This window comes from Collinsella aerofaciens (genome assembly GCF_028209625.1).
In the GTDB taxonomy this organism is placed as follows: Bacteria; Actinomycetota; Coriobacteriia; order Coriobacteriales; family Coriobacteriaceae; genus Collinsella; species Collinsella aerofaciens_AM.
This window is the reverse complement of the sequence record NZ_JAQLDU010000005.1, coordinates 1-115,343: the sequence shown is the minus strand read 5'-3', so window position 1 is coordinate 115,343 and position 115,343 is coordinate 1. Positions and strand designations below refer to the sequence as shown.

General features: G+C 60.0%; 97 protein-coding genes, 2 tRNA genes and 1 riboswitch (1 of these 100 running past the window's edge). Of the genes, 77 read left to right on the top strand and 22 right to left on the bottom strand.

What is annotated here, in order from left to right; all coding sequences use genetic code 11:
* Together PMW70_RS03895 and PMW70_RS03890 are read right to left on the bottom strand one after the other, a co-directional pair.
* A protein-coding gene (locus tag PMW70_RS03895) for an ABC transporter ATP-binding protein (protein ID WP_271743937.1) crosses the window boundary here: on the bottom strand, positions 1–1,520 show its 5' portion. The gene continues 847 nt to the left of window position 1, outside the view; 1,520 of the gene's 2,367 nt are visible here — the first part of the coding sequence; the start codon lies at positions 1,518–1,520; its stop codon lies off the left edge, out of view.
* A complete protein-coding gene (locus PMW70_RS03890) occupies positions 1,517–1,966 on the bottom strand; it encodes a MarR family winged helix-turn-helix transcriptional regulator (protein ID WP_271743936.1) in 450 nt (149 codons plus the stop codon). Before PMW70_RS03890 ends, PMW70_RS03895 begins: the two co-directional genes overlap by 4 nt.
* A 550-nt stretch (positions 1,967–2,516) precedes the next feature.
* Between PMW70_RS03890 and pflB the strand changes: the two genes are divergently transcribed.
* Positions 2,517–4,568, top strand: coding sequence for a formate C-acetyltransferase (pflB, locus tag PMW70_RS03885; RefSeq protein WP_055310750.1), 2,052 nt, complete (start codon positions 2,517–2,519; stop codon positions 4,566–4,568).
* Positions 4,569–4,653: 85 nt separating this feature from the next.
* Positions 4,654–4,905, top strand: a complete 252-nt coding sequence (grcA3, locus tag PMW70_RS03880) for an autonomous glycyl radical cofactor GrcA3 (protein WP_006234861.1) — start codon at positions 4,654–4,656, stop codon at positions 4,903–4,905.
* A gap of 121 nt (positions 4,906–5,026) precedes the next feature.
* On the opposite strand, the gene PMW70_RS03875 is transcribed toward grcA3, so the two are convergent.
* Positions 5,027–6,316 carry an IS110 family RNA-guided transposase gene (locus PMW70_RS03875; protein ID WP_271743935.1) on the bottom strand — a complete coding sequence of 430 codons (1,290 nt, stop codon included), beginning with the start codon at positions 6,314–6,316 and terminating at the stop codon, positions 5,027–5,029.
* Positions 6,317–6,783: 467 nt separating this feature from the next.
* Here PMW70_RS03875 and PMW70_RS03870 point away from each other — a divergent pair, with 467 nt between their 5' ends.
* The 11 genes from PMW70_RS03870 to PMW70_RS03820 all read left to right on the top strand — a co-directional run bounded on the left by PMW70_RS03870 (position 6,784) and on the right by PMW70_RS03820 (position 17,695).
* Complete coding sequence (locus tag PMW70_RS03870) at positions 6,784–7,794, top strand: LacI family DNA-binding transcriptional regulator (protein ID WP_225093894.1); 1,011 nt, start codon at positions 6,784–6,786, stop codon at positions 7,792–7,794.
* Positions 7,795–7,978: 184 nt separating this feature from the next.
* Positions 7,979–9,361: a family 43 glycosylhydrolase gene (locus PMW70_RS03865; RefSeq protein WP_195625337.1), complete on the top strand. Its 1,383-nt coding sequence runs from the start codon at positions 7,979–7,981 to the stop codon at positions 9,359–9,361.
* A gap of 45 nt (positions 9,362–9,406) precedes the next feature.
* Positions 9,407–10,858 (top strand): PTS transporter subunit EIIC, encoded by a 1,452-nt coding sequence (locus tag PMW70_RS03860; RefSeq protein ID WP_040358954.1) that lies wholly within the window; start codon positions 9,407–9,409, stop codon positions 10,856–10,858.
* 101 nt (positions 10,859–10,959) lie between these two features.
* Positions 10,960–12,402, top strand: coding sequence for a glycoside hydrolase family 32 protein (locus PMW70_RS03855; protein WP_117775933.1), 1,443 nt, complete (start codon positions 10,960–10,962; stop codon positions 12,400–12,402).
* 276 nt (positions 12,403–12,678) lie between these two features.
* Positions 12,679–13,533: a DegV family protein gene (locus tag PMW70_RS03850; RefSeq protein WP_271743934.1), complete on the top strand. Its 855-nt coding sequence runs from the start codon at positions 12,679–12,681 to the stop codon at positions 13,531–13,533.
* Positions 13,534–13,719: 186 nt separating this feature from the next.
* Entirely contained in the window at positions 13,720–14,538 is an 819-nt protein-coding gene (pflA, locus tag PMW70_RS03845) for a pyruvate formate-lyase-activating protein (RefSeq protein ID WP_271743933.1), read from the top strand.
* A 49-nt stretch (positions 14,539–14,587) separates the two neighbouring features.
* A complete protein-coding gene (locus tag PMW70_RS03840; RefSeq protein ID WP_271743932.1) occupies positions 14,588–14,809 on the top strand; it encodes a hypothetical protein in 222 nt (73 codons plus the stop codon).
* A gap of 78 nt (positions 14,810–14,887) precedes the next feature.
* Positions 14,888–15,628: a 5'-methylthioadenosine/S-adenosylhomocysteine nucleosidase gene (mtnN, locus tag PMW70_RS03835; protein ID WP_117648280.1), complete on the top strand. Its 741-nt coding sequence runs from the start codon at positions 14,888–14,890 to the stop codon at positions 15,626–15,628.
* Positions 15,629–15,666: 38 nt separating this feature from the next.
* Positions 15,667–16,257, top strand: a complete 591-nt coding sequence (gene yihA / locus PMW70_RS03830; protein WP_089572350.1) for a ribosome biogenesis GTP-binding protein YihA/YsxC — start codon at positions 15,667–15,669, stop codon at positions 16,255–16,257.
* A 90-nt stretch (positions 16,258–16,347) separates the two neighbouring features.
* Complete coding sequence (locus PMW70_RS03825) at positions 16,348–17,031, top strand: DUF3990 domain-containing protein (protein ID WP_271743931.1); 684 nt, start codon at positions 16,348–16,350, stop codon at positions 17,029–17,031.
* Positions 17,032–17,062: 31 nt separating this feature from the next.
* Entirely contained in the window at positions 17,063–17,695 is a 633-nt protein-coding gene (locus PMW70_RS03820; RefSeq protein WP_117806736.1) for a helix-turn-helix transcriptional regulator, read from the top strand.
* Positions 17,696–17,977: 282 nt separating this feature from the next.
* On the opposite strand, the gene thrB is transcribed toward PMW70_RS03820, so the two are convergent.
* Both thrB and thrC read right to left on the bottom strand, forming a co-directional pair.
* Positions 17,978–18,859 (bottom strand): homoserine kinase, encoded by an 882-nt coding sequence (thrB, locus tag PMW70_RS03815; protein ID WP_006234874.1) that lies wholly within the window; start codon positions 18,857–18,859, stop codon positions 17,978–17,980.
* A gap of 203 nt (positions 18,860–19,062) precedes the next feature.
* The gene (thrC, locus tag PMW70_RS03810; protein ID WP_271743930.1) at positions 19,063–20,580 is read right to left on the bottom strand and encodes a threonine synthase; all 1,518 of its coding nucleotides are present in this window, start codon (positions 20,578–20,580) and stop codon (positions 19,063–19,065) included.
* A gap of 104 nt (positions 20,581–20,684) precedes the next feature.
* On the opposite strand from thrC, the gene PMW70_RS03805 reads away from it, so the two are divergent.
* The 3 genes from PMW70_RS03805 to PMW70_RS03795 all read left to right on the top strand — a co-directional run bounded on the left by PMW70_RS03805 (position 20,685) and on the right by PMW70_RS03795 (position 24,498).
* Positions 20,685–22,073 (top strand): aspartate kinase, encoded by a 1,389-nt coding sequence (locus PMW70_RS03805; RefSeq protein WP_271743929.1) that lies wholly within the window; start codon positions 20,685–20,687, stop codon positions 22,071–22,073.
* 174 nt (positions 22,074–22,247) lie between these two features.
* Positions 22,248–23,273, top strand: a complete 1,026-nt coding sequence (locus PMW70_RS03800; protein WP_271743928.1) for an aspartate-semialdehyde dehydrogenase — start codon at positions 22,248–22,250, stop codon at positions 23,271–23,273.
* A 646-nt stretch (positions 23,274–23,919) separates the two neighbouring features.
* The gene (locus PMW70_RS03795; RefSeq protein WP_271743927.1) at positions 23,920–24,498 is read left to right on the top strand and encodes a methylated-DNA--[protein]-cysteine S-methyltransferase; all 579 of its coding nucleotides are present in this window, start codon (positions 23,920–23,922) and stop codon (positions 24,496–24,498) included.
* 206 nt (positions 24,499–24,704) lie between these two features.
* Here the strand turns inward: PMW70_RS03795 and PMW70_RS03790 are convergent, their stop codons facing one another.
* Positions 24,705–25,940, bottom strand: coding sequence for a chloride channel protein (locus PMW70_RS03790; RefSeq protein ID WP_271743926.1), 1,236 nt, complete (start codon positions 25,938–25,940; stop codon positions 24,705–24,707).
* A gap of 316 nt (positions 25,941–26,256) precedes the next feature.
* On the opposite strand from PMW70_RS03790, the gene PMW70_RS03785 reads away from it, so the two are divergent.
* Positions 26,257–26,958, top strand: coding sequence for an ABC transporter ATP-binding protein (locus PMW70_RS03785; protein ID WP_138339534.1), 702 nt, complete (start codon positions 26,257–26,259; stop codon positions 26,956–26,958).
* A 5-nt stretch (positions 26,959–26,963) separates the two neighbouring features.
* The gene (locus PMW70_RS03780) at positions 26,964–29,729 is read left to right on the top strand and encodes an ABC transporter permease (RefSeq protein WP_271743925.1); all 2,766 of its coding nucleotides are present in this window, start codon (positions 26,964–26,966) and stop codon (positions 29,727–29,729) included.
* A 483-nt stretch (positions 29,730–30,212) separates the two neighbouring features.
* On the opposite strand, the gene PMW70_RS03775 is transcribed toward PMW70_RS03780, so the two are convergent.
* From PMW70_RS03775 to PMW70_RS03765, 3 genes are all read right to left on the bottom strand, one after another.
* Positions 30,213–31,133, bottom strand: a complete 921-nt coding sequence (locus PMW70_RS03775; protein WP_271743924.1) for a helix-turn-helix domain-containing protein — start codon at positions 31,131–31,133, stop codon at positions 30,213–30,215.
* A 393-nt stretch (positions 31,134–31,526) separates the two neighbouring features.
* Entirely contained in the window at positions 31,527–32,606 is a 1,080-nt protein-coding gene (locus PMW70_RS03770; protein WP_118081128.1) for a 6-phosphofructokinase, read from the bottom strand.
* Between the two features lie 140 nt (positions 32,607–32,746).
* Complete coding sequence (locus tag PMW70_RS03765) at positions 32,747–33,832, bottom strand: carcinine hydrolase/isopenicillin-N N-acyltransferase family protein (protein WP_271743923.1); 1,086 nt, start codon at positions 33,830–33,832, stop codon at positions 32,747–32,749.
* 161 nt (positions 33,833–33,993) lie between these two features.
* Here PMW70_RS03765 and PMW70_RS03760 point away from each other — a divergent pair, with 161 nt between their 5' ends.
* From PMW70_RS03760 to PMW70_RS03750, 3 genes are all read left to right on the top strand, one after another.
* Positions 33,994–35,379 carry a M18 family aminopeptidase gene (locus tag PMW70_RS03760; protein WP_233506762.1) on the top strand — a complete coding sequence of 462 codons (1,386 nt, stop codon included), beginning with the start codon at positions 33,994–33,996 and terminating at the stop codon, positions 35,377–35,379.
* Positions 35,380–35,593: 214 nt separating this feature from the next.
* Positions 35,594–35,974 (top strand): translation repressor RelB, encoded by a 381-nt coding sequence (locus tag PMW70_RS03755; protein WP_158549108.1) that lies wholly within the window; start codon positions 35,594–35,596, stop codon positions 35,972–35,974.
* On the top strand, positions 35,967–36,458 hold the full coding sequence (locus tag PMW70_RS03750) for a type II toxin-antitoxin system VapC family toxin (protein ID WP_271743922.1): 492 nt from the start codon (positions 35,967–35,969) through the stop codon (positions 36,456–36,458). The genes PMW70_RS03755 and PMW70_RS03750 overlap by 8 nt, the downstream gene beginning before the upstream one ends.
* A gap of 179 nt (positions 36,459–36,637) precedes the next feature.
* Here PMW70_RS03750 and PMW70_RS03745 read toward each other — a convergent pair whose 3' ends face one another.
* From PMW70_RS03745 to PMW70_RS03735, 3 genes are all read right to left on the bottom strand, one after another.
* Positions 36,638–37,573 carry a D-2-hydroxyacid dehydrogenase gene (locus tag PMW70_RS03745; protein ID WP_271743921.1) on the bottom strand — a complete coding sequence of 312 codons (936 nt, stop codon included), beginning with the start codon at positions 37,571–37,573 and terminating at the stop codon, positions 36,638–36,640.
* Between the two features lie 126 nt (positions 37,574–37,699).
* Complete coding sequence (gene map / locus PMW70_RS03740; protein WP_055286839.1) at positions 37,700–38,587, bottom strand: type I methionyl aminopeptidase; 888 nt, start codon at positions 38,585–38,587, stop codon at positions 37,700–37,702.
* 160 nt (positions 38,588–38,747) lie between these two features.
* Positions 38,748–39,524 (bottom strand): radical SAM protein, encoded by a 777-nt coding sequence (locus tag PMW70_RS03735; protein WP_271743920.1) that lies wholly within the window; start codon positions 39,522–39,524, stop codon positions 38,748–38,750.
* Between the two features lie 225 nt (positions 39,525–39,749).
* Between PMW70_RS03735 and PMW70_RS03730 the strand changes: the two genes are divergently transcribed.
* From PMW70_RS03730 to PMW70_RS03695, 8 genes are all read left to right on the top strand, one after another.
* Positions 39,750–40,547, top strand: a complete 798-nt coding sequence (locus tag PMW70_RS03730; protein WP_118334158.1) for an alpha/beta fold hydrolase — start codon at positions 39,750–39,752, stop codon at positions 40,545–40,547.
* Between the two features lie 211 nt (positions 40,548–40,758).
* Positions 40,759–42,639: a diguanylate cyclase gene (locus PMW70_RS03725; protein WP_271743919.1), complete on the top strand. Its 1,881-nt coding sequence runs from the start codon at positions 40,759–40,761 to the stop codon at positions 42,637–42,639.
* A 24-nt stretch (positions 42,640–42,663) separates the two neighbouring features.
* Complete coding sequence (locus PMW70_RS03720; protein WP_271743918.1) at positions 42,664–43,020, top strand: Hpt domain-containing protein; 357 nt, start codon at positions 42,664–42,666, stop codon at positions 43,018–43,020.
* Positions 43,021–43,271: 251 nt separating this feature from the next.
* The gene (locus PMW70_RS03715; protein ID WP_271743917.1) at positions 43,272–43,811 is read left to right on the top strand and encodes a hypothetical protein; all 540 of its coding nucleotides are present in this window, start codon (positions 43,272–43,274) and stop codon (positions 43,809–43,811) included.
* A gap of 8 nt (positions 43,812–43,819) precedes the next feature.
* Positions 43,820–44,149 carry a helix-turn-helix domain-containing protein gene (locus PMW70_RS03710; RefSeq protein WP_271743916.1) on the top strand — a complete coding sequence of 110 codons (330 nt, stop codon included), beginning with the start codon at positions 43,820–43,822 and terminating at the stop codon, positions 44,147–44,149.
* Positions 44,150–44,293: 144 nt separating this feature from the next.
* Positions 44,294–45,019 carry an ABC transporter ATP-binding protein gene (locus PMW70_RS03705; protein WP_271743915.1) on the top strand — a complete coding sequence of 242 codons (726 nt, stop codon included), beginning with the start codon at positions 44,294–44,296 and terminating at the stop codon, positions 45,017–45,019.
* Positions 45,016–45,840, top strand: a complete 825-nt coding sequence (locus PMW70_RS03700; RefSeq protein WP_271743914.1) for a hypothetical protein — start codon at positions 45,016–45,018, stop codon at positions 45,838–45,840. Before PMW70_RS03705 ends, PMW70_RS03700 begins: the two co-directional genes overlap by 4 nt.
* Positions 45,824–46,642, top strand: coding sequence for a hypothetical protein (locus PMW70_RS03695; RefSeq protein ID WP_271743913.1), 819 nt, complete (start codon positions 45,824–45,826; stop codon positions 46,640–46,642). Before PMW70_RS03700 ends, PMW70_RS03695 begins: the two co-directional genes overlap by 17 nt.
* A 109-nt stretch (positions 46,643–46,751) precedes the next feature.
* On the opposite strand, the gene PMW70_RS03690 is transcribed toward PMW70_RS03695, so the two are convergent.
* From PMW70_RS03690 to PMW70_RS03665, 6 genes are all read right to left on the bottom strand, one after another.
* Complete coding sequence (locus PMW70_RS03690) at positions 46,752–47,561, bottom strand: gamma-glutamyl-gamma-aminobutyrate hydrolase family protein (protein ID WP_271743912.1); 810 nt, start codon at positions 47,559–47,561, stop codon at positions 46,752–46,754.
* An 87-nt stretch (positions 47,562–47,648) separates the two neighbouring features.
* Positions 47,649–48,413 carry an amino acid ABC transporter ATP-binding protein gene (locus PMW70_RS03685; protein WP_035137613.1) on the bottom strand — a complete coding sequence of 255 codons (765 nt, stop codon included), beginning with the start codon at positions 48,411–48,413 and terminating at the stop codon, positions 47,649–47,651.
* Positions 48,414–48,449: 36 nt separating this feature from the next.
* Entirely contained in the window at positions 48,450–49,283 is an 834-nt protein-coding gene (locus PMW70_RS03680; RefSeq protein ID WP_117640234.1) for an amino acid ABC transporter permease, read from the bottom strand.
* Positions 49,280–49,939, bottom strand: a complete 660-nt coding sequence (locus PMW70_RS03675) for an amino acid ABC transporter permease (RefSeq protein ID WP_022094657.1) — start codon at positions 49,937–49,939, stop codon at positions 49,280–49,282. The genes PMW70_RS03680 and PMW70_RS03675 overlap by 4 nt, the downstream gene beginning before the upstream one ends.
* A 138-nt stretch (positions 49,940–50,077) precedes the next feature.
* Entirely contained in the window at positions 50,078–51,073 is a 996-nt protein-coding gene (locus tag PMW70_RS03670; RefSeq protein ID WP_271743911.1) for a glutamate ABC transporter substrate-binding protein, read from the bottom strand.
* 457 nt (positions 51,074–51,530) lie between these two features.
* Positions 51,531–53,312, bottom strand: a complete 1,782-nt coding sequence (locus PMW70_RS03665; RefSeq protein ID WP_271743910.1) for a 1-deoxy-D-xylulose-5-phosphate synthase — start codon at positions 53,310–53,312, stop codon at positions 51,531–51,533.
* 228 nt (positions 53,313–53,540) lie between these two features.
* Here PMW70_RS03665 and PMW70_RS03660 point away from each other — a divergent pair, with 228 nt between their 5' ends.
* The 7 genes from PMW70_RS03660 to PMW70_RS03625 all read left to right on the top strand — a co-directional run bounded on the left by PMW70_RS03660 (position 53,541) and on the right by PMW70_RS03625 (position 63,966).
* On the top strand, positions 53,541–54,098 hold the full coding sequence (locus PMW70_RS03660) for an HD domain-containing protein (RefSeq protein WP_271743909.1): 558 nt from the start codon (positions 53,541–53,543) through the stop codon (positions 54,096–54,098).
* Between the two features lie 3 nt (positions 54,099–54,101).
* Positions 54,102–55,121, top strand: a complete 1,020-nt coding sequence (locus PMW70_RS03655; RefSeq protein ID WP_233502699.1) for a putative ABC transporter permease — start codon at positions 54,102–54,104, stop codon at positions 55,119–55,121.
* Positions 55,122–55,381: 260 nt separating this feature from the next.
* Positions 55,382–56,239, top strand: coding sequence for an HAD-IIB family hydrolase (locus PMW70_RS03645; protein ID WP_271743907.1), 858 nt, complete (start codon positions 55,382–55,384; stop codon positions 56,237–56,239).
* Positions 56,240–56,360: 121 nt separating this feature from the next.
* Entirely contained in the window at positions 56,361–57,071 is a 711-nt protein-coding gene (locus PMW70_RS03640) for a TetR/AcrR family transcriptional regulator (RefSeq protein WP_117716946.1), read from the top strand.
* An 11-nt stretch (positions 57,072–57,082) separates the two neighbouring features.
* Positions 57,083–61,870 (top strand): 2-hydroxyacyl-CoA dehydratase, encoded by a 4,788-nt coding sequence (locus PMW70_RS03635; RefSeq protein ID WP_271743905.1) that lies wholly within the window; start codon positions 57,083–57,085, stop codon positions 61,868–61,870.
* Positions 61,871–62,286: 416 nt separating this feature from the next.
* Positions 62,287–63,246: a 3-hydroxyacyl-CoA dehydrogenase gene (locus PMW70_RS03630; protein WP_271743904.1), complete on the top strand. Its 960-nt coding sequence runs from the start codon at positions 62,287–62,289 to the stop codon at positions 63,244–63,246.
* Between the two features lie 270 nt (positions 63,247–63,516).
* Positions 63,517–63,966, top strand: coding sequence for a hypothetical protein (locus PMW70_RS03625; protein WP_117637650.1), 450 nt, complete (start codon positions 63,517–63,519; stop codon positions 63,964–63,966).
* 125 nt (positions 63,967–64,091) lie between these two features.
* On the opposite strand, the gene PMW70_RS03620 is transcribed toward PMW70_RS03625, so the two are convergent.
* On the bottom strand, positions 64,092–65,231 hold the full coding sequence (locus PMW70_RS03620) for a DUF389 domain-containing protein (protein WP_271743903.1): 1,140 nt from the start codon (positions 65,229–65,231) through the stop codon (positions 64,092–64,094).
* A gap of 215 nt (positions 65,232–65,446) precedes the next feature.
* On the bottom strand, positions 65,447–67,150 hold the full coding sequence (locus PMW70_RS03615) for an OPT/YSL family transporter (RefSeq protein WP_271743902.1): 1,704 nt from the start codon (positions 67,148–67,150) through the stop codon (positions 65,447–65,449).
* A gap of 192 nt (positions 67,151–67,342) precedes the next feature.
* Here PMW70_RS03615 and PMW70_RS03610 point away from each other — a divergent pair, with 192 nt between their 5' ends.
* The 13 genes from PMW70_RS03610 to PMW70_RS03550 all read left to right on the top strand — a co-directional run bounded on the left by PMW70_RS03610 (position 67,343) and on the right by PMW70_RS03550 (position 79,153).
* A complete protein-coding gene (locus PMW70_RS03610; protein ID WP_117790159.1) occupies positions 67,343–68,194 on the top strand; it encodes a type III pantothenate kinase in 852 nt (283 codons plus the stop codon).
* An 82-nt stretch (positions 68,195–68,276) separates the two neighbouring features.
* Entirely contained in the window at positions 68,277–68,801 is a 525-nt protein-coding gene (locus PMW70_RS03605; RefSeq protein ID WP_117790158.1) for a deoxycytidylate deaminase, read from the top strand.
* Between the two features lie 170 nt (positions 68,802–68,971).
* The gene (locus PMW70_RS03600) at positions 68,972–69,250 is read left to right on the top strand and encodes a NifU family protein (protein WP_271743901.1); all 279 of its coding nucleotides are present in this window, start codon (positions 68,972–68,974) and stop codon (positions 69,248–69,250) included.
* 108 nt (positions 69,251–69,358) lie between these two features.
* Positions 69,359–70,180, top strand: a complete 822-nt coding sequence (gene lgt / locus PMW70_RS03595) for a prolipoprotein diacylglyceryl transferase (protein ID WP_271743900.1) — start codon at positions 69,359–69,361, stop codon at positions 70,178–70,180.
* Between the two features lie 74 nt (positions 70,181–70,254).
* Positions 70,255–72,438, top strand: a complete 2,184-nt coding sequence (locus PMW70_RS03590) for a DUF6020 family protein (RefSeq protein WP_271743899.1) — start codon at positions 70,255–70,257, stop codon at positions 72,436–72,438.
* Positions 72,439–72,605: 167 nt separating this feature from the next.
* The gene (locus tag PMW70_RS03585) at positions 72,606–73,412 is read left to right on the top strand and encodes a YebC/PmpR family DNA-binding transcriptional regulator (protein ID WP_271743898.1); all 807 of its coding nucleotides are present in this window, start codon (positions 72,606–72,608) and stop codon (positions 73,410–73,412) included.
* A gap of 166 nt (positions 73,413–73,578) precedes the next feature.
* Positions 73,579–74,124 (top strand): Asp23/Gls24 family envelope stress response protein, encoded by a 546-nt coding sequence (locus tag PMW70_RS03580; protein WP_271743897.1) that lies wholly within the window; start codon positions 73,579–73,581, stop codon positions 74,122–74,124.
* The gene (locus tag PMW70_RS03575; RefSeq protein WP_233502694.1) at positions 74,117–74,494 is read left to right on the top strand and encodes a DUF2273 domain-containing protein; all 378 of its coding nucleotides are present in this window, start codon (positions 74,117–74,119) and stop codon (positions 74,492–74,494) included. Before PMW70_RS03580 ends, PMW70_RS03575 begins: the two co-directional genes overlap by 8 nt.
* A gap of 44 nt (positions 74,495–74,538) precedes the next feature.
* Positions 74,539–75,063, top strand: coding sequence for an Asp23/Gls24 family envelope stress response protein (locus PMW70_RS03570; protein ID WP_271743896.1), 525 nt, complete (start codon positions 74,539–74,541; stop codon positions 75,061–75,063).
* A gap of 207 nt (positions 75,064–75,270) precedes the next feature.
* Positions 75,271–76,293 (top strand): YitT family protein, encoded by a 1,023-nt coding sequence (locus PMW70_RS03565; protein WP_271743895.1) that lies wholly within the window; start codon positions 75,271–75,273, stop codon positions 76,291–76,293.
* Positions 76,294–76,443: 150 nt separating this feature from the next.
* Positions 76,444–77,808, top strand: coding sequence for a DUF4013 domain-containing protein (locus PMW70_RS03560; protein WP_271743894.1), 1,365 nt, complete (start codon positions 76,444–76,446; stop codon positions 77,806–77,808).
* A gap of 195 nt (positions 77,809–78,003) precedes the next feature.
* The gene (locus PMW70_RS03555; protein WP_271743893.1) at positions 78,004–78,663 is read left to right on the top strand and encodes a DUF4234 domain-containing protein; all 660 of its coding nucleotides are present in this window, start codon (positions 78,004–78,006) and stop codon (positions 78,661–78,663) included.
* A gap of 13 nt (positions 78,664–78,676) precedes the next feature.
* On the top strand, positions 78,677–79,153 hold the full coding sequence (locus PMW70_RS03550) for a DUF2752 domain-containing protein (protein WP_271743892.1): 477 nt from the start codon (positions 78,677–78,679) through the stop codon (positions 79,151–79,153).
* A 106-nt stretch (positions 79,154–79,259) separates the two neighbouring features.
* Here the strand turns inward: PMW70_RS03550 and PMW70_RS03545 are convergent, their stop codons facing one another.
* Positions 79,260–80,723: a M20 family metallopeptidase gene (locus PMW70_RS03545; protein WP_271743891.1), complete on the bottom strand. Its 1,464-nt coding sequence runs from the start codon at positions 80,721–80,723 to the stop codon at positions 79,260–79,262.
* A 162-nt stretch (positions 80,724–80,885) separates the two neighbouring features.
* On the opposite strand from PMW70_RS03545, the gene PMW70_RS03540 reads away from it, so the two are divergent.
* The 12 genes from PMW70_RS03540 (at position 80,886) to PMW70_RS03485 (ending at position 95,525) form a co-directional block, all read left to right on the top strand.
* The gene (locus tag PMW70_RS03540) at positions 80,886–82,529 is read left to right on the top strand and encodes an amidohydrolase (RefSeq protein ID WP_271743890.1); all 1,644 of its coding nucleotides are present in this window, start codon (positions 80,886–80,888) and stop codon (positions 82,527–82,529) included.
* A 918-nt stretch (positions 82,530–83,447) separates the two neighbouring features.
* Positions 83,448–83,741 carry a co-chaperone GroES gene (gene groES / locus PMW70_RS03535; protein ID WP_040358989.1) on the top strand — a complete coding sequence of 98 codons (294 nt, stop codon included), beginning with the start codon at positions 83,448–83,450 and terminating at the stop codon, positions 83,739–83,741.
* A gap of 96 nt (positions 83,742–83,837) precedes the next feature.
* A complete protein-coding gene (groL, locus tag PMW70_RS03530; RefSeq protein WP_006234938.1) occupies positions 83,838–85,475 on the top strand; it encodes a chaperonin GroEL in 1,638 nt (545 codons plus the stop codon).
* A gap of 476 nt (positions 85,476–85,951) precedes the next feature.
* Positions 85,952–86,144: riboswitch (FMN riboswitch) on the top strand.
* 5 nt (positions 86,145–86,149) lie between these two features.
* A complete protein-coding gene (locus PMW70_RS03525; RefSeq protein ID WP_117563816.1) occupies positions 86,150–86,740 on the top strand; it encodes an ECF transporter S component in 591 nt (196 codons plus the stop codon).
* On the top strand, positions 86,737–88,641 hold the full coding sequence (locus PMW70_RS03520) for an energy-coupling factor transporter ATPase (RefSeq protein WP_271743889.1): 1,905 nt from the start codon (positions 86,737–86,739) through the stop codon (positions 88,639–88,641). The genes PMW70_RS03525 and PMW70_RS03520 overlap by 4 nt, the downstream gene beginning before the upstream one ends.
* Complete coding sequence (locus PMW70_RS03515; protein WP_271743888.1) at positions 88,641–89,441, top strand: energy-coupling factor transporter transmembrane component T family protein; 801 nt, start codon at positions 88,641–88,643, stop codon at positions 89,439–89,441. Before PMW70_RS03520 ends, PMW70_RS03515 begins: the two co-directional genes overlap by 1 nt.
* A 30-nt stretch (positions 89,442–89,471) precedes the next feature.
* The gene (locus PMW70_RS03510) at positions 89,472–89,918 is read left to right on the top strand and encodes a pyridoxamine 5'-phosphate oxidase family protein (RefSeq protein ID WP_271743887.1); all 447 of its coding nucleotides are present in this window, start codon (positions 89,472–89,474) and stop codon (positions 89,916–89,918) included.
* Between the two features lie 51 nt (positions 89,919–89,969).
* Positions 89,970–90,380: a pyridoxamine 5'-phosphate oxidase family protein gene (locus PMW70_RS03505; protein WP_271743886.1), complete on the top strand. Its 411-nt coding sequence runs from the start codon at positions 89,970–89,972 to the stop codon at positions 90,378–90,380.
* A gap of 256 nt (positions 90,381–90,636) precedes the next feature.
* Positions 90,637–91,707, top strand: a complete 1,071-nt coding sequence (argC, locus tag PMW70_RS03500) for an N-acetyl-gamma-glutamyl-phosphate reductase (RefSeq protein ID WP_271743885.1) — start codon at positions 90,637–90,639, stop codon at positions 91,705–91,707.
* A 134-nt stretch (positions 91,708–91,841) separates the two neighbouring features.
* Positions 91,842–93,110 carry a bifunctional glutamate N-acetyltransferase/amino-acid acetyltransferase ArgJ gene (gene argJ / locus PMW70_RS03495; protein ID WP_117840014.1) on the top strand — a complete coding sequence of 423 codons (1,269 nt, stop codon included), beginning with the start codon at positions 91,842–91,844 and terminating at the stop codon, positions 93,108–93,110.
* Positions 93,111–93,191: 81 nt separating this feature from the next.
* The gene (gene argB / locus PMW70_RS03490; protein WP_271743884.1) at positions 93,192–94,172 is read left to right on the top strand and encodes an acetylglutamate kinase; all 981 of its coding nucleotides are present in this window, start codon (positions 93,192–93,194) and stop codon (positions 94,170–94,172) included.
* A gap of 69 nt (positions 94,173–94,241) precedes the next feature.
* On the top strand, positions 94,242–95,525 hold the full coding sequence (locus PMW70_RS03485; protein ID WP_271743883.1) for an aspartate aminotransferase family protein: 1,284 nt from the start codon (positions 94,242–94,244) through the stop codon (positions 95,523–95,525).
* A gap of 794 nt (positions 95,526–96,319) precedes the next feature.
* On the opposite strand, the gene PMW70_RS03480 is transcribed toward PMW70_RS03485, so the two are convergent.
* Positions 96,320–96,395 (bottom strand) — tRNA-Val (locus tag PMW70_RS03480).
* Positions 96,396–96,582: 187 nt separating this feature from the next.
* Between PMW70_RS03480 and asnB the strand changes: the two genes are divergently transcribed.
* The 16 genes from asnB to PMW70_RS03400 all read left to right on the top strand — a co-directional run bounded on the left by asnB (position 96,583) and on the right by PMW70_RS03400 (position 115,209).
* A complete protein-coding gene (gene asnB, locus PMW70_RS03475) occupies positions 96,583–98,463 on the top strand; it encodes an asparagine synthase (glutamine-hydrolyzing) (RefSeq protein ID WP_117563808.1) in 1,881 nt (626 codons plus the stop codon).
* A gap of 112 nt (positions 98,464–98,575) precedes the next feature.
* The gene (locus PMW70_RS03470; RefSeq protein WP_271729167.1) at positions 98,576–100,138 is read left to right on the top strand and encodes a Mur ligase family protein; all 1,563 of its coding nucleotides are present in this window, start codon (positions 98,576–98,578) and stop codon (positions 100,136–100,138) included.
* 107 nt (positions 100,139–100,245) lie between these two features.
* Positions 100,246–101,157: an HAD family hydrolase gene (locus PMW70_RS03465; protein WP_117635958.1), complete on the top strand. Its 912-nt coding sequence runs from the start codon at positions 100,246–100,248 to the stop codon at positions 101,155–101,157.
* Positions 101,158–101,208: 51 nt separating this feature from the next.
* Positions 101,209–102,093: a glutamate racemase gene (gene murI / locus PMW70_RS03460; RefSeq protein WP_117716881.1), complete on the top strand. Its 885-nt coding sequence runs from the start codon at positions 101,209–101,211 to the stop codon at positions 102,091–102,093.
* A gap of 54 nt (positions 102,094–102,147) precedes the next feature.
* Positions 102,148–102,873 (top strand): ribonuclease PH, encoded by a 726-nt coding sequence (gene rph / locus PMW70_RS03455; RefSeq protein ID WP_118377383.1) that lies wholly within the window; start codon positions 102,148–102,150, stop codon positions 102,871–102,873.
* A gap of 143 nt (positions 102,874–103,016) precedes the next feature.
* Positions 103,017–103,658 (top strand): RdgB/HAM1 family non-canonical purine NTP pyrophosphatase, encoded by a 642-nt coding sequence (gene rdgB / locus PMW70_RS03450; protein WP_118377384.1) that lies wholly within the window; start codon positions 103,017–103,019, stop codon positions 103,656–103,658.
* Between the two features lie 3 nt (positions 103,659–103,661).
* Positions 103,662–104,108 carry a D-aminoacyl-tRNA deacylase gene (gene dtd / locus PMW70_RS03445; RefSeq protein ID WP_118377385.1) on the top strand — a complete coding sequence of 149 codons (447 nt, stop codon included), beginning with the start codon at positions 103,662–103,664 and terminating at the stop codon, positions 104,106–104,108.
* Positions 104,109–104,238: 130 nt separating this feature from the next.
* On the top strand, positions 104,239–104,535 hold the full coding sequence (locus tag PMW70_RS03440; RefSeq protein WP_006234957.1) for a Veg family protein: 297 nt from the start codon (positions 104,239–104,241) through the stop codon (positions 104,533–104,535).
* A 2-nt stretch (positions 104,536–104,537) separates the two neighbouring features.
* Positions 104,538–105,434 carry a 4-(cytidine 5'-diphospho)-2-C-methyl-D-erythritol kinase gene (gene ispE, locus PMW70_RS03435; RefSeq protein ID WP_271743882.1) on the top strand — a complete coding sequence of 299 codons (897 nt, stop codon included), beginning with the start codon at positions 104,538–104,540 and terminating at the stop codon, positions 105,432–105,434.
* Positions 105,435–105,483: 49 nt separating this feature from the next.
* A tRNA-Pro gene (locus PMW70_RS03430) sits at positions 105,484–105,560 on the top strand.
* Between the two features lie 112 nt (positions 105,561–105,672).
* A complete protein-coding gene (tatA, locus tag PMW70_RS03425; protein WP_152073393.1) occupies positions 105,673–105,948 on the top strand; it encodes a twin-arginine translocase TatA/TatE family subunit in 276 nt (91 codons plus the stop codon).
* A gap of 106 nt (positions 105,949–106,054) precedes the next feature.
* The gene (greA, locus tag PMW70_RS03420; RefSeq protein WP_006234960.1) at positions 106,055–106,525 is read left to right on the top strand and encodes a transcription elongation factor GreA; all 471 of its coding nucleotides are present in this window, start codon (positions 106,055–106,057) and stop codon (positions 106,523–106,525) included.
* A gap of 79 nt (positions 106,526–106,604) precedes the next feature.
* Positions 106,605–108,569, top strand: a complete 1,965-nt coding sequence (lysS, locus tag PMW70_RS03415; protein WP_271743881.1) for a lysine--tRNA ligase — start codon at positions 106,605–106,607, stop codon at positions 108,567–108,569.
* 348 nt (positions 108,570–108,917) lie between these two features.
* The gene (locus PMW70_RS03410; RefSeq protein ID WP_271743880.1) at positions 108,918–110,486 is read left to right on the top strand and encodes a threonine/serine exporter family protein; all 1,569 of its coding nucleotides are present in this window, start codon (positions 108,918–108,920) and stop codon (positions 110,484–110,486) included.
* 297 nt (positions 110,487–110,783) lie between these two features.
* Positions 110,784–113,426, top strand: a complete 2,643-nt coding sequence (locus PMW70_RS03405) for an ATP-dependent Clp protease ATP-binding subunit (protein ID WP_271743879.1) — start codon at positions 110,784–110,786, stop codon at positions 113,424–113,426.
* 325 nt (positions 113,427–113,751) lie between these two features.
* Positions 113,752–115,209 carry an aminoacyl-histidine dipeptidase gene (locus tag PMW70_RS03400; protein ID WP_117775886.1) on the top strand — a complete coding sequence of 486 codons (1,458 nt, stop codon included), beginning with the start codon at positions 113,752–113,754 and terminating at the stop codon, positions 115,207–115,209.
* The last annotated feature ends 134 nt before the right edge of the window (positions 115,210–115,343 follow it).

Sequence of the window (115,343 nt, the reverse complement as noted above, 5' to 3'; positions counted from 1 at the left end):
GTGATGACCTCTTCCACGCGCTCGGCTGCGACCTCGGCGCGGGGCAGGATGACCGAAACCATGGTGAGGATCATAAACGCCATGACGATCTGCATGGTATAGGAGATAAACGCCATCATGTTGCCGACCTGCATCACGCCGTCGGACACGCCCTGCGCGCCAAACCAGACGATAAGCACGGTGATGCAGTTCATGACGAGCATCATGAGCGGCATCATAAAGCTCATGGCTCGGTTGGTGTAGAGCTGCGTGGTCATCAGGTCGAGCGAAGCCTTGTCAAAACGCTCGAGCTCATGCTCCTCGCGGTTGAACGAGCGGATAGGCATAAGGCCGTCGAGCAGCTCGCGGGCGGTAAGGTTCACGCGGTCCACAAAGCTCTGCATCTTTTTGAACTTGGGCATGGTGAGGCCCATAAGCACGCCGACGACGGCCGAAACCGCGATGATGGCCACGGCGATGGTCCACTCCAGGCCGGTATGGTTGGCCAGGACGCGCATGACGGCGACGATGCCCATGACGGGGGCCATCAGACACATGCGGATAAACAGGGTTGCGGCCATCTGGATCTGCTGAATGTCGTTGGTGCAGCGGGTAATGAGCGAGGCCTGGCTAAATTTGCCCACCTCGGCCGGCGAGAAGTGCATAACCTTGTTGAAGGTCTCGCGGCGCAGGTCACGTGCGATGGAGCAGGCGGTGCGCGATGCCACGGCACCGGTCAGGATGGTGGCGACGAGCGATACCAGGCACAGCCCAAACATCGTGGTCGCCATGCGGCTCAGGTAGGCGTTCTGCACGTCGGCGGGGTCGATGCCCTGCGCCTTGTACTCGTCCTGTACGTAGCTCACGGCGCGCTGGGTGACGATGGAGCCCGACATGGAGCCCATTTTGTCAGCCATCTCGTTGGCGCCCTCGACGAGCTTGCCCTGGTCGATGAGGCCGCCTTCAACGCCCAAACGCAGGCTCTTCATGTTGATCTTGCCGCCGTCGGCATCAATCTGCTTTTGCATATTCTGCTCCGCTGCGGCCTTCTGCTGCATCTCGGCGAGCTGCTCGGGCGTCATCGCCGCCATCTGCTCGGGGGAGGGCATGGCCTGGGCGGTGCTGTTGTCTTGTTCGCCGGACGTGCCCATCATGTCGCCCATGGAACTGGCGTCGATGCCCTGGTTGAGCGAAAGAACGACGGTCTCGGGCAGGCTCATGATGTCGGCAATCTTGCTGCCGTCGGCGCGCTCGTCCTCGGTGCCCTTGTACGTGCGGATGCCGTTCTTGTCCGCCTTGCCAAACGCAGCCTCTACCGTCTTGGCATCCTTGGCGCTCATAAAGAGTTCGAGGTCGTCGAGCGATTCGGCGCGAATGGTGTCGGGCACGGGCGAGGCGATGCCGCCTTGCTGCACGCCCACGTCGACGATGTCGCTCATATAGGTAGGCAGCGCCAGATCGGCGTTGCAGCTGATTACGATAAGTACGATAGCTGCGAACAGTGCCAGGATATGTTTTTTAAAGAGCTTGAGAATCCTCACTCGGCATCTCTCCTTTCTTGATTGCGGTCGATAATTTCGTTGAAACGCCTTAGAAGGCGCACCATCTCTTGGGTATCTGTTTCGCCGAGCTGCTCGAGGAAGGCCGCGGTGCGGTCCTCGAGTTCCCGACGTTTGATTTCGAGATCATGGAATCCCTTGTCGGTTACCGTGACGTGTACGCGACGACGGTCGGTCTTTGAGTGCTCACGCTCAACCCAGCCCTTGGTTTCGAGAGCGCGTAGGATATTGGCGATGCGGGCGTTCGAGACCCAAGCGCGATTAGCGAGTTCGCTCGGCGTGAGCGAACCGCCAGCGAGTATGAGGGCGCGCATGACAGCCATCTCGCCGCCGAGAGTTTTGTCCGCAAAGTGCGAAATGCGCTGATGCATGCTGCCAAACTCAGTTATGAGCTGACGCCCAAGCTCATGGAAATCGGTATCTTCCACCGAAAACCCCTAACACTAGAAACTATTTTCGGTGAAAGATGATACCCTTGCACGCGTACCCTATGCGGTAGATTTTGGGACATGCCTAGAAAACTACCTTTAGGCGACCTCCGTACACCGGCGGTGCCAGCAAAGTTAGGGGCAGATCGTTAGACATGTCCTAAAGCCTACTCAGAGGTACTTTACCCTGCTAAAGCTGGCATAACAGCTAGAGTGAACGTCGTACAAAGGCAAGGAAAAATAACATACAAATCGGTGAACGGTAGTTGTTCGCGCTCGCATTTCCTGCGGGTTTGTAAAAAACGTCCTTATGATATAAAAAAAGAAACATATAACAGCCCAGATGGAGAGGGTCGCTATGTTATCCTTCTCAAACGGGTGAAATCTTGGGTTTTGGGTTGTAGTTCCAAGGTGGACAAACGTTTTTCTCTGCACCAACGTGTGGTGAAGAACGGAAGAAGCCGGTAGTGCAAGCCGAACATTCAAGAATTCAATAAGCAGCGGTGTGAGAGAGCGCCGCATTACACGTAACTAGGAGCGTGGTTACACAATGCAGGAGGCATGGGAAGGCTTCAAGGAAGGCATCTGGACGGGAGAGGTTGACGTCCGAGACTTCATCCAGAAGAACTACACCCCCTACGAGGGCGACGAGTCGTTCCTCGCCGGCCCGACCGAGCGTACCAAGGAGCTGTGGGGCGAGGTTCTCGACCTGCTGCTTAAGGAGCGCGAGCAGGGCGGTGTCCTCGATATGGACACCAAGACCGTCACGGGTATCGTGAGCCACCCCGCTGGCTACATCGATAACGCCCACCGCGAGAAGGAGACCATCGTCGGCCTCCAGACCGACAAGCCGCTCAAGCGCGCGCTGCACGTCAACGGCGGTATCCGCATCGCTTGCCAGGCTGCCAGCCAGCACGGCTATAAGGTCGATGAGAACGTTGTCGAGCGCTACACCTTCGAGCGCAAGACCCACAACGCTGGCGTCTTCGATGTCTACACCCCCGAGATGCGCGCTTGCCGCTCGGCTCACATCATCACCGGTCTGCCCGATGGCTATGGCCGCGGCCGCATCATCGGCGACTACCGTCGTGTTGCCCTGTACGGCGTCGACTACCTGATCAAGGACAAGGAGGCCCAGAAGGCTTCTACCCCGACGGTCATGACCGCCGACAACATCCGCGATCGCGAGGAGCTGCAGGAGCAGATCCGCGCCCTCGGCGAGCTCAAGATGATGGCCGAGACCTATGGTTTCGACATTTCTAACCCTGCTACCAACACGCAGGAGGCCATCCAGTGGATGTACTTCGCCTACCTCGCTGCCGTTAAGGAGCAGAACGGCGCCGCTATGTCCATCGGCCGTACCTCTACGTTCATCGACATCTACGCTGAGCGCGACCTTGCCAACGGTACCTTCACCGAGGAGCAGATCCAGGAGTTCGTGGATCACTTCATCATGAAGCTCCGCATGGTCAAGTTTGCCCGTACCCCCGAGTACCAGGCCCTGTTCACCGGCGACCCGCAGTGGGTCACCGAGTCCATCGGCGGCATGGGTGTTGACGGCCGTACGCTCGTTACCAAGATGAGCTACCGCTACCTGCACACGCTCGAGAACATGGGCACCAGCCCCGAGCCCAACATGACCGTTCTGTGGTCGACCCGTCTGCCCGAGAACTTCAAGAAGTTCTGCGCCAAGACTTCCGTCGCCAGCTCCTCGATCCAGTACGAGAACGACGACCTCATGCGCGTCTATCACGGCGACGACTACGGTATTGCCTGCTGCGTGTCCTCCATGCGCATCGGCAAGGAGATGCAGTTCTTCGGCGCTCGCGCCAACCTGGCCAAGTGCCTGCTGTACGCACTCAACGGCGGTGTTGACGAGGTCTCCAAGAAGCAGGTCGGCCCCAAGTATCGCGCCGTCGAGGGCGATACGCTCGATTACGACGACGTTGTGGCCAAGTACAACGACATGATGAAGTGGCTCGCTGGCGTGTACGTCAACTCGCTGAACATCATTCACTACATGCACGACAAGTATTGCTACGAGCGTATCCAGATGGCTCTGCACGACAAGCACGTGCACCGCTGGTTCGCTACGGGCATCGCTGGCCTTTCCGTCGTGGCTGACTCCCTGTCCGCCATCAAGTACGCCAAGGTCCACCCCGTCCGTGACGAGAACGGCATCATCGTCGACTTCGAGACCGAGGGCGAGTTCCCCAAGTACGGTAACGACGACGACCGCGTCGACCAGATCGCTCACGACGTTGTGCACCAGTTCATGGAGTACATCCGCATGAACGACACCTACCGCAACTCCGTGCCCACGACCTCGGTTCTGACCATTACCTCCAACGTCGTGTACGGTAAGAAGACCGGCTCCACGCCCGACGGCCGCAAGGCTGGCCAGCCGTTCGCCCCGGGTGCTAACCCCATGCACAAGCGCGATAGCCATGGCGCCATCGCTTCGCTGTCTTCGGTTTCCAAGCTCCCGTTCCGCGATGCTCAGGACGGCATCTCCAACACCTTCTCCATCATCCCGAGTGCGCTCGGCAAGGAGGACCAGGTGTTCTTTGGCGATATCGACCTTGATCAGCTGGGCGAGTAACTATTGTTAGTGCTATACTAACAATAACGATTACTGATTAGCGCGCCGGTTTCGGCCGGCGCCTATTAATCGAAGGAGACACATTATGAAGGTTTCTGAAGTTTCCGAGACCCAGGCCGATAACCTGGTCCACATGCTCGACGCTTACGCCGAGAAGGGTGGCCACCACCTGAACATCAACGTCTTCAACCGTGAGACGCTGCTCGACGCTCAGGCTCACCCCGAGAAGTACCCGCAGCTGACCATCCGCGTTTCCGGCTATGCCGTGAACTTCCACACGCTCACCAAGGAGCAGCAGGACGAGGTCATTGCGCGTACCTTCCACGACAAGTTCTAAAGGGGTTTAACTCCCGCAGGATCGCCGGGCCGGTTTTGGGTTATTTTCCAAAACGTCCTCGGACATGCAAAGGGCTCCGCTGCGCGCTTCGCGCGGCGGAGCCCTTTGCGTCCTGACGCTCCTATTTGGCAAGGTGTTTTTTAGAATCCATTTTGCGCTCGGCCTCGAAGGCTTGCCTGTCCCAATCGAGCGGAAGTCCGGCCTCGACCCATGCCTCGTAGGCCCTCCTTATGGGCTTGAGCTCCCTTTGGCCCCTCTCCAGCATCGAGATGTACTTCTCGCTGGTGCCCAGTATGGACGCCGCCCTCACCTGGCTGACCTTCGCCGCGCGCCTGGCCGCCACGAGCCCCGAGGCGTCCTCGGGCCTCCTGATCTCGTGCGGGCGCATCAGCGCCCGGTACGCCTCCCTGGCCACGTAGCGCTTGAGGCACCTCATGACCTCCCTGTCGCTCTTCCCCCGCCCCCTGGCCCTCTCGGCGTACTCGGCGGTCTCGGGGTCGCGCATGACCCTCTGCCTCGCGATCTCGTGCAGCGCGCTGTTCGCCTGCCGGTCGCCGCCCCTGTTGAGCCTGTGCCTCACGGTCTTGCCGCTCGAGGCGGGGATGGGGCAGGCGCCGCATATCGCCGCGAACGACGCCTCGGAGCGCAGCCTGCCCGGGTTGTCCCCGGCCGCGACCGCGAGCTTGGCCGCGCTCACGGGCCCGCACCCGTACATCGCCAGCAGCGCTGGGCAGTTCTCCTCCAGGGACGCCTCGATCGCGCGCTCCATGTCGAGCGCCGCGTCGCGCGCCGCCTCCCACAGGTCCGCCAGCGCGCCGAGCGCGGCGCCCAGCGCGCCCTCGGCGCGCACGGAGGGGAGCTCCTCCATCAGCCTCGGCCCTCCCATGCCGCGGAACCTCGACCTGAGCCCCTCCGGCGCGGTGGTGAGCAGCGACCTCGCGGTGTTTATCGCCGAGGTCCGCGCCTTCACCGCCCCGGAGCGCGCCGCGAGCATGCAGCGCACCCCGTCGACCCACCCGTCCTGGCTCTTGGGGGTCCCGAGCTTCGAGCCGGACATCGCCGCGCGGGCGGCCCTCTCCGCGTCCGCCTCGTCGCACTTTCCCTGCCCCGGGCGCCTCCTCTGCATCCTCGCCGGGGAGAGCGCCTCGCGCACGGGCATCCCCAGCGACGCGAGGTGCCTGGTGAGGCCCGCCCCGTAGGACGACGTCCCCTCCATCGCGACGCAGGCCGGCTCCCCGGCCGCCGCGATCGCCCCGGCGAGCGCCTCGTAGCCCGCCGCGTCGGCGGGGAACTGGCGGGACAGGACCTTGCGGCCCCTCCAGTCGAGGACGCACAGCCAGTGCGAGTCGGCGTGGGTGTCGACCCCGCAGAAGACCGGCCCGCGGGCGCCGGGTGTCGATTCGGTTCTCATGTCTCGCTCCGTTCTTTCCGTGCTCGCCTGGACCGGGCAGACGGCACACTGACGGGGCGCGATAGAATGCGGTTGTTCGGGTCCGCGGTATCGCTCCATGCTCCTATTAGGTCATGCGGCGGTCTCGGCTCGCCGCGGCCCGCGCGGGACATGTCAGGAAACGAGGGCAGCCCTGTGGGCGCCAGCGGAATGTGGGGTCACCGCGCGGTCCGCATCTGATGGTGTCGACGTCAATGGTATACGGGCGCATCATCGACGTCTTCAATACAGACAATATCAGTGCGGAATATTTTGGGAGGTAGCCCAAACAGCCCCGGCTGGGTCCTGTGTAGTCACCCTTTAGGCGGAACTCTCCTAATTATTTGGATGAGTCGTTTACTTACTTGTACTGTTACCGTCATCCCGCTGTTGTTGGGGTATGCTTTGTTCGTATGTAAACGTATGACATGTTGATGGGGGAGGGTGCTATGGCTCGCGAGAGTGCTCGTTCTAAGGATACGGCTAAGCCTGGCATCAAGGAAGTTGCGGCGGTGGCGGGGGTTTCGCCTACTACGGTATCTCGTGTGCTTAATAATCGTGGCTATATTAGCCAAGAGACCCGCGATAAGGTCCATGCCGCGATGAAGCGCATCAACTATACGCCCAACGATATCGCTCGTGCCATGCTCAACGGTCGCCTGAATCTTATCGGTATGATCGTCCCCTATGTCAGCAGTCCGTTTCATGCCCAAGTGGTTCAAGTCATTGAGCATACCCTGGCCGAAAACGGTTTTAAGATGCTGCTGTGCAATAGCGCCAATCGACCCGAGCTTGAGCGCTCTTATATCGACATGCTTCGACGCAATATGGTTGATGGCGTCATCGTCAACTCGCTTAATATCGGTGCCGAGGCGTATGCCGAGATGGGCTTGAGTCTGGTTGGTATCGACTGCGACCTTGGCGAAGCCTCTGTTCAGATTGCGAGCGACAGCTATAGCATCGGCGAACTTGCCACGCGTCGCCTGATCGATGACGGATGTTCACGCATCCTGTGCCTGCGCAGCAATAGCCGCATGCGCATGCCTGCCAATAAGCGTACCGATGCCTACCTCGATGTTGTTGAGCAGGCCGGTTTGCCCGCGCTTGTCCGTGAGGTCGAGTTCGTTAAGCCCGACGACGAAAAGAGTGCGGTCGTTGCGAAGATCCTCGATGAGAACCCCGATATTGACGGCATCTTTGCGGGAGACGACACGATGGCGGCTATCTGTCTTAACGTGATGAAGCAGCGCGGCTTGAGCGCTCCGGGCGATATTAAGGTCGTGGGCGCGGATGGTGCCCGCCGCACTATGACGTTTATGCCTGACTTAACAACCGTTCGCCAAGATATCGATCGCATCGGAGAGCTCGCGGCGCAATCCATCATTGCTCTTATTAACGGCGAAAAGCCCGAATCGAATATCAAGCTCCCCGTTGAACTCATTGAGGGTAAAACCGCGTAGTTCATCCCGTGCCAAAAGAATTCCTCAAACACCTCTGATGACCGTTCGCCGGCATATGTCAACCGTTTGCCGACGACTGGAACTGCGAAAAGACGTATTGGTGTGAAAACGTTTGACATATGAAAACGATTGACATATCTTGCAGTTGTACCGAGTTAGTATCTCGTGAGAAAGGAAGTCTCGGATGCACAAGGTGTATTACCAGCCTGAGGGAATTTGGGTAGGCGACATCATGCCGTACGGCGAGGACGGCACGTTCTATCTCTATCATCAGCGTGACACGCGAAACCCCGGACCTTTCGGAGAGCCGTTTGGCTGGGCACTCGCGACAACCAAGGACTTCGTCAATTACAAAGACTTTGGCGAGAGCCTTGAGCGTGGCGGCGACGAGGAAGTCGACCAGTATGTTTATGCCGGCACGGTGTTTAAGGTGGGCGACAAGTACCATGCGCTCTACACTGGTTGCAATCGCGATAAGGTCAAGGCACGCTTGATGAAGCAGGTTCTTCTTCACGCAACGAGTGACGACGCCGTCAAGTGGGAGAAGAACATCGCCGAGACGCTGCTTCCGCCCCAGGAGGGTTACGATGACCGCAACTGGCGCGATCCCTTTGTGCTTTGGGATGAGGAGAACGAAGAGTACATGCTCATCCTCGGCACGCGTGTGGGCGAGGACAAGCGTCTGATGACCGGTCGTCTGGTCAAGTTCACCTCCAAGGACCTGGATACCTGGGAGTTCCAGGGCGACTGGTGGAATCCGGGCCTGTACACCATGTTCGAGATGCCTGATCTCTTTAAGATGGGCGACTGGTGGTATCTGGTGTTCTCCGAGTACAGTGATGGCAACAAGACCCGTTACCGCATGTCTCGCTCTATCAACGGTCCTTGGATCACTCCTGCGGACGATTCCTTCGATGGCCGCGCGTACTATGCCGCGCGTACCGCATTTGACGGCGAGCGCCGCGTTCTCTTTGGTTGGGTTCCTACGCGTGACGAGGGCGGTGACCCCAGCTCTTACCTGTGGGGTGGCACCTTTATGCCTCTCGAGATCGTTCAGCGTGTTGACGGAACGCTCGGCACCAAGCTTCCTGACAGCATGCTTGGCGCCTTTGGCGAGGCTAAGGCAGTCGAGGCCTTTGAGCTCTCCTGCGAGTCGGGCAAGGTCGAGCAGGTGCTCGCCGCGGATGCCGGTTCCACCTATATGCTCGATGCCGACATCGAGCTCGCCGGTGACGCTGCCGGCTTCTCGGTGAAGCTTGCCGAGGACGCCGAGTCCGGTCTTGCCTATGAGTTCCGCGCCAACCTGCGTGAGGGCAAGCTCGAGTTTACGGCGGCCCCCCAGTATCCGTGGTTCCAGGTCAACAACATGGGCCTCGAGCGTCCGTTGTTCTTTAAGGGCGAGGGCACTCATCATGTGCGCCTGGTCGTTGACGACGATATCGCGACCATCTTTGTCGATGATGTTGCGCTTAACGCTCGATTCTGCAATAAGCAGGGCCAGGGTGTGGCGCTGACGGTCACCGACGGTACGCTTAAGTGCGCAAATGCAACGATCGCGTCTCTGTAATGGCATCAAAACGTCTTATGATTTCGTGAAGGAATGGAGAGGAACATGGACTACAAAGTAGTGTCTCAGCAAGTCGTCGATAACGTCGGCGGTCTGGAGAACATCGAGGGCGCCACGCATTGCGTTACGCGTCTGCGTCTGGTGCTCAAGGATACGAGCAAGTACAACAAGGCCGAGCTCGAGAACATCGATGGCGTCAAGGGCGTGCTGTACAACAGCGGCCAGCTCATGATCATCTTCGGTACCGGTACCGTCAACAAGGTTTACGATGAGTTTATGGCTCTGACGGGCGTTAAGGAGATTAGCGCTTCCGAGGTCAAGGGCGCCGAGGCGGACAAGAAGGGCAAGTTCTTCTCGGTCCTCAAGGTATTCTCGGACATCTTTATCCCCATCATTCCCGCTTTCGTCGGCGCTGCTATCATCATCGGCCTTAAGTCGCTGATTGTTGCCAACGGCCTCTTTGGCATGGAGGGCAGCCTCGCCGATCACAGCGAGTTCCTCAAGAACCTCGCAAGCTTCTTTGCCATTATCGCCACCACCTTCGACTACCTACCTGTCCTGGTTATGTACAGCGCGGTCAAGCGTTTTGGCGGTAACCCGATCCTGGGCATCCTCGTCGGTATCGTCATGGTTCACCCGAGCCTTATGAACCGTAACACGTTCGTTATGGACCCGACGGGTGCTGAGTACTGGAACTTCGGTCCGCTCTCCATTCCCATGGTTGCTTTCCAGGGCGGCGTGTTCCCTGCAATCCTGACTGCCTGGTTTATGGCCAAGGTCGAGAAGATTGCCCAGAAGTACATCCCCGAGGTCGTTTCGTTCGTCTTTGTCCCGACCGTTACCCTGATTCTTGCTAACGTCGCCCTGTTCACCGTGTTCGGCCCGCTCGGCAACCTGATCGGCGACGTCCTCGCCGGCGTAATCGATATCCTGTACAACAGGATGGGCGTCTTCGGTGCCTTTGTCTTTGCCGCATTCCTGCAGCCGCTCGTCGTTACCGGTACGCATCAGTTCATCCAGGGTATCGAGGCAAACCTCGTTGCCACGACTGGCTTCAACTACATCCAGGCAATCTGGTCGGTTTCCATCATCGCCCAGGGCGGCGGCGCCATCGGCATGTACCTCATTCACAAGAAGCATTCCAAAGAGCGCAACATCTGCATGTCGTCCTTTATCCCGACGCTGGTCGGTATCTCCGAGCCCGCAATCTTTGCTGCAAACATGCGCTACTCGATCATCCCGTTCATCTGCGCTTGCATCGGTGCAGGCTGCGGCGGTGCCTTCGTGAAGCTCTTTGAGGTGCGCGCCATCGGTCAGGGTCTGACCGGCGTGCTTGGCCTGCTCATCGTTACGCCCGAGACGCTCGTGTGGTATGTGGCTGGCAATCTCATCGCCTTCATCGTGCCGATCGTCTTGATCTTTGCCTACAACAAGGCAAAGGGCGTGCCGACCACCGATGAAGAGGGCGCTGGCGCTGGCTTCGACGTTAGCTTCTAGTTGAGCCGTTCAGCGTAATGTGCGGATAAGTCCATTTGGGGAAGGGCGTTCGGCTCGTGTGAGTCGAGCGTCCTTTCCCATAGACGAGAAAGTCAACGGCGATGTTTAATCAAAAAAATAAGGTGACACGCGCGGACTATGAGCAGTGGCGTGCCGGACAGGATGAGACGGCGGGTCGCATCGCGTCCGACCCCGATAGGCTCCTGTTCCATGTGGAGCCTGAGCTTGGCTGGCTCAACGACCCCAACGGTTTGGTTCAGATTGGTGATACGTATCACATCTATCATCAATACGATCCGTTCGATGCTGCGCATGGCGGTCCAGTGCTTTGGAACCATCTGACGACAAAGGATTTTGTGACGTACGAGAATCGCGGCCCCGCGCTGTTCCCCGATTCCGATTTGGATTCGAACGGAGCGTATTCTGGTTCTGCCTTTGTACGTGATGGCAAGATTCACTACTTCTATACCGGCAACGTCAAGCATTTTGATCGCGATGATTACGACTACGTGTTGACGGGTCGTGAGCAAAACCAGATTCATATGGTTGCGGAGAACCCCGACGAATTGGGCGAGAAGCGCATAGCTGTTGGACCGGTCGATTACCCCGACGATATCGGTACGCATGTGCGCGACCCCAAGATCCTTGAGCACGATGGTATCTACTACATGGTTCTGGGCGCTCGTACGAAAGACGACCGTGGCTGCGTGCTTGTCTATACCTCGCGCAATCTTGAGGACTGGAGCTATGCGACGCGCATTGAGTTGGGCGAGAAGTTTGGCTTTATGTGGGAGTGCCCCGATCTGTTTGAGCTCGATGGCGAGCTTATTCTCGTTTGCTGTCCGCAGGGTGTGCCTGCCGATGGTTGGCGTTACCGCAATCCGCATCAGTGCGTGTGGTTTCCCATCGAGGCCGATTGGGAGGCGCCGAGCTTTAAAATCGTCGGGCAGGGCATGCCCCCGATGGTCGATGCCGGTTTTGATTTCTATGCTCCGCAGTCCTTTGAGGATGCTGCAGGCCGGCGATTGATGATCGGATGGTCGGGTTGCCCCGATGCGACGGCGGAAAACCCGACGGTGGCGCGCGGGTGGCAGTGCGCGTTGACGGTGCCGCGAGAGCTGAGCATGCGCGATGGTAAGCTCTGCCAGCAGCCGGCGCACGAGATTGAGAGGATGCGCGGCGGCTGCGTTCGTGCTGTAGGCGGAGAGACAGTCGAGGAGCCGGGCCGCCTGTTTGATCTTGTGGTTTCCTGTGAGGGCGCCAAGATGGTCGAGCTCGAAATCCGCAAGGGTGTCTTTGTGCGTTATGCGGAGGGGATGCTTACCCTCGATATGGGTAATGAAGGCTATGGGCGAGACCGGAGGTCGATTGAGCTCAGCGAGCTTCGCGACCTGCGCGTGCTTTCGGACACTACGATGGTCGAGATTTTTGCCAACGGCGGCGAGGCAGCACTTACGAGCCGTACCTATTCGCCGGCGGTTTCGGCGATGGGGTTGCATGCCGAGGGTGCGGCGTCGATGGATTTCTACCGCCTCGCGCATTAACCGTGCGTGGAGCACGATTGGACTTGCCGGGCGGAATGTGTCGCAGTTGCCGCAGCGAACTACCGTTTATCGTGTATAGCTACCGTTTGCGGAGTAAGTAACACATTGTTGCAAACCGTGTAGAATCCTAAATAAGCACGGAGTTTTCCAGGGAGACGCTGTCCTTTGTTGTGTGCAAGGGGCGGCGTCTCTTTGGCGCTCTGCCGCCGTTGTGCAACAGTGCGGCGGCGCGTGCCATGTATTGAAAAGCCAATGTCGAGATGGGTCGTGATAATAATGGGCAAGTACGTAATCGTGGTTGAGTCTGGGTCGGATGTGACGCCGGAGCTCTGCGAGCGCTACGGCATCGTGCGCGTGCCTATGCATGTCACGATTGGTGACGAGACCGTCGAGGACGGTTCGATCGATCCGCTTGAGATATACTCGCGCTGCAACGAGTTGGGTGTGATGCCCAAGACCAGTGGCTGTTCGCCAGCGGATTTTGCGCATGTGTACGACCGCATTCATGCCGAGCAGCCCGATGCGACCATTTTGCATCTTGCATATTCCGAGGCCACGACCTGTTCGCATCAGTCCTCTAAGATTGCGGCCCAGGGGCGCGACTACGTGTTCTCCATGGACACGCGCTTTGTCTCGGTGGGCCAGTCGCTCGTTGTCGTCGAGACTGCCAAATACATCGAGGCTCACCCCGATGCCACCGTCGACGAGATCTTTGCATTTACGAACTCCGTCATGGACCGCGTGCTGCTGGGCTTTGTTCCTACGGACCTTGCCTTCCTTAAGGCGGGCGGTCGCTTGTCCAACGTCGCGTTCCTGGGCGCCCATCTGCTCAAGATTAAGCCCTGCATTGAGGTAACGGGCGGCAAGTTCGTGGCAACCAAGAAGTTCCGCGGCTCTATGCTCAAATGCGCCCGCGCCTTTATTGACCACATGGTTGCCAAGGGCGAGATCGACTACTCGCACATTGGCTTGGCATATTCGGTAGGTCTTTCCGAGGAGCTGCGCGACGACATGGAAGTCTATGCGCACGACCTGGGCTTTAAGGACATTACCTGGACTCAGGTCGGCGGCGTCATCTCGAGCCATTGCGGCCCGACCGCCTTCGGCGCGGTGCTCACGCTCAAGGCGTAAGGCCTGGCGTCTATCGATATCTATTGTCTCGGCGGCGGGTGGGTTGTGACAACCTTCCCGCCGCTTTTGTGTGGGGCCAAATAGAACAACCCAATTGACCACTAAACCGTTTCACCATCATGCGTATGGGCTAGAATGGCTCTGGCATTTATGTAACTAAAACCAATGAGAGGTAAGGTAGCGGGAATGGCTGAGATGACGCTCGAGGGTGTGGACGCTCGTCCCGAGGACTCCGCGTTTGCCCTGGGCCGCGTACATTCGATTGAAACGATGGGTACGGTCGACGGACCCGGCATCCGCTTCGTAGTGTTTGTCCAGGGCTGTCCCATGCGCTGCGCGTATTGCCACAATCCCGATACCTGGTCGGTTAACGGCGGCACGATGGTGACCGTCGAGCACCTGATGGACGAGTTCCAGAGCAATCATGAGTTTTACCGCAGCGGCGGAATTACGGTTTCGGGCGGCGAGCCACTTCTGCAGCCCGAGTTTTTGGCCGACCTGTTCCGTGCAATGCACAACAACCCCGATGGTCGTGTACATACCTGCCTGGATAGCTGTGGCTACGCCTTCGACCCTCAGCATCCCGAGAAGTTCGATGCCGTGCTCAACGAGACCGACATGGTACTGCTCGATATTAAGCATGCCGACCCGGTCGAGCATAAAAAGCTAACCGGTTGTGATCCCGCACGCATCCTGGCGTTTGGCGATGAGCTTGCCCATCGCAAGATTAAGGTCGTTATTCGCCACGTGGTGGTGCCGGGCATTACTGACACGGCGGAGGAGTGTGAGGCGCTCGGCCGCCTGATTGCCCCGTGGCACAACGTGGCGGGCCTGGAAATGCTGCCGTATCATACGATGGGTGTCGTCAAATATGAGCAGTTGGGGATTCCCTATAAGCTTGAGGGCGTGCCTCAGATGGATACCGCTCGCATGCCCGAGCTGCGCAACGCCGTCATGATGGGCATGAAAAAGCGCCGCGCCGAACTCAAAAACGCCATCGGCTAGCGATCCATTTTCGCCCCCAAGGGCACTCATTGAGGACAGACTTAAATGAGTGCGTGATGGCATTGCGGACGAGCAGGTTTTGGTGCGCGACAAGGCAGGCTGGATTAGCGAGGATGGTTACTATTCGACATGCGATGCGGGCCTTATCGGCATCGATGGCTGTACCTATGTCATGAGCGTCATGACATCGATGCCGTGGAGCGACCGCTCGAGCGAGGTTACGGCCGTGATTGCAAAGGCTCTGTTTGATATGCGAGCTGCACTGGCTTAGCGTGTTCGTTTGGCGAGGTCAAACAAAATGCTGGTACCATACCGTGGTTGAGAATTTCGTATAGGTTTGGGGAATGGTATGGCTACCATCGCGATTATCGGTGCGCTCGAAAAAGAGATCATGCAGATTAAGGAAGAGTTGAGTAACGTTTGCATGGTACAGGAGGCGGGCTTGAACGTTGTGGCCGGCGGGCTCGACGGACTGACAGTTGTCGCCACAACGGCGGGCATGGGTACCGTGAACGCTGCCGCCGCAACACAGCACCTCATTAGCAAGTATGCTCCGCAGGCTGTTGTGTTTTCGGGCATTGCAGGCGGTTTGAACCCCAAGCTCCATATCGACGACGTAGTCATTGGCAAACGCCTGCGCTATCTGGATACCGATACCGCGCTTATCGCCGAGTCTGCACCGGGGCTCGAGGAGTTTGGCTCGACGCCTGCGCTGGTCGATATTGCTGCCGATGTGCTTGCTGAGCGTGGCTTTGTCAATGCTTCGACAAATGCAGCCGCTTCGAACGAGGGCACCAAGCAGTTCCTGGTCGGCACGATTGCCACGGGCAACCGTTTTGTGACGGGTGCCGCCATGCGCAACGACGCTATCGAGGCGACGCATGCCGATTGTGTTGGCATGGAGGGCGCGGCGATTGCCCATGTCGCAACTAAAAATGGTGTCGATTGCCTGGTGTTGCGCGCTATCAGCGATAATTGTGACGAGGCGTACGATGCGATTTGCGACCGTGAGTTCGACCTGTTCGAGTATGCCCGTACCGCGAGTGGCATTACGCTCGATATCGTCCGCCGTATCGCTGCTATCTATTAGCGCGCTCTTTTGTAAGAACCTACGACCAAGGAGTGTCCATGGCCGATTCCATTAACTACCAGCTTGCCAAGTTCGTTGCCAGCTATGGCAAGGTTTCGCAGATTCCCGAGTCCACCTGCCCCGAGGTGAGCTTTGTCGGCCGCTCCAACGTGGGCAAGTCGTCGATTATGAACAAGCTTTTTGGCCGCAAGAACCTGGTCAAGGTTTCCAGCACGCCGGGCAAGACGAGCAACATCAACTTCTTTGAGGCCGACGACGTGCATTTCGTGGACCTGCCGGGTTACGGTTTCGCCCGTCGTTCCAAGGCCGAGCGCGACCGCTGGGCAGAGCTTATCGGCGACTTCTTCGACTCGGAGCGCAGCTTTAACTTGGTCGTCTCGCTGGTGGACATTCGTCACGACCCCAGCAAGCTCGATCACGACATGATCGACTATCTGCAGGGCAACGAGTTCAACTTTATCGTCTGTCTCACCAAGGCCGACAAGCTCAGCCGCACCCAGCAGGCCCGCCAGGCAGCAGCCATCAAAAAGCAGCTCAATGTCCCGGCCGAGAACGTAATCATCACAAGCTCCCAGACCGGTGTGGGCATCGACGAGCTCAAGCGCCGCATCGCTGAGGCTTGCCTCTAATCAGGTTAACCCCCCAAAGCTCCTATCTATATCACCTCAGTGATAGTTATTGGTAAACTATCACTGAGGTGATATTTTTTGGAGGTCGCTATGGAGCTATGGCACGGGTCGGAGGTTGTTGTCGAACATCCATCGCTGGATAGATGTAGACAGTTCAACGACTATGGGCGTGGGTTTTATTGCACGCCACATGAGGAAATGGCGATGGAATGGGCATGTCGGACCGAGTCTGATGGCATTGCGAATCGATATGAGCTTGATTTAGATGGTCTTGCGATTTTGGATTTGGAATCAGGTGAGTTCTCGATTCTCAACTGGCTTGCAATTCTGGCGAATAACAGAGAGTTCAATGTCTCGACGCCATTGGCGCGCGAAGGGCTACGATTTCTACTTGATAACTGCCTGATTGATATTTCTTCATATGACGTTATTCGGGGCTATCGCGCTGACGACTCCTATTTTTCGTTTGCAAGACAGTTTGTCAGCGGCATGATATCGCTCAGACAGCTGCAACGTATCATGCGCTTGGGTGATTTGGGTATTCAATATGCTCTTATGAGCGAGCGCGCTTTTTCGGTGATTAGATTCTGCGATTGGAAGCAGGCTTCGGGGTCTGAGTTTTATCCCAAGCGTTTTGAGCGTGAGCAGAATGCTCGACGCAAATACTTGGATACGGTTAACGGGTTCGATTCCGAAGGTGTCGACATTAGGGATTTAATGGCAGGGAGGGTTGATTTAAATGATCCAAGAGTTAACGGATTGTGGGCCGAGTAGGACATACCCCGTCTACTACCTCGAGGATGCAATGAACAACCTCGGTGACTGCTTTGACTATGCCGTCAATGACTATGGAGCAGAAGGATCTGAAGTTGCTGAACTCTTTTGTCTGAGCGGGGTTGCCCGCGAGTTTGAGCGTGGCAACGCATGGGTCGTATCGGGAAAATCGGGCGTTGAGCTGTTCGCACTGATCGCCGAAAGGTCGGGCTATGAAGCCAGGTCTATGCCGGACCGCACCTATCGATTTGAGAAAACACCGGAATACTGGACGGGCTGGATATTGGCGTATCTGCAGTGGCGCCTGGGAGAGTCTTTTGAAGACCTGCTGCATGTCGCTCCGTTTGATGTGCTGCATAACCTGTATCATCCCTGGCACGAAGCCTCGGAGGAACGTGTGACGCGTCTTATTTGCGACATGGCGAAGAAAACACCTCGTCAAACCAAACTGGCGCTAGCAAGAAAGCGGCTCAAGAAAACCCAACAAGACCTGGCATACGAATCGGGCGTATCACTCCGCTCAATCCAAATGTACGAGCAGCGCCAGAGAAACATCAATGAAGCTTCGGTAACAGGCGTAAGAGCCATAGCAAAAGCCCTCCACTGCAACATCGAAGATCTCCTAGAACCAGTCTTCGAATACAAAGAAACCAGCGCCGCCTAAACCAAGCACACAGCCGATGCCCGCCTCTAGGAAGTGCTCCAGCCTAGCAAGAGCCCCTACCAATAAAAAGCAACTATCAGCCCGGCGACTTTCCAGAGCGTAGGTCCCTGTAGCCGCCGCCAGCGAAGTTAACATAGGGGAGGCCAGGGGCTTTGCCCCCAAATCTTTCCGCAGGACGACAGGACCCCCGCCGCACGAAGTGCGCAGCGGGGGTCCTGCCATGTCCGAGGACGATTTGGGGGCAAAGCCCCTGGCCTCCCCGGCGGGTATAAGGTACGGCGACTACAGGTATTCGATCTGGGCGCCTTCCGTGTCGCACGTCAGAATGTGCGTGTCACACTTGGGGAACTGTTCACGCAGTTTGACCTGTAGGAACTTTGCCACGATGGTGTCGTCAGTCACGGCCATGAGGGTCGAGCCCGAACCACTGATCCAGATGGTCTTAGCGCCGCCGTTAAGGCAGGTGTCGCGCACGGCGTTGTAGTCGGGGATGAGGCGACGGCGATACGGCTCTTGGATGCGGTCGTCGTTGGCGGCGGCAATCAGATCCAGGTCGCCGGTCTCCAGGCCGCGCGTCATGCCGGCGATGCGGCCCATTTGCCATACGGCGGTGGAGAGTGGAATCTCCTGCGGCACAACCTTGCGCGCCTCGCTCGTATGTACCTCGTAGGGCGGAATCACGGTAATAAAACGCAAGCGATCGCTCACCTCGTAGCGCAGGCACTGGGGGAGCGAATCGGTCGGCGTAAAGGAGCAGACGGCGCCGCCCAGGATGGCGGGGGCGACGTTATCGGGATGGCCCTCGACCTCGGTGGCAATGCGGACGAGCTCGGCGCGGTCGACGGTGTGGCCTGTCAGCGCGGCGGCGGCCATAATGCCGGCGACGACGCAGGTTGAGCTGGAGCCCAGGCCGCGGGCGACGGGAACGTCAGTCTGAATGTCGATGGCGACGGGGAAGGCCGGCTCGCCCCATGCGGCCAGTGCGTCGACAAAGCTCACGTAGACTAGGTTGTTCTCGTTTTGAAACTCCTCGGGGCAGCCCGTGATGGTGAGCTTGTCGGCGCGCTCGAAGGTGAAGTGCGAGTAGAGGCTGACGGCCATGCCGAGGGTGTCGTAGCCGATGCCTAGGTTGGCGCTCGTTGCTGGGACGGTGATTTTGATCATGTGAGTCCTCCTGGCGTGCCTGGCTGTTTAGTTCGCTGCTCGGGCAGTCCTGCGCAAGACGGAAAGCACATTAAGTGCTTTCCTTTGCGTGCGGAACTCGCGACGAACTAAACAGCCAGGCACGCTGTGCGCGTTCGTCATCATCCCGGGGATTATCTGATAAAAGAAGGTGCGCCGGCTTTCGCCGGCGCTTAATAAGGGGTTTAGTTGGTGCTCATTCGTTTTGCTGCAGACTCGACGTAGCTTGCCATCTCATCGACGTCGCAGACGTCTTCAAAGCGGACGGGCTTGGACTCGAGCTCGGCAAGTTGTGCCGGGGCGACCGTATCGGTGGCCTGCTCGAGCACACGCATAGCCTCAAAATCATCCTCGGGAACGTCGAGGCCCAGAGCGTCGCAGCAGGCGCGCGGGAACTTGTAGGGGCTGGCGGTCGAAAGCAGCACGCGGGCCTTGGCGCCCTCGGCGGGGGTGACTTTTTCAAAGACGTGATAGCCGCAGGCGGTGTGCGGGTCAATCACGTAGCCGTTTGCGTCCCAGCAGCTCTTGATGGCAGCGCGGACTTCGTCCTCGCTGGCCCAGCCGCAGCCAAAGACGCTCTGAATCTTTGCGAGCAGATTGGCGGGCACTTCGTAGCGACCGGTCTGTGCCAGCTGCTCCATAAGGCCGGCAACGAGCTCGCAGTCGCCGTCGGACAGGAAGTAGAGCATGCGCTCCAGGTTGGAGCTGATAAGGATGTCCATCGACGGCGAGATGGTCGTGAAGAACGGACGGTTGCGGTCGTAGACGCCGGTGGTCAAAAAGTCGGCCAGCACGTTGTTCTTGTCGCTTGCGACGACGAGCTTGGCGACGGGCAGGCCCATGCGCTTGGCGTAGTAGCCGGCCAGGATATCGCCAAAGTTGCCGGTCGGCACGCAGAACTCAACGGCGTCGCCGGCCTCGATAGCGCCGGCACGCAGCAGCTGCGCATAGGCGGCAAAGTAGTAGACGACCTGCGGCACTAAACGGCCGACGTTGATGGAGTTGGCGCTCGAAAGCACGGTGCCGGCGGCCTCCAGGCGCTCGGCAAGCTCCTTATCGGCAAAGATGCGCTTGACGGCGCTCTGGGCGTCATCGAAGTTGCCGCGGATGCCGCAGACAGCGACGTTATCGCCCTCCTGCGTGGACATCTGCAGATTCTGCACGCGGCTGACTTTGCCCTCGGGATAAAAGACGGTGATGCCCGTGCCCGGAGCATCGGCAAAGCCGGCGAGTGCAGCCTTGCCGGTGTCGCCCGACGTGGCGGTGACGATCATGATGCGCTCGGCGCCGCCGTCCTTGGCGGAGGTGCGGGCCATGAGGCGGGGGAGCATTTGCAGGGCGACGTCCTTGAAGGCGCTCGTGGGACCGCCAAAGAGCTCCATTACATAGGTTTGAGGGGCGTCGGCGCCCGGTGCGGCGTCGAGTTTGACGAGCGGCGTGACCTCTTCGCTTGCAAACGTGCCGCGGTATGCCTCATTCACACAGGCCGAAATTTCTTCGGGCGTGTAATCATTCAGTAACATTCCCAACACATCTTGAGCGATTTCAAAGTACGATTTATCGGCAAGTGTGCTGATATCGAGCTGCTGGGTGCCAAGCTCGTCCGAGACGAACAAACCCCCGTCGGGAGCGATGCCGGTGCGGATTGCCACCTTACTTGAGCACGATAAAGTGCGTCCTCGTGTACTATGATAAGTTCCCATATAACACTGCTCCTCGGATGCCTTGGTCCCAATCGGTGAACCCATGGTATCAGAGCGCGCAAAATAGGTTCGCAGAGGCTTTTTAGAAAGGTAACCTCCAGCCCATGATTAAGATTGCCAAGTTTGGCGGCTCGTCGGTCGCCGACGCCGAACACTTCAAGAAGATCAAGGCCATTGTCGATGCCGACCCGGCCCGCCGTTTTGTGGTGGTTTCCGCCTGCGGTCGCCGCTTTAAGGGTGACACCAAGGTGACTGACCTGCTCTATCTGGTTAACGCACACGTTAAGTATCACGTGTCGTGCGAGGAGCTGCTCGAGGACATCGGCCAGCGCTATTTTGATATCGCTGACGAGCTGGAGCTCACCTATCCCATCCGCGAGGAGTTTGCGGCCTTTGCCGAGCGCGCCCGCTCGGGCGGCTACTCCACCGAGGAGCTCGTGAGCCGCGGCGAGTACTTTACCGCCCGCCTGATGGCCGAGTACCTGGGCCTGCCGTTCCTGGACGCCGCGACGGTCGTGGCGTTCCATCACGACGGTACGCTCAGCATGAACCGCACTTCCGAGCTGGTGCAGGAGTATGGCCAGCAGGGCGGCTTTGTCATGCCCGGTTTCTACGGCGCGACGCGCGAGGGGCAGATCAAGCTGCTCGACCGCGGCGGTGGCGATATCTCGGGCTCGATCCTGGCCAAGTGCCTGGGTGCCGACCTGTACGAGAACTGGACTGACGTCTCGGGCTTCTATTCTGCCGATCCGCGTATTGTTCCCGAGGCTCAGCCCATCGCGCGCGTTACCTACGAGGAGCTGCGCGAGCTTTCGTACATGGGCGCGAGCGTTCTGCACGAGGAGGCCGTGTTCCCCGTGCGCGAGGCGGGCATTCCGCTGGTCATCAAGAACACCAACGCCCCGCGGGATCCCGGCACCATCATTAGCGAGACCGCAGACGAGGGCGAGGCGGAGCCCATCATTACCGGCGTGACCGGCAAGCGCGGCTTTGTCGCCATCAACGTGGCCCGCGACCGTACCAAGCCCCGCGTCGGCTTTATGCGCCGCGCGCTTTCGGTTTTCGAGCGCTATGACGTTTCCGTTGAGCATATGCCCACCGGCGTCGATCGCTTTGGCGCCGTGGTGCAGGAGCAGGATGTGCGCGATTCGCTGTACTCGCTCGTGGGCGACATTCAGCAGGAGGTCGAGCCGCTCGAGATCGAGGTTGTTGAGGGCCTGGCGCTCATCGCGACCGTCGGCCGCAACCTGCGCGGCCGCGCCGGTATTTCCGGCCACCTGTTTGGTATGCTCGGCCAGGCCGGCGTGAGCGTGCGCATGATTTCGCAGAGCTGCGACGAGATCAACATCATTATCGGCGTCGAGGAGAAGGACTTCGACCTGGCGATTCGGACCATTTACCGCGCCTTCTCCGACGAGAACGGCATTGTAAAGGTCTCCGACCTGGAGGCTTCCGCGCCGGTCGATCCCGCCCTGGCCGCCCTCCGCAAGTAACGACCATCCCGGTAGATTTTTGGGACATGCCTAAAAATCTACCGTAGGGCGTTTCGTTTCGGTTTCGTTTCGACGGGGCGGGTTTCATGCCCGTCCCGTTTTTGTATAAACTGGGCAAGAAAAACCAGCCTGCTCGGCGTGCGGGCAAAAGCCACAACCTTTAAAGGGGGAAGCATGAAACAGTACACGGTTGCTATTTTGGGCGCGACGGGAGCCGTGGGCACCCAGATGCTCGAGTGCCTCAACGAGCAGGAGTTTCCGGTTGGCAAGCTCAAGCTGCTAGCGAGCGCGCGCTCTGCGGGCAAGACCGTTGAGTTCCGCGGCGAGCAGATCGTGATTGAGGAAGCTTGCCCCGAGGCCTTTGAGGGCTGCGACATCGTGCTCGGCGCCGCCGGCGACGATATTGCGAAGGAGCTACTGCCCGAGGCCGTCAAGCGCGGCGCCGTCGTGGTCGACAACAGCCACGCCTTCCGCATGGATCCCGAGGTGCCGCTGGTTGTGCCTGAGATCAATGCCGACGACATCAAGTGGCATCACGGCCTTATCGCCAATCCCAACTGCGCGACCATCATCGGCCTGGTTCCTACGTGGCCGCTGCATCAGCTCGCCGGCGTGAAGCGCATGATCGTCTCGACGTATCAGGCGGCTTCGGGTGCCGGCGCTCCCGGTATGGCCGAGCTCGAGGCTCAGCTGGCCGCCCTGGGTCGCGGCGAGGAGATTCCCGAGCCGCGTGCATTTGCCGCCCAGCTGGCGAGCAACCTGATTCCGCAGATTGGCGGCGTCAAGGAAGAGGGCTTTACCTCCGAGGAGATGAAGCTGCAAAACGAGGGCCGCAAGATCATGCACCTGCCCGAGCTGCGCGTGAACTGCACCTGCGTGCGCGTGCCCGTGCTGCGCTCGCACTCCGAGAGCGTTACGCTCGAGTTTGAGCGCGACATCACGGTGGAAGAGGCCCGTGCTGCGCTGGCTGCCGCTCCGGGCGTCAAGCTGGTTGACGACATGAGTGCCGAGGATGCGCACGATCGCTTCCCCATGCCGATGGACACCTCCGACCAGGACCTGATTTGGGTCGGTCGCGTACGCCGCGACATCTCGAACCCCGAGGCTGCGCGTGGCATCACCTTCTGGTGCTGCGGCGACCAAATCCGTAAGGGCGCGGCAACCAACGCCGTCCAGATCGCTAAGCTGCTCTGCGAGTAGCGGTGGACCTGTCCGGCGGGGGCCGGGCTTAGTTTTCAGAACGTCCTCGACCATGTGTGGCGCCTTGTCCTGCTCCTTCGGAGCCGCGGACAAGGCGCCACACTGGTCTGCGGAGTGTTCTGAAAACTAAGCCCGGCCCCCGCCTGCGGTGACTCGGCTGCGAGCGGCCTGCGATGGGGCCGTTGCTGGTTGGGGCCGCTGGGCTGATGTGGGGGCACGTGGTTGTTGCGGGCCCTGGTCCCGGCGGCGGCCTCGGCGCTTCGCGCCTGCCGCCTGGGGTGACTTTGGGCTTGGTGCGAATTGAGGTCTAATACTTTTCCCGTGAAGTGAACGACCTTATTTGGACCCCCGAAGCATTGGCATATTTTGACCGCTATTTCCTGCGGTTTTGCAGCGCGAATCCTGCGGTTTTGCGGTCTAAAGGTGTGGATGCTCCGGGACTTCGTTTTTACTCGTTCACTTCTCGGGAAAAGTATTAGAGCTCAGCTGGCGGGGGTACCGCCCTGGCGTCGAAGCCCCGCGTCTTCTTCGCTTGATTGGGAAAAACAGCCTCGCTGAAGTAATTGCGAGCCCGCCCGGACGTATCTGCGGGGGTTGTCTGCACAGTTCGCGGTATTATGTTGCGGAGTTTTGAAAGGAGCCGCTGGTGGTCACGACGACATTTGCCTCGCCTTTGGGCGAAATCTTGCTTGCCGCTGATGGCCGCGGTTTGACGGGGCTTTGGTTTGAGGGGCAGGAGCACTTTGGCTCTACGCTGCTCAAAGAGGATGCGGAGTATGTCGTAGGTACCGATGCGGTTTCTGGTACCGGTGGGATGTCTTCGGTGAGTCCGGCAAATGGTGCGGCTTCTTCGGTGCTTGAGCGTTCTTGGGCTTGGCTGAATGCCTATTTTGCGGGGCAGGAGCCTCGGTTTACGCCGCCGTTGCATTTGATTGGCACGGCGTTTCAGCGTGAGGTTTGGTTTGAGCTGCTTTCAATTCCGCGTGGCGAGGTCGCTACGTATGGCGAGATCGCCCAGCGTGTTGCGGCTCGACATCGTGTGCCGGGAAATGAAGCACCCGTTGTATCTCCTCGCGCGGTGGGGGCTGCGGTCGCTCGCAACCCTATTTCGATCATCGTGCCGTGCCATCGCGTGGTGGCAGCCGACGGATCGCTCAACGGATATGCCGGCGGCCTTGACCGCAAGGAATGGCTGCTTCGGCTTGAGGGCGCGTACGAGGAATAACGCCAGGACACTTTGCATAGCCAAGACGCCGTGAAAGAACGGGACGCGCTTTTCGAATGGAAGCTCAGACGGAAACCACGTCCCGGAATTCCGTTTTAACGCGGGATGCGCTTTCCGAATGGCTTCCCAAGTGGAAACCGTGTCCCGGAATACGGCCTCAGAGTGGGACGCCGTTTCCGGTTGAGACCACCTGCTGGGACATCTATCTACGCCCGCTCCTGCAGGGCGTAGATAGACTTGTCCATGTTGAACAGATAAGCCACAACGCAGACGATGAAGAACGCTGGCAGATTACCGAAACCGAAGACCTCGCAGCCAATAAGGATGGGCGCGAGCAGCGTATTGGTGGCACTGCCAAAGACGGCGGCGTATCCCAGCGCGGCGCAGAGCTCGACGGACATGCCGAGAATCCCGGCGAGTACGACACCCAGGCTGGCTCCGATGGAGAACAGCGGCGTGACCTCGCCACCTTGATAACCCGCGGCAAGCGTGGCGATGGTGAGTGTGAATTTGAGCGCCCAGTCCCAAGGCATGATGGCGACCTTGCCGTCACCGTTGAGCGCCGCCGATATCAGGTTGGTGCCAAGGCCGCAGTATCGCCCCTGCCACAGCACGAACAGAATCGCCGACAGCGCAAGGCCCATAACGGCAACGCGTATGTAAGGGTTGGGGAGCAGCCGCGCTGCAAGGGTCTTGGCATGGGCAAGGCACCAGGCAAAAGCTCCACCGACCATGCCGAACGCGATGCCCAGCAGCGCCAGCCGTCCAAGACCGGGGAGGTCGAGCGCATACGAGGCGGTAACGGCGACCTCGAACTTCTCGAGCCCCAGGGCGCCCGAGGTCATGCTTGCGGCAAGTGAAGCCGTAAGCGCGGGAAACAGCGCGCGGTATTCCATGCGTCCGGCGACCAGCACCTCGACAGCAAAGACCGTAGCGGCGAGCGGCGTTCGAAAGAGTCCGGCAAAGCCAGCGGCCATACCAATGAGCAAAAACGTGTTGCCGGGGTCGCGGAAAGGTAGACGTCGGCCGATCCAATGTGAGACGGTGGCGCCGATCTGCACCGCTACGCCCTCGCGTCCCGCACTACCGCCAAAGAGATGCGTCCCCCACGTACTCAGCATAATGAGCGGCACCAAACGCGGGGAGATGGCGTCCTCGCGTCCGTGACCTACGTCGAATACTAAGCTCATGCCCCGATCGGTGCCTTTGCCCCAGGTGCGGTAGGCAAATACGATGGCCAAGCCCATGAGGGCGAGGAAGGGAAGGAGCAGGGTGATGTGCTCGTCGCGGAAGGCGCCGATTGCCAGGAGCACGCGACCAAAGAGGGCACAAATTGCACCGACGATGATGCCAATAGGGATTCCGACGGCACCCATAAGCATGAGGCCGCTATAGGTGTTGAGCAGGCGTTTGATTCTGCTCGATGCACTGTTTTCCGACACTTCTCCTCCAAAACAAAAAAGACTCCTGCCGCGGCGTGATGCCCAAAGGACATCACGTAACAGCAGAAGTCATCAGCAACAAGGCGGTTTAGGGCGACGCGATAGTTTGGCTGGCGCGCCCAACGGAGACATTCATTCCGCAGCGGCATCATAGCGGCGGGCGTGGTTTGGGTCAAATGGTTGTGCTGGACGTCCCCAGCGCCCGCCTTCGCTCCCCGTTTCCCCATATAAAACCTGCCAAAATGAACCTGTCCCTTTTTGGTAGGTGGGAAATGGGTAATACTAAAGAGTTATCCGACCAGATGGGAATTAATCGATGGCCTATATCGAATTCAAAGACGTCATCAAGGCATACGGCGAGGGCGACGCTCGCATTCACGCACTCGACGGCGCGAGCTTTACCGTCGAGCGCGGCGAGCTCGCTATCATCCTGGGCGCTTCGGGCGCCGGCAAGACTACGGCCCTCAACATTCTGGGCGGCATGGATACGGCGACTTCCGGCACCGTGACGGTGGACGGGCGCGACGTGAGCTCCGCCAACGAGGCGCAGCTCGTGGAATACCGCCGTGCCGACGTCGGCTTTGTCTTTCAGTTCTACAATCTGGTCCCCAACCTGACAGCGCTCGAAAACGTCGAGCTCGCGGCGCAAATCTGCCCCGATTCGCTCGATGCCGAGCAAACGCTTTGCCAGGTGGGCCTGGGCGAGCGCCTTGCCAACTTTCCCGCGCAGCTTTCGGGCGGCGAGCAGCAGCGCGTGTCCATTGCCCGTGCGCTGGCCAAGAACCCCAAGCTGCTCCTTTGCGACGAGCCCACGGGTGCACTCGACTACAAAACTGGCAAGCAGATTCTGCAGCTACTGCAGGACACCTGTCGCAAACAAGGCATCACGGTCATTATCATCACCCACAACTCCGCGCTTGCGCCCATGGCCGACCGTCTGATTCGCTTTAAGAACGGTCGCGTGGAGAGCGAGACGGTCCAGCAAAATCCCGTGCCTATTGAGACGATCGAGTGGTAGCGCCCATGGATCAGGATCGTCAAAACAGCCAAAATCGCGATACGGAGCACGTGGGTCGCGACCGGGAGTTTGCGACCTACCGTACCGCTCAAAGCTCAAACGATATGGTGCCGACGGTTTTTCGCCGTGGTATTTACCGTACCATTCGAGGTAGCCTTAAGCGCTTTTTATCCATCGTGGTGATCACGGCACTCGGCGTGAGCGTGATGTGCGGCCTTAAGGCGGGCTGCGAGGATCTGTGCGATTCGGTTGACGCCTACTTTGACCAGCAGAATGTCTATGACATTAACGTGCAGTCGACCTATGGCCTTACGCGCGACGATCTTGCGGCTATCCAAGAGGTCGATGGCGTCGAGACGGCCGAGGGCATCTACACCGAGACCGCCTACACCGCCGTGGGTACAACGCGCGAGCGCGTGGTCGTGCAGAGCCTTTCCAAAGAGAATATTGACCAACCGGTGCTAGTACGCGGCGAGCTGCCCGAGACTTCGGGCGAAGTGGCAGTGACCTCACGTTTTTTGAAGGCTTCGGGCAAGAAAATCGGCGATACGGTGAGCTTTGCCGCCAACGATGCGAGCTCGTCGAACCAAAGCGCCAAGGACCAGTTTGCCGATGGAGACTATACCATCACGGCCGAGGTCCTCGATCCCACCGACGTGAGCTCCGACTCGACGGTCAACGCCTTTCGCGCTGCTTCGACTGCGGACTACAAGTTCTACGTGAGCGAGGATGCCGCGACATCTTCTTCCTACTCCGCGGTCCACGTGATCGTCGAGGGAGCCAAGAGCCTCAACTCCTATTCGGATGCCTACTCGGTAAAGATCAATGAGGTCAAGGGCAATATCGAGAAGATCCGCGAGGAGTGTGAGAAGGCGCGCGCTCAGGAGCTGACGGTCGACACACCGGCGAGCTTGGACGCGGCTGAGCGTCAGGCGAATATGGTCTTTGGGATCGAGCAGGACAACATCAATCGCATGGCCGAGGGCAGCGACGAGCGTGCGCAGGCGCAAGCCGACCTGGACCAGCGCCGTGCCGCCGCCGACCAGCAGTTTGCCGATGCCCGCGCCGAGCTCTCTGACCTGGGCGAATGCACCTGGTACATCCAGGACCGCGATAACATCGCAAGCTACTCGAGCGTGGAGAGCGATAGCTCGTCAATTGAGGCCATTGCCACGGTGTTCCCGTTCATCTTCTTTATCGTCGCCGTGCTCATCAGCCTCACCACCGCCACGCGCATGGTCGAGGAGGAGCGCACGCTCATTGGCCTGTACAAGGCGCTCGGCTATTCGCGCGGGCGTATCCTGTCCAAATACGTGGACTACGCGCTGTGGGCGTGTCTGATTGGCGGCGTGCTCGGCAACATCATCGGATTTGTGGGCCTACCGCTGTTCCTGTTTACGGTGTTCGATGATATGTACTCACTGCCCCAGATGCTGCTTTCGTACGATATCGTGTCCTCGATTGTCTCGGTGGCGCTGTTTGCCGTGGGCGTGGTGGGCGCTACGATTATCGCCTGCCGCCACGAGATGGCCGAGACGCCGGCTTCGCTCATGCGTCCCAAGGCGCCGCGCGCCGGTTCGCGCATTCTGCTCGAGCGCATCGGCTTTATCTGGCACCGCATGGGCTTTTTGAACAAGGTGGCAGCGCGTAACCTGTTCCGCTACAAAAAGCGTGCCTTTATGACCATCTTTGGCATTGCGGGCTGCACGGCGCTTGTGATTTGCGGTATGGGCATCCGTGATACGTCGGTCGCGCTGTCGCCCAAGCAGTACGGCCACATCACACGCTATGACCTGCTGGCGGTCGCCAATCCCGACGATTTTTCGCAGACGTGCGCGGCGTTGGATGAGCGCAGTGCAGCCAAGGATTCCAACGTGACCGTGACTTCGACGCTGCCGATCATGACCGACAACGTCACCTTTACATTTGGCGGCAAGAGCGAGACCGTGCAGCTGATCGTGGTGCCCGATGACCGCACGGACGACCTGGACGACTACGTGTGTCTCGAGGACGAGTCCAAAGAACCGCTCGCCCTGCGTGACGGGGATGTGTATTTGAGCAAGAGCTCTCAGCTGGTGCTGGGGATCAAGCCGGGTGACACAGCACATGTCCAGGATTCGTCGCTCAATGTTGCCAAGGTCAAAGTCAGCGACATCTCGCTCAACTATCTAGGCAACACGCTTTACATGACGCAGGGCACCTATGAGCGCGCGTTCGGTCGAAGTGCACGCCTTAACGGCGTCTTTGTGCTGCTTAAGGGTTCGTCGGCCGACCAGATTGCGTTTAGCAAGAATCTTAAGAGTGACGGTTGGCTTACGATTTCGAGTACGGCCGAGCATTGGGAAAACTATGAGGCGAACTTTACGATTATCAATTCGGTCGTGGTGCTCGTAACCTTTATGGCGGCGTGCCTGTCGTTTGTGGTGGTGTTTACGCTGTCTAATACGAATATTTCGGAGCGCGAACGCGAGCTGGCGACCATCAAGGTGCTGGGCTTCCGCCGTGGCGAGGTTCACCATTACGTTAACAAGGAGACGTTGATCCTCACGGCGATTGGAGCCGCGCTGGGCGTACCGCTGGGCGGCTTGCTGGCCGAGAGTTTTACGTACATTTTGCAGATGCCGTCGCTGTACTTTGACGTCGAAGTCGAGCCGCTGAGCTACGTGCTTGCCGTGGTGCTTTCCTTCGGCTTTACGATCATCGTCAACCTCGCCACCAACCGAACGCTCAACAAGATCGACATGGTCGGCGCCCTCAAGAGCGCCGAGTAACCTGCCAAAAAGGGACAGGTTTATTTTGGCAGGTTTTATCTGGGCGAACGCCGGGCACCTACGAGCGACCCGGCGTTTGTTGCTTTGCTATCTTTTGCCCGCAGGCGTGGATGAGAGGCTCTCTTTAGCCTTCGAGATTGGGCTTGAATGGGTCGTATGCCACAAAACGGGCCTATCTACTACGTTTAATTGGATACCCTCAACCATGCCGGGAAAACGAAAAATAAAACCGCAGGTAGAAGGCCTGTCGATTTTCGAAAAAGGCGGTCATGGTTGGCCCCATCGAGTTAAACGTAGTAGATGGTCCCTTTTCGTGGCGCGCGGTCAGCTCAATGCTAATCTCCGTGCCGGAACTGACCCAGTTGTTTGTAAGTTGCGGTGATATACGGACTGTTTGGCGCTTTGGAGCTTCAAAACAGTCCCTATCTCACCGCAACTTAGGAGAAGGGCGGGGGCGGTTGGGTGCTGGTGGGTCGGAGCGTGTTAGGCCTGTTTGCGGTGCTTCCATTGTTTGCGGCACCAGCGCATGAGCGCCTTTATGACGGGAATCGTGATGAGGATGATCCATGCAGGATGGGGCTGTCCCAAACAGAGCCACATGTAGAGGAACCAAGCGATGGCGGCTGCCGGGTAGATGGCCTCGATCAGCTTAGACAGGTGGCGCCGATCGATGAAGTCACCAATCGCGTAGTAGACGGGAACCAGAAAGACGAGGAAAAGCCCCATGCCCCATGTGCCGTAGACAATGCCGAGCACCAGATAGGCGAGAGTGACAAGTGCGGGGAAGGGGAATTTGTTCCATGCACGTCCGACCTTGGTGTGGAAATGCTTGCCATGATGGTCGAGCTTGTCGTGTGCTTCCTTCCAGCTGGAAAACGTCTCGCCGTCGATGGTGACGGTGCCGTCGTCATTGGTGCGTACGCTATGTCCATCGTCCTCAAGCGTATCGATATGCACGCCGTCCGGCCCCACATGCACCTCTTCGCCCTTGCGCTCGTTGGTCACATGGATGCCGCTCCAACCAACATGGACTTCCTCGCCTTTATTGGGATCAATGACGTGGATACCGCGCGCGAGGGAAATATCGACAAGTGGTTTGTCGCCGCAATCGGCGTGCTCGGCAGAATCCTCGGCCTCGTCAGCCACATCCGCCGTCTCGGTGTCGGCGCTACCGTCCTCCAGGTCGTCGGCATCGTTGGCCGCCTCCCCATACAACAGCTCATCCAGCGACACGCCATACAGCGCGGCGAGCGCAATAAGGTTATCGGTATCGGGCGAGGATTCGCTGCGCTCCCATTTGCTGACAGCCTGACGACTCACACCCAGCTGGGCGGCAAGCGCCTCCTGAGAAAGCCCGGCAGCCTTGCGGCGATCAACGAGCCGCTGCGCCATCGCAAGATCCATAACAGTTCCTTTCATGTGGTGACCGTAATCGAATGAGCCGAGTATGCCGAGAACAACCGGTAGCGACCACCATTTCTAGTTAGAATCTGCCCCAACCCTACCGCAACTACCGGTAGGAACCCCTAACGACCAGCCATTTCAGGACAAATGTCGGTGCTACTCTCAGCTAAGAGCCTGCAACATCCCAAAATCTCAGCCCACGCACCCGCAGCAAGAAGGCGAATAGCCTCGGTCTCCTTAGTTACCGTAGGAGGCCCCAGGGCTTACCTCCCAAATCTTTCCGCAGGACGGAAGGACCCCGCCGCGCGAAGCGCACGGCGGGGTCCTGACATGTCCGAGGACGATTTGGGAGGTAAGCCCTGGGGCCTCCGATGGGGGCGGTTCCAGCCGAGGCTATTCGTCGCCGAAGCTGATGCCCAACGCCTTGGCCTCGCGCACCAGATCGCTCTGGGGATCGACAAACTTGAGCTTGCCGGCGACATCCTCGAGCGGCATGTGGCACATCTTGCCGTCGCGCAGGGCAATCATGTAGCCAAACTCGCCGCGCAGGCAGCCGAGCGCTGCCTCGACGCCGCACTGGGTCGCAAAGATGCGGTCCTGGGCGTCGGGCTGGCCGCCGCGCTGCGTGTGGCCGGGGATGGCGACGCGGGTCTCGCGACCGGTCTTGGCCTCGATCTCCTTGGCGATGTCGTACACGATTGACGGGCTCGTGCGCTCGGCGAGCTTCTTCTTGTACTCCTTCTTGGGCAGCGCCGCGTCCTCCTTGGAGATAGCGCCCTCGGCGACGGCCACGATAGTAAAGCGGCTGCCGGTCTCCATGCGATGCTCGATGGTCTTGATGACGTTATCCATGTCGTAGGGAATCTCGGGAATCAAGATGACATCTGCGCCGCCCGCGACGCCGGCATACAGCGGAATCCAGCCAACCTTGTGACCCATGATCTCGATAACGAACACGCGGCCGTGACTTGAGGCGGTGGTGTGGATGTCGTCGATGCACTTGGTAGCGACGTCGATGGCGCTCGTAAAGCCAAACGTCAACTCGGTGCCCCAGGTGTCGTTATCGATGGTCTTGGGCAGCGCGATAACGTTGAGGCCCTCTTCGCGCAGGCGGTTGGCGGTCTTGGTGGATCCGTTGCCACCCAGCATAAACAGGCAGTCGAGCTGCAGTTTATGATAGGTGTGGACCATTGCGGGCACCTTCTCGACGCCATCGGCCTCGGGAACATTCAGGCGCTTGAACGGCGTACGGCTCGTGCCCAGGATGGTGCCGCCGCGGGTGAGGATGCCGCTAAAATCGGCGGGCGTCATGACGCGGAATCTGCTGTAGATAAGGCCCTGGTAGCCGTCCTCAAAACCATAGATCTCGATAGGTTCTTCGCTATTTGTCATAAGCGTTTTGACGATGCCGCGCATAGTGGCGTTGAGCGCCTGGCAGTCGCCGCCACTGGTAAGAAGACCGATCCTAAGCATGATGAATCCTTCCGGGCAAGTTATAACATGCGCATAAGTTTACCCCCGCACACTGTTGACGCGGGGGTAAAACGTGTTAGCTCAAGCGTATGGAAATGTAAACAACGTCAGGCGAGCGTAAGGTCGACGGGCCTGGCTCCTTACAGCGCGAAGGCGTCGACGTCGCCCCAGTGACGGCGCAGTGTAATAGCGGCGGCGGGTTCGGTATTGTCAAAGACGACCGACCATTGCGTATTGCTGGTGATGTCTTCCGGATTGGGCTCTTGCGCTGCGGCGCGCAGGGCTTCCCAGGCAATCGTTTCGTCCTGGGCACCGACATGGGCGTCAAGGACATCGGCGATTGCGACGGCGCGCTCTTTACCATGGCCCAGCTCGCCGTTCTTTTGGTTGGGGAGCACTTCGTCGCCATAGCAGGCGTAGAAGTTCGTAACCTGGCGTACAGGAGTCGCTTTGAAAGCGCGGTCCGGATCGCGCGGGTCCCACTCTACTACGCGCGCGTCACCGGCGGCGTCGTTGATAAAGAAGTGGTAATCGCGTCCTGCCATGGCGTGCATGTCGTAGGCGGAAAGCAGGTCGACAGCTTCTTGCGTGGTGGCGGCACGGTCGAGCACCAGACGGATGGCGAGCGAGGTATTGATGACGGGGCGTTGCGTGTCCTGGTCACAGGGCTTGGAATCCAGGGTGAGTACGGCAACGGACACGCCGCATTCGTTAACACCGTCGAGCTGGGCAAACGGGCCCATGAGTGCGGCGACGCGTCCGGCGACGGAGTCAAGCGGAGTGTTATCGCCCAGGTTATTGAGGGCCGCAAAGCCGATGGAGGCATAGCCGCCGCGTGGGTGATTGCGCACCAGCAGCGCCGAGGTGTCGTCCTTAAAGTCGTAATTGCGACCGGTGCGCACGCGGCCTTCGGCATCTACGGCGACAAAAGCGCTGCAGGCAAACTGGGGTGCCTGGACATGTGTCGGCACACCGGGCAGCACCTGCGCCACCACGGCATCGATGTAGGCCTGGTCGTCGCGCACGCCAGCAGCGATGATGCGATCAAGATCGTAGTCGTAGGCGATGTCGATTGCGTACAGGTCATAGCCATCCGCATAGTCGGTCAAGCGTTTGAGCGACGCGGCGGACTTGATTTGCTTGTGATAAACGATACCGGTGACAGCGGCAAGGCCGACGGCGGCTCCCGCGACACCGTAGGCGATGGCAATGTTACGTGGCTTCATGACGACTCCTCTCGTCCTGTTAGCGTAATTGTCGCAAAAGGAGTGCGGGCATGATGACTCAACTTGGTGAGCGGCGCGGAATTAAGCACGGAATGAAGAGTGCGGCGCTGGCGCGGCGGGGTATGCTGGAAGGGACCATCAACCCAGCGAAAGGGGAGAGCATGACGGATCAGGAAACGCCCGAGCGCACGCACGTGACGGCCGACGATATCGAGGCCGCCAACGACCTTATCGACTTTATCGAGGCATGCCCCAGCATGTTCCATACGGCGGCGACCATTATGGCCGAGCTCGACGAGGCAGGCTTTACCTATCTGCCCGAGAACGCGGCATGGGATATCGAACCGGGCGGTCGTTACTACACGCAGCGCAATACTTCGAGCGTTATCGCCTTTAAGGTGGGCGAGGACTTGGCTGCGACGTGGGGCGAGGACGGCGTTGCCGGTGACTATCATTTTCAGCTCACGGCGTCGCACAGCGATTCGCCGACGTTTAAGGTCAAGGCCGTGCCCGAGCTCGATGGCGCAGGCGAGACGTTGCGCCTGAACACCGAGGCTTACGGCGGCATGATCGACTACACCTGGTTCGATCGCCCGCTGGCGCTCGCGGGCCGCGTGCTGGTGCGCGAGGGTGACCGCATTGAGAGCCGCCTGCTTGCCACCGAGCGCGAAGTCGCCATCATCCCGAGCCTTGCCATCCACATGAACCGCGGCGTTAACGAGGGCTTTGCTCCCAACCGAGCCGTCGACCTGTGCCCGCTCATCAGCGCCGGCGAGCTTAAGCAGGGTGACTTCGATGCCCTGATCGCCGAAGAGCTGGACGTTGAGCCCGAGCAGATTCTGGGCCGCGATCTGTTCCTGGTCAATCGTCAGGATGCGCGCATTTGGGGCTGGGCCGACGAGTTTATCTCGACGCCCAAGCTCGACGACCTGGCCTGCGCCTACACCTCGCTGCAGGCATTTTTGGGTGCCGAGAATGCGCACGACGTTTCGGTCTTCTGCTGCTTCGATAACGAGGAGGTTGGCTCCGAGACCAAGCAGGGCGCCATGTCGACGTTCTTGGCCGACGCGCTGCGCCGCATCAACGGGTCGCTGGGCTTCGATGGCGAGTCGTACCACCGCGCACTTGCCGCTTCGATGCTCGTGAGCTGCGACAACGCGCATGCCGTGCACCCCAACCACGCCGAGAAGTGCGATGCCCGCAACCGGGTTGTGCTTAACGGCGGCATCGTCATCAAGGAAGCCGCCAACCAGCACTACTGCACCGATGCTTTTAGCCGCGCGGTGTTCCAGGCTATCTGCGATGACGCCGACGTGCCCACGCAGGCCTTCGCCAACAAGAGCGATATGGCCGGCGGCTCCACGCTCGGCAATCTGTCCAATATGCAGGCGAGCATGCATGCCGTGGACGTGGGCCTGCCGCAGCTGGCCATGCACTCGAGCTACGAGACCGGCGGCGTGCGCGACGTGATGTACGCCATCCGCGCCCTTACCGCCTTCTACGAGCGTGACCTGACCATCAACGGAGCCGAAAGCGTGGAGCTCTAAAACCTGCCAAAAAGGGATGTTAATTTCGGCAGGTTTTATCTGGGCGAATGCAAAAGGTGAAACCGAACTGGATTGGTGATGCGTAGCCGCCGAGGTGCAGTGTGCCTCGGCGGCTTTTTGTGTACAGAGTACGGCTGATGCTTGTAAATGCTATACATGCTTTACGTATCTACCATAGAGTTTTATGATAGTTTTGAAGTATTAAGGAGGGGTCATGACCACAACAGCCGCTCAGATCAACGTACGTCTCGATGCCGATCTTAAAAGGAGTGGGGACGCCGCTCTCTCCAAGGCCGGTATGACGCCGAGCCAAGCGGTGCGAGCGCTCTGGCAGCTTGCAGCGTCGCTGGCCGATCGCCCCGGTGCGCTCGAGGATATCCTGCTGCCCAGTCGTGCCCGGGCGGAACAGCGCGAGCGCGAAAAGGCTGTCAAACGTAAGCTCGAGCTTATGGATCAGGGGTCGAAGCTGTTCGCTGCCGCTTGCTGTGAATCGGGAATCGATATGGTCAAGGCTCAGCCATCGGACGACGAAGAGCTCAAACGGAATGCCTATGCGGATCGCTATGGCGAGGAGATGAGCTGGCTCTATGAGTGAGACTCCAAAGCGCATCTTGGTTGACACCAACGTGTGGCTCGATTACTTCATTCCCTCACGACGTGGTCGTTCGGTGGCGATTGAGTTTTTACGCGATGCATGCACGGCGCAGGTTGATTTGCTGTATGCGGCGACATCGTCCAAAGACCTGTTTTATTTGATTTCAAGCGAACATAAGGCATGGTATCGGCGCGAGCATGGTTCGCTTTCCCAAGATGCCGCTGCGGCAGCGACATCGCTTGCATGGGATTGTCTTAGCGTGCTGTCGCAGCTTGCCACGCCAGTGCCCTGTGACCTGAGCGACATCTGGATGTCGAGCAGGCAGCGTGAGCTCCATAGCGATTACGAAGACGATTTAATCATTGCGGCAGCGATACGCGCTCAATCAGATCTACTGGTCACCAACGATGTCAAACTCTGTTCACACGCACCCGTCGCAGCAATGAGTGTAGAAGACGCAAAAAATTATTTAGCAACGCTCTAGCAATTTGAAGACCCTGCAGGTTGAGCAAACGTCAGCGAGAGCCCGCCAGAGTGAGCAAGGTGACGTGAAAGAGGAGGGCATAGGCCTTTTGGCCATGCCCGACGATTGAACGTCAGATTGCCGCTCTGGCGGGCTCGCAGCGTCGAGGGGTTCCGGCGTTTGGCAAAACGCCGGAACAATTAGTGTTCGATCCAGCAGCGCAGGGTCTCGCCGGCCTGCAGGTGACGCAGATTCTCCGCGGCGATGTCGACCACGTTGTTGAGCGTGGCGGCCAAGTGGAACCAGCCGGAGATGTGCGGCGTGATGAGCATGTTGGGCGCATCCCACAACGGGCTTGTCTCGGGCAGCGGCTCGGGGTCGGTGACGTCGACCGCGGCGCCGGCGAGATGTCCTGATTCCAGGGCGGCAACTAGGTCGTCGGCAACCACAAGATCGCCGCGGCCGCCGTTGGCAAAGAAGGCGCCCGGCTTCATCGCGGCGAAGAACTCGGCGTTCGCCAGGCCGCGGGTCTCGGGTGTGCTGGGCATAAAGGATGCGACGACGTCTGCCTCGGCCAGGCGCTCGGGCAGGGCATCCATGCCGTCCATGTCCTCAAACACAATGGGGTAGACGAGCGGATGGCGCTTGATGCCGCGGACGTGCGCGCCCATGCTGCGGCAGAGCGTGGCGAAGTGGCCGCCGATGTCGCCCGCGCCCAGCACCAGCACATTGGCATTTTTGAGCGAGGTGACCGGCCCCAAATCCTCCCAGCGATGCTCGCGCTGCAAGTCGTGATAGCCGGGCAGGCGCTTCATCATGGAAAGGACCATGGCAAACATATGCTCGCTCACGGCCTGACCATAGGCGCCGATTGAGCAAGACAGCTTAGCTTCAGCCGGCACGGTGCCGGCGGCAAGGTAGTCGTCATAGCCGACGGTCTGCAATTGCAACAGCTGGAGGTGCTTGCACGCGGTAAGCAGGGCAGGGTCGATGTTGCCCAAGATCACGTCGGCATCGGCGACCTGCTTGCGCGTGGCGGCGTCGGCGCTCGTGTAGATAAAGTCCTCGCCCGGAGCGCTCGACTCAAGAATTGCGCGATGGCGGTCATTGACGGGCAGCAAAACCAGGATGTTCACAAGCAGTCCTCTCCGCTCGACCTGCAAAAAGGGACAGGTTTTTTGGCAGGTTTTATCAGGCAAAACGTTCAAATAAAACGCCGGATACAAGACGAGCGTGCCCGTCAGCATCCGGCGCATCCACGGTTACCAGCTCAGCAGTTCGTAGCCGTCCTCAGTCACCACGAGCTGTACCTCGCACTGGGCCGAATCGCTGCCGTCCTTGGTGCGCACGCACCAGCCGTCGCCCTTGCTAATCTTGATGTCGGGCGCTCCGGCATTGACCATGGGCTCGATGGTAAAGACCATGCCCGGAGCCATGATGGTGTCCACATCGGGCGCCTCGGTGGTAAAGCCCACAAACGGGTCCTCGTGGAACTCCTTACCGATTCCGTGTCCGCCGTACTCGCGCACCACGCTAAAGCCGGCGTCCTCGACGGTCTTTTGCACAGCCTCGGCCATCACGGACAGCGGCAGCCACGGCTTGACGGCGGCAAGGCCAGCCTCCACGCTGGCGCGGGTGACGTCGACCAGGCGCTGGCGCTCGGCCGAGACCTCGCCGATGCAGAACATACGGCTCGAGTCGCTAAAATAGCCGTCTAGGATCGTGGAACAGTCCACGTTGATGATGTCGCCCTCGTGCAGCACGTCCGTATCGCAGGGAATGCCGTGGCAGACCACGTCATTGATCGAGGTGCACACGCTCTTGGGGTAGCCCTCGTAGTTGAGGTCGGCCGGCGTGCCACCGTGCTCGACGGTGTAGTCGTAGATCATCTGGTCAATCTGGTTGGTGGTCATGCCTGCGGCGATATGCTCGCCCACATAATCGAGCACGCCCACGTTGATGGCTGCCGAGCGCTTGATGCCCTCGATATCGGCGGGAGTCTTGTAGAGCGTACGGGGCAGAACCTCCCAGCCCTCCTCCCACAGGCGCTCGAGGCGCTCGTCGAAGGCGCTATGGCATTTCTTATATTTCTTGCCGCTGCCGCACCAGCAAGCGTCGTTGCGGCCGGGCACGGGTCCTTTGTCATACATGGCTAACTTCCTTTCATCCGCAGCTAGTATAGCCCACCCACGCGGCCATAAAAGTTGCGGTGATATAGTTCCGATTTAAGCGGTTTAACAGCACAAATAGGAACTATATCACCGCAACTGATGGGGCGGGATGGCGGGCACTAGCTGCTGCGTGGTTTTGCTAGTAGCTCACCTGGCAGGGAATACCGAGGGCGCGCACGCGCGCGGCGATGGCGTCGAGCACCTCGGGCGCTGCTTTGGCAAGGCCGGCGACTGGTGTCTCGCGCGCGACCGTGTAGATGGTCGCCTCCTGCGGACGAATGCGCTCAAGCGCCGCGAGCCAGGGGGCAACATACTCCTCGCCGGTATTGTCGATGAGCTTGCCCTGATACTCGCCGGTCAAAAAGATCGTCTGGATAATAACGTGACCGTCAAAGCTTGCGAACGTCTCGATCTGGTGTTCGACGTTGTAGGGGCCAACAGGCTGGTCGAGCAGCTGGATAAACGCCGGGTCGACGGTATCGAGCTTAAGAATGTTGTCGTCGACCATCATGAGCGCGTCGTGCACCTCGGGGCGGCCGGCGCGTGTGCCGTTGGAGAGCACGGCGATCTTGGAGTTTGGGGCAAGCTCGTCGCGCAGTGCGACGGCACCGGCGATGGCCTGCGGAAACTCCGGCGCGGCGGTGGGCTCGCCGTTGCCGGCAAACGTGATCACATCGGGGAGCTCGCCCTCGGCTGCCATCTCGCGCAGCTTTGCCTCGAGCGCGTCGAGTACCACGGCAGCTGTGTTGTACGGCTCGTGGCAGGGGCGCTCGGCGTTGAGGCCGTTCTCGCAGTAGATGCAGTCGAACGTGCAGATTTTGCCGCTGGCCGGCATCATGTTGACGCCGAGCGAGAGACCAAGGCGACGGCTGCGAACGGGTCCAAAGATGGGGCTGGCATTCAAAAATGTAGACATAGGCATATGCTCCTCAAGACTATTGCGCCTAAGCATAGCATCGGCTCCAAAGCGAGGTGTGGGCTCTTGCTTTACAAGTTTCGTTTTTTCACGTCGCTCATGATGCCGTGCCATGAAAAGCCTCGGGTCGGGTACAGTTAATCTGTTAACAAGTCGTAAGGCAATGCGGGACCATTCAGCCGTACTGACGTGCAATTGGATGGGCATTGATGATGGGGGCACAACATGGATTTTACGGTCGAGAATGCGGGCACCACGATTGCCTGTCGCGAATATGCCGGCCCGGATGTGTCGCCTGATACTCCTGCCTTGGTGTGCGTGCACGGCGCTTGTGTTGACGGCACATTTTTCGACGGCATCGCTTGTGAGCTCAGCCGCAACTACCGCGTAATTGCCTACGACCGCCGCGGCTGTGGTGGCAGCAGCGAAGCGGCAGACGGCAGCTATGATCTTGCCGCTCAGGCCGCCGACCTGCAGGCCGTGATCGAACACGTTGGCGCTCCGACAAATGTGCTTGCGCACAGCGCCGGTACGTTGGTGGCGCTGGAGCTTCTTCGCACTGAACCCCATCTCGTCGCCCGTGCGATTCTGCATGAGCCGGCTGTGTCGGCCGAAGGCGTCGGCATGGGCGCAGCCCCGGTTTTGCTCGATATGATTGCGGCTGGAAAGGTTTCAAGGGCGCTCCGGCTTTTCTTGGGAGCCCTCGGCGACTTGGATCCCGAGGCTCCTGGGACGACCGAAGCGGAAGCCAAACATGCCCTGCGCAATGGTCGTTGCTTCATGGCCAATGAATACGGGATTACTATGACCTGCGTTCCCGATTGGGATAGCGTTCGCGCGTCAAAAACGGTGGCCGCCGTGCTCCTGGGCGAGCTCTCGATTGGCACGCCCCGCGAGGCTGGCACGCGAGCGGCTGCCGAATATCTCGATTGCCCTCTCGTGACGATCCCGGGCGCGCATAACGGTCTGCGCGATCGCCCGGCAGCGGCTGCCCGGGCTGTCCGTGGCATCCTGGGGCTCTAACACCCGCAATGGCCAAAGCAGGCTTCACCCGCAAACGTTTCGGCCGTGTTAACAAATGTGCTCAAAACCTCACGTCTGCGACTTCAATCGCGCCGTCTGCCAGGTCATAAAAATGTAACAGCATTCACGTGCTTACCTGCATCGGCAAGGTGTTACCCTTGTAACATTTGGAACCCACCGCTACCATGCGAAACTATCGAAAGGGCCCCATATGCTCAATAATCACGAGGTCAATCTAACCGACGAGGAGGCTGCCGCCGAGGTCGCCCGTGTCGCGAAGACCTACCCCGTGGTGCGTTTGCTGTCGGCCGATCAGATTAAGAGCGAGCCTAACTGCCTGCTCGCCGGCGATCGGTGTCCTTGTCTGCGTCTGTCAAGTCTTGAGGCCTTGACAGATTCCGATGAGGTGTCGGAGCAACTGCTCAACGATGGCGTTGAGTACCGCGCTCATCTGCGCCCTCTGAAGGTCGAGGGCGAGCCTCACGTCCTGCTGATGGTGCGTCCGATCGATGAGCAAGAGGCTGCAGAAGAGGACCTTGTCTACACCGACGTGCTGACGAGCGTGCATAATCGCCGATATTACGAGGAAAAGCTCCGCAACGCCCGCATGAATGCCGGCGTTGCGATGATCGACCTTGATGATTTTAGGGTCTTCAACGATACGTGTGGCCGTCATGCCGGCGACCTTGCGCTCGGTGCTGTGGCGACAGCCATGCGCAGCAGAATCCGTTCGACTGACGAGCTTGTGCGCTATGGCTGCGACAAGTTTGTGGTTGTCATGTCCAATATTCCCTCCGATGACTTCACCCGTCGCCTGCATCAGGTGTCCGATGCCGTTCGTTCCACGATTATTCCGGGCCATGAGTACGTGAGCTTGACGGCATGTGTTGGTGGCGTTCGCATTCATGGCGAGACGGTCGATGAGGGCGTTGGCCGCGCTGTCCAGTTACTGAGCCGCGCTAAGGCAAAAGCCGGTACGGTCGTGACCGATGCCGATTCCATCGAGGCCTTCCAAAGCGAAAAGCCTTTGGTGCTTATTGTCGATGACTCCGAGATGAACCGAGTCATTCTCAATGAGATGCTCAAGGACGAGTATTGTGTCCTCGAGGCCGATAACGGTCGTGCGGCGCTCGACATGGTCGACCGCTATGGCGATGAGTTGTCGCTCGTGCTGCTGGACATTATCATGCCGGGCATAAGCGGCTTTGAGGTGCTGGCCGATCTGTCACGCCGATCGGGCATCGACAATCTGCCTGTCATGATGATTTCGAGTGAAGATTCCGATGATATGGTTCTGCGCGCGTACGAGCTGGGCGCCTCAGACTATATCAACCGCCCGTTTGACTCCCGTATCGTGCGCCGCCGCGTAAACAACACCATCCGCCTGTACGCCAAACAGCGCCGCCTGACGAGCCTGCTGTCCCAGCAGTACAACGAGCGCGTCAAGAACAGTCGCATGCTCATCGACATCATGGCTGGCGTCATGGAGCTTCGCAACGGCGAGAGCGGCAGGCACGTTACGAACATCGAGAAGCTGACCGAGCTGCTGCTTGGCTGTCTGGTCCAGCGTAGCGGCACGATCTTCCTCGACAATGAGGAACGCTCCACGATCGCCCTGGCTTCGGCGCTGCACGATATCGGCAAGATGTCGATTGACGATGCGATTCTCAACAAGCCCGGACGCCTTACGCCCGAGGAGTTCGAGATCATGAAGACGCATACCACGATCGGCGCCGATATGCTGCTTGAGCTGGGTAGCCATCACGCCGGCAATGCGCTTATGGAATATGCGTACCAGATTGCGCGTTGGCATCACGAGCGCTGGGACGGCAAGGGTTATCCCGATGGCCTCAAGGGCGACGATATCCCCATCGCCGCGCAGGTGGTCTCGGTGGCCGACGTGTACGATGCACTGACGAGTGTGCGCGTGTACAAGGACGCTATCCCGCACGAGGAGGCAATTCAGATGATCCTGGACGGTAAGTGCGGCACCTTTAACCCGCTGCTGCTCGATTGCCTGCTCGAGGTGCAAGACCAAATTGCCGAGACGTTGGCACGCCCCGCCGACGTCGTCGCGTTTCCCACGATTTAGTTTGACCAAAGGAGTTTTTAATCCATGATTTCCATGCGTGAGGCGTATGAGAAGATCGGCGCTAATTATGACGATGCGTGCGCTCGGCTGATGGGCGAGGAAATGCTTGCCCGCTTTGCCCTCAAGTTTTTGGATGACGAGAGCATGGACAAGCTGGAGGCTGCCATGGCGGCAGGAGACGCCAGGGCAGCGTTTATGGCAGCGCATACGCTCAAAGGCGTGAGCCAGAACCTGGGATTCGATAATCTGTACGAGCCAGCGGTCGTGGTGACCGAGGCACTGCGCGGCGCCGATGCCGTTGACGGCGCTCGCGCGGGAATGCATGCGCTGCAGCAGCAATATGCGGCCACGATGTCGGCCCTGCGCGAGGCGGCTGAATAAGGGCTTGCGAGCCTTGATGACTATGAGAGTGGATAATCTCCCGTTTTAGGCCCGGTGGCGGCCTCAAAGTGGGAGATTATCCACTCTCGTTCGATACGTGTCCAAAAATCCACGCTCACCCCTTCTGATTAGTGAATGGGCTATGCGCACTGGTGGGGCTTTCCGCATGCAATCCATATCGTTGTTCGATAAACTATTCGAATAACGATAGATTCGATGAGGGTGAGTGTATGTCCAACAGCGTTCAGCGTATGGCCAAGGCGGGCGAAAATATCAGGAAGCTTGGTTTTTGCATGGCAGCCGTTTTTGCAGGGATGCTCGTCGCTTTTGCCGCGTTGGTTGTTTACGTGATCTGGTATGCGGTTGCAAACGTTGCTTCTGTCGATTCTTTCGGTGTCGTGACGCTTCTCGATGGCGGGTGCATCGTTATCCCAAGCGGACTGTGCCTGGCGCTCGTCGTGGGTATTTCGCTTGTCGTTTTGTGCGGGATCAGCCGTAATATCTCTCGGGGCGTCTCGCCCTTTACCAAGACGCATGTGCGGCTTATCCGTGTTCTCGCGCTTGCCTTTGCTGTTAACGCCGCGGTTTCGCTTGTTGGTGCCTATGGATCGGTTAGTCTCACCATTGGCGGACTGGAGCTTTACATCGTGCCTCATTCCTTCGTTATTGAGATTTGCCAAGGCGCTACCTTTGATGCGGGGTCGTTTATCGGCGCAGTTGTCTGTCTGTGTATCTCGGTGATCTGGAGTTATGCCTCGCTGCTCCAAGAGCAGTCTGACGAGCTTGTGTAGGAGGAAGCATGAGCTATCTCATCATCGAGCTTGAGACGCAGCTGCTTAAGACCGGAAAGACCAGTGCTGATCTGATTCGTGCCACGGGGCATACTCCGGCTAATATTTCTAAGCTAAGAAACGGAAAAATAAAAGCTATTCGCCTTAAGACGCTTCTCGAAATCTGTGATGAGCTTGATTGTCAACCGGGAGATATTATTCAGCGCGTGAGCGAGAAAGAGCTTGAGGAGCTTATTGTTGAGCGTGCAAAAAACGTTGTGAGGCAGATGCGGGACGGCGGAGGCAATGAGGCGTCGCTTCCGACATCAGTCTTTGCTGTCGATTTGAGCGACGAGTAGCTTAAGGCGAACAACTAAAACGAAATATCAGCGTGAAGGGACCCGTGTCTAACACGGGTTCTTTCTTCTAGATTATCTTGACAAATACGAGTTATCGAAAAACAATAACTACAAGTAACCACGATAAAAGAAAGGAGGAACGATATGAGCGCATCAGCGATAAAGCTATCGAAGGTGTCGAAGCGCTATGGAAAACGGCGTGTGTTGCATGACGTTTCCTTCGAGGTGGATCAGTCTGAGCTTTGCGCCCTTGTTGGTGCAAACGGGGCAGGCAAAAGCACGCTCATTAAAATCGTATTGGGCCTCTGCGAGCCATCGTCGGGGAGCGTGGAGCTCTTTGGAGGCAAGTCGAAAAAAGACCTGAGCTTGATGCGGGCGCGTGTCGGCTACGTGCCAGATTCCAGCGGTGCATACCAATCCCTCAGTGCGGCTGAGAATCTTCGGATCCGATGTGCGGAATGGGGGCTCGATGAGAAACGTGAGGTTCCTCGCGTCTTGGGCCTAGTCGGGCTGGACGTCGATGAGAAAAAGAGTGTGAGCAGTTTTTCTCTGGGAATGAAACGGCGACTGGATATAGCTACGGCTTTGTTGGGCGACACCGACGTACTAATTTTCGATGAGCCGGCAAATGGGTTGGACCCGCTGGGCATCGAGAGTATATGGGCCCTTATCGGCCGATTGAATCGAGAACAGGATAAGACCATGCTCATCTCTAGCCATGATTTGGATGAGCTGGCATCGGTTGCAACATGCTGCCTGTTTCTTCATGACGGCGAACTGCTGAAAAAGGAATCGATGGACGTCATAAGGGATGAGGCGCCATCCCTAAAAGAGTATTACAGGCGCTTGATGAAGGCGGTCTCGCTATGAAGCGGGCGATCCATCCCATAAAGGCAGATATGATGCGTTTGCACAGGATGTTTCCGGCGAAGTTTGGTCTTGCGCTTATGCTGGCGTTCGGCCTTCTCTTCGGTGTCTTTCTAAAAAACGGAACAACGTTGCTAGCCTCTGGCTATGGCGTTTGTGGGGAGGATATTGGTTTCATCTGGAATGCAATCGATCCTTCTGCGCCTGATGAGTCCCTTGCGCGCAGCGCTTTTGCCGGTACATCCCTGTTCGTTCCGCTCATCGTTTGTTTGGCGCTTTTACAGGAGCGCGGCTATGAAGAGGGATGCCGAATTTCTTCAGCAAGAGGTCTTACCCGCTTTTATGGGGTTCTAGCACATGCGCTTTCGTCTGCTTTAATAATTGGCGCAGCATATAGTGCGCTTTGCTTTCTTCTGTTTGCAATAGCCATAATACGTGGAGGGCATAGCTACGCGCATGGCATGCTGGCTGCATTTTTGCCTGCAATGATAGTCAACACCGTATTGGTGATATCGATTGCGCTGGAGACGGTGACCATCTATCGGATTACAGGCAGCGCTGTATTGAGCGGGGCTGCAATAATAATCGGATTTGTCATGAGCTTGACGCTCTACGGAGCCTTCCTTCAGGCACCTATACCATCCTTGCGATGGATCTTCTTCCTTCCTGGGCCGTACCTTGGAGTCGGATGTGCCCTTGGGTATAGCGATATGGGGCAACTGGCGCTTCTGGGCTATGGCGTGGCAGCCAGCTGTTTATCGGTATTGATTTACGCGCTCGTGAGCTTTCGTGCTGGGGGTGTGCTCAATGGCTCGTCAGATTAAAAGATTCCTCCATTCAGAATTGAAGCACGTGAGTAAATGGACGTACGCCTTAATCCCGGTAATTTATGCGTGCATGGTGGTATTGCAGCTTAATTCTTTCCCGATGTGGTTCTGTAGTCTCCGTGAGAACAGTTTCTTGGGCTTTTTCCCAGACCCGACGCTTCTGCTATCGGCGGAGGATGTCCTTCTATTTGGTAATGCAGAGGTTTTTCGCGGTCTGCTGTTCAACGTAGCCCCGTTGGCTCATGCATTGTTCTTTCCGTTCATCGCGGCTTGTATTGTGCCGCGCTTTGTCAGTTCGGGCTTTGTCGAGGAACCGTGGGGGCTGTCGGAGGCTCGGGGAGGGAAGCGGGCGTGCGCTATCGTTGCGCGAACGGTGCTGTCTTCTTTCGCCCTATTGGGCGCGTTTATCCTGTCAAGTGTCGTTTTGTACTGTCTTAACTGTGTAATCGTTTTGGATGCTCAACAGTGTTTCAACCTGAATATGTTTTGCTATCGACTTCTTCTGGCGAGTGCCGTCTGCCTTGCATATGTGGTCTCTTGCGTGATCGTTGTTTCCTATTTTGGGTCCGGCTTCGGTCCTATTGGCATGCTGTTGCTTGTCAATGTCGTAACGCTCTACATACAGGTCGGAGCCAATTCCATGCTTCCGTTTCCGTCCTCGATGCTCATGTGGATTTGCGGCGTGACCCCGTTGGGGGATGGTCAATGCACCTCGATTTTAATTGACTGCCTCATAAACGTAGCAAGCGTTTTTGCCATCTGCTTTACCGTCGACCGATTGCGGTCGAGATTTCTTTGATTGTTTGTGAGGGATGAACATACCGAGCATATCAAATACAGGGGGGCGGGCACCGTAGTTGGTGTCCGCCCCCCTAGTATGTGAGGCTTTAGCCTGTGTGGTTCGTAAACTAGCGGGCCTGCTTAACCTTTGCCGCCGCCTCGACAAACGACTTCCACAGGTTAAAGTCGGTCTCGAGCGTCTTCCACGTGTACTCGGGATGCCATTGCACGCCCAAGCAGAATGGCTGGCCTTCGACCTCGATGCACTCGGGAACGCCGTCAGTTGCCTTGGCGACCAAGCGCGTGCTCTTACCCAGACGGTCGACGCAACAGTGATGTGCCGAGTTGGTCTGGATCAGCCTGTGCCCGCCAAGCGCGCGCTCCAGCAGGGAGCCCGGCACGACCTCGACGGGATGCACGGGGTCGTTGAGCACGTGGGTATGGCGCCACTGCGTGCGGCCCTCGCGAGCGCCCAGGCTCGGCACGTCCATGCACAGGGTGCCGCCAGTGGCGACATTGAGCAACTGCGTGCCGCGGCAGGTGGTAAAGAGCGGCTTTTTGGCGCGGAGCACCTCGCCGACCAGCTTAAACTCAAAGCTATCGCGGATCTCGCAACAGAGGGTGGGGTCGTAGGGTCGATCATCGCCCCAACATTTGGGATTGACATCGGGGCCGCCGGGAATGGCGATGCCGTCGGCGATATCGACGTAATGACGGATGACCTCAATGTCCTCGGTGATGGACATCTGCAGCGGCAGGCCGCCGGCGGCAAGGATGGCATCGACAAAGACACTTGCGATTTCCTCGTTGGGGGAGAGCGTCTCGCTTAAAAACGGCTTCGCCTCTTCCCAGCGCGGCGCGACGAGGATGAGCGGGCGGTCGGCGGGATCGACGTCGACGTGCGGGGTGTATGACGATGAAGTGCGAGTTCCGATCATGGGCGTGGCTTTCGAATCCGGGTGGACATGGCGCAGGGCGGCGCGGGGCAAACGCTGCAGATGAATGTGTCCCGCGTGGCAATTGGGTTAGTGGCCCTTGATGGAGTTGAGGAAGTCTTGGGCGCGCTTGGTCTGGGGATGGTCGAAGAACTCGTCGGGCGTGCCGGTCTCTACGATCTGGCCGTCGGCCATAAACACGACGCGGTCGGCCACGCGGCGGGCAAAGTTCATCTCGTGCGTAATCACGATCATCGTCATGCCCTGCTGGGCCAGGCGGACCATGACCTCGAGCACCTCGTTAATCATCTCGGGGTCAAGGGCGCTTGTGGGCTCGTCAAAGAGCATGGCCTTGGGCTGCATGGCAAGCGAGCGGGCGATGGCTACGCGCTGCTGTTGGCCGCCCGAGAGCTGTGCGGGCACCTTGTCGGCCTGCTCGGCAACGCCCACGCGGCTCAACAGATCCATGGCGCGCTCGCGGGCCTCGTCCTTGGAGACGCCCAGCACATCGACCGGTCCCAGCATGACGTTCTGCAACACGGTCATATGCGCGAACAGGTTGAACTGCTGAAACACCATGCCCAGCTCGGCACGCATGCGGGCAAGATCCTTGCCTTCCTGCGGCAGGGGCTCGCCCTCGATGAGAATCTCGCCCGAGTCGATGGTCTCCAAGCGGTTGATGGTGCGGCACATGGTCGATTTGCCCGAGCCCGAGGGGCCGATCACGACGACAACCTCGCCGCGATCGACCGAGAGATTAATGTCGTTGAGGACGTGCAGATCGCCATAGTGCTTATCGACGTGCTTGAGCTCAATCAGCGGCTGATTGCCGGTGGAAGAAGTGCTCTGTGCCATGGTGCTCGGCTCCTTATGACTCGAAATGGTAAATCGTTAGCGAATGATGGTCGCGCCGGTCTTGTGCGAGACGTAGACGGCGGCCTTGTTGATTGCAACGTTGATGAGGATGTAGATGACCGCGATCACCAGATAGACCGACACGAGGGCGTCGTAGTTGGTAATGAGTACGCGGGCGTTTTGCATGAGGTCGGGGTAGCTCACCACGTAGGCGACGGTGGTGTCTTTGACGACGACTACAAGCTGCGAAATCAACGACGGAATGATAAAGCGAATCGCCTGCGGCAGCACGATTTTAAAGGTGATTTTAGCTTTGGCGAGACCGAGCGCCTGGGCGGCCTCGACCTGGCCGCGCGGCACGGCATTGACGCCGGCGCGGAAGATCTCGGCAAGCACACCGGCTGCAGCGAGCGCGACGGGAAGCGTGAGCATCCAAAACGACGGCAGCGCGATCTTGTACTGGGGCAGCACCAAAAAGAAGAAGTAGATGAACAGTAGGCTCGGCACGCCACGGAAGAAATCGGTGAGCACGCGGCAGACCAGCTGCAGCGGCTTGATGTCGCTGGTGCGGCCGAGCATGAGGGCCAGACCCAGTACCAGCGCGATGGCGCCAGCGGTGAGCGCGACCTTTACCGTGCCCTCAAAACCGGCAAGTAAGAACTTCCAGGTAGTGAGGTGCGTAAAGAAATACCAATAGTGGACTGAAAGCTGACCGGTCACATAAAAGCGCTGCAGTACCAGAGCGATGAGCGCGGCCACGGCAACAAGTGAGATGGCGGTGCCGACGCGAATCTTGGCGCGCATCTTGGGGCCGGGAGCCTCGTAGAGCGCATCGCGCATGGTGAGCGCGGAGGTGGAGTGCTTGCTCATCGGAGGATCCTCACCTTCTTATCGATATAGTTGCCAATGTGGCTCACCACAAAGGCTGTGCCCAGGTAGCCGAGCGCCGAGATAAAGAACGCGGCGACGCCGCCGAGCGAGCGCGTGTTGATGTAGCTCACCACGCCGGTGAGCTCCTGCGGTTTCAGCGGCACCTGACTGCCGAGCGCGGTGGTGAGCATGACGGCGATAAAGAGGTTGGTCATGGGCAGCACGCTCGAGCGCAGCGCCTGCGGAATCACGATCTTGGCGAGGATACGGCTGAAGCTCATGCCCAGCGAGCGGGCGGCTTCCACCTGGCCGACACCGACGGTGTTGATGCCGCTCATAAAGTTCTCGGAGCCAAAGGCAGAACCCAAGAGCACTGTGGCGACGATGACGCAGGTGCGGTAGGGCAGGACGACCTTGAGCGGCGGCAGCGCGTAGACGACGATAATGAGCAGCGCGATGCCGGGGATGTTACGGAAGACCTGGACATACAGGTCGCCAAAGACGCGCAGCGGCTTGAGCGGCGACACGCGCATCACGGTGACGGCGACGGCCAGCACCATGGCGATGGCAAACGACTCAAGCGTCATGCCCCAGGTTGCTAGCAGCGCGTCGATATAGTTCTGGCCATAGAGCGACCAGAGCTCGGAGAGACTCATGCGGACCTCCCGCCGATAAGGAAAGGGGCTCCCGTGTGTACGGAAGCCCCGACAACTCAGTGATGAAACAGTTTAGCGCAATAAAGCGAATCATGCGTTTCCGTATGGTTTCGTTGCGGCCGTTACCAGGCTCGCTGCTTAGGCGCCGATCTCGGGCAGCTCGGGAACATTGGTGTCGCCCGTACGGTCGCCGATGCAGATCTGCCACAGCTCGGTCCAGGTGCCGTCGTCCTCGATCTTCTTAAGGAAGTCGTTGACAAAGGCGACGCCGTCGGAATCGAGCGGCAGACCGATGCCATAGGGCTCCTTGCTGCCGAAGGGCTTGCCGGCAATCTTGTACTTACCGGGCTCGCGGACCAGGGCGCTCTGCTGCATGTTGTTATCGATGACGTAGGCGTCAACGCGGCCCTGTTGGAGTGCCTGGCGTGCCTCCTCGTCGGTCTTGAACTCTTGCTGGCTGGCCTTGGGGGCGAACTCCTCCAGAATGGCGGGGCCGTTGGAGCCGGACTGGACGGCGACGTTCTTGTCGGCCAGGTCGTCGACGCTCTTGATGTCGTCGTTATCGGCGAGCACCAGGATGGCCTGCTGGGTGTAGTAGTAGGGGCCGGCGAAGGAGACGAGCTTCTTGCGCTCGTCGGTGATGGTGTAGGTGGCAAAGACAGCGTCGACCTGGCCGTTCTGCAGGACGGACTCGCGCGTGTCCGAGGTCACCTGGGTGATCTCGACCTTGTTCTCGCCCAGAATGTAGTTGGACAGAAGCTGCGCGATGCCGGCATCGAAGCCACGGGTCTGACCGTCTTTCTCGTTGAGGAGGGAGAAGAGCGTAGAGGTCTGAACGCCACCGATCTTAAAGACGCCGGCGTCCTTGACGGCCGTGGCCCAGGTGCTGACGGCGATGGCATCGTCATCGGCCTTGGGGCCGTTGTCGACGAGCTTGTCGAATGCCTTGGCGTCGAGCGTGGTGGAAGCCTCGGTATCTTCGGAGCTCTTGGAGGAGCCAGCGGCGGAACCCTTGTCAGCCTCGGCGCTGGTGTCAGAGCAGCCGGCAAGACCAAGGCCGGCGACGGTTGCGAAGGTGGCGGCAACGAAGCCGCGGCGGTCGAGAACGACCTGCTGGGAGAGGTTCTTGCTCATGGTAGAACACCTTTCTCAATAAAATCCCTAGCGGTTGAGTAGAGTTATACCCTATCGAGCTCAAATGGGTCAACACGAAATAACTCAGAAACATACTTACCTTATGGGTAATTCTTCCTACCAAAAAGGGACAGGCACCTTTGTGGTGGTTCTTGCAGATGTGGTGGCCTGTCTCGCTGCTTTGTCTCAATCTGTAACAGTTAGACGAGGAAATGGGTTCTACCTGTTACAGATCGAGATTTTCTCTTTAGGGGAATTCGAATGTCTCAATCTGTAACATCTGGACGGCCAGAAGGTCTCTATCTGTTACAGATTGAGACAAAGGTCAGGGACTAAGACGTCTTTTCTAGATCTGTAACAGTTAGACGGGAATTCGGGTCCTAGATGTTACAGATCGAGATAATCGCGTCGCGAAAATATAAACCTCCGCAGGGGTGCTTTCCTTGCGGAGGTTTTCTTACTCGTTCAGTAGCCTTACGGCTTCGGCGGCCATGTTCTCGACCGTCATGCCGTTCTGAGCGAGCAGCTCGTTGGGGTCGTAGCGGTCGGGGAATCCCTTGGCGATACCAAAAGTGCGCGTGCGCAGCGGCGTGCAGGCCAGGTAGCACGCCACGCGCTCGCCCCAGCCGCCGTCCAAGATGCCGTCCTCGAGGGTGACGACAACGCGATGCTCGGCGGCAAGGCTGTCGAGGAACTCGCGGTCGAGCTCGGTCGCAAAGCGCGGGTTGACGAGCGTGGCCTCGATGCCGTACTCGGCAGCCAAGCGGTTTGCCACGCGCTCGCCCAGCTCAAAGAAATCGCCAAGCGCGAGCACGGCAACGTCGCGGCCCTGGCGCACGACGTTGTAGCGCGCGACGCCGTAATCGTCGCCCTCGGCAGGCGCCAGATCGGGGCGGCTTACCAGGCCAATGCCCGGCACGCGAATCGCCACGGGATGCTCGCGGTGATCGAGCGACCAGCTCAGCATGGACAGGTATTCCTCCATACAGGAAGGCGCCAGGCAACGCATATTGGGGAGAGCGCCCAGCATGGAAATATCAAAGAACGAAAGATGCGTCTCGGATGTGGTGCCAAAGATCGACGCGCCAAATACCAGGATGGTTGCGGGGGCGTCGTTGAGGCACAGGTCGTGCCACAGTTCGTCGTAGGCGCGCTGCAAAAACGTGCCGTACACGCCAAAGACCGGCTTGGCACCGGCGCTGGCGAGCGCGGTGGCAAAGGTGACGGCGTGTTCCTCGGCAATGCCCACGTCGACAAACTGCTTGCCTGCCGCGGCGCGAAGCTCGGGTGTAAAACCCATGATGTAGGGCGTGGCAGCCGTGATGCCCACAACCTGCGGATCGCGCTCGATGGCAGCGCTCAGGGCCTCGCCCGTAATATCGGCATAGGTGCGCGGCGCAGGCTCGCTCGGATGGCCCGGGCAGAGCTTGCGCCCAGTCGCCATGTCAAACGGACCCACATGATGCCAGCGCTCGGGGTCGCTCTGGGCTGGCTCAAAGCCCTTGCCCTTTGCGGTGGAGACGTGCAGCACGATGGGATGGTCGATATCGCGCAGTTCCTGCAGCGCGTCGACGAGGGCCAATACATCGTTACCGGTGTCCAGATAGCGGTAGTCGAGCCCCATCGCGCGGAAAACGTTGCGCTCACAGGTGCCGTTGCTGGCGCGTAGCTCGGCCAGATTGCGATACAGGCCGCCATGGTTCTCGGCAATGGACTGGTCGTTGTCGTTGACGATGATAATCAGGTTGCTGTCGAGATCGGCGGCATTGTTGAAGCCCTCAAACGCCAGGCCGCCCGAAAGCGAGCCGTCGCCAATAACGGTGATTACGTTGTACGTATCGTCCGCCAGGTCACGAGCGTGTGCCAGGCCGCAGCCCAAGCTCACCGACGTGGAGGTATGGCCCATGGCGAACAGGTCGTGCTCGGACTCGTCGGGATTGGCAAAGCCAGAGGCCTCACCATAACGCTCCGGATCGATATAAGTGTACGCGCGCCCCGTCAGCGCCTTGTGGGCGTAGGTCTGGTGCGAAACGTCAAAGACAATCTTGTCGATGGGGGAGTTAAACACGCGATGAAGCGCAACCGTAAGCTCAACGACGCCTAGGTTGGGGGCAACGTGCCCGCCGACGGCGGCGGAGCTTTCGAGGATTGCCTGGCGGATCTCGCCGCAGAGCAGCGGAAGCTCGGCGCGATCGAGAGCCTTGACGTCCTCGGGCGTTGTCGTTTGCGTAAGCAGCATCGTTGTGGGTTACTCCATGCGAATCGTGCGCCGGCACTCCCTCGGCCGGCACAATTGCACAAGACAGTCTCGCACATTTTGGCGTTTGATATGTGACGGCGGCGCGGTAATTCGCCAACTGGTGGGGCAAAACGTTTTGTCCGATGCCATACTGGTAAATTCGATGATGATTTTATTCATTGCGTGCAGGCTGCGGCTTGCCGCCGAGCGCCGCCGGAAGGAGGCCGCATGTCCGATACCGTTCGTGCCGAGAAAATCGCGCGCGAGGTCGACGATGCCGCCCGTCAGCTTGCCCAGGCGGGCCGCTTGGACCTGATGCATGAGTTTATCCAACATGGCGATGTGACGGTCTATACACATGTGACCTCGGTAGCGCGGGCAAGTCTGTCCTTTGCCGAGCGCCTGGGCCGCGTCGGTATCTCCGTCGACCGCTTATCGCTGCTGCGCGGGGCCCTGCTGCACGATTACTTTCTCTATGACTGGCACGATCCCGACCCAAGCCATCGGCTGCATGGCTTTCGCCACCCGTTTTTTGCCTTGGCGCGTGCGGAGGAAGATTTTGAGCTGACGCCGCGCGAGCGGAATATTATCGTACGGCATATGTTTCCGCTGGTACCGGTGCCGCCGACGTGTCGTGAGGCATGGATTGTGTGCCTGGCGGATAAATGGTGCGCACTGCGCGAGACGATTGCCGGCCGTCTGCCGCGCAAAGGCGGCGCGAACGATTTGAACGAGGGCCCGAGTGACGGCTCGAGCAAAGAATCGAACGAAAAGAGGAGTGAGTAGACGGTGGGAACCGCGATCGACATGGCATTTGACGGCGCGACGCTTGCCGCCTGTCCGCTCTCGGCGCTGGTACTCTCGTTTGCCTTCTACGGTTTTTGCGGCTGGGTATGGGAGTCGACAGTCTGCGCCATGCTCAACCACGGACGCTTTGCCAACAGCGGCTTTTTGCTAGGGCCGTGTTGTCCCATCTACGGTGCGGGCGGCATTGCGTGCTGGTTGCTGCTGCGTGGAATCCCAGACGCCTCGAGCCAGTTTGTCGCTGCCGCGCTCGTATGCAGCGTGATCGAATATAGCGTGGGCGTGCTGTTGGAAAAAACGACGGGTGCCCGGTTTTGGGATTACTCGCATCTGCCGTTTAACCTGCACGGACGCATCTGCCTGTACTGGGCCTGCGCGTTTGGCTTGGGTGCGTTGTGTATTTGCCGTTTAGTGGAGCCGGCATTGCTGGGGCTGCTTGGCCATCTGCCGGTGCTAATCGTGCGCTTGGCCGCCTTTATCGTCGCGGTCGCGATGATGGTCGATGCGGTGTGCTCGTTGGCGAGCTGGCGGCGTCTGTCCGATCAGCTTGAGCGTGTGCGTGCCGACCTTGCCGACCGCATCAATGAGTCGCTTGCCGACGCCTCCGACTCTATGCTCGAACGTATTCCCGATTCGGCGATTGACTCGGTGGCGCAGACGCATATCCGCGGTCGCGCCGTTAACGCTTGGCTGGCCGAGCTGGGCGACGCGGCGCTCGATGCCCTGCGCGAGAAGACTTCGATGCCGACGTTTATCTCGGATGGTGCTCGCGGCCTGGCGCTCGCTGCCCGCCGCGTGGCCGATGCCGCGCCGAGTATGCCGCGTCCGTCGCTCGGTCGTCGCCTTGCCGGCAAGCGCATGAGCCGCCCGGTACCGAGCGTGTCACTCAGCCGCCGCGACCTACGCTTCTTTAACGCCTTCCCGCGTCTGCGCATCAATCGTTACGAGGGTGTCATTCGAGCTACCGACCTCCGCGACCGAGCCCGCGAGCTGTTCCGGCGCTAGCCAGAGCGGAGCCAAGCGCGCCCTTCTCGTTCGCACGTTTCCCGTTCGTTTCGCGTCCGTTGCCGCGCCGTTTCCAAGATTACGGCACCGTTGGAGATGGCACGATCTGGGTCGAGCCGGTCGAAGAAGTCATCCGCATCCGCACCGGCGAGCACGGCCCCGCCGCGGTGTAGGACAATCTTTCGCCTGACGGGCGTGCCTCTCTTGGGGCACGCCCGTTCTCGTCTACAATATCGTGCAGACGAAGGAGAGGCACGCTCATGATCAAGATGTTCGCGAGTGATTTAGACGGAACGCTGCTGAACGCACTGCATGAGGCGGATGGGACCATCCGCCGTGCCATCCGCGAGCTGACCGGGGCTGGCTTGCATGTGGTTCCCGCGACTGGACGCTCGACGTTGCCGATCGGCGAGCATGGCTTTACGGGCCTGGCGCTTGACGCCTGCTGCTCCAATGGGTCCATCGTGCGCGACAGCCATGGTGAGGTGCTCAAGACCTGGACCATCGATCCGCAAGTCACTGAGGAACTGCTCAAGGCGTTTCCGGACATTTGCTTTGATTGCTCCACGCCCGATGGCATGTTTTCGAGCGGTTCGTTCGAGATGCACCAGGCGGGCTTTAAAAAGGACAGTCCCATTAAGCGTATCGTGATGCGTGGCATGCGTGCGCGTGGCGGCTATCACGAGGAGCAGTATTTCGACCAGTCGATCGGTGACATCCTTCGCCACGATGTGTGCAAGATCAACTGCCGCGTAACCTCGCCCGAGCTGGAGCGCGACCTTAAGGCCTATCTTGCCGAGCGATCGGACCGCGTGGTCAACGCGCCGTTCGATCCGGTGATGTTCGAGATCACGGACGTGGCGTGCAACAAGGGCGAGAGTGTGGCCTGGCTGGCGGGCTACTACGGTATTGCCGAGGACGAGGTCGCGGTCTACGGCGACGGCGGCAACGACATCGCCATGCTCAAGCGTTTCCACCGCAGCTACGCGAACAAAAACGCTAGCGATGCAGCTAAGGCTGCCGCGAGCGCAACTATCGGCAGCTGCATGGTCCACGCCGTCCCCAAGCACATGCTCGCCACCATGCGCAAGCAGAACTCCCGCACCGTCATCGAATAATGTGACAAAGGGGCTGTCCCCTCGTCACATTCCAAATATTGCCTTTACGTGTTGATGCACACGGTGTGCAATAATACTCGCACTGTGCAATAGCGCACAGGCTGAGTAACAAGGAGGACGCTTGTCCCAGCTCGAGAAATGCGATCGCCGGTCCCTTCGCTCGCAGCGTGCCCTTCGCCAGGCACTTGCCAGCGAGCTTGCCGAAAGCGGCGACCTTTCGCGCATTAATGTCGCGTCGCTCACCGAGCGTGCTGGCCTTACGCGCCGCACGTTCTATTCGCACTATCGCGATATTCCCGACTTTATCAATCAAATCGAGGACGGCTTGCTGGCCGAGATCCGTGAGCGCATTGAGCTCATCACCGCAGCTCAGCTGCCCGATCTCTACCACAACATCGATGAACTCGAGCCGGCGCCCGGTTCGGTTGAGCTGCTGCGTTATCTTGCGGCCAACCGCGACTTAATCGGTGCGCTGCTGGGTCCGGGCGGCGACCAGGCCTTCATTAAAAGGATTATCGACACCGCGCGTGAGGCTGTGGTGCCGCGTGCGCAGACGGGCATTTTGGGCCTGGCGCTGGGCACGTTCTTTGACTACTACGTCACCTACGTCGTGAGCGCCGAGGTCGGCATGATTCAGCGCTGGTTTGAGCGTGGGCTCACCGAATCGCCCGAGGCCATGGCGCGCATTATGACGGTGCTCGCTTTTGTGCGCCCCGGCGACCTGTATGGCCAACCCATCGATATCAACGTGCCGGAATACGGCATGAAGCTATTGAACTTGCAGCTCGAGGACACGGTCGACACCGCCGCAACCGTCGAGTCCAACAACTAAGAGGAGAGACAATGAGCAAACTCGTCGAGGGCATTAAGGACCGCATGGTCGCTGCCGCACGCGAGGCCGCGCCCGCCGTGGTGGACGCCGCGCAGAAGGCCGCGACCGCGGCTGCCGAGAAAGTTGCCGAGGCAGTTGCCGATGCCAAGAACGCGGCAGGGGAGACGTCCGTCGCTAGCGAGCCCGCCACCGCCGCTGAGCCCGTAGCCGCCACCGCCGCCCACGCCCCCGAAGGCGCGATCTTCAACCCCGAGAACGCTCGTGGCAACCTGCACCTGGGCATCGACGTGGGCTCCACCACCGTTAAGCTCGCTGTGCTCAACGACGACAACCAGATCGTCTACGCCAAGTACCAGCGCCACCACACCGACGTCCGCGCCTGCGCCCGCGACTTGTTCGAGGGCGCTGCGACCGTGCTGCCGGCTGCCCAAATGACCTGCGCCATCACCGGTTCGGGCGGCCTGCTGCTGTCCCAGTGGCTCGACCTGGAGTTTGTCCAGGAGGTCATCGCCAGCAAGCGTGCCGTCGAGACCATCATCCCGGCCACCGACGTCGCCATCGAGCTAGGCGGCGAAGACGCCAAGATCATCTACTTCGACAACGGTATCGAGCAGCGCATGAACGGCACCTGCGCCGGCGGTACGGGCGCGTTCATCGACCAGATGGCCACCCTGCTCCACACCGATGCCAGCGGCCTCAACGAGCTCGCGGCCAACGCCACCACCATCTATCCCATCGCCAGCCGCTGCGGCGTCTTTGCCAAGACCGACGTCCAGCCGCTGCTCAACGAGGGCGCCCGCCCCGAGGACGTGGCCGCTTCCATCTTCCAGGCCGTTGTGACCCAGACCATCTCGGGCCTGGCGTGCGGTCGCCCCATCCGTGGCAACGTTGCCTTCCTGGGCGGCCCGCTGCAGTACCTCTCCGAGCTGCGCCATCGCTTCTACCTCACGCTCAACCTGGACGAGGAGCACCGTATCGTGCCCCAAAACGCCCACCTGTTTGTGGCGAGCGGCGCCGCCATGGCGCACGAGTCCAATAAGCTCAGCACGTTCCCGCAGCTTATCGAGGCCATTGACAGCTTGGGCGACACGCAGGGTGCCGAGGTCGAGCGTCTGGATCCGCTCTTTGCCACCGACGAGGACTTTGCCGAGTTCAAGGGTCGCCACGACCAAGAAGTCGTCCCCAAGGGCAAGCTCGACGGCTACACCGGCCGCGTGTTCATTGGCATCGACGCCGGTTCCACCACCATGAAGGCCGCGCTCGTGGGCGAGGACGGCCAGCTGTTGCATACCTGGTACGGCAACAACAACGGTGACATCCTGGGCACGGCCAAGGTCATCATGGCCGATTTCTACAACCACATTCCCGCGGGCTGCACCATCGGCCACGTGACCACCACGGGCTACGGTGAGGCGCTACTCATCGAGGCCCTCAAGGCCGATTCCGGCGAGATCGAGACCGTCGCGCACCTGCGCGGCGCCAAGGCGTTCCTGCCCGGCGTCGAGTTTATCCTGGACATCGGCGGCCAGGACATGAAGTGCCTGCGCGTCAAGGACGGCGTTATCGAGCACATCATGCTCAACGAGGCCTGCTCGTCGGGTTGCGGCAGCTTTATCGAGAGCTTCGCCGTCTCTATGAACATGGACGTGCGCGCGTTCGCCGATGCCGCCATCCATGCCAAGGCCCCCGTCGACCTGGGCAGCCGCTGCACGGTTTTTATGAACTCGCGCGTCAAGCAGGCGCAAAAGGAAGGCGCCACGGTGGGCGACATCGCGGCCGGCCTGTCCTATTCCGTCATTAAGAATGCCCTGTTCAAGGTCATTAAGCTGCGCGACCCCAAGGAGATCGGCAGCCAGGTGATCGTCCAGGGCGGCACCTTTATGTCCGATGCCACGCTGCGCGCGTTTGAGCAGCTCACCGGCGTGCATGCCGTGCGCCCTGACATCGCCGGCTGCATGGGCGCCTACGGTGCGGCCCTGCTCGCCCGCGATCGCGCCGGCGCCGACGGCACCTCGACCATCCTTTCGGCTGAGGATATCGCACACCTCACCGTGACGCAAAAGCATGTCCGCTGCGGCCGTTGCTCTAACAACTGCCAGCTTACTGTGAACGACTTTGGCGGCGGTAGGCGCTTCATTACCGGCAACCGTTGCGAGAAGGGCGCCAGCCACAAAAAGCAGAAGACCGAGGCCCCCAACCTCTTCAAAAAGAAAAACGAGCTGCTCTTTAACCGCGAGGTGCTGAGCCCCGACGAGGCCCCGCGCGGCACCGTCGGCATCCCGCGCGCGCTCAACATGTACGAGAACTACCCCTTCTGGCATGCGTTCTTTACGCGCTTGGGCTTTAGCGTGCAGCTGTCCGACCAGTCGAGCAAAAAGACCTACCAGGCGGGCATCGAGTCCATGCCGTCCGAGAGTGTGTGCTATCCGGCCAAGATGAGCCACGGCCACGTGATGAACCTTATCGACCGCGACGTCGACTTTATCTGGATGCCGTGCGTGCGTTGGGAGCGCAAGGAGGACCCGACCGCCGGCAACTGTTACAACTGCCCCATCGTCATGAGCTACCCCACGGCGTTGGCACTCAACATCGACGAGATCCGCGAGCAGAACATCGAGTTCCTGTACCCGTTTGTGCCCTATCATGACAAGACCGAGCTCAAGCGCCGCCTGTACCAGGTGCTCGCCGTCGACCGCGTGGCCGATGCTGAGGCCGGTCGCGGTCGCGTGCGTGGACCCAAGATCACGCGCTCCGAGGTCGATGCCGCCGTCAACGCTGCCTTTGAGGCCGACGCGCGCTTCCACGAGGACATCCAGACCATGGGCGAGGAGGCCCTTAAGTGGGTCGAGGACCACGGCGGTCACGGCATCGTGCTCGCCGGTCGTCCCTACCATAACGACCCCGAGATCAACCACGCCCTGCCCGAGCTTATCTCGAGCTTTGGCTTTGCGGTCTTTACCGAGGATTCGCTCGCGCATCTGGTAAAGCCCGAGCGTCCGATTCGCGTCGTCGACCAGTGGATGTACCACAGCCGCCTGTACGCCGTCGCTCGTTTTGTGACGATGCGCAACGACCTGGACCTGATCCAGCTCAACTCCTTCGGCTGCGGCTTGGACGCCCTGACCACCGACCAGGTGCAGGAGATCCTGGAAGCCAGCGGCAAGATTTACACCGTGCTCAAGATCGACGAGGTGTCCAACCTGGGTGCCGCGCGCATCCGCATCCGCTCGCTCATGGCCGCGCTTAAGGACCAGGAGGCCGAGCGCTTGGCCGAGGCCACGGCCGCGGGCGAGGCTTACGAGCAGGGCGATGCCGCGCCGGTGGCGCCCTCCACGGATGCCCCCGCGTTCGCGAGCCGCAAGTACACGTTTGAGGCTCAGCGCGAGAGTGCTTCGACCGCATGGCCGAAGGTGCCCTTTACCGAGCAGATGCGCGACGAGGGCTACACCATCCTGTGCCCGCAGATGGCGCCGATCCACTTTGACCTGGTCAAAGAGGTGTTCCGCGGTGCCGGCTACAACTTGGAGCTGCTGCCCTCGACCGATCACGACGCCGTCGAGGCCGGCCTGCGCTATGTGAACAATGACATCTGCTATCCGTCGATCCTGGTGACGGGCCAGATCATGGAGGCCATCGAGAGCGGTCGGTACGACCTGTCCAAGACGGCCGTGGTCATCAGTCAGACCGGCGGCGGCTGCCGTGCTACCAACTACATCGCGCTCATTCGCAAAGCCCTGCGCGAGAGCGGTCACCCTGAGATTCCGGTGATCTCGCTTTCGGCTGTGGCGCTCGGCGAGGACAACCCCGGCTTTAAGATTACGCCGGCGCTGCTTAAGCAGGCAGTCTACGCGGTGCTCTTTGGCGACGTGATGATGCAGATGCTCTACCGCTGCCGCCCGTACGAGGCCACGCCCGGTGCCGCCAACGCGCTCTACGAGGAGTACATGGCGCGCGCCCGCAAGTTGGCGCCCAAGTTCAACCGCCACAACTACACCAAGCTGTGCCGCGAGGCCATCCGAGCGTTCGACACCATGCCGCTCGTGGGCGAGGGTACTAAGCCGCGCGTGGGCGTGGTCGGCGAGATCTTGGTCAAGTTCCATCCCACGGCCAACAACCACGTGGTCGATGTCATCGAGCGCGAGGGCTGCGAGGCCGTGGTGCCGGGCCTGCTCGACTTCTTCCTGTACTCCATGAGCAACGCGGAGCTGCAGAAGGACGAGCTGGGTAGCTCTGCCACTACGCGCGCGGGCATGCAAGCGCTCATCAAGCTTGTGGACTGGATGCGCACGCCGGTGGAGGAGATGCTCGAGAAGTCCCGCCGCTTCGAGGCGCCCGAGCGCATCGGCACCATGGCCGAAAAGGCCCGTACGGTACTTTCGGTGTGCAATAACATGGGCGAGGGCTGGCTGCTCACGGCCGAGATGCTCGACCTGATCGACCATGGCGCCCCCAACATCATCTGCACGCAGCCCTTCGCCTGCCTGCCCAACCACGTGGTGGGCAAGGCCGTGATCAAGGAGCTGCGCCGTCAGCACCCCGAGAGCAACATCGTCGCGGTGGACTACGACCCCGGTGCGTCCGAGGTCAACCAGCTCAACCGCATTAAGCTCATGATCAGCGTGGCCAAGGAGAACATGCGCGCCGGCAAGGGCTTTAAGCTCGAGAAGGTGGCACCGCTCGCGATGGACGAGGTTACCGGCCAGATGCGTGCCCACGATGGCTGCGTGAGCTGCGGCTCGGTCGACGAGAGCGCCGTGGCGTCGGTCGCTGAGCGCCTGGGACGCGGCATTAAGAAGTAGCCGGCCTGCTTTGGGCTAGATATGAGGCAAGCGGGTGGTAGCCGTACCGGCTACCACCCGCTTTTTCTGGATATATGTTGCGTAAACGCCCCAACTATCACCCTTTGCGAACTTAGATTTCGGAAGTATGCGGCAAAATCTGAATAGGCCGAGCACACTTGGTATGCCCAAGCTCTGTACCTGCGGTTTTATTTACGGAAAACGGGGGTGTGCTCGAGAGTTCCGGAATTTGCCGCATACTTCCGAAAACAATGCCTCGGTGGCACCAAAAATCACCTTCGGACCCTGAGATAATGAACATATGTAGCCGTTCGCCGCAAATTACCGTCCGTTTATGGAACCCAACCCCTGCGCGTGCCATCCTTACGGTTAATTAAATACACATCTATGGAATTACGTATGAGAGGACCGTTTCCATGAGCTACAAGACCGTTTGTGTCGCCGGTGGCGGCGTGTTGGGAAGCCAGATTGCCTTTCAGGCTGCCTACTGCGGCTTTGATGTAACGATTTGGCTGCGCAGCGAGGGCAGCATCGGCCGCACCCAGCCCAAGATCGATCATGTGCGCAAGGAGTACATCGCGGCAATCGAGGGTATGGCGGACGGCACGGGCGAGTGGTGCGCCGGTATCGCCGATAGTGGCCAACCCTTTGACAAGGAGGCGGCGCTCGCCGCCGTCGAGCGTGCCTACGCCACACTCAAGCTGGAGCTCGATCTTGCCAAGGCCGTGGCCGACGCCGACCTGGTCATCGAGTCTATGGCCGAGGACACCCAGGCAAAGATCGACTTCTACAAGAAGCTCGCCCCGGTTCTGCCGCAAAAGACCGTCATCGTGACCAACTCATCCACGCTGCTGCCGAGCACCTTTGCCAAGTACACCGGCCGTCCCGAGAAGTACCTGTCGCTGCACTTTGCCAACTCTATCTGGAAGAACAACATGACCGAGGTCATGGCACAGGACCAAACCGACAAGCGCTACTTCGACGAGCTCGTCGACTTCGCCAACGACATCCGCATGCTTGCCCTGCCCGTCAACAAGGAAAAGAACGGCTACCTGCTCAACTCCATGCTGGTACCGTGGTTGCTTTCGGGTCTTGACCTGTACGTCTCGGGCGTGAGCGACCCCAAGAGCATTGACCTCGCATGGACGCGTGGCACCGGCGCTCCCAAGGGCCCGTTCCGCGTATTCGACACGGTGGGTATCCAGACGGCCTACAACATCGTCATGCAGTATCAGAAGGTGCCGGGCTTGGTGAGCCCGCTGCTCAAGAAGATGATGATGCCCTACAACTTTAAGGCTATGGCGTCCGTCCTCAAGAAGATGCTCGACGAAGGTAAGCTGGGCGAAAGCTCGGGCGAGGGCTTCTTTACGTACTAAAAATGATCTCTTGGGGGCGGAAGCGTTGGGGATCTACGGTAGTATGCGACAAGATCTGAATAGGTCGAGCAAGAGCCGTAGCGCGCGTTGACGTTTGGCCAATAGAACGCAAAAATGCACCGTTCGCCGATACTCCTCTCGCGAGTGGTTGCCATATGGTTTGATGTTGTAAACATATGATTGCCGGCAGGCCGTAGGTGACGTTCGTCATGATACCGGAGGTACCAAGTATGTTTTGCACTCCGTTAAACAAGTATCGGGCTGGTTGACATGAACCGCCGTACTATCTCGATAGCCCTCGCAGTGGTCTGCCTGGCTGTGCTCCTGGGCGCTGCAGGGCAGTTTGCTATAAATCGAGAAACATCCTATATGCAGGAATGCGTTTCCGAAGGCTTTGCCATTGATGGTTACTATCGGGATGACGAAACAAGCCGGGAAACCCTGGCTTTTCTTGAGGAGGACAACTGTCGATGGCAGCTGGTCGACCAAGACGGAATCTGCACAGACGGGCAGTTTAAGCGTACGGATGACCCCAACATCCTGATATTAAAGAAGGAAAACGGCGAAGAATTCGGTGCGGTCCACGTGGCGTATATTTCGCGCCGACGCGATCAGGGCTTGCTCTACCTATTTAGAGATACCAGGGTGACCCGTTTTTATCTGGTGAGTACCGGTCCGGCGTTTACAGTGGAGTCTGGCGATGTCGATGCGGACAGATGATTCACGGCAATAAATCAGCGAGCGGAGCGCGGCCATGGACCGCGCCCCGCTATTTGCTCGTGGCCCGCGTCACGTCTGCGCCATGTCGTGACTCGCGGCTGCGCGCATCCATCCCACGTCGCGTATTACTGCACATCAAACTCCACGCGATCGAGCTCGGGCACATTGAGGTCGATGAGCTTGCGGGCTACACGGCGGTCGTGTGCCCCAAGCGTCTCGCTTGTCGTCACGTGGGCGACAACCTCGCGCTCGACAAGGCCCTCCTCCCCGCCTTCGGTGGCCGAGGTCTCGACGGCAACGGTGTAATCCTTAAAGCCCGGCAGCACCGCGGCAAGCTCGCGCGTGGTTTCGGTGACGCCGTAGCCGTCCTGCACGCCGGCCTGTGCCGAGCCAATGGACCCCGCGGTCATGACGATGCAGGGGATGGCAAAGATCACCGTACCCACGATGATGCGGCGGCGCACCTTGTGTGACAGCTCATCGACCTCGGCATTTTCCTCGGCGGTCACAATGCCGTCGCCGTTGAGGTCGCGCTTGAGCGGCACGCGCAAAAGAAGTAGTACGGCTTCGGCCGCCAGCGCGATAAAGACGACGTTGATGCCAAACTCGTAGAGGGCCGAGAGAAACAGCGACCCGCTCGCGATGGCGATGCCATAGCCCGCCGCGCACAGGGGCGGCATGAGCGCGGTCGCCACGGCCACGCCGGCGATGAGCGTGGCGGGTTCCTGGTCGCGCGAGTTGCCCAGTCCGCCCGCAAAGCCGCCCGCGAGCGCGACGGCAAGGTCCCACACAGTCGGTGTCGAGTTGTCGATGATGGCGGCCGTGGTGGTGCCAAGGGGCGAGAGCTTAAAGTACAGCGTGGACGTGATTAGACAAAAGACCATCTGCAGCGCGAGGCCGGCAATTGCCTCGACGGCAATCTCGCGGTCGAGCGTGGCGATGCCGTATGCCATGGCAAGGACCGAGCCCATGAGCGGACAGATGAGCATGGCGCCCACGATGGCAATGTCCGAGTCGATATCGAGGCCGATGCTCGCGATCAACATGGCAATGATCAGGATGCATAAGTGCGAGCCAGTCAGGCGCGCCCCGTTTACAAAGCGCTTGCGAATCACGTGATAGGGCGCGCGTCCCTCGCGTATGTTGAACGCCTGCTTAAGGAAACGGGTGGCATTCTCCATGGCCTCGCTGTGTGCAGGGCGTATACCGTGACGACGATGATGACGCTCGCGCAGCCGCTTGATCTGTTGTTTGTCGAGTTCCATGCTTACCTCGTTTAGCTTCTGAGCCGCTTCTTGCGTCTGTCGTCTTTACTCTACACCGCGTTAGGCGAGGTGTCAGACAAGGTTTGTTGACCTGGAAGTCAGGACAATCGACATGGCTAAAACGCCGTGAGGATCATAAGAGTCAAATAGACAAAAAAGCGCGGGGCCGGTTTGATTCCGACCCCGCGCTCTGCGCTGGTGCGTTGTTGTTCGGCCTACCCCAGCAGGCTCAGACCAACAGAGACAAACGCCAGGATAACGCCGACGATGGACTCGCCGCCGAGCAGACCGCTGGCGACGACCAGGCCCTGCTCCTGGAAGGCGGCATCCTTGGAGGCCTTCTCCTCGTCCGAAAGACCGGCAGCGGCGTCGCGGCGTGCGGCCCACTTGTCGTAGGCGAGCTTGGCGCAGGAGCCCAAGAAGGCCGTGAGCGACATGTAGAACGGCAGGTATACGCCCAGGCCGATCATCATGGCCGGAATGCCGAGCCAGTACATGACGATGCCGGCGATAAAGCCGCCTGCGAACCACGGCACGCTCGGGATGCCCGAGACCATGGTGGCGACCACACTTGCCTGCGCGGCCACAAAGCTCTTGTCGGGGCCGAAAGCATCCGGACCATAGGCGGTGACAAGCGCGACCATGACGGCAGCGGCGACCAGGGCGCCCACGATGCCGCCGATGGCCTGGCCGATCCACTGCGCACGCGGATTGGTGCCCAGCACGGCGCCGGCCTTAAAGTCGTTCATGACGTCGCCCGCAAGGCCGCATGCCACGGCCACGATGCCGGCGATAAAGAACAGCTTGACCTGGGCGATCTGTGCGAAGGCAGCCACGATGAGCATGACGATGAGGCCGAAGATCTCCATGGGGTCGATGCCCGTCTGGCCGCAGCTCTGCGCGCTCATGATGGTGGTGACAAAGGTGAACAGCGTGACGATGACGGCCGGAACGGGGCCAAGGTCGAGCACGATGGCGATGATCACGGCGATGGCGGCAGCGCCCAGGCCGATGATACCGGCGTCGAGCTTAAGGGAGCCCGAGATGAGCGACTGCTCGTCGGTGTCGGTGGAGCTGTCGGCGGCAAGGCCGCGGACGATACCGGCGACCTGCGGCAGGATGTCCTTGAGGACGACGGCGACGCCAAAGCCCATCATAAGGCCCATACCCAGGGACTTAACGATGCCTTGTGCGGTCATAACGTCAAACAGACCGGTAGCGGTGCCGCCGACAATGATGCCAAAATTGCCCAGTAGCGCGCCGGCAAACCAGAATGCGACCGGGGCGAAGCCCACCAAAAAGCCGACGGAGAGCAACATGGGCGAGTTGTAGATGGCAAAGGTAACGCCGGGGATATTGAGCGTGCACAGCATGCTGGGCACCACGCCCAGGGCGTCTCGAAGCACGCTGTAGATGCCGGCGATGGCCATGGAGCCAAAGAGCTGCTTGCCAGTCTTGCCGCCGGCCTCGGTGGCGCGCAGGGTCTGAGCTGCGGCGTTGCCGGTGGGGAACTCCAGCGCGGCGTCCACGATAAAGTGACGGTGGATGAGTGCCGTGGCCAGCAGACCCAGGATGGTGCCGGCGAGTGCCACGATGAACATGTCGAGCCAGCTGATCTGGTCGGCATAGCCCAGCATCCAGGCGCCCGGGATGGTAAACGCCAGACCGCCGGCGACCATGGCGCCTGCTGACATGATGGTGTGGGTGACGTTTGCCTCGTTGAGGCTGGCGTTGCCCATGAGCTTAAGGAAGAACAGCGAGATGACGGCAGCGAAGACGATCGGCCAGGGGAGTGCGCCCATCTTGAGGGCGGTGTAGGCCGAGCTTGCCGTGATGATCACGCAGCCAAGGACGCCGATGACGACGCCGCGCAGCGTAAGTTGACCGCGCATCGAGGTGCGGTTCGAGGGATTGCTCATATAAAACTCCTTTGCGTATATCCGCTTCCCCCGGGAGCGCCGTTACGGATACGGCGCGGGAAGTCGGGTTACCAAGGGCCGCCGCGTGAGCTCGCAAACGACCGCGCACCAGTATAGCCGCAAGCTAGTCATTTTGGGATGACTGGTTTAGGTAGGCGATATACTGCTGGACAGACGAAAGGAGCGCCGACGATGCTTAATGGGTACGCATATATATTGACGGTCGACGTGGGCAACACGTTCATTCGCTTTGGCCTGTTTGCAGAGGATTCGGCCGCGGCGCAGGAATGTCCGCTTGCGACGTGCGAGATCACCACGCCGTCGAGCATCACAGCAGACGAGGCGCGCATGCGTCTCGTGCAGGTCATGGCCGCACTGGCGGCCGATGCGGGCATGCCGGGTGCGCTTGTGCCCGCGGCTGCTGTGCTGAGCTGCGTGGTCCCGGCGCTCGAGCGCCCGTGGAAGGCGGCACTTTCCCGCACCTGCACGGGGCGCGTGCTCACCGTGGGGCCGGGACTTAAGACCGGCATGCCCGTGCACTACGACGATCCGGCCGAGATCGGCCCCGACCGCATCGCCGATGCCGTGGCGGCCCGCGCCGTCTACGGGTCGCCGTGCATCGTGATTGACCTGGGCACGACGACCAATATCGAGGTCATCGACGCGCACGGTACCTTTGTGGGCGGCGTTATCGCGCCGGGGCTGGCACTCGGCGCCCGTTCGCTCTCGGCGGCAGCAGCGCGCCTACCCCAGGTTGAGCCCTCGGCGCCCACACATGTAATCGGCCACAACACGCGTGAGGCCATGCGCTCGGGTGTGGTTTTGGGCGAGGTAGCCCGCATCGACGGCATGCTCGACATGGTGCTTGCCGAGATGCGCGCGACCAAGGCCGCGGGGGAGGGCGATGTGCCCATCGTCATTACCGGCGACGATGCCGAGGCACTTGCGGCGCTGGTCGGCCATAGCCTGACGGTAGACGACGCGCTGACGTTGCGGGGTCTCGCCGAGCTCTACCGCATCAACCAAAAGCCCCGCCGCGCGTAGGGCGAGGGGCTGGTGGGATAAGCGCCCCTACCTTTCACCTGCTACAATGGGCCAAACTATTGCGATTTCGGAGGTGTCTGCCATGTCGGACGATCTTCATCAAACCGCGTCGGGCAAGCGCCGCGACGTTATTAGCTGGGACGAGTTCTTTATGAGCGTGGCCATCGCCGCGCAGCGCCGTAGCAAGGACCCCAACACGCAGGTGGGAGCATGCATCGCCAGCACCAACCACCGCATCCTTTCGGTGGGTTACAACGGCACGCCCTCGGCGCTCAACGACGACTTTTTCCCGTGGGGTACGAGCGATGACCCGCTGCAGGACAAGCACAACTACGTGGTCCATGCCGAGGCCAACGCCGTGCTCAACTACCGTGGCTCGCTCAAGGACCTCGAGGGTTCCACGGTTTACGTCACGCTGTTCCCGTGCCACGACTGCGCCAAGATCCTGGCGCAGGTGGGCGTGGGCGAGGTCGTCTACCTGGACAATAAGTATGCCGACACCGATGACGGCCGTATCAGCCGCCGCATTCTCGACTCCTGCGGCATCAGCTACCGCCAGGTCATCGTCGATGTCCAGATTGGTACCGGGGAGCAGACTCAGCAGTAGCGCGTGCCAACGCCAGCTGGCGGCAAAACAGCCAAAAGAGACCCGTCCCAAATTGACTGCTCGTGAAAGTCGTGTCCGCACGCATGGCTGGCGCCTAAGCGGGTACATGGCTGTAGTAACATAGCCCCTGTCCGCGGGCGTGCCCGCGTTATTGTGAGAAAGGAGCCCCTGTGGCTGTTAACGAAGAGCTGCTTAAGAAGGTTCTTGAAGAGATTCGCCCCAACCTGCAGGCCGATGGCGGCGATATGGAGTATGTGGGCGTCGACGACGAGGGTGTTGTCAAGCTGGAGCTGCAGGGCACCTGCGCCGGCTGCCCCATGAGCTCGCTAACCCTTTCCATGGGTATCGAGCGCATCCTGAAGGAGCATGTGCCCGGCGTTACCCGCGTTGAGCAGGTCAATGCTTCCGGCGAGGCCGAGGACCTGTACGACGAGTACGCGCCGTTCTAAGATGCGAAAGCTGCGGACGGTACGCTCCGCATAGACGTTACGTCCAAATATGCGGCTGCGAGCGTAAGGCCCGCGACCGCATTTGTATGTAGGGAGCAGGGGATCGATATGCTCAACGACCTCTACCATATGCTTGATCCCGTCGCTATCTCGGCGGGCCCCATCACTATCTACTGGTACGGCCTGGCCTACGTGGTCGGCGCCCTGCTCACGGCGGTCGTTATGTACCGCACACAGCGTCGTTGGGGCTTCGACATTACGATTGATGACCTGACGAGCGTCGTGGTCGGCGCGGTCTTTGGCCTCATCATCGGCGCGCGCCTGTTTTACGTCGTCTTTTACGGCGATGGCTACTATTGGACCCACCCGCTCGAGATCTTTGCCACCAACGAGGGCGGCATGAGCTTCCACGGTGGCCTGGTCGGCGGCATCTTGGGCGGCATCATCGTGTGTCGCATGTATAAGCTCGACGCCTGGACCATCGCCGACCTTGCCGTTATCGGCGCTCCGCTGGCGCTGTGCCTGGGACGCTGCGCCAACTTCGTAAACGGTGAGCTGTGGGGTAAGCCGACCGATCTGCCCTGGGGTGTGGTCTTTGGCGGCACCGCGGGCAATATGCCGCGCCATCCCTCCCAGCTCTACGAGGCGTTTCTTGAGGGCATTGTGTTCTTCTGCATCCTGCAGGTGCTCAGTCGCAAAAAACCGCTGCTGCCCCAGGGCACGTTTATGGGCGTCTTTGTGATGGGCTACGGCATCGTTCGCTTTTTGATTGAGTTTGTGCGCGTGCCCGATGCCCAGCTGGGCTATCTGCTGGGAGGCGTTATCACCATGGGCCAGCTGCTGAGTTTGCCGCTCGTGATTGCCGGCCTGGTGCTCATCATCTTCGCCCGACACCGCAATCGCCCCCAGCGCATCTACCTCGACGCCTAACCACCACAAAGGGGACAGGCACCTTTGTGGTGGTTTTGCCGAGTTTGATAGGTTTCTAGAAAGGCTTTCGGACTGTGAAGGATTCCGACCTCTCCACAACGGCTGCGCGCGACGCTGCCCGCATCGTCTGGTTTAAGCGCTACCCCGCCAAGCAGACGCTCATCGCATTTCTGCTCGCGCTGTTGGCGACCACGGCGTTTTCCATCGATCCCGCGCCGGTCTCGAGCAACGCAGTCTTGGCGATTGACCCCAAAGCCTCGGGCATGCTGTACGTGTGCTACGAGGTGCTCCTCTCGTTTGCCGGCCATACCGACGCGGTCATGCTGCTTGCGCTTGCCTGCCTGCTCACGCTGCCGTTTCGCTACGTATTCTTTGGCCGCAGCGATGCTTGGCGTCCTTCGGTGATCCTTCCGTCTCTGTTCTTTGCCGTCTGCATGGTGTTTGGCCGCAGCTACGACCTCACCGATTCGGCCGAGATCGTGCTCGGCGACAAGGCTCGCATCATCTGCGCCTGGATAGGCGGTGCGGGCTGGATGCTCTTGGCGGTCGTTGCCTTCTACCTGGCTTTTGAGTGTCTAGATTGGCTGAGCTCTCGGCGCATTCCGTTTTCCGAAGCGCACTTTGGCCGCGTATGGCGTGTGGCTCACGCCGTGCTCTCGGTCCATCCCTTTGCCGGGCCCTTTCTGGTGCTTATGATTGCCTGGGCGCCCACGCTCATCGCTTCGCTGCCCGGCCTTTTTATGGGGGATACGGGTGCGCAGATTCGCCAGTGGTTCAATTACCCCAACGGCACGAGTGACTACCTGCGTCTGCTCAATCCCAATGTGTTGCTCAACGGACATCACCCCGTGGTGCACACGGCTATCATCGGTTCGTGCGTCCAGCTGGGGCTTTCACTATTCAACAGCGCCAACGCAGGTCTTGCCATCTACACCTGCGCTCAGTTCGTCATTACGGCCGCCTGCATGGCCTATTCCATCTCGTCGCTGCGCAAACTGGGCGTGAGCCTGCCGGTCCGCGGCGTGATCTTGCTGTTCTTTGTGTTTATGCCCATGTTCTCCAACTACGCGGCCCTGCTTACCAAAGATGTGCTGTTTGCCGACGCGTTTTTGGTGCTGTTGGTGCAGACCGTGAAGTTCGTGGCCTGCGGCCTGCCCCGTCGCGATGCCAATGCCGAGCGTGCGGGCGAACAGAGGCCCGTGCTCTTTGCGCGCCACGACTGGCTGCTGCTCGCTCTGGGCGCCATGGGTTCCACGTTTTTGCGCAATGGAGGCCTGGTGTTTCCCCTGGCGGCATGCGTAATCGCGGCGGCGTTTTGCGCATGGGACGTGCATGTGGCTCGTCGTGCAGCCAAGCAGGCTGGTGCTGCGCCTTCGGGCGCCATCCCGCGTTTCCGCTGGATGGGAGTTCTTGCGGTGCTTGCACTCTGCCTTGCCTCTAATATGTACTTCACCAAGGTCTTTATGCCGGCGCATGACATCACGCCTGGTTCCAAGCGCGAAATCCTCTCGATTCCGTTCCAGCAGACGGCCCGTTTCGTCCAAAAGCACGACGGCCTCAACTCGGGCGTCAACCCCACGGTTAAGGAGGACGGCACCATCGTGGAGGCTCCTTGCGACGGCTTGGTGACCGACGAAGAGCGTGCCGTGATCGACCGTGTGCTCAAGTACGACAATCTGGGCCGCCGCTACAACCCCGACAAGTCGGACGCCGTCAAAAATTGCTTTAACGAGTACGCCTCGCAGGAGGACATCAAGGCCTATTTTGAGGTGTGGGCCCAGATGTTCAAAAAGGATCCCGAGTGCTATATCTCGGCGCTCATCAATAACTACTATGGGTACTTCTATCCGAGCGCTCGCGATGCATGGGTCTACAGCACGGCGCGCAGTGCCGAGATTATGGCGAAGCCCGATAACCTCAAGTACTTCGACTTCCATCCGGTCGATAGCAAGGTCGTGCGCTGGTGTGACCACCTGATCAACCTGTATCGCGTGGCAGTACAACGCATCCCGTTTATTTCGCTCACCATGAGCTCGGCCACCTATGTGTGGATTATGATCGCCGTGGTGGTCTACCTGCTGCGTCGTCATTCATGGCGTGCGCTGGCGATCTGGGTGCCGCTGTTGGGCGTGCTCGCCGTGTGCCTGATTGGTCCGTGCAACGGCTCGACCTACATGCGCTACCTGTATCCGGTCATCGCCTGCATGCCCTTCGCCATCGGCGCCACCGTCACCCGCAGTGACTTCCTCTGGTCCTAACCTGGTGCATTGGGGTCAGGTTTCTTTGCTGCACCAAAGGGGCCATCATCACGACGCCTTCATTTTGGGGTTTATCTCGCAGGCCAGTAGGTATATCATAACGACGTTTGTTTATATTGCCCGAGCATCTGCGCTGGGCTTTAGGTCGAAACCGATAGGAGACACGTATGTCCGGACACTCTAAGTGGGCCACAACCAAGCATCGTAAGGGCGCGCAGGACGCCAAGCGTTCCGCCCTCTTCTCCAAGCTGAGCCGCAACATCACCGTTGCCGCCCGTCTCGGCGGCGACCCGCTGCCCGAGAACAACGCCAGCCTCGCTGCTGCTGTTGCCAAGGCCAAGGCTCAGTCCATGCCTAAGGACAAGATCAAGTCCGCTATCGACAAGGCCTTCGGTTCGGGTGCCGACGCCGCCGTCTACGAGAACATCGTGTACGAGGGCTATGGTCCCGCCGGCGTTGCCGTCTACGTTGACTGCCTGACCGATAACCGCAACCGTACCGCCGCCGATGTCCGTTCCGCCTTCTCCCACGCTGGCGGCAACCTGGGCACCTCCGGCTCCGTCGCCTTCCAGTTTGAGCGCAAGGGCCAGATTGTCGTCGCCAAGGAGATCCTGGACGAGAACGCCAAGAAGGAGACCATGATCGCCAACGGTGCTGCCGGTGACGAGGATGAGTTCATGATGGCAATCGCCGAGGCCGGTGGCGAGGACTACGAGGACGCCGGCGAGGAGTGGATCGTCTGGACCGCTGCTAACGACGTCATGGCTGTCTCCAAGGCACTCGAGGAGCAGGGCGTCCAGGTCAAGGGTTCCGAGACCACCATGGTTCCGACCACCCCGACCGAGGTCTCCGGTACCGACGCCAAGAAGGTTCAGCGCCTCATCGACCGTCTCGAGGAGCTCGACGACGTCCAGGATGTTTACAGCACCATGGACATGACCGACGAGGTTATCGCTGTCCTCGAGGAGGAGTAGCGCCCGCGCGGGTTAAGCCGTGCATATCTGGGCATAATGAAGCGAGCATGCAAGCCTCGTGGAATAGATGAGCCGGATCCGCGTGCGTAGAGCACCGGACCCGGCTCTTTTATAATGATGCGAATCGTTTTGCATTCTGTGGACCGAGACCCGAAAGGAGCGCCGCATGCGCGTGCTCAAACGAGCCCTAGCAATCGTGTACCTTGCCGCCGCCATCGTGGCGCTGGGCACGCTTGTCTGCCAGTTCTGGGGACCGTATACGTATCGCTTTATGCTGCTGTTGCGTGACACCATGCCTCGCGTCTTCGTTACGGTGTGCGCCGCCATCGTGGCGCTTGGCGTGCTCATCGGATTTTTCCGCCTGATGTTCGCGCGTCGCGAGCCGTCCTGCGTGCATCCGGCGGGGGAGCGCAATATCGAGGTCACGCTCGCAGCGCTTTCCTCGTGCGCCCGTGCCGCGGCGGAGTGCGATGATCGCGTGATGGTTGAGCATATCGAGGCGCGCGTTCAAGGCTCCGACGAGTCGCACGTTCGTTTTAAGGTCGAGGCCATCGCGCTCGATGATAAGGACGTTGCCGCTCTTGCCACTGCGATGCAGCAGCGCATCGAGAAGGCCTGTGACACCATGCTCGGCACGCCGGGCACGACCGCGCGCGTCCGTTTTTTGCCGTCCAAGACTACCGTCCAGACCGTGGAGGTTTCCGGTGAGTGATACCAACCAAGACAAGACCGCCCGCACGCCGCGCCTGACGATCGATCAGAACGCTATGCCGGCAGGCGAGTCCGCCGACACCAAGCCCGAGGCCGGCGAGCAGCACGACAGCGCCGCCAACGACTTTGACGAGGCCATGGGTCTCATCAAAGGTACGGGCGCTGCTATCTGGAGCTACGCCGTGCGCCACCCCAACACTACGCTCGGCGCCGTGGCAGGCTTTATCCTCGCCGTGCTGGTACTTACGTTGGGCCTGTGGGACACGCTCGTCATCGCATTCTTTGTGCTGATCGGCGCCGTAATCGGCCAGATTCGCGACGGCGAGAACGGTATCGTCAACTTCTTCGGCCGCCTGTTTAGCGGCCGCTAATACGTATTCGACTGTCGCATCCGCGGCAGGCATAAGGAGGAACCATGGCTTTTAACACGAAGGTCGATGTGGCCGATACCGAGCTCGAGGCGAATGAGGCCGTCGTCGATACCGGAGACGTGACGCTCGAGGACGAGGCGCTCGTCGAGGCCGAGTCCGATGCGGACGAGGACAACGAGGAGATGGACGAGGAGGCGGACGAGTCCGAGGACTCGCTGACCTATTCCAACGGCGTGATCGAGAAGATCGTCGCCATGGCCACCCGCGAGGTGCCGCACGTTCTGGGCATGAAGGGCAACCTCATGCACTTTGTGCAGGAGCAGTTTGGTGCCGAGAACCTGACCAAGGGCGTGACGGTCGAGGTCACCGACGACAACCGCGTGGTCGTCAACATCTCGGTCATCATCGAGTACGGCGCCTATGCGCCTGCGATCTTTGACGACGTTAAGGCGCGTGTCACCGAGCGTCTGGCCGCGATGACCGGCCTTGAGGTGGCGGGCGTCAACCTGCGCATCGAGGATGTCATCACCCCCGAGGAGTACGAGCACCGCACCAGCCAGCACGAGTAACCTACCAAAAAGGGACAGGTTTGTTTTGGCAGGTTTTATCTGCGTAAACGTCAAACGGCCGGTCGCGCATGTAAAAGCGCGGCCGGCCGTTTTCTATATGCCTTCGATGCGGTCATACCGCTCGTCTAACTAAGGGTTGCAATCTTCGCGTTCCGCGTTACCCTAATGGGCGCATTGTTTCCAAATTGTTAACGAGGGGTTGCCGTAATGGCCGACGAACACGAGACCGAAAGCAAGGCATGGGCGATTGAGGCCGCTGCGGCAGAGGCGGCGTCGCGTGCTGCCGAGGAAGTGCATCGCCCGCCTGTGGTTCCGATGGAGCGCGTGGTCGGTCGCGAGGATATCGAACGTGGCGAGCGCGCCGGCCGCAAGCGCAGCCAGGAGCCAGGCTTTCCGCGCTTTTTTGCCGAGCTCAATCTGGGCCTGATCCTCACGGCGTTCGCCATCGTGGCCTTTAAAACCCCCAATCACTTTGCCTTCGGCGGCACCTCGGGCGTGTCGGTCATTCTTTCCACGCTGTTCCCGACTCTGCCCGTCGGCGTCTTTATGTGGATTATCAACGCGGTCCTGGTCGTTCTGGGCTTTATCTTTTTGGAGCGCAAGGCAATCCTTTGGAGCGTCTTTGCCTCGTTTGCGCTTTCGGCCTACGTCTCGCTGTTTGAGCTCTTCATTCCGACCGATGTCTCTCTGACGGGTGATATGTGGCTCGACCTGTGCTTTGCCGTCATCTTGCCGGCGCTCGGCAGCGCTATTGTCTTTGATATCGGCGCCTCGACGGGTGGCACGGACATTCTTGCCATGATCCTCAAACGCCGCACCACGCTTGAGATTGGCCGCGCGCTGCTGCTGGTCGATATCGGCATCGTAACCATCGCGGCTTTCCTGTATGGCCCGCGCGTTGGCCTGTACTGCGTGCTTGGCCTGTTTGCCAAGACGCTCGTGGTCGATAAGGCTATCGAGAGCATTCACCTTCGTAAGGTCTGCACGATCATTTGCGCCGAACCGCGCAAAGTCGAGGAGTTTATCGTCAAGCATCTCAACCGCACGGCAACGATCAGCCGTGGCTACGGCGCCTTCTCGGGCAAGTGCGTCACGGTGATTATGAGCGTGCTGAGCCGTCGCGAGGCAGTGCAGCTGCGCCGCTATACCCGCGAGATTGACCCCGGTGCCTTCATCACCATCGTCGATAGCTCCGAGATCGTGGGCAAGGGCTTCCGCGGCACGAACTAGCGCGGACGTACCCTTCGAATCATTGAATAAAGCCGTCTACGTTGCAAATCGGCCATCTTGGAGTATTTGTCCCCACATTGGGCGATAATGTTGCCAAAGACATCGTTTGCGATCCAGGTGATTCGCTCTAGATACGAAGGGATGATTTCGATGTTCTGTTCGCAGTGTGGCGCCCCCATGGGCGATAACGACAAGTTCTGTGGCGCGTGTGGCGCTCCTAATACCGGTGCTGCAACCTCTGCTCCTCAGGGGCAGTCTCAGCCTCAGCAGTTTGTTCCTCAGCCTAACGTGAACGTGCCCAAGGGCTGTGTAGCTCAGGCGTTTGAAGACATGACCAAGACGCCGGGCGTGCTGCAGCGCGTGTGCCAGATTGCCTTTTTGCCGGCGCTCATCTGTGTCGTGTCGGTGCTCGTGCTCTTCATTCCCGTTATCGGCGGTATCGCGGCTGCCTTCGGCTTTTTGGCTGCCTGTGTGGCAAGCGCGTGCGGTTCTGGCTTTGGCATCGAATGGGGTCGCGACCTGTCGCTCAAGGTCGATGACGGCATGGATCGTCCGTTGATGCGTTCCACGTCGTTTGGCCTTGGCGTCTTTTCGGGCGTTATTTCGAGCGTGCTCAAGGTTATCGCGGCTATTCCCGTTATTGGTGTAGCGCTTTCGCTGGTGGAGAGCGTGGTAATTGGTGCCGCGGGTGCGTACTCTTATTTCGGCTCCTATGCGCTTGAGGCCGCTCTATTTGGCTCGCTGGGCCTGTTTGTTCTGGCTATGATTGCCACGGCGGTCCTGGGTGTCTTCTTTACTATGTTCGCCGACATCGCCGTGATGCACTTTGCGGTGACCGGTCGCGTCGAGAGCGCGTTTTCGCTCGATAAGGTCTGGGCGGCCTTTAAGAACAATAAGACCAAGCTGTTCTGCGCATCGTTCCTTCCCGAGTTTTTGACGGGTCTGGTCGCCAACGTTATCACATGGATCCTGACGCTCGTCTTTGGCACCATTGCCTCTGTCGGTATGTATAGCTACTACTACCGTCCTACGGCTATTGAGGCGCTTGTTACCGGCGGTGGCATTACGCTCGTATTGTTCTTGGTGCTGACGGCGTTTGTCACGGTATTCCTCACGGTCTTTGGCAACATGCTCAAACATCGTGCCGTTGGCTATTGGGTTGCGCGTTATGCAAGCGAGTGGGCCGACGAGGACAAGGATGACGTCCTGACTTTTGTGTTGCCGTTTGAGAAGAAGTCCGCTCCTTCGGGTTACAGCGCTCCGGATGCTTCGCCGGCACCTGCGCCCGCGCCCGAGTCTGCGCCCGAGCCTGCGCCTGAGCCTGCACCCGAGCCGGCGCCTGTGCCTGAGCCGGCACCCGCACCTGCGTCTGCAACGTCGCCCGCGCCGACGTCTGCCCCGGCACCGGCCCCCGCGTCCGAGGCGACGCCTGCAGAACCCGATTGGAATGCCGTTGCCACGCCGGCGGATGAGCCGGGCGATAATCCTGCTGCCGAAAACAATCAAACCGAATAGTCGGTCGAGGCGCCCTGGGCAACTGAGCCCGGGGTGCTTTTTTCTACTGCGAAAGCAAGAAAATGCCTGGGAAAACGGTTGCAGCAAAATTTCTCGGTAATTGGTCAATGTTGCGCAACAACGTCGCGGCTATTGTTGAGAACATAGACGTGTAAGGTTTGAAGGCGTGCAACGCCTTAGGAAAAGGAGAAGCTTATGTTCTGTCCCACTTGTGGTTCTCCCATTTCGGATGATGCCAAATTCTGCCCTGTTTGCGGTTCTGCCATCGGTGCCGCTCCCGCCGCTCCGGCCTCTCAGCCCGCGCCGCAGCCTGCGCCTCAGCCCCAGCCTGCTCCGCAGCCCACGCAGATTCAGCCCACTCCGGTTCAGGCAGTTCAGCCCCAGCCTCAGCAGCAGTACACCGGGCAGCAGCAGTATGCTCAGCAGCCTGCACCTGCCCCGATGGGCTATGCTCCGATTAAGACCGACCGTGGCGTGATCGGCTGGCTCCTGCTTTCCATCGTGACCTGCGGCATCTATTCGTATTACTTCCTCTATTGCCTTGCCCGCGACATCAATGTCATGTGCCAGGATGACGGCGATTCCACGCCGGGTCTGGCAGCATTCATCTTGCTGTCGTTCGTGACCTGCGGCTTCTACGGACTCTACTGGTACTACAAGATCGGTAACCGCCTGCAGGCTAATGCCCCTCGCTATGGCCTGATGTTCCAGGAGAACGGTACTACCGTTCTTATGTGGCAGATTGTCGGCGCGCTGCTGTGCGGCCTTGGCCCCATCTTTGCCATGAACATCATCATCAAGAACACCAATGCCATGGCAACGGCTTACAACACCCGTCTTGGCGCTCGTGCCTAACGATAAGAACGGCGTGAACAGCTCCCAGGGACATAAGGGCGCGGCGGAGCTCATTCGCCGCGCCCTTTCTTGCATCGGCGCGCTCTTTGTCGCCTGGCTCGCACTCTACCTGCTCGATATCGGCTGCGTGTTTCGCCTGATGACGGGCATTCCCTGTCCGGGATGCGGTATGACAAGGGCCTGGCTGGCAGCACTGCGCCTCGATTTTGCGGCTGCCTTTGCCTACCATCCGCTGTTTTGGGTGGTGCCGATTGCGTTTGCGCTCGCGTTCGTGCGCGAGGAGGTGGCATCGAGCAAGCTAAAGCGTGGCATCGACATTGCAGTTATTGTTCTGTGCGTGCTGGTCGTTACCGTATGGATCGTGCGCCTTATCAACCCGGCAGACGCGGGCCTGCTCTTTGGTGGTCACGCTCCCGCCGGAGTTCCCACCGATATCATCCACCTCGAAACCCCACGCTGGCTCACCATCCTTCGCTCTTACCTGTCGTGACGGAGGACGCGCTAGAAAAGCGGTCGACACATAAGCGGGGGCGAACGTTGAGATAACGTTCGCCCCCGCTTTGCTCTAGCCAGGTTGTTACGGGTGGACGTGACGGCTACTCGCCATGCTTCTCCTCGTGGCGAGCAGCGGCACGGGCATCGTGAATGCCCTTGATGGCGGCATGGCGGGCGGTGCGGGCGTCGTGCATGGCGTCGCGGGCCTCGGCGGCCGTTGCCTTGGCAGAGCGCAGCTTGGCTGCCAGGTCGGGATTGGTCTCGGCAACCGCGGCGATCGTAGGGCCGTCGAGCTCCTCTTGCGTGGGCTCGGCCAAGAAGTCGATGGCATACTGGGCGGCTACCATGGAGCCCTTGGCGAGTACGCTCTCGTCGATCTTGTAGAAGCAGGAGTGCTGGGCATAGGTGGCGCCGATCTGGGGGTTGCGCGTGCCAACAAAGGCGAGCACGCCCGGCACACGGCGCAGGTACTCCGAGAAGTCCTCGCCCGAAAGCGTGCCGCGGTAATGGCCCTCGCCTGTGGGGCCCAGGCACTTGAGCACAGCTTGGCGGCAGCGCTCGCTCGAGGCGGCATCGTTTTCGACCTTGTAGTTGGCGATGGTGTAGTCGGTGAGTTCGGCCTCGGCGCCCAGGGCCGCCGCAGTGTGCTCCACGATGCGGCGCATAAGCTCGGGCATCTCCTCATGCGTCTTGTCACCATAGGTGCGCACCGTGCCGGCGAGGTATGCCGTGCCGGCGATAACGTTGCGCGCGGTGCCGCCGTGCAGTTCGCCGACGGTGATAACGGCGGGTTCGTAGGGGCTAATCTCGCGCGAGACGATGGTCTGCAGGGCGTTGACGATTTCGGCGGCAACCATAACGGCGTCGTGGCCGCGCTGGGGCATGGCGCCATGGCACGAGGTGCCGCGGACATCAATGCGGAACCAGTCGGTGTTTGCCATGCGCGGACCGGGCTCGCAGCTCACGGTGCCGGCATCGACCTCGCTCCAGATGTGCGCGGCATAGGCACCGTCGACGCCATCGAGTACGCCCGTGCCGATCATGAGCTTGGCACCCTGGCCGTTTTCCTCGCTGGGCTGGAAAACGATGCGAATCTCGCCGTGGATGTCATCGGTCATGTGGCGCAGAATCTGCAACGTGCCGAGCATCATGGCGATATGGCAGTCGTGGCCGCAGGCGTGCATGCAGCCCTCGTTGACGCTGGCGAACTCCTCGCCGGTCTGCTCGGTGACGGGCAGGGCGTCGATGTCGGCGCGCAGCAGGATACGGCGGCGCGGCGTGCCATCCTCGCGGTAGGCATCGGGCGCGGTGCCGCGGAGTGTCGCCACCAGGCCCGTCTTGAGTGGACGCTCGTAGGGGATATTCATGGCGTCGAGCTGGTTGGCGATGTCGGAAGTCGTGCGCTCCTCGGCAAGGCTCAGCTCCGGGTGCTTATGGAAGTGCCGGCGCTGCTTGATGATGTAGGGTTCAAACTCGGCTGCGATATCCTGGATGGCCGCGGTGACGTCGTCTGCCGCGCGAACCTCGGTTGCCGCCATAATTTGCTGTGCCTTGGTCTTCGTCATGGTCGATTTGCTCCTTGCTGGCTCGATCGCAAAATCGTACAGGCTCTCTCCAGTATGCCACCTGCCGCTAGGGCTGGTAAAGTTGCCGTTTGCCGCTTGGGGTTTTGTTGCAAGGGCGGGGGAGTACACTCGGGGGTGTTGAATTACCTGCCAGAGATGGGGATGCTCATGCAGCATATCGATCGGATTATCCGCTCCAAGAACGTTTTTACTGCCCAAGACGGCATCGATACCACCCGCGAGTTGGCGATCGCCATCGCGGGCGATCGCATCGTCGCAGTCGGCGCGCCCTATGACGTGATTGACGCCGCACCTGCCGCCACGCCGGTGGTCGATTACGGCGAGCAGTTTGTCTGCCCCGGTTTCCACGATGCGCACCTGCATTTCTTCCATACTTCGGTTGGCTCCTCGCCGTACATGCTCATGGATATGGGCACGTCCGAGGCAGCATTGGTGCAGCATGCGCTCGAGTTTTCCCAAGGCTTGCCAGATGACGCCTGGGTCGTGACCCAGGGTTGGCGCGATTACCGCTGGGATCCGCCCGAGCACCCTACCAAGGCCTCCCTCGATGCGGCATTTCCCGATCGTCCCTGCGTTATGTACTCGGGCGACGGGCACACGCTGTGGCTCAACAGCCGCGCACTCGAGGCGCTCGGCGTTACGCGCGACAGCGAGCCTCCGGCGGGTGGCAGTTACGACAAAGACTCAAACGGTGAGCTTACGGGTATCGCTCACGAGGCTGCGGCCATGCAGCTGCTGCCGCGCTGCCTGGAGTGGCTGGGCGAGGACCGCATCGCGAGCGCGTATGCCGACCAGATGAAGCGTATGGCCGAGCAAGGCATTACCTCAATCTGCGATATGTCGCTCATGCCCATGCCGGGCTGCGACTTTATTCGCGACGATGTTTACGACAAGCTGCAGGCCGCCGGCAAGCTGGGCATCCGCGCCCATCTGTTTCCCACGCTGCTGGATGACCAATCGCGCTTGGAAGAACTCCAGACCCGCTACGCGAACAACGCGCTGCTCTCGGCGCCAGGCTTTAAACAGTTCTTCGACGGCGTGTCGAGCGAGCATACCGCATACCTCACTGATCCCTATACCAATCCACGCTTCCCGGGCGATCAGGGTCGCCTGACGGTTCCTGTCGAGCGCATGCGCAAGTTGGTTCTGGCGGCAGCCGAGCGCGGCCACACCGTGCGCATCCACGTTATCGGCGACGGCGCCATCCATGCTGCGCTCGATATCTTTGAAGAGGCGGCAGAGCTCTACGGCTTGCCCCAGCACGGCCACAATACGCTTGAGCACCTGGAGAATCTGCTGCCTCAGGACATCGATCGTCTGCGCAAGCTCAACGTCATTGCCTCGAGCCAGCCTTGCCACATCACGCTCGACCCGGGTGGCCCGGAGCGCGACCTGGGCCTGGAACGCAGCCGCATCATGTGGCCGTTCGCAACTTATCAGCAGCGCGGTATCCGTCAAGCTTTCGGTACCGACAGCCCCATCACGGCCGTTACCAGCATGAACGTGCTCTACACGGCTATCACGCGCCAAGATCCCCGCAGCCACTGGCCCGAGGGCGGCTGGCTGCCGAACGAGCGTATCGACGCGGCAACGGCCCTGCGCAGCTACACGCTTGGCAGCGCGTACGCAGCGGGCGACGAGCAAAACCTCGGCAGCCTGGAGCCCGGCAAATACGCCGACCTGGCAGTCCTGGACCAAAACCCGCTCACCATCAACCCCCAAGAGCTGCAAGCCACCAAGGTCCAGGCCACCTACCTGGCAGGTAAATTAATCTACGAGCGCTGATGCTCACACCGTATCGTTAAGCGCGGCTCGGGCGGCTCATTTTGGGACGGCGCTCGGGCCACGTTTGCATATCGGTGGGGACCCGCTATGAGCGTCTCTGTTCTACTGGATTTGGTCGTGGGGTGGAGGCGCTGCTGCCCCGCGTATTCAATTTGGACATCAGCAATGCCGTCCCTTGGTGTTTTGCATACTTTCCATTGCACATTGCATAAAAAGGGTGGGATGTTCTTTCTGGCCCTTATGTACCCCCGCCTGGGCCGTGCAAAAAACGGAGTATTCTGCACGGCAAGTTCCTCCGGTACCGCTGCAGTTGGCTAACATTGCGTAGATCAACGTCATTTTGGGGTCCGGTGCGACGCGAGACATGTTTATTTGTCTCGATGAGGTCTGTCTGCCGACCCAAATCGCCGGTCGAAGGCGTCTTTGGGGCCAATAAGGTGTGTCCGGCGCGTATGCAGCCATCCTGGTCTGCTGAATACTCCCAAAAATGCACGGTGCTCCCCAGGGGACCCGCGCGCGGCGAAAACCATGCCCATGTCGCCATCCACATCGCCATTTTGCTGCACTGACTTTTCTGAATGCCGGGGCCAAATTAGTCAACCTGGCTCCCGGGGCGGACCGGAGGGGCGGGGCATAAGGTTTATCGCGAGTTCCGCACGAGCCGAAGGCCACTTAATGTGGCCTTCGTGCGAGCAGGACTGCCCGAGCAGGAAACCTTATGCCCCGCCCCTCCGGAGCCACACGGGAGGCATCGCTAAGTTATCCCCCGGCATTCAGAAAATCTAAGTGCCAAAAAATAAGATTTTTTGACTCCGTGTTGTATAACCCGCCATTCGTGGGTACCATTCAACGCGTACGCAAACAAAAAGGGTTAACCCGCGCGGCATGACCGCGCGGCCCACGAAGGAGGAAACAAGCATGTCGTCTTTGAAGCCGCTTGCAGATCGCGTCCTGGTCAAGCCCGACGAGGCCGAGCAGAAGACCGCTTCTGGTCTGTACATCGCCAGCAACGCTCAGGAGAAGCCGCAGCGCGGCACCATCGTTGCCGTTGGCGCCGGTAAGGTCAACGACAAGGGTGAGCGCATCCCTATGGACGTTCAGGTCGGCGACGTTGTCATCTACGGTAAGTTCGGCGGCAACGAGGTCAAGGTCGACGGCGAGAAGTATCTGCTGATGCGCGCCGACGACATCTACGCCGTCGTCGAGGCCTAGTCTCGTCAGAATCTCTGATTCGTCTTTGAACGCGCCCGCCGCATAGGACTCGGAAGCGGCGACGCGAGTCACATTTCTTTTGGAGGATTACCTACCATGGCAAAGAACATTACGTTCAACACCGATGCCCGCGCTAAGCTCGCAAAGGGCGTCAACACTCTGGCCGACGCCGTTACCGTCACCATGGGCCCCAAGGGCCGTTACGTCGCTCTGCAGCGCACGTTTGGTGCCCCGACTATCACCAACGACGGCGTTTCCGTCGCTAAGGAGATCGAGCTCGAGGACAACATCGAGAACATGGGCGCTCAGCTGGTGAAGGAGGTCGCCACCAAGACCAACGACACCGTGGGTGACGGCACCACCACCGCAACCCTGCTCGCTCAGGCCATCGTCAACGACGGTCTGCGCAACGTCGCCGCTGGCGCCAACCCGCTGGCCATCCGTCGCGGCATCGACAAGGCTGTAAACGCCGCCGTCGCCGAGATGAAGAAGCAGGCCAAGCCGGTCGAGACCAAGGAGCAGATCGCTTCCGTCGGCACCATCTCCGCTGGTGACCCCGAGGTCGGCGAGAAGATCGCCGAGGCCATGGAGGTCGTGGGCAAGGACGGCGTCATCACCGTCGAGGATTCCCAGACGTTCGACATCACCATCGACACCGTCGAGGGCATGCAGTTCGACAAGGGCTATGTTTCCGCTTACTTCGTCACGGACAACGACCGCATGGAGGCCGTGATGAAGGATCCGTACATCCTCATCACCGACCAGAAGATCTCCAGCGTTCAGGACATCATGCCTGTTCTCGAGGCTGTCCAGCGCGCCGGCCGTGGCCTGCTCATCATCGCTGAGGACATCGACGGCGAGGCTCTGCCGACCTTGGTCCTCAACAAGATCCGCGGCGCCCTCAACGTCTGCGCTGTCAAGGCTCCGGGCTACGGCGATCGCCGCAAGCGCATCCTCGAGGACATCGCCGTCCTCACCGGTGGCCAGGCTGCTCTGGACGAGCTGGGCGTGAAGGTCGCTGACATCACCGCCGATATGCTCGGTACCGCTAAGTCCGTCACTATCTCCAAGGACAACACCGTCGTCGTCGGCGGCGCTGGCTCCAAGGAGGCCATCGACGCCCGCATCGCTCAGATTAAGGGCGAGATGGAGAACACCACCTCTGACTTCGACCGTGAGAAGCTCCAGGAGCGCCTGGCCAAGCTCTCCGGTGGCGTTGCCGTCATCAAGGTCGGCGCTGCTACCGAGTCCGAGCTCAAGGAGATCAAGCACCGCGTTGAGGATGCCCTGCAGGCTACCCGCGCTGCTGTCGAGGAGGGCATCGTCGCCGGCGGTGGCGTCGCCTTCATGGACGCTGCTCCTGCGCTCGATGCTGTCGAGATCGACGACCCCGAGGAGAAGATTGGCGTCGATATCGTCAAGAAGGCTCTGACCGCTCCGGTCGCCACCATCGCCAAGAACGCTGGCTTTGAGGGCGCTGTCGTGGTCGACAAGGTTGCCGAGCTGCCCGCCGGCCAGGGTCTCAACTCTGCCAACGGCGAGTGGGGCGACATGATCGAGATGGGCGTCCTCGACCCCGTCAAGGTCAGCCGCGTCACCCTGCAGAACGCTGCTTCTGTCGCCAGCCTGATCCTCATCACCGAGGCTACCGTCTCCGATGTGCCCAAGAACACTCAGCTTGAGGACGCTATCGCTGCTGCCACCGCTGGTCAGCAGGGCGGCGGTATGTACTAAGGCCGACAAGGTCTAGAACTCCCACCGGGAATCCGGGGGCGTGACGGGGGCTTCTCTCCGGAACGTCCTCGGACATGCAAAGAGGCTCCGCATCGCGCTTCGCGCTGCGGAGCCTCTTTGCGTCCTGCGGAATGTTCCGGAGGGAAGCCCCCGTCACGCCCCCGGATTCCCTGCGTTTACGGCCTTGAGGTCGGCGGGCGGAGAAGGACGTGGTCGATAGGGATACGTGTCCCCTTCGCTGTTTCGCGCTTTGCGCGAAAGGCGCGCTACTTTGGGATGGATGGGGAACGTGGTTGTTGCGGTGGCTTTTCCCTTTTGCTGTTTCGCGGCTTTGCCGCGAAAAGCGCAGCACTTTGGGATGGGCGGGTACGTTATTGTCGCGCTGCTCTGTCCCGGCTGCATTTCTAGAGCGTTTCCCCCGCCATAAATTACCCTCGGCATACTTGCGTGAAAACCTGCTCGTGCTACACTTGCAAGTGCTGTTTCAGGGCGGGGTGGAATTCCCCACTGGCGGTAAATCGGGCGGTGCCAAAGGGGTGCCGTGGCGTAGGCGAGGTGCCTGCGTTCGTGCCGATGAGTCCGCGACCCGTGTGTGCGTTGGTTCGCATACCGGCTGAACTGGTGAGATCCCAGTACCAACGGTTAGAGTCCGGATGAAAGAGGCAGGTGATCTTATGTCTGAACAGTCGCAGCATATCCATTTTGAGAACACGAATAGGTGGAGCACCAAACAGCTCGTTACCATGGCGCTGATGTGTGCCTTGGGCGCCCTGTTTATGTACGTGCAGCTGCCTATCCTTCCTTCGGCGCCGTTTTTGACGTATGACCCGTCGCTGGTGCCGGCGATGGTGTGCGGTTTTGCGTATGGTCCTGGCGCCGGTACTGCTGTTGCCGCTATGGCGATTGTTATCCATGCGCTTACCACGGGCGATTGGGTCGGCGCACTTATGAACCTGGTTGCTACGCTGGGCTACATTCTGCCCGCGGCTATCGTGTACCAGAAGATGCATACCTATAAGGGTGCCGTGATTGGCCTAGTGTTCGGTGTCATTGCCGCTACGGCGTTGTCTATGGTCGCAAACCTTACCATTGGCGTATGGTTCTGGTATGGCTCGGTCGATGTGATCGCCCCGCTTATGATTCCTGCCGTGCTGCCGTTCAACCTCATCAAGACCGTGCTCAACTCGGTGTTGACGCTGGCGGTGTACAAGGCGGTCTCTAATCTCATTACGCCCAAGAAGGACCAGGTCAAAGGCCGCGCATGATTGAGTGTCGGGGCGTTTCCTTTAGCTATGACGGTGCCACACCGGCACTCGACGGCATCGATCTGAACATCGAGGATGGCGAGTTTTTCTGCATCCTCGGCGGAAACGGGTCGGGCAAGTCGACGTTCGCCAAGCATTTGAACGCGCTGCTGCAGCCCGATACGGGAACGGTGCGCGTCAACGGCATGGACGCGTCCGATCCCGAGCTGGTCTACGACATCCGCTCGACTGCGGGCATGGTGTTCCAGAACCCGGATGATCAGCTGGTGGCGACGCTTGTCGAGGACGATGTTGCCTTTGGTCCCGAAAACTTGGGCGTGCCATCGGCCCAGATCGCGCAGCGTGTGCGAGATGTGCTGAAGGCCGTGGGCCTGGTGGGCTTTGAGCGCCACGAGACCCATGCGCTCTCGGGTGGCCAAAAGCAGCGCGTGGCGCTTGCCGGCGTGCTTGCCATGGAACCGCGCGTGCTCATATTGGACGAGGCTTCCTCGATGCTCGATCCGCGTGGACGCAAGGGCCTCATGAAGGCTTGCCGCGCGTTGCACGCTCGCGGCATGACCATCGTGATGATTACGCACTTTATGGAAGAGGCCGCCGAGGCCGATCGAGTCGCGGTGTTTCAGGCGGGGCGCGTTGCCATGCTCGGTACGCCCGAGGAAATCTTGACGCGGGCGGACGAACTTGCGCAGCTCAACCTGGACATGCCGGAGTCGTGCCGTTTGGGCATGGCACTTCGTGCGAAGGGCGTACCCGTTTGCGCGCAGGTGCGCGAGGCGGATATGGTTGCCGAGGTTGCGCAGGCCTATACCGAGCGGAGCGGGGCAGGCACTGCGGGGCAGCCTTCCGCATCCCAGTTGGAAATCGCTGACGGCACTGTTCCGGTAGACAACGAGGGCAACACGTCGGAGCCCGTCATCGAGCTATCCCATGTTTCGTACAGTTATTCGCTCAGTCCGCGCGAGCGCCGCCGCTGGCATAAGCGCTCGGTCGCTGCGGGCAAATCGAGCAAACAGGCTCTCTGGGGAAACGACCCCAGCAGCCCGTGGGCGCTGCGCGATGTATCGCTGACGGTGCGTCGCGGCGAGTTCCTGGGCTTGGCAGGTCATACCGGTTCGGGTAAGTCGACGCTGGTCCAGCATCTCAACGGTTTGATTCGCCCCCAGGAGGGATCCGTTCGCGCGCTGGGGCTCGACCTATCAAACAAGAAAGACGCCGCTGCGGTTAAGGCCAAGGTCGGCGTGGTATTTCAATATCCCGAGCGTCAGCTGTTTGCCGAAACCGTGACGCAGGACGTGGCGTTTGGCCCGCACAACCTTGGCTTGCCGCAAGATGAAGTCGACCGTCGCGTCGAGTCGTCGCTCTCGCGCGTGGGCCTCGACCTTTCCACGGTCGGCGACAAGAGTCCCTTTGAGCTTTCGGGCGGTCAGCAACGGCGTGTGGCATTCGCCGGTGTGCTCGCCATGGAGCCCGAAGTCCTGGTGCTCGATGAACCCATGGCGGGGCTCGATCCGGCTGCGCGCAGGGATTTCCTTGAGCTTATCGATCGACTTCACCGCGATGGCCTGACCGTTGTCATGGTTTCGCATAGTATGGATGACCTGGCCAACTGCTGCGACCGCATCGTCGTGATGAACGAAGGTGCGGTGTTTGCCGAGGGAATCCCCGCGCAGGTGTTTGCACATGCCGATGAGCTTAAATCAATCGGCTTGGGTGTCCCCGCTGCCCAGCGCATGGCGTTGGCGCTCGCGGAGGCGGGCGTGCCGCTGCGTTGCGGCGGGCTCTATACGGTTGAGTCGTTGGCCGACGAGTTGGCAGATTTGCCGATCGGTCGCTCAGGCGGTTCTTCTAACGTCTCGGACAAGGCCAAATCCGAAACGGTCGCGCGAGAGGAGGGTTGCTGATGGAGGCGTTTTCGTTTGGCAGCTACTATCCCGGCGATAGTGCAATCCACCGTCTGGACCCGCGAACCAAGTTGCTCTTGGGTTTTGTGTTTCTGATTACGACGCTCACGGTCAGTGGCTTCCGCGGACTGGCACCGGTCGCAATTATCGTTGTGCTGATCTATGCCGTGTCCCGGGTGCCGGTTCGTCGCGTTCTGTCGTCGATGGCGCCGCTGCTGGCAATCGTCGTCGTGGTCGCGGTGCTCAACTTGTTTACCGATCAGAATGGGCGCATCCTGTGGCAGCTTGGCTTTCTGCAGATAAGCGAGGGCTCATTGCGTTCTGCCGCCTTTATGGCGTGCCGCCTGACCCTGATGATGGCCGGCATGAGCGCCATTACGCTCACCACGCCGACGCTCGACCTCACCGCGGGCTTTGAGCGCCTGCTCGCACCGTTTGCACGCGTGGGGCTTCCGGCGCACGAGCTCGGCATGATCATGGGTATCGCGCTGCGCTTTATGCCGCAGTTTGCCACCGAGATGAAGCAGACGGCCGATGCGCAGGCAAGCCGCGGTGCACGCGTGACGGGCGGTCCGCTCGGCGGCGTGCGTATGCTCGGCAGTGTGGCGATTCCACTGTTCACGGGCGTGTTCCGTCATGCCGAGACGTTGTCTGCCGCCATGGATGCCCGTTGCTATCACGGCGAGCAGGGTCGCACACGTCTGCATACGCTTGCATTTGGCCGCGGCGATGCGTTGGCGGCGGTGGTGACGGCGTTGCTGCTCATCTGCGTCATCGTCATCAATCTTCAACTTGTTTAGGCGCGATTCGAGCGCAAGAAAGGGGTCCCTATGACCGACAACGACCGCACGGCTCAGCTTGAGCGCGCCTGTTCGTATCTCAGGCGCATTCCGGCGTGGTATCTGGCCACGATCGATGTGGCCGACGGGCATCAGCCTCGCGTGAGGCCGTTTTCGTTTGCCATGGTCGATGACGGTAAGCTGTGGTTTTGCACGTCGCGCGACAAGGATGTGTGGGCGGAGCTGAGTGCGAATCCCAAGTTTGAGCTCTCGGGCTGGAAGCCGGGGGAATGTTGGATCGTGTTGACCGGCGAGGCCGCACTTGAGGACGACGCGGTTGCGAGCGACAAGGTGCGTCAAGCGGGTTTTAAACACATGGTGGGCATCGGCGAGGAACACGAGAGTGCCAACGACGGCCGCCTTGCTTTCTTTTCGGTCCGCAACATTGCCGCGCGCTTCTGTGATATCGACGGCAGCGAGGAGCGCCTGGAGCTCTAGCGCGTCTCAAATTAACTACCCGTTCCGAATTAGCTAGCGCCAGGAGGACACATGGACGGATTGAATACGGTGTTGGAGTATCTGACGTCGGTGCCGGCATGGTATTTGGCGACGAGCGTTGACGGACAGCCTCATGTGCGTCCGTTTTCGTTTGCGCAGATCCAGGATGGCAAGCTGTGGTTTGTAACAGCGCGCACCAAAGATGTGTGGCAGGAGCTGCTGCAAAACCAGCGCTTTGAGGCCACGAGTTGGTGGCCGGGCCATGGCTGGCTCATCTTGCGCGGGCGCGCTGGCTTGGATGACCAGGCTTTAGACGAAATGCGTGAAGCCGGGTGGAAGCATCTAGAGCGCCTGGGCGAGCACTATGAGGGGCCTAACGACCCCACGCTCGTCTTCTTTAGCGTCGAGGATCCCGAGGCTTTTATCTGCAATCACGACGAATGGGTGCCGGTCGAGCTCTAGCCAGCTGGCTCATCCTAACAACTTGGTTTTCGCATGGGCGGGCCCCGTATTGCCCGGCGCCGTTAGGAGCGCCGGTCAATACGGGCCCGCTCCATTTGTCAATTCCTTCAAGCGAATGTGTCGGGAATGTTTCAATGCATGAATATGCAAGCCATTTACGTATTCATGCATCTTTTGGTGCTAAAGTTTCAACCCACTTCATAACGACCGCTGCGAAATGCGCATCGGTGCATAAATCGCAGACAAGGAGTCTGATATGTCTTTAAAGGTTGGAGTCGTCGGCGCGGCTGGATATGCCGGAGCCGAGCTCATTCGCCTCGTGCTCGGTCATCCCGAGTTTGAACTTGTTGCCATTACGTCCAACGCCGATGCCGGCCAGCCGCTGTCCGCGGTGTATCCGAGCTTCGCTGGCGTGAGCGATCTGGTTTTCACCACGCATGACGCCCCCGAGCTCAAGAGCTGCGATGCGGTTTTTCTTGCCGTGCCGCACACGGCTGCCATGGCACAGGTGCCCGCGCTGCTTGCATCGGGCGTCTCCTGCTTTGATCTTTCGGCCGACTACCGTCTGAACGATGCGTCCGTCTTTGAGACATGGTATGCCGCCGAGCATACGAGCCCCGAGCTGCTCAAGACCCGTGCCTTCGGTCTGCCCGAGCTGTTCTGCCAAGACTTGGAGACCGCCGCATCCGACCATGCCGACGGCAAACCCGTGCTGGTCGCCTGCGCCGGTTGCTATCCCACCGCAACGAGCCTTGCCGCCGCGCCCGCCGTGCGCGCGGGCTGGGTGGCCGAGAACGGTCCCGTGATTGTCGATGCCATTAGCGGCGTGACGGGCGCCGGTAAGTCCTGCAACGCCCGCACCCATTTTTGCAGCGCGGACGAAAACCTGGAGGCCTACGGTGTGGGCAAGCATCGTCACACGCCCGAAATCGAGCAAATCCTTGGCCTGACCGATCGCGTCGTCTTTACCCCGCACCTGGCACCGCTCAAGCGTGGTCTGCTCTCCACGGTGACGATGCCGCTCGCGCTGCAGGCTCTCGACACGTTGACCCTTGAGGATGTCGTCGACCATTACAAGAAGTTCTACGCCGGTCGCACCTTCGTACGCGTACTCGATGCCGGTCAGCAGCCCAAGACGGCTTCGGTCGTCGGCACCAACGCCGCCCAGATCGGCCTCGCGCTCAACAAGCGCGCGGGCGTGCTGGTGGCGACGGGTGCTATCGACAATTTGTGCAAGGGCGCTGCGGGCCAAGCAGTCCAGTGCGCCAATATCGTCTTTGGCTTTGACGAGCGACGAGGCTTGCCCACAGTGGCGTGCCCGGTGTAGCACATTCGATTGTTAACGATTTGGTAGTCGGGCATCGAGTGGGGCGCCACTCTTAAGCTGGTCTCATGATCACGACTGGCATGGCGCACCAACCGATGTCCGTTTTTTGTTTGATATAAGGAGTCGTAAGGACGATGAATACAGAGCAGTTCGATATCAAGATTCGTGCCGTCGAGGGTGGCATTACGGTAGCGGCCGGCTTTAAGGCCGCGGGTATTCATGCGGGTTTTCGCAAGAATCCCGAGCGCTTGGATTACGCGCTCGTCGTGCCCGATAAACCCTGTCCCGGTGCCGGCGTGTTTACGACCAATCGCTTTTGCGCAGCGCCTGTGCAGGTGAGCCGCGCCAACCTGGGCGGTGTGGGCAAGGGCTATGGCATCATCGCCGGCGTTTCAATCAACTCCGGCAACGCGAATGCCGCCACGGGCGAGACGGGCCTTGCCTGCGCGCGCGAGACGTGCAACATCGCCTCGCAGGTCATCGGCTGCGAGCCCCAGCAGATTCTGGTTGCCTCCACGGGTGTGATTGGCCAGATTCTGTCGATCGACACGTTTGAGACCGCCATTCCTGCCGCCTACGAGGCGCTCTCCGCCCACGGTGGCGCCGATGCCGCTCGCGCCATCATGACGACCGACACGCACTCCAAGGAGTACGCCGTATCCTACGTCAGTGAGGCTGCGGGTCATGCGGGCAATGTCTATACGGTAGGCGGAATGTGCAAGGGCTCGGGTATGATCATGCCCAACATGGCCACCATGATCGCAGTTATCACCACCGATGCCCCCGTCGAGCCTGCGGCACTTCATGCCCTGCTGCTCTCGACCGTCAAGCAGACCTTTAACAAGGTAACGGTCGATTCCGACACCTCGACCAACGACACCTGCATCATGCTTGCCTCCGGCGCCGCTGCCGCAGATGCCGAGCCTATCGTCGAGGGCTCCGATGCCTTTGACGAGTTGGCATTTGCCGTGCACGAGGTGTGCGAGAGCCTGGCGCGCAATATCGCCGCCGATGGTGAGGGCGCATCTAAGCTTGTTACGGTCAACGTTACCGGCGCCGTGAACGACGAGGAGGCCGATATCGCCGCCCGTGCCGTTGCCAACTCGCCGCTCGTTAAGACCTGCATCGCCGGCCACGACTGCAACTGGGGCCGCGTTGCCATGGCGCTCGGCAAGTGCGGCGTGAAGTTTAATCAGGAAGACGTTTCCATCGACATGATGGGCATGCCCGTCTGCCGTGACGGCCTGACCGTTCCCTTTGACGAGGACGAGGCTCTGCGACGTTTTGAGGCGCCCGAGATCGTGATCTCGGCCGACCTGGGCGCGGGCGACGCGGCGACCACCGTGTGGACTTGCGACCTCACGCACGAGTACATCTCCATTAACGGCGACTACCGTTCCTAGATTCCAGGCACGCTGCGCATCTTGCCGCGATTGCGGACAGCGGAGCACGGCGCGATAACGATACGAAAGACGAGGCAGATTATGAAATTCGCACGCGATTGTCGTTCGAACGAATCCAACGAAGCAACCGCGCAGCTGCTGTTCGAAGCGCTGCCGTGGATTAAGAACCTGACCGGCAAGACGGTTGTTATCAAATATGGCGGAGCCGCCATGGTTGATGAGCAGCTGCGTCGCGACGTGATGAGCGACATCGTCCTCCTTAAGATCATCGGCATGCGCCCCGTCATCGTGCATGGTGGCGGCAAGGCCATCAACGAGGCGCTGAGCCACTACGACATCCCCGTCGAGTTTAAGAACGGCCAGCGCGTGACCACGCCGGCGACCATGGATATCGTGCGCGAGGTGCTGGGCGGTAAGGTCAACCAGGAGCTGGTCGCGGCGCTCAACCATCACGGCAACCTGGCCGTGGGCGTTTCGGGCAGCGATGCCGGTACGCTCATCGCCGAGCCGCTCGACCCCGAACTCGGCCGCGTAGGCAAGGTCACGCATGTCAACACCGACTATATCGAGCGCCTGCTCGATAGCGAGTACATCCCCGTCATCGCTACCGTCGCGGCGGGGGAGGACGGCGGTTTCTTCAACATCAACGCCGATACCGCCGCCGGTGCCGTTGCGGCAGCGCTCCACGCGCATAAGGCGATCTTTTTGACCGACGTCGACGGCCTGTACAAGGACTTTAGCGATAAAGACTCACTCATCTCCAACCTAACGCTCGACGAGGTTAACGAAATGCTCTACGGCGGCGAGGTCGATAAGGGCATGATTCCCAAGCTGCGTGCGGCCGTCGATGCGCTTGCCGGCGGCGTATTTCGCGCTCACATCATCAACGGCACCACGCCGCATTCGCTGCTGCTGGAGCTGCTGACCGATGCCGGCGTCGGTACCGTGATCCATTCCACCGAGACGGCTTACGAGTTCGATACACATCCGCATCCGCTTTCGACGTTTGCTGCGCGTCTGACCGAGAACCTCGACGAGGTCGAGAAGCTTCAGACGGTCTAGCTGACCCGCAGCCGCTCCATTCCTGCACCCATAGGTCTGCGCCGTCCGGCGCTCAACGAAAGGCATCCCATGTCACTTGCAGCTCAGCAATCGCTTGAATCCCATTACGTTATGCATACCTTTGGCCGCTCTCCGGTCGAGTTTGTCGAGGGTCACGGCATGAAGCTCACCGGCGACGATGGCCGTGAGTACCTCGACTTTCTTGCCGGCATCGGCGTGTGCAGCCTAGGTCATGGCAACCTGGCTGTGCTCTCGGCGCTCGAGGCACAGACCAAAAAGCTCATGCATGTCTCCAATTACTTCTACATCGAGCAGCGTGGACAGGTCGCGGCGCTGCTGTCCAAGCTTGCCAACGACGACGTAGATGGTGCACGCGTGCTTGCCGATGCCATTGCCGCCGGCGATGAGACCACGGCAGCTGCTCTTGGTGCCCCGGCTGCGGACGAGCAGGTGTGGGAGACCTTCTTTGCCAACTCCGGCGCCGAGGCCAACGAGGGCTCGATGAAGCTCGCGCGCCTGTACGCCAAGCGTGCCGGTAACGGCGGCAACACCATCGTGTGCATGCGCGGCGGCTTCCACGGCCGTACGCTCGAGACCATTGCCGCCACCATGCAGGATTGGCTGCAGGATAGTTTCCGCCCGCTGCCGGGTGGCTTTGTGGCCTGCACGCCCAACGATATCGATGAACTGCGTGCGATCTTTAAGCAGCTGGGGAGCGAAATTTGTGCCGTGATGCTCGAGCCGATTCAGGGCGAGAGCGGTGTGCACCCCATGACCGAGGAGTTTATGGCGGCAGCGCGCGACCTGGCACACGAAGTGGGCGCCGTGCTTATCGCCGACGAGGTCCAGTGCGGCATCTTCCGCTCCGGCAAGCCGTTTGCATTCCAAACCTATGGCGTGGAACCCGACATCATGAGCCTTGCCAAGGGCATTGCTGATGGCGTGCCCATGGGTGCCGCCGTAGCAAAGAAGGAGATTGCCGACGTGTTTAAGCCGGGCGACCACGGCTCGACCTTTGGCGGTAGCTGCTTGGCCGTCGCGGCGTGTGCCGCGACGCTCTCCGCGCTCGTGCACGGCGATTATGCCGACCATGTTGCCAAGGTAGGCGCCTATATGGAGGCAAAGCTCGCCAAGCTGCCGAACGTGACCGAGGTGCGTGGCCGCGGCTTGATGCTCGGCTGCGATCTGGACGATACTGTGGGTGATGCACACGACGTTGTGGCCCGTGCATTGGGGGCTGGTGCCGTGATTAACGCTACGGGTGCCCATACGCTGCGTTTCCTGCCGCCGCTCGTCTGCGAGGAATCCGACGTGGACAGTCTGATCGAGATCCTGTCGGACGTTTTGGCCTAACACAGCGAAATAACTTAACTTTGACCGGGTTCCGGACTGCGGACGTGCCCTATGTGGCATGATTCAGCGGTCTGGAGCCCGTTTTGCCTTAGATTTGCTAAGGCGGGGAGACCTGCTGGTCAAAAAACATCAAATATGAGTACTGTTACCGATTTGGTAACAGCAATTTTGGACTAATAAGGCCAGATAGCTAGTCGAAATGGCGATGAATGTACGATTTTGATCCAATTGCTAGTCCTTATAATGGACATATGTTGCGTAACTTAAGCAAATACTATCTTTTGATATGTTGTAAGCAAGGTAGCAGTACTCATTTTTGCCATTTTTTGGCCACGGCCTTTGTGACAGACGTGCTGGCGGGTTCGAATCCCATGCGCTGGGCCTGAAAAAGGAAAGGCCTCCATCGCTGGAGGCCTAACAATTCAGTGGTGGGCGATGAGGGATGTCGCGTGCGGCTGACGCCGCCCGCTTTCGCTTCGGGCCTGCGGCCCTCGCATGCTGCGCTGGAAAACGCTTCGCGTTTCCTCAGCTTCGCACCCTGTCGGGTTCGAATCCCATGCGCTGGGCCCAAAAAAGAAAGGCCCCCATAGCTGGGAGCCTATCAAATCAGTGGTGGGCGATGAGGGATGTCGCGTGCGGCTGACGCCGCCCGCTTTCGCTTCGGGCCTGCGGCCCTCGCGTGCTGCGCTGGAAAACGTTTCGCGTTTCCTCAGCTTCGCACCCTGTCGGGTTCGAATCCCATGCGCTGGGCCCAAACAAAAACGGTCCCCTTGCGAGGACCGTTTCCAATTCAATGGTGGGCGATGAGGGATTCGAACCCCCAGCCTTGTGCGTGTAAAGCACCTGCGCTAACCGTTGCGCCAATCGCCCGTGCGGAGAGAGTATAGCAAAACAATCGCCTCATTCACCTCATATCCATTAAAGGTAACCGACGCGTGTCACAGCGGAGCTGATTCAGTTGAGATTGCCTGAACATTCCGCCCCTCTTTACGCCCTCGGGTATACTCAAAAGCTACTGATTCGATTTGATGCCCAGCAACAGCAAAGGGGATAGTATATGTGCGGTTTTGTCGGTTTTGTCGGTGGGACGGATAACCAATCCGAGGTGCTCACCAAGATGATGGACCGCATCGTCCATCGTGGTCCCGACATGGGCGGCCAGTTTATCGACGGCCGCGTTGCCCTCGGCTTCCGCCGCCTGTCGATCCTCGACCTGACCGAGGCTGGCGCCCAACCTATGGCCAACGAGGACGGTAGCGTCGTCATTGTCTTCAACGGCGAGATCTACAACTTCCAAGAACTCCGTTCCGAGCTCGAGGCCAAGGGCTACAAGTTCCACTGCGGCGCCGACACCGAGAGCCTTCTGCACGGCTACGAGGAGTGGGGCGAGGCAGTACTCGATCGCTTGCGCGGTATGTACGCCTTCGTCATCTGGGACAAGAAGAAGAACAAGCTTTTTGGCGCCCGTGATATCTTTGGCATCAAGCCGCTCTACTACTATCCCATGGCCGATGCGGGCGACGGCGCTCCGGGCGTGCTCTTTGGTTCCGAGATCAAGAGCTTCCTAGACTACCCGCACTTCCACAAGGCGGTCAACAAAAAGGCCCTGCGTCCGTACATGACGCTGCAGTATTCGGCAACCGAGGAGACCTTCTTCGAGGGTGTCTACAAGCTGCCGCCGGCGCATTACTTTACCGTAGACATCCCGACCGGCAAGATGAACATCGAGCGCTACTGGGATTGCGATTACTCTGCCGTCGAGAAGCCGTTCGAGGAGTACGTCGACGAGCTGGATGAGGTCGTGCACGAGAGCGTCGAGGCCCATCGCATCGCCGACGTCAAGGTCGCGTCGTTCCTTTCCGGCGGCGTCGACTCCAGCTACATCGCCGCTTGCCTCATGCCCGACAAGACCTTCTCGGTGGGCTTTGACTACAAGAACTTCAACGAGACTAACTACGCCAAGGAGCTTTCCGATAAGCTCGGCGTCGAGAATGTCCGCAAGATGATTACCGCCGACGAGTTCTTCGGTGCGCTCGAGGACATCCAGTATCACATGGACGAGCCGCAGTCCAACCTGTCTTCCGTGCCGCTGTGGTTCTTGGCCGAGATGGCCCGCAAGGACGTCACCGTCGTGCTTTCGGGCGAAGGCGCCGACGAGCTCTTTGGCGGCTACGCCTACTACGAGGACACGGTCCCAGTCCGCAAGTACAAAAAGATGGTGCCGCTGCCCATCCGTCGCGCGCTCGGTAACCTGGCGCTGCATATGCCGTACTTCAAGGGCCATAACTTCCTGGTCAAGGGTGCCGAGATCCCTGAGAAGTCGTTCCTGGGACAGGCTCTGGTATGGCCGGAGCGCGAGGTCGACGGCGTGCTCAAGCCCGAGTACAACACCGGCGATGGCGCCTTCGAGCTTGCCGCTCCCATCTATGCGCGCGTGAAGGGTCAGCCCGAGCTGGTCAAGAAGCAGTACCTGGACATGAACATGTGGCTTCCGGGCGACATTCTGCTCAAGGCCGACAAGATGTGCATGGCGCACTCGCTGGAGCTGCGCGTGCCCTTCCTGGACCGCAAAGTCATGGAGTTCGCCGAGCACATTCCCGACCGCTACCGCATCAACGAGAACGGCAACAAACAGGTACTCCGCCACGCTGCCAACAAGTCGCTGCCCGATGAGTGGGCCACCCGTCCCAAGGTGGGCTTCCCGGTGCCGATTGTCTACTGGCTGCGCGAGCAAAAGTGGTACGACTATGTCAAGGAGTACTTCACCGCGCCGTGGGCAAGCGAGTTCTTCGATACCGACGAGCTCATGCACCTGCTCGATCTGCACTTTGCGGGCAAGGGCGATTTCCAGCGCAAGATCTATACGCCGCTCGTGTTCCTGGTGTGGTACAAGCGCTTCTTTATCGACGAGGACCAGCCCGCTGTTCAGGCTGCCTAGCCTCGGCTTACGAACGCCTGCGCGTAACGGCTCCTCCGGGAGCCGTTTTTGCGTGGGTGCGTTTCAGTTACTATAAAAACCGTCCCTGCCAAATGGCTGAGAAAGGTGAAAGATGCACCATTCGGATTCCGCGACCGTGACCACGGTCGATACGCTTGCCAAGCTTCTCGATGTGTGCGGCGAGCTGCGCGCATCAGAGCAGGTTGACGAGCGTGCCGTGACCGGCTGCTCGTTTGATTCGCGCGCGGTCTCGGCAGGTGACGTGTTCTTTTGCAAAGGCGCTGCCTTTAAGCCCGCGTTTTTGAGCATGGCGCTCGATGCGGGCGCCGTCGCATTTGTGTGCGAAGAGTCGCTGGTCGAGTCTCTGGAGCCGCTGGCGCAGGAGAGCGGTGCTGCGATGCTGGTTGTTGATAGCGTTCGCACGGCCATGGCCCTGTTGCCGCCGGAGGTCTACGACCGTCCCGACCACGACGTCAAGATCGTGGGCATCACCGGTACCAAGGGAAAGACCACGGCCGCTTTTATGCTCCAGTCGATTATCAAAGCGGCGGGCGAGTCCTGCGGCATGATCGGCTCGGTGAGTACCGACGATGGTATCGAGTGCTACGAGAGCACCAATACCACGCCAGAGGCCCCCGAGGTCTGGCGCCATATCGCCAACTGCCGTGAGTCCGGTCGCCAGTCCATGGTCATGGAGGTCTCGAGCCAGGCGCTCAAGTACCAACGCGTCGAGAATCTGCCGTTTGACGTGGCGTGCTTCCTCAACATCGGGCGTGACCACATCTCGCCGATCGAACACCCCACGTTTGAGGATTATTTTGAGAGCAAACTCAGGATCTTTGACCAGGCAAAGACCGCCGTGGTGAATCTGGGCACCGAAGAGGTTGACCGTGTGCTGGAGGCAGCGTCGACGGCCGAGCGCTTGGTGACCGTTGGCGTCGAGCATCCCGAGGCAAGCCTGTGGGCAAGCGATGTCCGCGTGGTCGGCTTTAACATCGAGTTTAACCTGCATGGCCTGTGTGCCGACGAGTCCGAGGCGGGGGAGAAGGTCCTGCTGGGCATCGCGGGCGACTTTAACGTGGAAAACGCGCTGGTCGCTATCGCCGCTGCGCACGAGATCGGCATCGGTATCGAAGCTATCAAGAAGGGCCTCTCCAAACTGCGTGTGCCGGGCCGTATGGAGGTCGTGGAGTCGAAGGACGGCCGCGTGATCTGCGTCGTTGACTATGCGCACAACCAGCTTTCGTTCCGTTCGCTTTTCTCGTCGGTCAAGCGCGCGTTTCCCGCTAGTCCAGTCATTGCAGTGTTTGGCGCTGCCGGCGGCAAGGCGCAGGAGCGCCGCGAGCAGCTTCCGCGCGAGGCCGCACCATATTCCGACCTGATGATCTTTGCCAACGAGGACCCGGCTCACGAGGACCCGATGAAGGTCTGTCGCGAGCTTGCCGAGCATGTTCCCGACGATACGCCGAACAAGATCATCCTCGACCGCGAAGCCGCTGTGCATGCGGCGTTCAAGGCGGCGCGCGAGGAGTACGTCAACCCCGATGCTCCCACCATTGTCTTGCTGCTGGCAAAGGGTGACGAGGAGCTCATGCACGTGGGCGACGAGTTCGTGCCCATCGAGAGCGACCTTTCGCTGGCCAATCGCCTGATCGATGTTACCCAGTTTGACTAATGAACCATGATGGCGGCGGCGCCCTGAGTGCGCTGTCGCCATAAGCGTGTTCCCTCAATCAAAACATGCCGTCCAAGTCCAAACCCTTCTACGTAAACGGAGTAACCATGTCCCACAACACCCTGCCGACCGTTGCCGAGCTTTCGGGCGAGATGCGCGAGCGCTTGGCCAAGGTCAAGTACGTCTTTACCGACCTGGATGCCACGATGCTCGCGCCCGGCTCGTGCGTGCTGCGCGACAACGACGGTAACCCCTCGACCAAACTCGTCGAGGCCGTCGTGGCACTTGCCCGCGCTGGTATTCAGGTGGTTCCCACCTCGGGCCGCAACCGTACCATGATCCACGAGGATGCGCGCGTGCTCGGCCTCAACTCCTACATCGGTGAGATGGGCGGCCTGGTCATGTACGACCTCAAAGCCAACGATTGGGAGTATCTGACTGGCGACATGCCTTACGACCCCGCCTGCGGCCTTACTCCGCACCAGGTGATCGAGCAGACCGGCGTGTGCGAGAAGATTCTTGCCCGCTGGCCGCACAAGATCGAGTATCACAACGACATGTCGACCGGCTACAAGTACCGCGAGGTCACCGTCGGCATGCGCGGCGATGTGCCCGACAATGAGGTCCAGGCCATCCTGGACGAGGCCGGCTGCGGCCTGGTGTGGGCCTGTAACGGTCACCTGACGCATCTGTCCAAGCCGACGACGCTCGAGCTCGATCGCGTCGAGGACGGTCGCGCGTTTAACATCAATCCCGCCGGCCTCAACAAGGGCGTTGCCATCGCGCGCTTCTGCGAGCACCTGGGGATTGAGCGCGAGGAGACGCTCGCGCTCGGCGATTCCGAGTCCGACTTCTACATGGCCGATCACGTGGGCACGTTCTGCCTGGTCGAGAATGGCCTGACGAGCGCCGGCGCGCCCGAGTTCCTGGCTGCTTGCGAGAACGCTTTCGTTACGCGCGGCAAAATTGTCGACGGTTGGGCGGCGACGGCAGAGCTGCTGGTCGCGGCGCGTTCGTAGCGCGGCGTCGCCGCACTTGGACATGTCTTTTCGAGAGAGACTGGTGAGGTAATGTCCGATATCGAGAATCCGACAGGCGACACGCGCCCGATTGGCGTGTTCGATTCTGGTTTGGGCGGTCTGACGGTTGCGCGCGCCATCGCGACGGCGCTGCCGCATGAGTCCGTCTACTACTTCGGCGACACCAAACGCTGCCCCTACGGCACGCGCACCGAGGATGAGGTGCGCTCGTTTGCGTTGCAGGCGGGCCGTTGGCTGTCGAAGCACGACGTCAAGATTATGGTCATCGCCTGCAACACGGCGACAGCTGCGGCCTTGCGTCTGGCCCAGCAGGTGCTCGACGTTCCCGTGATCGGCGTGATCGCGCCGGGTGCCCGTGCGGCAATCAACAGCACCCGCACGCGTCGCGTGGGCGTGCTCGCCACCAACCTCACCATTCGCTCGGGCGCTTACACGCGCGCCATTCAGGACCTAGATGCCGGCGTCGACGTATACGGCTGCCCCGCCTCGAGCTTTGTCGAGGTTGTCGAACACGAGCTCGCCTCGGGTGCGCATCTGCAAGAGCAGTGGCTTGAGAACGAGGACATCTTCGATACGCCTGCCGTGCGTGCGCTGGTGGGTGCCACGGTTGAGCCGCTGCGCGACCACGGTATCGATACCGTGGTGCTCGGCTGTACGCATTTTCCGCTGTTGGTGGGACCTATCCGTCATGCGCTGGGGCCTGGGGTGCGCGTCGTGAGTTCCGCCGAGGAGACCACGCGCGAGCTGACCGATATCCTCACGCGCCGCGAGCAGCTGGCGGGCGACGCCGCCGAGCCGCAGCATCGTTTTGCCACGACGGCCGATAACATTGCCGAGTTTGCGGTGGCGGGCAGCTTTATCTTTGGTCAGCCGCTCAAGAGCATTGAGCATATCGATATCGATGAGCTGAAATAGATGTAAGGCCGCCGCCAAAGCCTTCGCCACATTTTTTGCCGAAAGGATCTTTCTATGGAGTACATGCAGGTCAACCGCGCCAACGGCCGCGCCGCCAACGAGTTGCGTCCCGTTAAGCTCACCCGTGGCGTCATGAAGCACGCCCACGGTTCGTGCCTGGCCGAGTTCGGCGACACGCGCGTGCTGTGCGCCGCCACTATCGAGGAGGGCGTGCCGGGCTGGCGAAAGGGAGCTAAGGCCGGTTGGGTGACCGCGGAATACGCCATGCTGCCGACGTCGACCGGCAAGCGCTGCAAGCGCGAGCACGCCAACCGCAAAGGCCGCTCCATGGAGATCGAGCGCCTCATTGGTCGCAGCCTGCGTACCGTCGTCAACATGAAGGTGCTCGGCGAGTACACCGTCACCGTCGACTGTGACGTGATCCAGGCCGATGGCGGTACGCGTACGGCGAGCATTACCGGCGCCTGGGTGGCGCTGCACGACGCCCTTGCCATGTGGGTCGAGGCGGGTAAGCTCGAGCGCATCCCGCTCACGGGCCAGGTTGCTGCCATCTCTATGGGCGTTGTCGACGGCAACACCCTGCTCGACTTGGATTATTCCGAGGACAGCCACGCCGAGGTCGACATGAACCTTGTCGCCACCGATACCGGTGAGATGATCGAGCTCCAAGGCACTGGCGAGCAGGCGCCCTTCGACCGCAAGCGCCTTAATGCCCTGCTCGATTTGGGCGACAAGGGCATTGCCGAGCTCATCGAGCTCCAGCGCCAAGCCCTCGCCTAACCTGCCAAAAAGGGACAGGTTTATTTTGGCAGGTTTTATCTGGGAAAACGTCGAAGTATAAGACTGCCGCTGATTAAGAGGGGGAGAGGCCGAGGCCTCGTCGTCCTCAACACGGCATTGCTATAGAGACAAGGAGGCCAGCTGTGGCACTTGAGAAGATCGACATCGACACCCTCGACCCGGCGGCGACCATCGTCGTGGCAACGGGCAACGCCCATAAGCTCACCGAGATCGAGGCCATTTTGGGCAAGGCTATGCCCGAGGTTCGCTTTGTGGCGTTGGGTCAGCTGGGTGATTTTGAGGACCCCGAGGAAAACGGCACGACGTTTTTGGAGAACGCCATCATCAAGGCGCAGGCTGCCGTCGAAGAGACGGGGCTCATGGCCATTGCCGACGATTCGGGCCTGGTCGTCGACGCGCTGGACGGTGAGCCCGGTGTGTATAGCGCGCGCTACGCGGGCGTTCACGGCGACGATGCCGCCAACAATGCCAAGCTGCTCGTGAATCTGGAGGGCGTGGCCGACGAGGACCGCACTGCGCGCTTTATGAGCGTCGTCGCGCTCATCGACACGGACGGTTTGGTCACCTATGGTGAGGGCGCCTGCGAGGGCGTTATCGCGCACGAGGGCCGCGGCGATCACGGCTTTGGCTACGACCCGCTGTTCCTGCCGGTCGACACGCCGGGTAAGACCATGGCCGAGCTGACGGCGGACGAGAAGAACGCCATCAGCCATCGATTCCATGCGCTCGAGCACCTATCCGCCAAACTGACGGGCGAGGAGTAGGCCGTGCGTGCGGTGGTGCAGCGCGTGCTCAACGCCGGCGTGACGGTCGACGGCGAGTGCGTGGGCAAAATTGGGCGCGGCTATCTGGTGCTGCTGGGCGTGGGCCACGGCGACACGCGCGCCGAGGCCGATAAGCTGTGGAGCAAGCTCCGGGGCTTGCGCATTAACGAGGACGAGAACGGCAAGACCAACCTGGCACTTGCCGATGTCGAAGGCGAGGTACTCGTGGTGTCGCAGTTCACGCTGTTCGCCGATTGCCGTCACGGCCGCCGCCCATCGTTTACGGATGCCGGCGCCCCCGATGTCGCCAACGAGCTCTACGAGTACTTCCTGACGCTTGTGCGCGAGGACGTCGAGCACGTAGCGCATGGCATCTTCGGCGCCGACATGAAGGTCGACCTCGTCAACGACGGTCCATTCACCATCGTTCTGGACACAGACAATCTGTAAGTAGTCAATTATGGACGGGGATTTTTTAGCTACTTGCGCATGGCGGTAGCAGGGTGCTATAGTATTAGAGTTTTGTCTATCTTAGGGGTATTATCCCCTTTTTGAATTGCACCTTCTGGAGGCCCTGTTCATGGAAGAGATGGAAGTCAATCACGTCGACGACATCCACGAGAAGCTGACCGATATGGTGGGCGATCGCGTTAAGGTTAAGGCCAACATGGGCCGTACCCGCGTCGTCGAGCGCATGGGCACCATCAAGAGCGTCCACCCCGCAGTCTTTATCGTCGAGGTTGACGAGCGCCGCGGCCGCAAGTCGCGTCAGTCCTACCAGTATATCGATGTCCTCACCGGGCAGGTCGAGCTGTTCGACCCCGAGAGCGGTGAGCACATCTTTACTCCGCTCGGCAACCAGCTCGAGGAGCACTAACGGTGACCGATTGGTCCCTTACCCTTACCGCGCCGGCAAAAATTAACCTCTACCTGGGGGTTCATACCGAGCGTGACGCCCGCGGCTACCACAAGGTCGATTCCCTGATGGCAGCCGTCGGCCTTGTCGATACCGTGACGGTCACGCCGGCACAGGTGCTGACCGTCCAGACTATTCCGGCATCCGACTTTCCCATGCAAAAGAATACGGCGTATCGTGCGGCCGCTGCTATGGTCGAGCATTATGGTCGCGAAGCCAACGTGTGCGTGACGATCGAAAAGCGTATCCCGCTGTGCGCCGGCCTTGGCGGCCCCTCGACGGATGCCGCCGCGGTCATTGTTGCCTTGGCCGAGCTGTGGGGTATCGACCGTACCGATTCCGCGCTGGACAACATCGCGCGCGGCATTGGCGCTGACGTTCCCTTCTTTTTGCATGCCAGCCCAGCATTTTACGTGGGTGGGGGAGACGTGCTGGCCACCGAGTACCCTGCACTACCCGCGACGCCCGTCGTGCTGGTCAAGCCGCGCGAGGCAAGCGTTTCAACAATTGAAGCCTATCGACGTTTTGATGAGACTCCAGCGCCTGCGGACAAGCCCGGAGCGATCGCATCTGCCCTTCGCTCGGGAGACGCAGAGGCGGCCTACGCGCTCGTCCACAACAACCTGGGTGTCATTTCCGCGCAGATGGAGCCGCGGATTCAAACGGTGCTCGACTGGCTTCGTTCACAGGACGGTACCATTGCCACAAACGTGTGCGGTTCGGGTGCCTGCTCGTTTGCTCTCTGCGATAGCGCCGCCACGGCAGCCAATCTTGCGGCGACGGCTCAACAAAACGGCTGGTGGGCTTATGCAACGGAGCTCGTTTCCGACACGGTTCGCATTGAAGCGCCAAAGAAATAAAAATTTCTCTAGCACGCGGCGAAAATCTTTGTTACTATAGTCGAGCTAACGGGTTGTGGCTCAGTTTGGTAGAGCACTGCGTTCGGGACGCAGGGGTCGCTGGTTCAAATCCAGTCAACCCGACCAGAGCATGAGGAGGGATCGCTTCTTGCGGTCCCTTTTTTTAGCTATTGTTGTGATACCGCGACACCCGCGGTATACTCATTCGAGCTTGTCTCGCTGTATTGTGGAGGTCTACATGTTTGGACTGAGGGCTCCTGAGCTCATCATCATTCTCGTCGTTGTCCTGATTATCTTCGGGCCCAAGAACCTGCCGAAGCTCGGCAAGTCCCTCGGCTCTACCGTCAAGAATATCCGCGAGGGTATGGAGGGCGACGATAAGGGCGAAACCAAGCAGGCCGAGGACGTTGTGGTCGAGGAGTCCAAGGAGGACAAGGAGATCGCAGAGCTCGAGGCCAAGCTCGCTGCTGCTAAGCAAAAGAAGGCAGAGGACAGCGACGCGGACGCAGAGTAGTCCCATCCCTTTGGGGTGAGCACCTGACCGGCTTGCCCGCAGGCTAGCCGGTCTTTTTCGTTTTGTTGACAGTTGATCGTTACATCATAGTTGGGGAGATATCCGTATGGACGCAAGCCAGATCGTACTGACCGCTGAGGGCCGCCAGAAGCTCGTCGAGGAGCTCGCTTGGCGTGAGGGCGATTACGCCAAGGAGATCGTCGAGGACATCAAGGAAGCCCGCGCGTTCGGCGACCTTTCGGAGAACTCCGAGTACGACGCCGCCAAGGACAAGCAGGCCCAGAATGCTGCTCGCATTGCCGAGATTCAGGCCATCCTCGCCAACGCTCAGGTTGCTGCCACCACGGGCGATCTGACCGTCTCCATCGGTTCCACCGTTTCTCTGATCGATCCCAACGGTGAGGTCATGGAAGTCACGCTCGTCGGTACCACCGAGACCAACTCGCTCGAGCACAAGATCTCCAACGAGTCTCCGGTCGGCCATGCCATCATCGGTCACGGCGAGGGCGACTCCGTCGAGGTCGTTACGCCTTCCGGCAAGACTCGCGTCTACACCATCGCCAAGATCGCACGCTAGACCACGGTCCCGCGTAAAGGTATGTTTTCGCTCCCTGGGACCGAATCCTGGGGAGCGTTTTAATTTGAGGAGCTAACTTATGGCAGAGAACCAGAACGCCGCCGATCAGGCATCGACGCTCAACGACGAGCGCGCCACCCGCCTGGCCAAGCGCGCCGCCCTGTTCGAGGCGGGCCAGAACCCCTATCCCGAGCACTCCGAGATTGAGGACTACGTCGTCGACATCGAGACTAAGTACGCCGAGCTCACCGATGGCGAGGACACCGAGGACGTCGTGAAGATCGGCGGCCGTGTGGTCGCCAAGCGCGGTCAGGGCAAGATCATGTTCATCGTCGTGCGCGACGCGACCGGCGAGATCCAGCTGTTCTGCCGCATCAACGATATGGACGAGGCCGCCTGGAATACGCTCAAGGCCCTCGACCTGGGCGATATCCTGGGCGTGACCGGCGTAGTCGTGCGCACCAAGCGTGGCCAGCTTTCCGTTGCCCCCAAGAGCGCGACGCTGCTGTCCAAGGCCGTTCGCCCGCTGCCCGAGAAGTTCCACGGTCTCTCCGACAAGGAGACCCGCTATCGTCAGCGTTATGTCGACCTGATCGCCAACGACGACGTTCGCGAGACCTTCCGCAAGCGCTCACAGATCCTCTCCACGTTCCGCCGCTTTATGGAGTCCGATGGCTACATGGAGGTTGAGACTCCTATCCTGCAGACCATCCAGGGCGGAGCTACTGCCAAGCCGTTCATCACGCACTTCAACGCGCTCGATCAGGAGTGCTATCTGCGTATCGCCACCGAGCTGCACCTCAAGCGCTGCATCGTCGGCGGCTTTGAGCGTGTTTTCGAGATCGGCCGCATCTTCCGCAACGAGGGTATGGACCTTACCCACAACCCCGAGTTCACCACGATGGAGGCCTACCGCGCCTTCTCCGATCTCGAGGGCATGAAGGCGCTCGCCCAGGGTGTCATTAAGGCCGCTAACAAGGCTATCGGCAACCCCGAGGTTATTGAGTACCAGGGCCAGACCATCGACCTTTCTGGTGAGTGGGCAAGCCGTTCCATGACCGATATCGTCTCCGACGTGCTCGGCAAGCAGGTCACCATCGACACGCCGGTTGAGGAGCTTGCTGCCGCCGCACGCGAGAAGGGCCTGGAGATCAAGCCCGAGTGGACCGCCGGCAAGATCATCGCCGAGATCTATGACGAGCTGGGCGAGGACACCATCGTCAACCCCACCTTCGTGTGCGATTACCCCATCGAGGTTAGTCCGCTTGCCAAGCGCTTTGAGGATGATCCGCGCCTGACCCATCGCTTTGAGCTGGTCATCGCCGGTCACGAGTACGCCAACGCGTTCTCCGAGCTCAACGACCCGGTCGACCAGGCCGAGCGCTTCGCTGCCCAGATGGCCGAGAAGGCCGGCGGCGACGATGAGGCCATGGAGTACGACGAGGATTACGTGCGTGCCCTCGAGTACGGTATGCCTCCCGCGGGTGGCATCGGCATCGGTATCGACCGCGTGGTCATGCTGCTCACCAACCAGGCTTCCATCCGCGACGTGCTGCTGTTCCCGCACATGAAGCCCGAGAAGGGTTTCCAGTCCGGTGCCGCTGCTGCCAAAGCTGCCGAGGCCGGCAACACCGCGAGCCCCTTCGTCAAGCCGCTCAAGCCCACGGTTGATTATTCCAAGATTGCCGTCGAGCCGCTGTTTGAGGAGTTCGTCGACTTTGATACCTTCTCCAAGAGCGACTTCCGCGCCGTGAAGGTCAAGGCATGCGAGGCCGTCAAGAAGTCCAAGAAGCTGCTGAACTTTACGCTCGATGACGGCACCGGCACCGACCGCACCATCCTCTCCGGCATTCACGATTATTACGAGCCCGAGGACCTGGTCGGCAAGACCCTGCTCGCCATCACCAACCTGCCTCCGCGCAAGATGATGGGCATCCCCAGCTGCGGTATGCTCATCAGCGCCATCCACGAGGAGGAGGGCGAGGAGCGTCTCAACCTGATCCAGCTCGACGCTTCCATCCCCGCCGGCGCAAAGATGTACTAACTAGTTACGCGGTTCTACGAACCGCGTAACGGCTCGACGCTGCGCGGGCCGCATTTGGACAATCTGACGTTCAACTTCAAGGGCGCGACCAGGAGGTCAGCGCCCTTTCGTTTCACGTCACCTTGTCACAAATGCGACCCGCTCGCTGACGTTGCCAACACATCGATGTAGTCATTGGGGACGTTCTTAAACGACTAGTCATTCAAGAACGTCCCCAATGACTACCCAACGACCGCACCGGCGCATTGACGATTTTGCGTCTCCCGTGCCCGACAGCCGTCTCTTTTATGTTTCCTTTAGCCGTCGCTGCCTAGGATGGGGGTTAGTCGATAGGAAGGGAGCATCGGGATGGACGATGCGAGCGAGCGCGCGATCGAAGAGGACATGCTCGATCAGTTTAATTACTTTGATGATGAGGACGAGGAGCTGATCGACCGTCGCGAGCCGGCATCGCTTGACTCATTTGACCTAGTGGGTGAAGGGGCTGATGAGGTTGAGAATGAATCGACGGAACCCCCACAGTCTTCGCGCCTTGACTCGCTGCTTTCGAGAGCCCCCATGCACCACGGTGTTCGTGCCGGCGCCCTCCATATGAAAACCGACTGGCGCCAGATCGTGACGGCAGGCGATGAGCTTGCCGTCGATGCGCCGCTCACCGATAAATCATCCATCATCTGCCGCACCGGCATGCTTATGCTGGCAAGCGGAACAGGTGCCTGGCGCGTGCGCGATACCATGAATCGTGTTGCTGCCGTACTCGGCGTCACGATTCACGTCGACCTGAGTCTCCTGTCGTTTGAGTGCACCTGCATCGAAGGCGGCCACTGCTTTAACGAGGTCGTCAGCCTACCCACAACGGGAGTCAATACTCATCGCATTTGGATGATGGAGAGCTTCTTAAAGGAAATCGAGGTTTACGGGCGCCGGTTTACCGTGCATGAGTACCACGAGATGCTCAAGACCGTTGAGAGTTCAAAACCCGATTACACTCCCTGGCAACAGGGCCTTGCGGCGGCCTGTGCTTGTGGCGCCTTTGTCTTTTTGCTCGGCGGCGGCCCTATCGAGATGGCTTGTGCATTTGTGGGCGCTGGTGTCGGCAACTTTGCTCGTTCCCATATTCTCAAGCAGGGCCTTGGCCAGTTTAGCGCGCTGACGATCGGCGTTGCACTCGCTTGCGTCTCGTATCTGCTGGCATTGCTCGGTCTTGGACAGGTCATACCGGGGGCAATGTCGCACCAAGAAGGCTATATCGGCGCCATGCTCTTTGTGATCCCCGGCTTTCCTCTCATTACGGCAGGTCTCGACATCGCTAAGCTCGACATGCGAAGCGGCATTGAGCGTCTTTCGTATGCCGTGTCGATTATTGTGATGGCGACCCTCGTGGGCTGGATGGTTGCCGAGTGTGTGGGACTGGCGCCGGATGACTTCGCTCCGCTCGGGCTCTCACCGTTGGCTCTTACGCTCTTGCGTGTGGTGATGAGCTTTGTCGGAGTATTTGGCTTCTCGGTTATGTTCAACAGTCCGATAAAGATGGCCGCGGCGGCAGGGCTCATCGGCGCCGTGTCTAATACCTTGCGCCTTACGCTCGTCGATGCGCCGACGCTGTTTCCCTTTCTGGGCTTGAGCGCTGGCATGCCTCCCGAGGCGGCGGCGTTTATCGGCGCGCTGGTATCGGGTCTGCTCGCGAGCTTAGCCGAAATCAAGCTCACCTATCCACGTATCGCCCTCACGGTGCCATCGATTGTCATTATGGTGCCGGGCTTGTATCTGTATCGCTCGATGTATTACATGTGCACCTTCGACACGGTCAATATGCTCGGCTGGTTTGTGCGTGCAGTGCTCATTGTGGCGTTTCTGCCCGTTGGCCTGGGCGTGGCGAGAACCCTCACCGACTCTCGCTGGCGCCACACCAGCTAATTGGGGCAAATGAAACTGATCCGCAAAACATGAACGTGGATAATCTCCCGTTTTTGGCCTGTTTACGGGCTCAAAACGGGAGATTATCCACGCTCGTGGAATGGGTGTCCGAAAATCCACGCTCGTTGGGCCGATGCAGACGCACCTGGCAATTCCTTTTTTGTAGACGTTGTCGTATGGCTGCATGCGGAAAAGGCCCCAGCGGTTAACATATACTCCATATGGGTAAAGAGACCAAAGCGCCGCCACGAGTGGCGCTTTGCGTTTGAAAAACTAGCTCGTCTAAGAGGAACTAGCATGTTAGACCGTTTTACCGATCGCGCGCGCAAGGTCATGTCCATGGCCAAGCAAGAGGCGCTCGATCTGCACTCAAATAAGGTGGGCACCGAGCACCTGCTGCTTGCGCTCGCTAAGGAGGACGAGGGTATTGCCGCCGAGGCACTGCGTTCGCTCGATATCTCCTACGATGACATCATGGATACCCTCAAAGAGGTCCAGACCACGGTTCCCGAGCCCAGCGAGGAGACCGAGGCTACCAAGCTCGCCTTTACGCCGCTCGTCATCAGCGTGATGGAACGCTCCTTCCGCGTGGCACGCGAGAACAACCAGACCTACGTTTCGACCGAGCACTTGCTGATCGGCATCGTCGAAGAAGGCAACGGCATGGCCATGGACATCCTCATGCGCCTGGGCGTGTCGTCCGCCTCCATCAAAAAGGCTATCGAGAAACTCACCGCCAAGGACCAGGATAAGAAGCGTCCGCTCGCTGGCGCTGGCGCTGGTCGTCCCGGTGCGGGCCTGCCGTTCTTTAGCGGCTCGGATGCCTCTCAGCAAAAGGGGAGCGGCACCGACACGCTCAAGCAGTTCGCCACCAACCTCACGCAAAAGGCGCGCGACGGCGAGCTCGATCCCGTGATTGGCCGCGAAAAGGAAGTCCAGCGCATGATGGAGATCCTTTCGCGCCGCACCAAGAACAATCCGCTTATCCTGGGCGATCCCGGCGTGGGCAAGACGGCTATCGTCGAGGGCCTGGCGCAGCAGATTGCTGCTGGCAACGTGCCCGAGAACCTCATGAACCAGAATATCTGGACGCTCGACCTGCCGGGTCTTGTCGCGGGCGCCAAGTATCGCGGTGAGTTTGAGGAGCGCCTCAAGAACGTGATCCAAGAGGCCACCGAGGCCGACGACGTCATCTTGTTTATCGATGAGATGCACACCATCATCGGTGCCGGTTCTGCCGAGGGCTCCATCGACGCGAGCTCCATGCTCAAGCCCGTGCTCGCGCGCGGTGCCTTCCAGATTATCGGCGCCACCACGGCCGAGGAATTCCGCAAGTACCTCACCAAGGACCCGGCCTTCGAGCGTCGCTTCCAGACCATCGATGTCGAGGAGCCGAGCGTCGAGGACACGGTCAAGATCCTGACCGCGCTCAAGCCGCGCTACGAGGAGCACCACCATGTGCGCTATACGCAGGGTGCTATCGAGGCCGCCGCGAACCTTTCCAACCGCTACATTCAGGATCGCTTCCTGCCCGATAAGGCCATCGACCTCATTGACGAGGCCGGTGCCCGCGCCCGCATCGCCGCGAATCGCGCGCCCGAGCCGGTGCGCGAGGCCGAGCATCGTATAGAGGAGCTCAAGGCCGCCGCGCAGGAGGCCACCGAGAGCGATGACATGAACAAGGCCGCCGAGATCACCGAGCAGCAGAAGGCCGCCGAGATTGAACTCGCCGAAGCCAAGGCCGCCTGGACCGCCGAGCTCGACGCCAGCCCGCTCACCATCGACGTGAGTCAGATTGCCGACATCGTGTCCGTGACTTCGGGCGTGCCGGTTTCCTCGCTCACCGAGAGCGAGAGCCGTCGCCTGCTGCAGACCGAAAGCGTGCTCAAGACCCGCATTATCGGCCAGGACGAGGCCGTCGAGGCCGTCGCCAAGGCCGTGCGCCGCAGCCGCTCGCCGCTCAAGGACCCGCGTCGTCCCGGCGGCAGCTTTATCTTCCTGGGTCCCACCGGCACGGGCAAGACCGAGCTCGCCAAGACGCTCGCCGAGTATCTCTTTGGCAGCAAAGACGCGCTCATCAGCTTCGACATGTCCGAGTTCGGTAGCGAGTTCGAGGTCTCCAAGCTCATCGGTAGCCCTCCGGGCTACGTCGGTCACGACGAGGGCGGCCAGCTCACCAAGGCCGTTCGTCGCCACCCGTACTCGGTCGTGCTGTTCGACGAGATCGAGAAGGCGCACCCCGATATCTTCAACATCTTGCTGCAGGTGCTGGAGGAGGGCCGCCTGACCGATAGCCAGGGCAAGACGGTCGACTTCCGCAACACCGTGATCATCATGACGTCCAATGTGGGCGCCCGCGAGATTGCGCAGGATGCGAGCGTGGGCTTTGGCACCACCGGCGAGCAGGGTCTCACGTCGAGTGAGATCCGTGGTCGCGCGATGGGCGAGCTCAAGCGCCTGTTCCGCCCCGAGCTGCTCAACCGTATCGACGACATTGTTGTGTTCCAGAAGCTCTCGGGCGAGAATCTCACCAAGATCGCGCACCTGCTGGTGGACGACCTGCGCCAGCGTCTGATTGCCAACGGCATGAACATCAAGCTCACCGATGCGGCCTATGACAAGATCGTGGCCGAGGGCACCGACCTCACCAACGGTGCGCGTCCGCTGCGCCGTGCTATTCAAAAGCTCATCGAGGACCCGCTGTCCGAGGAACTTCTGGCCGGCGAGTGGGGCGAGGGCGATACCGTCCTGTGCGACGTGGCCGATGGCAAGTTTGTCTTTAGCCACGGCACGGGCGAGATCCCGGCACCGCGTCCGGCGGGCACGCTCGGTGGTGATACCGCCCCGGCGGCACCGCGCACTGGCAACGCCGCGCCCGTGAGCGGCGGCGTGACCTCGGGCCCCGGCGGCATGATGCAAGCCGGTTCCGGCGCGCTGTAGGGCGTAACAAAACCTTGTGTCCACGAGGGCGTTCCAAAGGAGCGCCCTTTTTCTGTTGGAAAGCCCCCTTCGTTCAAAGTAGATCTCATTAAACATATCAATGGCGTATGCATAAACGTTGATCAAGCGTTGAGGTTGGATGAAGGGTCCAACGTCCCTTCGGCGCGGCCCGTCTAACCTGCTTTATCTTAATAAAGTGGCGTCTCCCCACCGTTAGCCGATGATGCAAGGGCGCTCGGCGTTTTCGACTGGTTTATGCACGCAAAGTCTGGGAATATACAAGGCGCATGTCTTACTGTCTAACCAGTTGCGCCAAGGAGGCACCATGGATTACAAGATCACCGGCTACGAGCCCGCCCAGCTGTTCCATTTCTTTGAGGAGGTCAGCGCGATCCCCCGTGGGTCTGGCAACGAGAAGGGCATCAGCGATTTCCTGGTTGCGTTTGCCAAGGAGCGCGGCCTCGATGTGTACCAGGACGAGGTCTACAACGTCATCATTCGCAAGCCCGCTTCTGCCGGCGCCGAGAATGCCCCGACCGTGATGCTGCAGGGCCACATCGATATGGTGTGCGACAAGTTGGGCTCTGTTGAGCACGACTTTACGACCGACGGTATCGACCTGGTCGTCAAGGACGGCGTCCTCACCGCTAACGGCACCACCCTGGGCGCCGACAACGGTATTGCTGTCGCTCTGATGCTTACTGTGCTCAACGACGATTCGATCGTTCATCCCGCCCTCGAGTGCGTATTCACCACCGACGAGGAGACTGGCCTGGTCGGCGCCGAGACGCTCGACAAGTCCCAGATTAGCGCCCGCACCATGATTAACCTTGACTCCGAGGAAGAGGGCGTTGCCACCGTCAGCTGCGCCGGCGGCGTCGTTGTTACCTACACCTGCCCCATCGTGCGCGAGCACAAGACCGGCAGCACCCTCACGCTCGACATCTCCGGCCTACTGGGTGGTCATTCCGGCAACGATATCAACCTGGAGCGCGGCAACGGCAACCTCATCATGGCCCGCATCATCGACCGCCTGATGGTCGCCGGCGAGCCCGCCATCGTTAGCTTTAACGGCGGCACTAAGGACAACGCCATCAACCGTGAGTGCAAGGCCGAGCTGGTTTACGCCGACCACGCTGCCGCCGAGGCCGCGGCCCAGATCGCAAAGGACATCATCGCCGACGTCACTGCCGAGCTCGAGGTCTTCGACCCCGGCTTTACCTGCACCGTCGAGATTGCCGACGACGCCGAGGTCGAGGCCATGGATCAGAAGTCCGCGCTTGCCCTCATCCGCGCCCTGCGTCTTGCCCCTAATGGCGTGATTCGCCGCAACGTCGCCACCGACGGCTCCGTCGAGGTTTCCTCCAACATCGGCGTGGTCGCCACTTCCGACGACCAGGTCAAGATCATGCTGTCCCCGCGCTCCTCGATCACCTCGCTGCAGAACGAGTTCAAGGACCGCCTGCAGACGCTGGCCGATGTCTTGGGCTTCGACGCCAAGTTTGAGTTCGAGTATCCCGGCTGGAGCTATGCCGAGCATTCGCCGGTCCGCGACGTTTTTGTCGAGAGCTATCGCGAGCTCTTTGGCTCCGAGCTGCGCATCGAGTCCATTCACGCTGGCCTTGAGTGCGGCCTGTTTGCTGAGGCCCTGCACGGCCTGGACGCCATCGCCGTGGGCCCGACGCTCTCCGATGTCCACACCCCGGACGAGAGCATGGAGCTCGCTTCTGCCGAGCGCTTCTACGAGCTGCTCATCGACGTCCTCAAGCGCCTCGCTGCGTAAAGGTCGCGCTAGCAGCGGTCCGAGCCACGTGCTAGCGGATTGCAAATGACATTATGAGGGGGGTGTTCCTATAGTTTTGTCAACTGGGCAATGCTGTTTTCGAGATTGAATCGCGACATGCTAACGCCAGGCCT

Excerpts from the sequence above, each read along its gene's own strand:
- pflB (WP_055310750.1), top strand. The coding sequence starts at position 2,517 with ATGCAGGAGGCATGGGAAGGCTTCAAGGAAGGCATCTGGACGGGAGAG.
- grcA3 (WP_006234861.1), top strand. The coding sequence starts at position 4,654 with ATGAAGGTTTCTGAAGTTTCCGAGACCCAGGCCGATAACCTGGTCCAC.
- PMW70_RS03875 (WP_271743935.1), bottom strand. The coding sequence starts at position 6,316 with ATGAGAACCGAATCGACACCCGGCGCCCGCGGGCCGGTCTTCTGCGGG.
- PMW70_RS03870 (WP_225093894.1), top strand. The coding sequence starts at position 6,784 with ATGGCTCGCGAGAGTGCTCGTTCTAAGGATACGGCTAAGCCTGGCATC.
- PMW70_RS03865 (WP_195625337.1), top strand. The coding sequence starts at position 7,979 with ATGCACAAGGTGTATTACCAGCCTGAGGGAATTTGGGTAGGCGACATC.
- PMW70_RS03860 (WP_040358954.1), top strand. The coding sequence starts at position 9,407 with ATGGACTACAAAGTAGTGTCTCAGCAAGTCGTCGATAACGTCGGCGGT.
- PMW70_RS03855 (WP_117775933.1), top strand. The coding sequence starts at position 10,960 with ATGTTTAATCAAAAAAATAAGGTGACACGCGCGGACTATGAGCAGTGG.
- PMW70_RS03850 (WP_271743934.1), top strand. The coding sequence starts at position 12,679 with ATGGGCAAGTACGTAATCGTGGTTGAGTCTGGGTCGGATGTGACGCCG.
- pflA (WP_271743933.1), top strand. The coding sequence starts at position 13,720 with ATGGCTGAGATGACGCTCGAGGGTGTGGACGCTCGTCCCGAGGACTCC.
- mtnN (WP_117648280.1), top strand. The coding sequence starts at position 14,888 with ATGGCTACCATCGCGATTATCGGTGCGCTCGAAAAAGAGATCATGCAG.
- yihA (WP_089572350.1), top strand. The coding sequence starts at position 15,667 with ATGGCCGATTCCATTAACTACCAGCTTGCCAAGTTCGTTGCCAGCTAT.
- PMW70_RS03825 (WP_271743931.1), top strand. The coding sequence starts at position 16,348 with ATGGAGCTATGGCACGGGTCGGAGGTTGTTGTCGAACATCCATCGCTG.
- PMW70_RS03820 (WP_117806736.1), top strand. The coding sequence starts at position 17,063 with ATGAACAACCTCGGTGACTGCTTTGACTATGCCGTCAATGACTATGGA.
- thrB (WP_006234874.1), bottom strand. The coding sequence starts at position 18,859 with ATGATCAAAATCACCGTCCCAGCAACGAGCGCCAACCTAGGCATCGGC.
- thrC (WP_271743930.1), bottom strand. The coding sequence starts at position 20,580 with ATGGGAACTTATCATAGTACACGAGGACGCACTTTATCGTGCTCAAGT.
- PMW70_RS03805 (WP_271743929.1), top strand. The coding sequence starts at position 20,685 with ATGATTAAGATTGCCAAGTTTGGCGGCTCGTCGGTCGCCGACGCCGAA.
- PMW70_RS03800 (WP_271743928.1), top strand. The coding sequence starts at position 22,248 with ATGAAACAGTACACGGTTGCTATTTTGGGCGCGACGGGAGCCGTGGGC.
- PMW70_RS03785 (WP_138339534.1), top strand. The coding sequence starts at position 26,257 with ATGGCCTATATCGAATTCAAAGACGTCATCAAGGCATACGGCGAGGGC.
- PMW70_RS03780 (WP_271743925.1), top strand. The coding sequence starts at position 26,964 with ATGGATCAGGATCGTCAAAACAGCCAAAATCGCGATACGGAGCACGTG.
- PMW70_RS03775 (WP_271743924.1), bottom strand. The coding sequence starts at position 31,133 with ATGGATCTTGCGATGGCGCAGCGGCTCGTTGATCGCCGCAAGGCTGCC.
- PMW70_RS03770 (WP_118081128.1), bottom strand. The coding sequence starts at position 32,606 with ATGCTTAGGATCGGTCTTCTTACCAGTGGCGGCGACTGCCAGGCGCTC.
- PMW70_RS03765 (WP_271743923.1), bottom strand. The coding sequence starts at position 33,832 with ATGAAGCCACGTAACATTGCCATCGCCTACGGTGTCGCGGGAGCCGCC.
- PMW70_RS03760 (WP_233506762.1), top strand. The coding sequence starts at position 33,994 with ATGACGGATCAGGAAACGCCCGAGCGCACGCACGTGACGGCCGACGAT.
- PMW70_RS03755 (WP_158549108.1), top strand. The coding sequence starts at position 35,594 with ATGACCACAACAGCCGCTCAGATCAACGTACGTCTCGATGCCGATCTT.
- PMW70_RS03750 (WP_271743922.1), top strand. The coding sequence starts at position 35,967 with ATGAGTGAGACTCCAAAGCGCATCTTGGTTGACACCAACGTGTGGCTC.
- map (WP_055286839.1), bottom strand. The coding sequence starts at position 38,587 with ATGTATGACAAAGGACCCGTGCCCGGCCGCAACGACGCTTGCTGGTGC.
- PMW70_RS03735 (WP_271743920.1), bottom strand. The coding sequence starts at position 39,524 with ATGTCTACATTTTTGAATGCCAGCCCCATCTTTGGACCCGTTCGCAGC.
- PMW70_RS03730 (WP_118334158.1), top strand. The coding sequence starts at position 39,750 with ATGGATTTTACGGTCGAGAATGCGGGCACCACGATTGCCTGTCGCGAA.
- PMW70_RS03725 (WP_271743919.1), top strand. The coding sequence starts at position 40,759 with ATGCTCAATAATCACGAGGTCAATCTAACCGACGAGGAGGCTGCCGCC.
- PMW70_RS03720 (WP_271743918.1), top strand. The coding sequence starts at position 42,664 with ATGATTTCCATGCGTGAGGCGTATGAGAAGATCGGCGCTAATTATGAC.
- PMW70_RS03715 (WP_271743917.1), top strand. The coding sequence starts at position 43,272 with ATGGCCAAGGCGGGCGAAAATATCAGGAAGCTTGGTTTTTGCATGGCA.
- PMW70_RS03710 (WP_271743916.1), top strand. The coding sequence starts at position 43,820 with ATGAGCTATCTCATCATCGAGCTTGAGACGCAGCTGCTTAAGACCGGA.
- PMW70_RS03705 (WP_271743915.1), top strand. The coding sequence starts at position 44,294 with ATGAGCGCATCAGCGATAAAGCTATCGAAGGTGTCGAAGCGCTATGGA.
- PMW70_RS03700 (WP_271743914.1), top strand. The coding sequence starts at position 45,016 with ATGAAGCGGGCGATCCATCCCATAAAGGCAGATATGATGCGTTTGCAC.
- PMW70_RS03695 (WP_271743913.1), top strand. The coding sequence starts at position 45,824 with ATGGCTCGTCAGATTAAAAGATTCCTCCATTCAGAATTGAAGCACGTG.
- PMW70_RS03690 (WP_271743912.1), bottom strand. The coding sequence starts at position 47,561 with ATGATCGGAACTCGCACTTCATCGTCATACACCCCGCACGTCGACGTC.
- PMW70_RS03685 (WP_035137613.1), bottom strand. The coding sequence starts at position 48,413 with ATGGCACAGAGCACTTCTTCCACCGGCAATCAGCCGCTGATTGAGCTC.
- PMW70_RS03680 (WP_117640234.1), bottom strand. The coding sequence starts at position 49,283 with ATGAGCAAGCACTCCACCTCCGCGCTCACCATGCGCGATGCGCTCTAC.
- PMW70_RS03675 (WP_022094657.1), bottom strand. The coding sequence starts at position 49,939 with ATGAGTCTCTCCGAGCTCTGGTCGCTCTATGGCCAGAACTATATCGAC.
- PMW70_RS03670 (WP_271743911.1), bottom strand. The coding sequence starts at position 51,073 with ATGAGCAAGAACCTCTCCCAGCAGGTCGTTCTCGACCGCCGCGGCTTC.
- PMW70_RS03665 (WP_271743910.1), bottom strand. The coding sequence starts at position 53,312 with ATGCTGCTTACGCAAACGACAACGCCCGAGGACGTCAAGGCTCTCGAT.
- PMW70_RS03660 (WP_271743909.1), top strand. The coding sequence starts at position 53,541 with ATGTCCGATACCGTTCGTGCCGAGAAAATCGCGCGCGAGGTCGACGAT.
- PMW70_RS03645 (WP_271743907.1), top strand. The coding sequence starts at position 55,382 with ATGATCAAGATGTTCGCGAGTGATTTAGACGGAACGCTGCTGAACGCA.
- PMW70_RS03635 (WP_271743905.1), top strand. The coding sequence starts at position 57,083 with ATGAGCAAACTCGTCGAGGGCATTAAGGACCGCATGGTCGCTGCCGCA.
- PMW70_RS03630 (WP_271743904.1), top strand. The coding sequence starts at position 62,287 with ATGAGCTACAAGACCGTTTGTGTCGCCGGTGGCGGCGTGTTGGGAAGC.
- PMW70_RS03625 (WP_117637650.1), top strand. The coding sequence starts at position 63,517 with ATGAACCGCCGTACTATCTCGATAGCCCTCGCAGTGGTCTGCCTGGCT.
- PMW70_RS03620 (WP_271743903.1), bottom strand. The coding sequence starts at position 65,231 with ATGGAACTCGACAAACAACAGATCAAGCGGCTGCGCGAGCGTCATCAT.
- PMW70_RS03615 (WP_271743902.1), bottom strand. The coding sequence starts at position 67,150 with ATGAGCAATCCCTCGAACCGCACCTCGATGCGCGGTCAACTTACGCTG.
- PMW70_RS03610 (WP_117790159.1), top strand. The coding sequence starts at position 67,343 with ATGCTTAATGGGTACGCATATATATTGACGGTCGACGTGGGCAACACG.
- PMW70_RS03605 (WP_117790158.1), top strand. The coding sequence starts at position 68,277 with ATGTCGGACGATCTTCATCAAACCGCGTCGGGCAAGCGCCGCGACGTT.
- lgt (WP_271743900.1), top strand. The coding sequence starts at position 69,359 with ATGCTCAACGACCTCTACCATATGCTTGATCCCGTCGCTATCTCGGCG.
- PMW70_RS03585 (WP_271743898.1), top strand. The coding sequence starts at position 72,606 with ATGTCCGGACACTCTAAGTGGGCCACAACCAAGCATCGTAAGGGCGCG.
- PMW70_RS03580 (WP_271743897.1), top strand. The coding sequence starts at position 73,579 with ATGCGCGTGCTCAAACGAGCCCTAGCAATCGTGTACCTTGCCGCCGCC.
- PMW70_RS03570 (WP_271743896.1), top strand. The coding sequence starts at position 74,539 with ATGGCTTTTAACACGAAGGTCGATGTGGCCGATACCGAGCTCGAGGCG.
- PMW70_RS03565 (WP_271743895.1), top strand. The coding sequence starts at position 75,271 with ATGGCCGACGAACACGAGACCGAAAGCAAGGCATGGGCGATTGAGGCC.
- PMW70_RS03560 (WP_271743894.1), top strand. The coding sequence starts at position 76,444 with ATGTTCTGTTCGCAGTGTGGCGCCCCCATGGGCGATAACGACAAGTTC.
- PMW70_RS03555 (WP_271743893.1), top strand. The coding sequence starts at position 78,004 with ATGTTCTGTCCCACTTGTGGTTCTCCCATTTCGGATGATGCCAAATTC.
- PMW70_RS03545 (WP_271743891.1), bottom strand. The coding sequence starts at position 80,723 with ATGACGAAGACCAAGGCACAGCAAATTATGGCGGCAACCGAGGTTCGC.
- PMW70_RS03540 (WP_271743890.1), top strand. The coding sequence starts at position 80,886 with ATGCTCATGCAGCATATCGATCGGATTATCCGCTCCAAGAACGTTTTT.
- groES (WP_040358989.1), top strand. The coding sequence starts at position 83,448 with ATGTCGTCTTTGAAGCCGCTTGCAGATCGCGTCCTGGTCAAGCCCGAC.
- groL (WP_006234938.1), top strand. The coding sequence starts at position 83,838 with ATGGCAAAGAACATTACGTTCAACACCGATGCCCGCGCTAAGCTCGCA.
- PMW70_RS03525 (WP_117563816.1), top strand. The coding sequence starts at position 86,150 with ATGTCTGAACAGTCGCAGCATATCCATTTTGAGAACACGAATAGGTGG.
- PMW70_RS03520 (WP_271743889.1), top strand. The coding sequence starts at position 86,737 with ATGATTGAGTGTCGGGGCGTTTCCTTTAGCTATGACGGTGCCACACCG.
- PMW70_RS03515 (WP_271743888.1), top strand. The coding sequence starts at position 88,641 with ATGGAGGCGTTTTCGTTTGGCAGCTACTATCCCGGCGATAGTGCAATC.
- PMW70_RS03510 (WP_271743887.1), top strand. The coding sequence starts at position 89,472 with ATGACCGACAACGACCGCACGGCTCAGCTTGAGCGCGCCTGTTCGTAT.
- PMW70_RS03505 (WP_271743886.1), top strand. The coding sequence starts at position 89,970 with ATGGACGGATTGAATACGGTGTTGGAGTATCTGACGTCGGTGCCGGCA.
- argC (WP_271743885.1), top strand. The coding sequence starts at position 90,637 with ATGTCTTTAAAGGTTGGAGTCGTCGGCGCGGCTGGATATGCCGGAGCC.
- argJ (WP_117840014.1), top strand. The coding sequence starts at position 91,842 with ATGAATACAGAGCAGTTCGATATCAAGATTCGTGCCGTCGAGGGTGGC.
- argB (WP_271743884.1), top strand. The coding sequence starts at position 93,192 with ATGAAATTCGCACGCGATTGTCGTTCGAACGAATCCAACGAAGCAACC.
- PMW70_RS03485 (WP_271743883.1), top strand. The coding sequence starts at position 94,242 with ATGTCACTTGCAGCTCAGCAATCGCTTGAATCCCATTACGTTATGCAT.
- asnB (WP_117563808.1), top strand. The coding sequence starts at position 96,583 with ATGTGCGGTTTTGTCGGTTTTGTCGGTGGGACGGATAACCAATCCGAG.
- PMW70_RS03470 (WP_271729167.1), top strand. The coding sequence starts at position 98,576 with ATGCACCATTCGGATTCCGCGACCGTGACCACGGTCGATACGCTTGCC.
- PMW70_RS03465 (WP_117635958.1), top strand. The coding sequence starts at position 100,246 with ATGTCCCACAACACCCTGCCGACCGTTGCCGAGCTTTCGGGCGAGATG.
- murI (WP_117716881.1), top strand. The coding sequence starts at position 101,209 with ATGTCCGATATCGAGAATCCGACAGGCGACACGCGCCCGATTGGCGTG.
- rph (WP_118377383.1), top strand. The coding sequence starts at position 102,148 with ATGGAGTACATGCAGGTCAACCGCGCCAACGGCCGCGCCGCCAACGAG.
- PMW70_RS03440 (WP_006234957.1), top strand. The coding sequence starts at position 104,239 with ATGGAAGAGATGGAAGTCAATCACGTCGACGACATCCACGAGAAGCTG.
- tatA (WP_152073393.1), top strand. The coding sequence starts at position 105,673 with ATGTTTGGACTGAGGGCTCCTGAGCTCATCATCATTCTCGTCGTTGTC.
- greA (WP_006234960.1), top strand. The coding sequence starts at position 106,055 with ATGGACGCAAGCCAGATCGTACTGACCGCTGAGGGCCGCCAGAAGCTC.
- lysS (WP_271743881.1), top strand. The coding sequence starts at position 106,605 with ATGGCAGAGAACCAGAACGCCGCCGATCAGGCATCGACGCTCAACGAC.
- PMW70_RS03410 (WP_271743880.1), top strand. The coding sequence starts at position 108,918 with ATGGACGATGCGAGCGAGCGCGCGATCGAAGAGGACATGCTCGATCAG.
- PMW70_RS03405 (WP_271743879.1), top strand. The coding sequence starts at position 110,784 with ATGTTAGACCGTTTTACCGATCGCGCGCGCAAGGTCATGTCCATGGCC.
- PMW70_RS03400 (WP_117775886.1), top strand. The coding sequence starts at position 113,752 with ATGGATTACAAGATCACCGGCTACGAGCCCGCCCAGCTGTTCCATTTC.